Origin of the sequence: Novosphingobium meiothermophilum (assembly GCF_003171715.1) — a bacterium.
Taxonomy (GTDB): domain Bacteria; phylum Pseudomonadota; class Alphaproteobacteria; order Sphingomonadales; family Sphingomonadaceae; genus Novosphingobium; species Novosphingobium meiothermophilum.
The window spans coordinates 1-112,130 of the sequence record NZ_QGHL01000007.1; the positions used below are offsets into that span (position 1 = coordinate 1).

Here is a 112,130-nt window from a genome sequence, read left to right on the forward strand (position 1 = left end):
CCTGACCCATCGACCACTCCTAAGCGCGCTCAAAAGAGCACGCTAAAGAGCGCTCGCTACCTACCCGCGCAAGGCGGCCCCCGCCGGATGGATACCCTTTGGCGGCCGATGCAGAGGTTTCTCCGCCGACCGAGGCGCCACGCGCAGGCACGATTGCCATCGAGCTTGGCAACGGCGCGCGCCTGACTGTCGACAGCTTCGTCAACGAGAAGGCGCTCGCCCGGGTTCTGCGCGCGTTGAAGGCCGTGCCATGCTGAGCCTGCCGCCGGGCACCAAGGTCTATCTGGCCAGCAAGCCGGTCGATATGCGCAAGGGCTTTGCGGGCCTGAGCGTGCTTGCCAGCGAAGTCTTCCGGCTCGACCCTTACAGCGGGCATGTTTTCCTGTTCCGCAGCAAGCGCGGCAACTATCTCAAGGCGCTGGTGTGGGACGGCACGGGCCTGTGCCTTTTCGCCAAGCGGCTCGAGCGCCATCGCTTCGTGTGGCCGCCGCTTGTCGATGGCGGTGTGGTGCTGACACCGGCGCAGTTTTCCCTGCTTTTGGAGGCGATGGACTGGCGGCGAACGGTCGCGCCAAAGCCGCCCAAACGGCCTGTGCATATCTGACGAATCGGGCGCGGTTTTCCTACCTTCGGCTTGGTCAAGATCGCCCGCCATGTTATCCGCTGTTCGTGTCTCCCACCGACCTCGATCTGCCCTCCGATCCGGACGAACTTCGGGCCTTTGCAGCGGCAATGAAGGAGCGGCTTGCCGCTTCGGAACAGGCCTTGGCGCAGGAGCGCAAGGCACATAACGCAACACGCGACGAACTCGACGCCGCCCGCAACGCGATCAAGCTGACGACGCTTCAGATCGAGAAGCTCAAAGCACAGCTTGCCAAGCTGCGGCGGATGAAGTTCGGCCAGTCGTCCGAGCGCATGACGCAGCTTGCCGACCAGCTCGAGCTGACGCTCGAGGATCTCGAAGCCCAGCAGGCCCACGCCGAGTGCGTCGTGCGCGGGCAGGTCGACCAGGACGAGACTGAAGAGCCCAAGTGCAGGCGCAAACCCAAGCGCGCGCCGCTGCCCGATCATCTGCCACGCGATGTGATCATGCACCCGGCACCGGGCGAGGATCGCTGCGCCGCGTGCGCTGGCAAGGTCAGCGTTCTGGGTGAAGACGTCACCGAAGTGCTGGAATATGTCCCCGCAAGTTTTCGGGTGGTGCGCCACGTCCGTCCGAAGGTCGCCTGCAAGTGCTGCGATACCATCGTCCAGGCATCTGCGCCCGCTCTGCCGATCCCGCGCGGCCGTGCCGCTCCCGGGCTGCTTGCGCACATCATCGTTGCCAAGTTCGCCGATCACCTGCCGCTGTATCGCCAGTCGCAGATCTATGCGCGTGAGGGCGTAGAACTTCCCCGCTCGACGATGGCCGACTGGCTAGGTCAGATCAGCTGGCTGCTTGATCCACTGGTCGAGCGGCTTTGCTCACACGTCATGGCGAGCCCGAAGCTCCACGCCGACGACACGCCAGTCCCGGTGCTGGCCCCCGGAACGGGCAAGACATCGACCGGGCGATTATGGGTCTATCTGCGCGATAACCGCCGATGGAGCCCCAGCGACAAGCCCGCAGCCCTGTTCCGCTACAGTCCTGATCGCAAGGGCGAGCGACCGCGCGAGCACCTTGCGGCGTTCTCGGGCCTTCTGCAGGCCGATGCCTATGCGGGGTTTAACGCGCTCTATGACCCAGGCCGCGAGCCCGGCCCCATCACCCCAGTCGCCTGCTGGGCGCATGCGAGGCGCAAGCTGCACGATGTTCTCGTTGCCGACCGCGGTTCTGCCGCTCGCAAGGGGCTCGACATGATCGCGCAGCTCTACGAGATCGAACGGTCGATCGAGGGCGAGCCTCCGATGGAGCGTCTGCGCCGGCGAGCGGCCTCGAGGCTCATTGCGCTCGACTTCTTCGTGTGGGCGGACAGCGTCCTCGACCAGGCATCGGCACGCTCGCCTCTGGCCGAGGCGCTGCGCTATGCCGTCAAGCTGAAGCCTTCGCTGCTCGCCTACACCCAGGACGGGCGGCTCGAGATCGACAACAACCTTGCCGAGAACGCGCTGCGCGGCATCGCGGTCGGGCGCAAGAACTGGCTGTTCGCCGGCGCAGACTGCGGCGGTGAGCGGGCAGCGGCGATGTATTCGCTGCTCGAGACCGCCAAGCTCAACGGCGTGAACCCGCAGGTCTGGCTGACCGACGTCCTCGACCGCATCGGCAAAGGCCATCCCATCAACCGCCTCGACGAGCTCCTGCCATGGGCGTGGAAGGCGGCTCGATCCGGCGAGCACGGCAACGGCTGAGGGCCATTGCGCCAATGGCAGCTATCTGCGATTTTCCGCCAAAAGCCGCCTTTCAGCAACCGACCCCATTGTTGCCAAAGCAGGCGACTGCTATCTGATTGGAAACACGGAGGCAGCGAGATGACTTTCGGGCTTGGACTGGGGCTTGCGTTCATCGCTTCCTGTCAGATCATTCTTGTCATGGGCCTGGCTTATCTGGCTATCGGGCGGTGGGTTCAGGGCAAGCCTCGCGGGAATGTGTCGGCAGCTATCGCCGCGGCCTACTTCGTCGGCCGGTTTCAGCACGAGTTTGCTGAAACCGGGTGGGAGGTCATCGCCGATCCGAAGGTATTGATTGTCTTGTTGACTTATATCGCCGCGATCCTGCTTTTCGCACTGCGAACGAACAGAGCCGAGCAGATAGCGAGCGCCTAGCTGCGGCTCTTTGAAAGGCCGCTATCCACCCACGAACGGTCATTCCGATGCCTCGGCCTGCATCCTAAAACCGGCCATCGCCGGCAACGGTCTCGACCGGACGCTTACGCCTTATCGTCATTGGCGCAGTTTTCGCGTTTCTGGCTGGAGCGTCCTTCGGCCTGTGGTGAACGTTGCAGGTCACCACTCCTTAACATCATCCGCTGCTTCTGCACTGGCACCTTGGGCTCCCTTGGTCATTGCGTCCAGACGCCCCCTAGAGCCGGTAATCTTCTGGCGACCGGCCGCCTGAGCCCTTTGCACCTCTTCATAAAGATCGCCCGCACCTACGCTGGGCACTGAACCGGACGCCCCACCGCCCGTCTGTGCCCAACCGCGCACCGATCCTGCGTCAGAGACTGCCGATCGGGATACGGGCTGTCCAGGGACGAGTACGAGGCGATCGTCGATCCCGTCGCGAAGCTGCTCGGCATAGCTTTCGATGAACTTTGCCTGCAATGCTTGGCCCTCCGGGCTGAGTTGGAAATTGACGTCGTCGAACCGCGCAGTGCCATAGAAATCGCGGTTGCTCTCGATCTCGGCTAGGCCCCATTCGCGGTAGGCTTGGGACAGATTGAGACTGCCTGCAGCGCTGTTTCCTTCGAAGAAAGATGCCTGGCTCTCGAGACGATTGGCAAGCTCCTCGGCCCGACGAGCTTCGATTGTGAAGCTTTGGGCTTCTGTCAGAGATGCGTTCATGCCGCTCGCGGTGCTCGAGATCGACGAGCTTGATGAGGTACTAACTGAGCGTACGAACCCATCGCGGGTGCTAGACCAATTGCGGCTGTCAGACATCTGGGACAGGCTTCCAAAGATCCGGGAACGGTCTTCGGATGCGATGCCGATGTCGCTGTCGGTCCATGTGCGTGTCCCACCGCCCTTCGCTCCTACGCTTCCCGAGAGCACGCCATTAGAAATCCCAGCTTTGGCGCCCGCCTCGCCACCCAGGAACCAAGCGGTAGAGATGTCATCGGCCGCTCTGCGCGACAGTCCGAATTGCCGCTGCAGATTGGTCGATGCCTGATCGACCTCGCTGAACGCGGTCTGGATACTGTCGGAATTCGAGGTACCGGTTGCGCTCTCGAAGGATGCGCCTCGGCTGAACTGGTCTCTCAGCTCGCGGAACTTCGTGACCGCGCTGGTCGTCGATTCCGTTGCGACATTCGCATAGGTCTCGCTGTTGGCGCGGGCCTGCGATGCCATCGTCGAAAGGCGCGCCGTGAATTCCTGGCCCAGCGTCGGCGTGAAAGGATAGCTGGATGTCGGGATCTGATCGTAGCTGCCGTCAGGAAAGCTCGTGGTCATTGCCCCGGTGTCGCTGAAGGTCCGCGTCTGCGGCGCGCCATAGGTGAAGCTCGGCGCGATCGTGCCTTGTGCGAACTGGCGGGTGAGGACGCTCGAGTTTTCGAAGCTTGTGTTGCCGAGCGAGACGTTGCCGGTACTCGCCTCCCGGGCTGCTTCCTCGGCCGCGTTCTGGCTCGGGTTGAGGTAGCTCGTGGCGTGGTGGGAAATCGCCATGGCGCCCTTGGCCACACCGCCTGCCAGGAACGGCACCGATGCAATAAGATAGCCTGCCAGCAGACCGATATCGCTGTTGACGTCGGCCATCCCGGTAAAGCTTGCAAGGCTGAGGCCGTTGCTGCCCGTGACCGCGATCATGTCGGCCGCGCCCTTGTACATCAGCATCATGTGGAGGATCACGAACAGCGGCCCCCAGGCCGCGAGATAGAAGAAGCCCGTCACGTAGCCCTTGAGTGCGACAGGCCCGGTCTTGGGAAGCAGGAACAGGGGAAACAGGACCGGGAAGAGGGCGTAGAACAGCACGGTCAGCACGACATTCAGGAGCGGGACCCACTTCATCGCGTTGCTCGCAATCGAGCCATAGGTCCGCTCGGTCTGAATGTCAGCGCGGGTCTGGGCGTAGACATCGACATTGCCCGCGCCGCTGGTGCCGGACATCGAATGCATGGCCTGGCTCATCGCGTTGATGGTCAGCGTCTGCTTGAAGATCTCGGTCGCGTTGGCCGAGACGCCGGTGAGGTACTGATAGGCCACCGGCAGGTCGGCAAAGAGCTTTGCCTTGGCGAGCGCGGCCGTCTGGTTGGGGTAAAGCTGGCGGCCAAACACCGATCCCATCGCATCGACGAGGCCAGCCCACTGCGCATTGAGCGTGTCATAGGCCTCGCGGCAGGTCACGATTTTCGAGCTCACCTGGCCTGAAGTGGCATCCCGGGTCAGGAACCGCTGCGCGCGCGCCTGGCTGCCCGGCGCGATCGTCGCCCAGATGTCGCCGGTTTCCGCGAGCTCCTTCATCGAGTAGCGGCCGAGCAGAACGTCGTAGAACACGCATTGCCGGAAGTGCTCGTCGAGATTGGCAGCAAACTCCGGATCGGAAATCCGCAAGGACCGGGTCGCATCGTAGAGCCGCGCGCCGTAGATCATCCCGTTTTTCGAATAGTTGAGATCCCCAGGCAGGCCGAACACCACTTCTGCCGAGCCCGTCAGATAGTCGCCGACCTGGCTGGTAAAGCTCGCCATCAAGGCCAAGCCCATCGGCACGTTGCTGACATTGGCCGGGGCAAGGCTCGGATTGAGCCGGTCGGTCACATGGACATCGAGCCGCGGCACCATGAGGCAGGAGTAGATGAGCGTTGCGCCTAGGAACCAGTTGATCCAGGCGCGCCAGTCCTGATTGAACGCGAGGGTGATGGCAGACAGGCCAAGCCCCATTACCATCACCACCTGGAGCAGGCTCTTGTAGCCCCCGTTGCCGGTCCAGGCGGCGACCGCCTGGAAGACGTTGACCAGATAGTCCCCGCCGCCGACCGTGAAAATCTCGACCATGTCTGTTGTCCCGCCTGGATGTGGTTGGTCCGGTCAGTGGGTGAGGGCGCGGTTCTGGACGCCGCGCGACCAGTCCAGCGATGCGGCCATTCCGGGCGACATCGAGGCGGCCAGCACGTTCTCGATGAACGCCGTCTTCTCGATGATCTGCAGCACCGCATTGACCTTGAGGTGCGTGTTGGCCTGCCGGTCAGCGAGAGCCTGACGCACGACATTGACCTGATTCTGCCACATCGCGATCTTGGCTTCGTCGGCTCCGATGAAGCTCGACATCGAGCGGCCCGCCTCGCTCACGATCCGGTCGAGCACGGCAAACAGCAGGTCGACACTGGCGATCTCGGCCAGGGTCTCCCGGTCGTCGGTCGGCATGCCCCGGCCGTAGGCCGCCTGGACAGTCAGGATCTTGTAGAGCGGGATAGACGCGACTTGCAGCAGTTCCTTCTGCTCTGCGCTGATCGCGGTGTCGTCGCGGATGGCCTGAACCATGCCGCCGACAAGCGCCGCCACGCGCGGCCGCAGCGCTTTCGATGTCGGCAGGCTCAGCGACTTGAAGCCCGGGTTGAGGCACTTTTCCGGCTCGTCGCAGTCGAAAATGAGGACATTGCCATTCGCCGTGCCATCCAGCAGCGAAGTCACGAGGGTGGACGAGGCTTCGCCGACGATTGGCACGAACTTGCCCGGCTCATCGTCCTTTGGGGGCACGTATATTATCGTGCCGAGCAGCGTCATCGCATATTCGGCGAGCTCTTCGTCGAACCGGCCGCCTGGCGAGAAGAACGCCGACTTCTTGAGGATCGTCCAGGTGTAGTTTCGCGGCACCCCGGGATTGACGTCATCATATTTGCCCGAGCCTTGCGCGGTCGTGCTCGATCGCTGCCCCTTGGTGCCGCACCCATGCTTGGCCGCGGCATAGTCGGTGAAAATCCCTTCGGAGTTGCCGATCGCTTCGCAGATCGCCTTGTCGGCAAGGTCGCCCTTCGGCCAGATCCCGCCCACCAGACCCTGGGCCATTTCGCAGGAGTTTATGTTGAGGTTGTTCATGAGCTGAGCCTTCTGGCTGAACTCCTGCATGATCTTCGAGCATTCAGGGCAGACCGTGTCGATCGCCAGGCTGAAGGCGAAGCCGACCGCATTGTTCGCGACTGCCTTCAGCATCGCGACGATCTCGCTCGCGTTGATGAAGCTGAAGGACCCGGCAAAGATGTCGATGCCGCCGCAACCGGCGCGGGCGCGCGGCAGCTGTAGATTGGCGATGTTGCTGGTCTTCTGCGGGAACCGCGTCCAGACATTGCCGAGGCTGTAATAGCCGGCAGATTGCCCCTGGAACGCGGTCGGCCCGTTGACGTTGGCAGCGCCCCCGACGTCGTTCAGAAACGAGTCCATCGAACTGCCGACATCGGCCGATGCGCCAGACAGCGGGAGGGTGAGGTGGATGGCGGCTGCAAGGAGCGCAGCGACGGCTCTTTTCATCCTAGTAGTCACGTCCAGCTTCCTTCGATGTGAGGAGGTAAATCCGGTCCTGCAGCTCGTCGGCGCTCATGACGCCGTAGCCGATCGGGATGGGGCGGCCGGTCTGCGCGTCCCAGAGCACGACCGCTGGCGTGATCTTGGGCTCGAGCCCCATGCGGCTGCGCTGGTTGGTCTCGACCGTGTAGTTCGGGAAATGCCGCGACGGGCCGCCGTCGGTCGAAATCGCGCGCACAGCGATATGCCAGGTCGAGGCAACGCTCTGCACGATCGGCGACATGACTTCGCAGGCGCCGCAGCTCTGCGCGAAGAAGTAGAACAGCCCGTAGCGCTCGGAAAGCTGGGCCATCGCAGCGTTCCGTTCAGCGCTTCGCGAATCCTGCCACTGGCGTTTGCCAAGCGTCGAGACCGGGCGCTGCAGCGTGTAGTCGAGCTCGGGATCCTGCCAGATCGCCCGCTGCCAGACGTCGCTGAAGAGCGATGCCCGGTCGAGCTGGGCGCGCTGGAACCGAATATAGGCCGTCACATTTGCTGGCGTCGGCTCGAGGATCGCCTTGGCCTTCAGTTCGCGCAAGGTCGCCGTGATCGCGTCAAGTTGGCTGGTCGCGCTGGACGTAGGTGCTGGCGAGGGCGAATTCTGGTCCGGCGTCTTGGGCCGCTCGCAGTAAAACCAGTATCCGAGCCGCCGTTCCTCGCAATAGAAGCTATCTTGGCGCTCGGCCGATTGTGCGCTGGGCGGCGCATCGGTCCGGCTTGCGACCGACTGGGCGGTCGCCGGAGACAACTGGCAAACGGAATTGGCAATCGCGCAGGCGGCAAGCAGCCACCACGCGGCCTTACTGGCGGGCGCGCGCATAGTAGTCCTCGATCTTCTGTTGGATGTCCTGGGTGGCCTGCAGCTCGTCAGGCAGGCGAGCAGCGTCGGTGAACTCGGCGTAGACCTCGCTGAAGTCCATTTTCGAGAGGTCGAGCCGGGCAAACTCGTCGATGGTGAAGCCCTGGCATTGCTCGGTCTTCGGCTTGCCCCAGGGCTTGTTCAGCTGCTGGCGGCCCTGCTCCTGAAGGATCCGCGAAAGCTTGGATTCAAAGCAGCAGTAGACCTTGCGCTTGGTCAGGCACACGCCAAGGAACGAGGACGAGCAATAGGTGCCGACGTAGGCGCACAGACCCTGCGCATCCTTCTGATGCAGCAGCATCTCCTCGCGGCTGCAGCCCAGCGCCACGAGCAGCTGGATGCCCGGGATAAGCGGGAAGCCCTTGCCCTTGCAGCAGTTGAGCACGCCGAAGACCTTGGACGAGCAGCTTTCTCGGGTCCCCTTGAACAGAGTGAGATTGTTCGGATCGAATTCGCGGCGCGCCTGGTTCATCGCGTTCAAGGCGACGGCCGCGTCCTTGAACTCGTCGTTGGCCTCGCGCTGGATGGTCTCGCATGAGCCATCGATGCAGTAGACATCGCCGTCGCAGATGAACTGGCCGGTGTTCCCAGGCCGGTCTGGAACCGGGCAATCATAGACCCGCTCCCAGGTGCGGCAGGGCTCCCCTGCGAGGCAGTCTTCGCGCACCAGCTTGCAGCCCGGAGTGGCTTCAAGTGTCTGGCAGTCCTGTGCCTCGGTGAACTGCGCACAGCTGTAACTGCGGCTCCACGCCCAGCACGGCTGCGTCACGGCGATGCCATCGACGATGCGGGTCACCGGATCGCTGTCCGTGCACGTCTCGGTGTCCTGCTGGCACGAGGTATCAGCCGCAAGACCAGCACACTGGCTTTCATCGCGCGCCGTTGTGACGACGTTCTCGCCTGTCACCGTGTAGGGCGTGGCGCCATCGACCGGCGCCGTGCAACTGACGAGATCGACCCTCAGATCGCCCGAGTTACAGCCCCAGTAGATCCCGAAGTAAGGATCGCACAGGTTGATCGGATAGGACTGCGTGACCGTGCACTGCGGCGCGGGGTAGCGGTTGCAATTGTAGGCCGAAGCCGGATCGACCCCGCTGCCGCCTACGCAATAGTAGCCGTAGACCTGCCGCTGCTCGACACGCGCGGTTAATGTCACGGGGCAGGTCCGCGTTTCCTGTGTCGCCGTATAACCGACATTGCAGGTCGCCATGTAGCGCGCCGCGGTGCCGCTGGCGGGCGGCAAGGGCACGCACCGCCCTTGTGCGCCGCCGATCGCCATTCCGCTCGTATAGGCGAGCGGGTCATCGCTGATCACATTGCTGCGCGCGATCGTTGCGTCGAGATCCTGCGGCGCAAACCGGGCGCGCCGGTCCATCGAATCCCGCATGGCCTTGTAGCCGGTGTTGGTCGTCGCCTGGCTCGCCGCTTCGCGGCTCATCCGGTCAGGATCGTCGAAGTAACCCGACTGGCTCGGCGTGCCGCGGAAATTGGGAATGCGGCTCGCATCGGGGTTCGTCGTTGCCGCGCTTTGCGCCGAGGCTGCCTTGTCCCGCCCGAAAGCCTTGCCGTCGGCCTTGGCAGCATCAGTTGTGGTTTGGGCGTGGAGCGGGCCGACGAGGGCGAGAAGAAGCGCGCCCACGCCAGCGAGAGAGAGGACCGATCGTTTCATGGAACCTGCCTTTCAAGTCGGGCGAGGTGCTGGGCGGCGAGCAAAGCGCCGGGGCCGCCGCCGCGCGCGAAGGTCTCGAGCGCGTAAGCTGCGCTGACATTGCCGCTCATCCGGTCGTGCGGCGGAACCTGCGTTCGGCAGTCGAAGCCGTCGCACAGATCGAAGTCGCTGCTGGTGACGACGTAGGTGGGAACCGCCTCGATTCCGAAGGCGCGGAACAGCCGCGGGTCGATACCGACGCCGTCCAGCTGCTCGCCGGGCTTGGCAACTTTGGCCAATGCCGCCGTGAGAACCTTGGCGCTGTTGCCGGGCAGCCCGCGCAAGGCAACAACACCGCCAGCCTTGGTCACGTCGTCGATCATCGCACGCAGCGCTGCAGGCGGCATCGATAGCGAAGCAAAGGCGATGAACCTCGGCGCCTCGCCCATGCCTTCGCTGGTCATGGCGCCGGCATCGGCCACCATCCGGTCAAAATCGAACGTGCTGGCCTCACCAGGCTTCGCGTTCGCTGTAGCCTCGCGGGTGTAGCGGCGGGCGTGCGCCTCGGCCTCGTCGGAGCTGGTCTTCGCCTCCCGCGCCAGGGCTTCGGCTCTGGAGCGGGCATTGGCGGACAGCGCGTCGGCATCGCTGGCGCCCGCACTGGCCCGAGCCCGGATAGCGGCGAGATCGAGGTCCGGTTCGGCCGTCTGCGCCGAGGCGCCAGCCAAAGCAGCAAGGCTGGAAAGCGACGCGACTACAAGAAGATGAGGGAGTCTATTCATAGCGCACAGCAATTCCGCTTGCGCCAGACCAGGTAGCCCATGTCCTCGCCAATGGCGGGATAGACCTGGCCTGCCGACATGAAGGTGGTGGAGGCGCCAATGGGCGCGCAGGCGTAGCGGCCCTTGGTCTGCGGATTGGGATTGGTGGCCTGGAAGCGGTATTGTTGCTTGCGCATCACCGGCATCAGGTACTTGCCGCAAAGCCCTTTGCTGCCCATCGTCCCCCAGGCAACGAGCTCGCGGTGGAGCTTGTAGGAGAAGCGGGCGAGCGCGAGCCGCGATGCCTGCACATGGCCGATCGTTGCCGAGACATTGCCGTTGAGCGGATACATCGTGCCCTGGCAGCCCGCGCACCAGAACAGCTCATCGGTCGGCAGCTTGGCCGTTGCCGCCACGCAGTCCGCTGCACAGGCGGCAAGCGCCAAGGGATTGGCGAAGAGGACCGCCTCGGGATTGATGATCGCGGTGAGCTCGCTGTCCTGCCAGAGAGGATCGATCTCGGTGATATAGAGGATGTCGATCGAGCCGGACTCGAGGCACAGGAAGTCGGCGACGATTTCCATCCAATAGATCAGCGGATAGGCATACCAGTGGACATGCCACTGCGAGTTGTACTGGGTGTTACCGCCGACCGCCGATGGCCCCGCCATCGACTTGAAGCCGATGTCGAACCCCGGATCGAGCTTCATCCCGCCGAGATTGACGAAGCACCATGGCTTCATGCTGACGTCGGCAAGCCGGACCGGCTCCCAGAACCCCATGGCGATGCCGGGCCGCAAACCGCAGAGGCAAACGGGGAGAGCCGGGTTGCTGGGATCGGGACGGCTCGACGGCCAGATCTTCAGGCCGCCGATCGAGATCGGAAACAGGCATGACCAGCAAATGTCCGTGATCGGATTGACGAACTTGCCAGTGCAGCGCCCGGGGCCGGCCGCAGCCTTGGCAGGAGCACTGGACACGACGCTCAGGCTGGTGAGCAGAAGTGCTCCGCAAAGCCATGACAGAAGGCGTTTTTTCTTGCTCATGACGGCGAACGCTCCTTGGGAGGCACGGGCTGTTCGGTGATGACGAGCGCGCGGCCCTGCTGCTCGACGGTTGCGGGCACCGCGCGAATGCCGAAGTGTTTCACCAGCGTGCCGCCCTGATCGAAGTAGAAGCGCCGCTGACGGGCCTTCATGAGTTCGAGCGGCGCACCGGCTACGAGGATGAGCTTCGCCTTGGTGCTGGCAAAGCGGCGGGTGGCCCAGGCGAGCTGCGCCGGGTCGTCCCCGTCGAGAAAGACGAGGGGTGCGCGCAGCGGCACGGTATCGAGCGGATTGACCCGCGTGCCTGCGGCAATGATGACCCGGCCCTTGTCGTCGGCAATGTCGCGCGGGGCGGTGATCGTCGGATCGAAGCGCCAGCTGCGCAGCGCCGAGGCGAGGGTAACGCCCGCGACCGGCTCTGGCCGGTTGACCCGGGCGATTGTCCGCCGCTTCAGCTCTTCGTTGAGACGGGCCGTTTCGCCGGTCTTCTCAAGCTGGGTGAGCCTGGCATGGATCTGCTGAAGCAGGTCCGGTTCGATGACCGGCCATACCGCGCCGTGCTGGCCGTAATCGCGAGCCATTGCCTGTGGTGCGATGGCCAGCGCCAGCGCAGTGGTGCAAACCGGCAGAGTGAGGAGCCTCACAGGATTGGCCTCCCGACCCCGAGTATGCGCGGTCCACAGATCCAACCGATCGCGGCATAGCGACTGTCGAAGCCATCCTTGTGTTCGCTGGTGACGAAGTAGCAGCCTTTCGGCACGCGCCCCGTAGGTCCAAGCGCCAGCGGTTCGCCGAGGCGGCTCTCAAGCTTGGCCTTGGCCACGGCCTCACCGTTGACGAAGTAGATGCGGTTTTGCTCGGTGATGATGTCGCCCGGAACACCGCTCACACGCTTGCCGAACGGCTTGGGCTTCGCCCCGAAATGCTTCACCAGCAACGAGGAAGCAGGCGGATCGAAAAGGATGATATCCCCGCGGTGCACGGCCTCCCCGCGCGTCACCCAGAGGGCCCAGTAGGGCAGGCTGGGGCTCACGTTGATCATGAGCGCGTGGCCCTGAGCGAAGGCGGCGAGCGAGGAGAGCGCCAGCGCCCCGGCGCCAAGCCCGCCCCAGAGCGCGAGCCGGCGTGCGGACGCAGAGCGGAACAGGCGATCAGCGGGCTGCATCGGGAAGGGCTCCCATCCGGCGCACAACATCGGCGCGCACAGATTGCGTCAGGTCCGGCGTGCTGCCGGCGACCACGGCTTCGGCAACGAGGACCGTGCGGCCTTCGCGCCCGAGCCGCTGCACCGAGGCTTCCACAGCCTTGAGGTAGGCCTGGACGCGCATCCTGGTTTCTTCCGGAGTTCGGCCGGCACGCGCTTCGGCCTCGATGAAATCGCCCATGATCCGGCTCAGCTGGACCGTCACGACCTCGCGCTTTTCAAGGGTGAGCAGCTTGTCGGTCGCCCAGACGCCCCACAGGACCTGGCCGATCATGCCGACGCCGAGCACGACAGCGGTGAGATTGATCGATGCCAGCCGCCTGCGAAGGTTTGATGTTGCCAGAATGTTCTTCACAGCTTTTCTCCCGAGAGTTCGCGGTCGAGATCACGGATGAAGCGCGGCATGCGCCACACGACGACTAAGGTGGCGAGACCGATCAGCACCAACTTGCACTGGTCGAGGAAGGTCACGCGCCGTGCGAGATCGGACGCCAGGAAGCGGTCACCGAGATTGGCGACATGGGCGAAGAAGGCATCGGGATTTCCGCCCGACAACAGCAGGAAGAAGAGCAGCGGCAGGCCCAGCGCCATCAGGTAGGACGAGCCCAGAAACAGACTACCGCGCAGCACGATGTAGCAGCCATCGGCCATGCGCGAGCGCCAGGTCGGCACCGGCGAGAAGAGGGGCTGTTCGTCTCCGGGCGCATCGGGCCGGTCGAAAGGGGTGACGAGATGGAGAGGCATGGAAATGGGGATCCTTTGATCTGGGGATGTCAGCGATTGGGATGAGCGATGCGCTCGATGGCATCGGCGAGCTGGTGGCCGCGGGCGATCTCGGCATCGATGGCGGCGAAGGTCTGGGGCGAACTCGAGAAGAGCGTTGCCGAATAGTCATCGAGCACGAGCCGCCCGATCGCCTCGGTCTCCGGGCCCTTGATGAACACCTCGGAATAGTCGCTCCCGGAGCGCTTGAGGCTGCGGATCAGCGTCTCGGTGCGATCGTCCATATCGAGGCGTTTGCTCGCCTTGAAATCGGCGATCGTCTCCGGCTTCTGCTGGAGGATCAGCATCCAGTCGCTGTTCTCGAGCGCCGCCGTTGCCCCGTCGGACTTGTAGTAGTCGTTGAGCGACTGGGTAGCGGTCGCCAGCGCGCCGCCATACTTGCGGCAGGTGCGGGCGTAGGTTTCGACGAATTCACCCATCGAACCGCCCTTGAGCATCGACCAGGCTTCATCGATCAGCAGAAGCTTGCGCAGTGACCTTGGGCTTCGCGTCATGGCTTGGCTGGTCATGAACATGATGGCTGAGAGGACGACGCTGCGCAGATCCTCCCGGCTCGCAAGGTCGGACATCTCGAAGACCGTGAAGTCCGCATCGAGGTCGAGGCTTGCCTGGCCTTCGAAGAAGGCGCCGTAAGTTCCGCCCGCCATGTAGGGGGCAAGCGCGGTTGCGATATCAGCGGCAGTGTCATGGCCGAGACTGGCCAGCATCTCGCCGACGGTCGTAACTGTGGCAGCCGCGCCGTGCTGCGCCCAGACGAGGTTGACCGCCCGGTCGATCAATCCGCGCTCAGTATCCGTCAGCTTCGCGCTGTGGCGAGCCATTTGCCCGACGATGGCCTTGATCATCCCGAAGCAGTCGAGACGGTAGTCCTCGTCTTCGGCGGCGCGGGTGGCATCGATCATCGAGAACGGGTTGAGGCAAAAGCCCGCTGCAATCGTGAACTCGACAAAGCGGCCGCCCTGCAGCTTGACCGAGTGCTCGAAGCTGCGGCCATCGTCGATCACGACAACCTGTGCGCCGGCACCGCGCAGCGCGGCGCACATCTCCTGGAGCAGCACCGACTTGCCCGATCCCGACTTGCCGCAGATCGCAACATTGTGGTTGCCGGCCTCGTTCTCGAACGGCGACCAGAAGAAGGGCTGGCCGCGCCGCCCGACGAACAGCAGGTGGGGGTGGGTGCTGCCGAGATACTCGCCCTGCATGGGCGCGATATTGGCTGCCGTGATCGACAGAACGGTCTTGAACCGCTTCAGCCGCTCCATGTCGGCACCGAGCCCGTCGGCTAGCGTCAGCGGCATCGCCGCGAGAAGCCCCTGGATCTGCAGATAGCGCTCGTCGGTGAGGTCCCAGCCTGCCGCCTTGTAGATCGACTTGATCGCGCGCTCGTGGCGGTCGCCGGACCCAAGTGGCGAATAGGTCGTCACGCCGTAGAACACGCGCACCAGACGGCGGCCTTCCTGCAGCTCAGCCTGAACATGTTGCCACTCGGCGGCCTGTTCGCCGATCCGCGGCAGGAACCGGGCGCTGCGGGTTCCGGCGAGGCTGGTTGTCCGCATGAACTTGAAGCCGGCCTTGGCCGACGCCGCCTCCTGGTCAGGGTAGACAAGGCAGAGCATGGTGGCGGCCGGGCAGGGGAAGCGCAGCTTGTCGGTGAACAGGTCGCCGATGAGCCGCGCGCATTCCCACGGGGCCCAGCGCGATGGCATGTTGCGGACGGCAAAATGCCGGACATCGAAGGCATCGGGATAGACGGTCCCGATCTCGGGCACGCCGTCATTGACCTTGCCAGTGGGCCGGAACCGCTCAGTCACCAGCCGCATGCGATCTTCGGCCACGACCAGTTCGATGTCGTGGCGGATCGCCTGCGAGGCGATCGGATCGTTCGGGTTGTAGGGCACCGCATCATCCTGCGGCGCCGTGGTGGGCGAGGTCAGATCATCGATGACAGCGATGAGCGCTTCGGGCCCTACTTCGACCACGCCGAGGTTCAGCGACTTGAGCATCGCCACCAACCCCTCGCGGGTCTGTTTGAGATCCTCGTTGCTGACCGCCTTCGATGTTGGCACGCCGACCGAGACGATGACCTGGTGATGCCGCGCATGAAAGGGTGCGTCCGCAGAACCGGACTCCCAGACGAGCGAATAGAGCCGCCGCGCGCGGTGACGGGCAATCGCCTCGTACACGCCGCCCTGCATGTACCGTGGCGCAAACCACGGGGCGATGATTCTGCTGATGCGCGGGCTCGCAAGGTGGAGCACCTGCAGGCAGGCGCCCGCTGGTAAGCCTTCCGAGAAGAATTGCCCGAGGATTTCCCCTGTGCGCTCGTCCGCGCCGATCAGCGGCGTGACCGAGAGGACAAAGCCCTTCGAGCGTGCGTTGAAGTACAGGCGCGTTGCCGGGTCATAGACACGGTAGGGCAGCCAGTCCGAGAGCATGTCGACCATGAGCTGGGGACGGGCCTTTTCGGCGTGCTCGGCATCGCCCAGCAGTCCGCTGAGCAGCCGGTCGACCACGGTCTTGAGTTGCTCGGCCATCACTTGGGTTCCTTGGGCTGCGGGGTGCTGACGTTGGGCTGGCCGCCGGATCGGATTGCCGGGCGGATTGCAGCTTTTGCGGCTTCAATTGCTGCCGCGCTCGGGAACACCGGAGTGCTTTGCCCCGCCGCAGGCCGAGGGGTCCGATCACGCGGGGGAGGCGGCGTGTCGAACCCCTCGACCGCCGGTGCTTTTGCACCGGCAACGGCCTCGCGCGCCGTGGAGGGGAGGACCAGCGGCGAGGCATCTGAAACTGCATTTTCGGAACTGGGGGCATCAGTGCCCGGGGTCTCCAGGGTGCTGGTCCCGTTCGTGGGCGCGGATGAAAAGGGCGACGCAAGATCGACGGAAATATCCGAGTGTCCGTCTGCGGCTTCGTGTGCCGACGCAGCTTGAGCGGCCTTCAACTGCCGGCGGACCTGGCGCATGACGGCCCCGCTCTTGTCCTCACCCGCCTTGCGGCGCAGTTCGGTTGCCCAGCGCGGGTTGTCGACGACTGTCCAGGCGACCGCTTCATCATGGAGCGTTCCTGCCTCATCGACATGAGCTGGGAAGACGACCCGCAGGGTCCGCTCCGCCGTACGCGTGGTGTCAGCATCCACCACGCCCGACCGGGGGCGTGTCTCGGCATGAGGCGGCGTGCCCGCCGACAGAGTGTTCGTCGCCTTGGCATCGATGACGTGGGCCGGTGCGCAGTCGCCCTTGGGCGCCCGGCAGGTGAAGTCGCCTTCGACATTGGTGCCGAACGTGGCGCAGCCACTGGAGAAGCCGGCCAGGCAGGCGCAGACAAGCAGACGTGATGGAAACCGCATGGGGTTATCCTTTCGGAGCTGGGGTGGGGGCCCGGGTGGAGGTTGGGCGCAGGAATTCCCGGAGCACTGCAGCAGGCCGGTAGCCTTCGAGAACGGCGCCATCGGCAGGGCGCACGATCACCGGTGTGCCGCCAAAGCCGTGTGCCCGGGCGAAGGTCTCGTTGGCATCGAGACCGCTCGTGTCGCAGGGTTTGGGATTGGCGAGCGCCAGACCCGAATAGGCCATGTGCAGCGCAAGCTCGGGCCGAGGTGCGCACAGCACCCGTTCCGCATCGCGGCGGCTCTCCGCCCCGAAAATCGAGATCGGCCGTTCCTCGACCCGCGCCCCAATCGCCTTCAGTTCCGCCTCAAGCTTCTTGCAGTAGCCGCAGTGGAAGTCCGAGAAGACAACGACACGTGGACCATTGGCAGGGCCCCAGGTGATCGCGCCATTTGATGGAAGCTTGCCAAGCTGCACATGCCGCGGTTCAGCGTTCCGGGCTGAAGCTGCTGATGGGTTTGGGCTCCCATCCGCTTGCGCTTCGGGATTGCTGCGCCGTGCGGCCCCTGCCGCCAGCAGGTCCGGATTGAGAGCGAGCAGCCGTGCAGCCGTCAGATCCTGACGGGCTTCCATGTCATAGACCCGGCCGATCACCAGATACTTCGCAGCCCGGTCGACATAGAAGAGCGTCGATTTGGACGCGACTTCGCACAAGCCCCCAAGGCCCTTGCAGTTGATCGCGTCGATCGGCGTCTTGGGCAGGCGCAGCTTCAGTGCCTCACGCACCTTCGCCATGTCCGGAGCGGCAGTGGGGGCTGCAAGGCTTGCTACACCCCATCCGGTCGCGGCCGACAAGACGATGATTGCTGCCAGCCCTGCGCTGGCACGCAACCAGCGGCGCCGACGGTTATCCCGCTCTAGAGACAAGTTTTCGATCATTGGGAGTTCCTCACGTAGACGCCGTCGAGGAACACGATCTCGACATCGATGCCGGTCGGCATCTCGACGACGGGTTGGTACTGTTCGGCGCGCTCGATCAGGTATTTGCTGACCGTGTCGGCGGCATCGGCGGCGCCTTGGCCAAGCCCGCCACCAAGGATGTCACCAGCCGAGAGCTTAGAGCGACTGCCATCGGGGTTGGTCGTGACGCCGGAGAACACGCTGTTGGCGTTTGCGGAGAAGCCGCGCCCGAAACCGCCGACGATCCCGGCGAGCAGGGCCTGGCTGACGAGGCTGCCTTCGCGGCTTACGACGCGGCCGCGGACCCCGGACTTGCCAGCGAAGCTGATGAAGCCCTTGACCTCGCTCACCGCGACCCGGCCACCAGGCTGATCGCAGGTCATGCGTGCGAGCTTCACATAGACCTTCTCGCTGCTGAGATCCCCGCGCGCTGCACCGTTCACAACGCAGCCCTGGATCCGGGTGGTCAGAACTTTCCCGTTCTGCATGACGGATCGGGCAGGCCCCGTGATCCTCAGCACCACGGGCAGCGGATCGGTCTGGCTGGCGACGCCCGCCGAGGCGTCGACGCCGACGATCACCCGGGCGGGCGCATAGGAATTGGGCGGCAGGTAATCAGGCGAGTCCTCGACGACGACCGGCGGGGCATCGGGGCGACCCACTCTGAGACCACTGCTTGCCGCCTTGTCGGAGCTGAAGCTCATCAGCTTCACCTCGCCAGGCGACGGGATCATGCCGCCCTGCGGATCACCGCCTGCGGCCACAGCACTGGGCTGAGGCGAACGTCCCCGCGCGTCATAACCGCCTGCCTGCGGCCCATAGGCCGGTGGCGGTACAGCGGGTGCCGTCGTCGCTGGCTGAGCGGCAAGCCGTGTCTTCAGCTCAGCATTCTCTGCGGAGATGGCATCGATCGCGGCCTGCCCATCGACCCGCATGGCCTGGTTTTCGGCTTTGAGAGCCGCGAGCTGTGCCTCGATCTCCGTCCGCGGGATGCTCCCATCCTTCAGCGCCTTTTGTTCGCGCGTGACAGCATCGAGCCGGTTGCCATAGGTCGCGACGAACTCGCGCTGGGACAGATCGCGGTTGACGAGGCCCGCCGTGTCGATCGTCTGCTCCGCATTGGGATCGCCAGTCTTGGCCTTGTCGTCACCGCCAAGGATGAACCAGCTCCCGCCGAGCAGGGCGAGCGCTCCCAATGAGCCCAGCAGCAGCTTCTGACGGCGCGCAGTGCGGGCGTTGAGCCCGGAAAGTTCGGATGGCGCCGCACACTCGGCCTGCAGAGGGGCAGGGCTTGGCGTATTGGCTGCATCAGTCATGGCCGGTCTCCGCCTTTGCGCCGACAACAAAGGCCGTGGTGCTGGTCCCGGGCCCGAGCTTCGGCTCGGCGATCGAGACAGCGAGAGTGTCGCGGGGCGCGAGATCGCGCTCGGCCAGCGTCACCGGCTTCGAACCGCGATTGTGGATGCGGACCACCTTTCCGGTGAGACTGGCGCCGCGATAATCAGCGATGAGCTGGACTTCGAGATCGCCGACCCGGGCAGGCATAGCGGTCGACTGGCGGACCTCGAAGCCATCGACAGTCCGGTCGTTGGCCATGGCCTGGATGAGCCTGACGGCGCTGGTCTCGATCGGGGTCTGGCTTTCCCAATCCGCCGCTTGGGTTTTCGCGATGGCGGGGTTGGTGATGAAGACCTGGGTCGCCGGAATTTGCTCAACCCGGCACGAGACCTTGTAGACGAAGCCCTTTTTCGTGGTGGCGAAGAAGCTGATTGCCCGGGCGGCGTAGGTTTCCGGAACCGACACGTAAATGTCGCCGCGCACCGGCTCGTTGGTCACCGCAAAGTCATTGTAGGGCGTGCCGGTCGAGATCTTCGAGACGCTGGCGAACTGGTCGTCGACTAGCGCAAAGCGGGTCAGTTCCCGCGCCGAGACGCTGCACTCAATTCCGGCACCATCGACCGCTTGCTTGAACTGGTCGGCGGCATGAGCGGGGGATGCTACTGCTGTGAGCAGTGCTGCCGCACTCAGAAGTCGGACCCGAGCGTGGGCATCTTTTCGGTAAGCCATCACTGGGCCTCCTTTGATTTGTCCTGTGGGGGGAGCTGGGCGAACCCTGCCAGCGCCAGGCGCAGGCCGCGGTAAGTCCAGCTGAAGCGGAAGCGGCGCTCGTCACTCGCAATCACCTGCGCGCCGACGAAGGTCTTGAGGGTTCCGGTCACATCCGAGGTCAGCCCCTTCGGATCGACGCTCATCGACCGGATCACGAATGCCTGGGTGACGTCTGAGCCCCGCTGCTCCTCGACAATCCGCACGAGCTCAGCTTTGAGCCGCCCATAGCTTGCGGGATCCGCTAGCTTCAGGATCTCGTTCATCCAGTAATCGAGGCCTTCGGGGCTGCGATTGAGGAGAACAAGTGCCGCATCGCGGGTGACGAGCTCGAGATAGTCGGCCTCGACCCCGGCGCTGCTCACCGTGAGTTGCTTGGGAACAGTTGGCACCAGCACGACCTCACGGTCGCGGGTGGCGGCAAGGCTCCCTGCGATGACCAGTGCGAGGCCGAGACCGGCACTGGTGATCGCGAACAGGTTCCGCTGGCGGAGCAGCGATTGCTGACGTTCGTGGGATATATCGGAAAACATGGGCTCCCCCTCAACCGGCAAGCAGTCGGCAGTGAGAAGGCGGCGTTGCCTTGAGGCCCAGAAATCCTGCAGGCAGATACCAGTATGCGGCATGGGCTACCCAGGAGCTGGCGCGTCCTGCTTTTGCCTTTCGCAATGCGAACCAGGCGCCGAAGGCGACTATGATGCCGATAATGATATGCTGTGTGAGGATCCCCCAGGTGAAGGGGGCCAGCATTCCCGCGAACTCGTCGATGGTCCAAAAGCCGATAAGCTCCGGGTCATCGAGGCGCCGGGGAATGATGTAAGGGTCTGCCATGGCGCCGCCGCCTTCTCGTCCGACCGTTCAGATGACCGCGGTCACGACCGAGGTGACGATCGGAACACCCGTGCCGACGCCGATGCCGACACCGACGGGAACCGCGACCTGGCCGAGCGAAAACCGCCCGGACGCCAGACCGATCAGGCCACCGGCGAGGCTGAGAACCGTGATGATCTTGCCGCCCGAACCTTCCAGGAAATCCGTGAATTTGGTGAGGGCAGGGGTGAAGGTCGTATCCGCGCCAGCATAGGCGGCGCTCGCCGCAAGCGCCGCGACTGCGACCGGGATGGCAATGTTGAGGGTCTTGCCGAGACCCTTGACGCTGGCGCGCCGGGGGAGGGTGAGAGACTGCATGTGAAGCTCCGGTTGGAGGGGTGGTCACAGCGTTCTTGCGTTCGCTGTGTGTTCCACATGCATCTAGGAAATGGTCGTAGGAAAGAGTTCTGCTCCGATCTCCGCTGAAGGTGGAAAGATGTGGACGCATTTTTTGCTGCCCAACGCTTCATGCCGACGATAATGCCGATAAATCAGTCTTTTTGGGTCGGTGACTTCCGTCACGTCCGCCGTGATTCGGCGACGACTGGGATAGAGGAACTGATTCGCCTCGAAACGAGATGTTCCATGTATGTTCTTTTCGTTTTCCTACATGCGACAATTCGCGATATGCCTGCGACTCGCACCATTGCAGAAACAAGGAGACTACAATGTACCATCCAACAACCGCCGCCAGACCGGCCAATGAAAGCCTGGCTCGCGTGCTAGCCCATGCGATCGATGCTGCAGGCAAGCCCCGCCACAGGATTGCCAATGAATGCGGGATGCATCGCGAGACCTTGCTTCGCGTTGCGCGTGGTGAGCGGCCCATCGGGCTCGACGAAGCAGCTCGTGTGCTTGCCGCCTGCGGAGCTCACCCCCGCGCATCCATGATTCTCGCGCTCGCCGGGCAGGAAGATCTTGCTTGCGAATGGATGCATGGCGAGATGGGCGAATTTCTCGAAGAGTTCTTCACCAGCCTGCCTGTCCATCTGCAGCGGACCCTGGGGCGTCGGATTGAGGATTTGCGGCCTCGGTGGGCCAATGGCACCTCACAGCTTGTTGCGCGAATGCTTGCCAAGCACATCGATGATTTTGTGGGCCGAGACATCGCGATGTCGCTGCCCCGGTAAATTCCAGAGTTCGGAGGGGACCGAACCCAAGCGAATGAGATTAGAAATGCAACATTCACCTCAAGATGGCACGCAACCCCCGCGTCTGGCCGCCACTGCACCTGCTCGCTTTCTTCGCCTCCCGGAAGTCATCGCGCGTGTCGGACTGCGCCGCTCCGCTATCTATCAACGGATGAGCGAGGGGCGGTTCCCACGGTCGCGGTCGCTGGGGCCCAAATGTGTTGTGTGGGTCGAAGCAGAAATCAACGATTGGATGCGCGAGATCGTATCAAGCTGACTTTGAATTCAGCCCTATCGCTTCCGGAAAGGGCGGCTTCCGACCCAGACCCCGTCGTTCAAGATCGCCGGATTGAGCGCCTGCTTCCGCCAATTGCAGCCACGCTGCATTAGGTATTACTTATCACGCCCCCCATGACTGGTGAGTGCTCGAGGAGCGAATGCCAGCATCTGGCCAGCCTGTTGGGTAAGATCAAAGCTCGATGTGCACACCAAAGCCCGGGCGCGGGGCAATCGTTGCCTTGCCAGAATGCGCCGCAACGATTGCCGCAACCATGGCCAGCCCCAGACCATGACCGGGCGTTGAACGGCTGCGGTCGACCCGCGCGAAGCGGTTGAAGAGTTCGGGAGCCTCATTCTCGCTTACGCCCGGACCATTATCAGTGACGGCGAGGCTGATGCCGTGATGAGCGTTTGCCAGGACGATGTGAACGGTCGTTCCCTGCGGCGTGTGCTGCGCGGCGTTGTCGAGCAGGTTCGTGAGCATCTGTTGCAGCAGTCTGCGATCGCCGTGCATGGTGAGGCCGGGCGCAATGCTAGTGAGAAGCTGGTGGCCGCTGCTCTCCATTGAGGGTCGGAAAGCATCCGCCACATCGGCCACCACCGCGCTGAGGTCGATGGTCTGGAAGTGTGCGCGGGCGGCCATGCCTTCGACCTCGGCAATCCGTAGCAGGGCGGAAAACACCTCGAGCAGCTCACCTGCTTCCCTGGCGGCAGCCTCGATCGCCTCGCGTTGCAGCTCGGGGTTGCGTTCGCGCAGGGCCTCGTCGAGCCGATTTTGGAGCCGCGTGAGCGGCGTGCGCAGATCGTGGGCGACATCGCTTGAGACCTGGCGCAGGTTCTCCATCAGCCCGGCGATGCGGTCGAGCATCCGGTTGAGCGTTGTGGCCACGCCGTCGAACTCGTCGCCGCTTCCGGTCAGGGGCACGCGCCGCGACAGATCGCCGGCAATGATCGCAGCCGCTGTGTGATCGATGCGGGCGAGCCGCCGCCGGGTTACGATGCCCACCAGCCAGGCCGCACCGATGCCGAGCAGCAGTATCGCGCCGAATGCGCCGAGGAACAAGAGTATGAGGCGGTTGTCCATTTCGTCGATGGCGGCGCGATCGGCTCCGACAAGCAGCCGGTAGCCACCCGGCAGGATAGTCGTCAGCGACTGCGCGATCCGCTCCTCGCCGTTCGCTTTGTAAGGCAGCAGTTCGACATAACCGGGCTTGGGCGGGACGATCGTATCGAGCGATCCCGCCACGGGCCTGTTTTGGGCATCAACGAGCCGATAGCCGAGGCTTGCCGTACTGCTTGCCGCCTCGCGCCGACGGATGGCGGCAGCCACGCCCTCATGCCCGTCCTGCCCTTCGTCGATCAGCGCCTGCGTCTCGATGGCGATGCGGTGATCGAGTTGCAGTTCGAGCGCTTCGTGGGTGGTTTCGAAGGCCACAGCGCCGATTACCAGCGTTGCGAGCGCAAAGCCCACAGCGACTGCTGCCACCAAGCCGAACGTGCCGCGCCACCAGCGCTTCATCCGCCGTCCCTGACGAGATAGCCCGCGCCGCGCACGGTCTCGATCGGGTCGCTGTCGAACCCGGCGTTAAGCTTGGAGCGCAAACGGCTGAGATGGGTCTCGACGATATTGGTCTTGGGGTCGAAGTCGAAATCCCACACCCGTTCGAGCAGCATGGTCCGGGTCATGATGCGGCCAGGGTTGCGCATCAGTTCGGCTAAAAGGGTGAACTCGCGGGGCTGGAGCGCGATCTTGCGGCCTGCGCGCGTGACGGTGCGGCGGTGCAGATCGAGCACGATATCGCCCGCTGTCAGCCGCGCAGGTTCCGCCGCGGCTGAAGGCCGACGCCCCAGCGCATGGAGGCGGGCCGCCAGCTCGGTAAAGGCAAAGGGCTTCACCAGATAATCATCCGCCCCGCCTTCGAGCCCTTCGACCCGGTCGGCAATCCCGCTGACGGCGGTGAGCATCAGCACCGGGGTCATGTTTCCGGCAGCGCGCAGGGCCTTGACCAGCGCGAGGCCGTCCAGCCCGGGCAGCATCCGGTCGACCACCATGGCATCGAAGCCGCCATCGGTGGCGTGGAACAGCCCGTCGCGCCCGTCGCCGCTGGTCACCACCTGATGGCCCAGTTCGGCCAGGCCGCGGGCGATGAACTGGTTCGTGTCGGCATCGTCCTCGACGATCAGGATTCTCATGGGTTCATTCTAGCGGCTTGGGACCGCTGCGCCAGCCACCGCCAAGCGCCCGGAACAACGCAACCTGCGCCTGCGCAACGGCGAGTTCGGACTGCGCCAGCGACAACTCGGCCTGGGCCAGCGTGCGATCGGCGTCGATCCGCAGGAGCGGTGCCGCATCGCCAAGCCGGACGCGAGCCTCGGCGCGGCGGGCGTAGAGACGTCCTTCGGCGCGGGCCACGGTCAGCGCCCGGTTGCGGCGCACTTCGCCATCATAGGCCGCAAGCGCTGTCTCGACATCACGTAGCGCGCGGAGAACTGCGACATCCCATCCGGCCAGCGCTGCCCGCTCGGTCGCCTCGGCCTGTTCGATGCGCGCGCGGGCCGGGGCCTGGTTGGGGAAGGCCCAGCTCACCAGCGGTGACCCGGTTGCAGCCAGCCCCCCGCTCAACAGGCCCAGCGCGCCGCCGAGGTTGATGCGGGGGTAAAGATCGGCACGCGCCACGCCGATCCGCGCAGTGGCGGCAGCAAGGCGGCGTTCGGCCTCGCGGATGTCAGGGCGGCGCAGTAGCAAAGACGTGCCATCGCCGACGGGAGCCGCAGCGCGCAGTTTCGGCGGCGCTTCACAAACGACGGGATTGGTGCGGGCTTCGCCCGCCGGGCGTCCTGCGAGCGTGGTGAGGCGATAGCGCGCATTGGCCTGCGCGGCTTCCAGCGGTGCGATGGTCGCCCTGGTCGCCGCGACAAGGTTGGCGGCCTGCGAGACTTCCAGCGGGGAGACTTCGCCTGCCGCGAGCTGGCTGCGGGTGATGGTCAGCGCACGCTCCTGAAGTGCGACCTGTTCTCCCACGACGGCAAGGCTGCGGGTTGCGCCGCACAGATCGACATAAGCCAGAACCGTATCGGCGACGACCGCGACCTTTACCCCATCAAGCGCAGCGGCCTGCGCCTCGGCATCCGCGCGGGAGGCCAGAGCACCCGAACGGAGCCGTCCGAACAGGTCTGCATCCCAGCTTGCCGTCACCGCCAGATCGTAGTCGGTGGTCGGCACATTGCCCGATGCGCTTGGCTGATTGGCGGGATTGTCGATGCCGAGACTGCTCTCGATGGTGGTCTGGGGCAGCCGTGCCGCTTGCGCCTGACGCAGCGCCGCGCGCGCGCCATCGAGATTGGCATAGGCCACCCTGAGGTCGGCATTGGCTGCGAGGCTGGCCTCCACGAGGCGATCAAGCACAGGATCATCATAGAGCCGCCACCAATCATCGGGCACCGGCTCGATCGAAGCGACCGGGAGGCTCGCGAACGGCCCGGCAGCCATCGCGGGATCGATCTTGGTTGCCGCAGGTGGGGGCGTGGTTGCGCAGGCGGTCACCATCAGCGCCGCGAGGGGGGCAAAGCGCTTCATGCCACCGCCTCCGCCAGTTCGGGCTCGGGTGTCGGGCGTTCCTTGCCGAAGCGGGCATAGAGCGCGGGCATCAGGAACAGGTTGAGCGCGGTAGACGAGATCAGGCCGCCGAGGATGACGATCGCCATCGGATGCTCGATCTCGTGACCCGGCTTGTCGCCCGCGATCACCAGCGGCACCAGCGCAAGCCCTGCGCACAGCGCAGTCATCAGGATCGGCACAAGACGCTCCTGCGCACCGCGAAGGATCAGGGCCGGGCCGAACGCCTCGCCCTCGAAACGCCGCAGGTGATCGTAATGCGAGAGCAGCATGATCCCGTTGCGCGCCGAAATCCCGATCACGGTGACAAAGCCGACCAGCGATCCCAGCGACAGAACCCCGCCAGTGAGCGCGACCCCGATAACCCCGCCGACCAGCGCAAAGGGCAGGCTGAGGCCCACCAGCGCAGTGATCCGAGCAGAGCGGAATTCCAGCCAGACGAGCAGCAGGATGCCGAACAGGCAGGCAAGGCCCACGGTCCACAGCCGCGAACGCGACTCCTTGAGCGCTGCGTATTCGCCGAGGATCTCGGGGTGATAGCCCGTGGCAAAGGGCACCTCGCCCACCGCCGCCTCGACCCCGCGCGCCACAGCGCCGAGATCGGCATCGCTGGCGATGTTGAGCGTGACATCAAGACGGCGCTGGCCGTCCTCGCGCTTGATCTCGTTGGGCGCGGGCACGATCACCACATCCGCGACATCGCGCAGGCGCACCGGCGCGCCGACTGGAGTCTGGATCATTAGGTCGGCGAGCGCGTGCTGATCGCCGCGAATGGCTGGCTCGCCCCACAAGGCAACATCGAAAGCCTTTTGGTCGCGGTAGATTTCGCCCAGCTTCTCGCCCGCCACGAGAGTTTGCGCCTGCCGCCGCACCTCGCCCGGCGTGAGGCCCAGCGTGACCAGATCGGCCGCACGCGGGCGAATCTGGATCTGCGGCACGAGCACCTGCTGTTCGACCTTGAGATCGGTGACGCCGGGGATGCTGGCGACCTTGCCGCGCACCCGCTCGGCGGCGGCGCGCAGCTCGTCTTGGTCGGGGCCGTAAATCCGCACCACCACGGTCGCGCCTGCGCCCGAGAGCACTTCCTTGATGCGTTCGCGCAGATAGGTGAGCACGTCGCGGTAAAGGCCGGGATAGCCTTCAACCACTTCCTTGATGCGGGCGACGCTGGCGTCGTAGTCGGCCTCATCATCAAGGCTGATCCACAGCTCGGTGAAGTTCGGACCCACCACCTCGTCGGCAGCCTCGGCACGCCCGATATGCGCCCCGAAGTTGCGCACGCCGGGGATTGCTCGCAGCTCCTTCGAGGCGCGAATGGTGATGCGGTCCATCGCATCGATGCCGACGCCCGGCTTCTCGACGAAATGCATCAGGAAGTCGGTCTCGCGGAAGTCGGGCAGGAACTGGTCCTTGAATCCCAGGTAGCCCACGCCGGAAAGCAGCAGGCCGCCCGCGACGATGCCCATGGAAAGGCGAGGCCGGTCGATCAGCCGGGGTAGAACGCCAAGATAGCGCTGCTTGAGCGAGGCGACAAAGCGCGTGTCGCGATGCTCCTTCATGGGTGCATTCGGCAGCAGCATCAGACACATCGCAGGCGTCACCACCAGCGCGACCAGCAGCGAGGCGGCAATCGCCAGCACATAGGCAATGGCGAGTGGCCGGAAGAACGTCCCCGCCACCCCGCCGAGGAAGAAGATCGGCAGGAACACCAGCATCACGATCAGCGAGGCGAAGACCACCGCCGTGCGCACTTCGAGCGAGGCCGAGAGCACCACGGCAAAAGCCGAGCGCGGATTGCCCGCCTCACGGTTCAGGCGGAGACGGCGGGCGATGTTCTCGACATCGATGATCGCATCATCGACCACCTCGCCAAGGGCAATCACCAGACCGGCGATCACCATCGTGTTGATCGTCGCCCCGCTCCACAGCAGCATGAGACCTGCCGCCAGCAGTGACAGCGGGATCGCTACAAGGCTGATCGTGGCCTGCCGCCAGTCGCGTGTGAACGCGAACAGCACGATCGCCACCAGCAGGCAGCCGATCATCAGCGCGCGGGTCAGGTTGTCGATCGACTTCTCGATGAAGGTTGCCGGACGGAAGATCGTGGTGTCGATCTTGACGTCCTTGAGGCCGGGCCGCAGCTCTTCGACCGCCGCCTCGACATCGCGGGTCAGCTGGAGCGTATTGCCGGTCGGCTGCTTCTCGACGATCAGCATGATGCCCGGACCATCGTCGATGATCGCATTGCCGATGGGGGCGGCAAAGCCATCGGTCACCCGCGCGACATCCCCCACCCGCACCGGCGCATCGCCTGCGATCTTGATGACAGTGCGGGATAGGTCCTCGGCGGTCTGGATCGCACCTGCCTGCTGAACGGGTAGCCGCTGGTTGGGCGTATCGACAAAGCCGCCGCCGCCGACCAGCACCGCATCGCCTGTCGCTGCGCGCAGTTCGGCCAGCGTGACGCCCGAGGCTTGCAGCCGGTCGGGATCGGCCAGAACCTGCAACTGCCGGTCGCGGTAGCCCCACACGGCGACATTGGCGACGCCCGGCACCGACATCAGCTTGGGCCGGATCGTCCAGCGCACCAGCTCGGACAGCTGCATCTGATCAAGCTTCTTGGAGGATATGCCGATCTTCATCGCCCGGCTCGTGGACGACAGCGGCGGCAGCATCACCGGCGGGCGGGCAGCGGCGGGCAGTCGTGCCTGCACCTGCGCCACGCGCTCCTGCACCAGCTGGCGGGCGCGGATCACATCGGTGCCGCGCTCGAACAGGATCGTCACCGAGGAGAGGCCCAGCACCGACTTCGAACGCAAGGTTGCCAGATCGGGCACGCCGTTGACCGCGGTTTCGATCGGCACCGTGATCAGGCTTTCAACCTCCTCGGTCGACAGGCCCGGCGCTTCGGTCTGGATCTCGACGATAGGCGGAGCGAACTCGGGGAAGACATCCAGCGGCACATCGGCAGACGCTCGCAGGCCAAGCACCACCAAGAGCGCCGCCATCGCAAGCACCAGCACGCGCTGCTTGAGCGCGGAGCGAACCAGCCAGGCGAGCATCAGTGCGCGACCCCAAACTCGGTGCCGAACAGCTCAGCCGCACCTGCCGTGACCACCAGCGTGCCGGGACGCAAACCCCGCGAGAGGATCGCACGACCATCTTCGGTTGCGGCAACCTCGACCCGCTGGCGCACGTAGGTGTCGGCCTCGGTCTTGGCATAGACCCATTCGCCGCCATAGATGTCGCGCAGGATTGCGGAGGTCGGCACGGACAGCCCTTCGCTTCGCCCACCAGCGAGCGGGAGCGCGACGCTGACCCGCTGGCCGACACGATAGGCCCGATCACGATTGTCGAGCGCGAAATAGAGATCGACGGTGCCAGCGACTGCGTTCGCCGATGGCGGCGCATCGACGGGCCGCGCCGATCGTTTCGCGCCGTCCTGTCCAAGCGGCGAGATCAGCGCCGACTGGCCTTGTTGCAGCCCGGCAAGATCGCTCCCGAACACCGGCACCCGAACCCAGACGTAGCGCTGGTTGCCAAGGCTCGCCACCGCTGGCCCGAGCAGGCGGCGCTGGGCCGCAGCCGCGTCCGCAGCAGCCTTTGCCGCACCGAGCGCCGCCGTCGCTTCATCACGCGCGCGAATGCTGCCCGCTTCCTCATCGACCAGAGCCGAGGCACGATCATAGGCGACGCGCGCCAAGGCCAGCTGCGCCCGTGCCCGCGCAAGTTCGCCATCGGCAGCGACCTGCTGAGCCGAGAGCTGTTGCAGATTGCTGGCAGAATTGATGGGCGCGCCGCCGACACCCGCTGGGATGACGATCTCGCCGCTCGTCATTCGCATCACGGAAGCGGTGCCCGTCCCGATCCGCTCGGTCACAATCCCAAGCCGCTTCTGCGCTTCCGGTGTGAGCTTCAGGCGGACAAGCTCGGTTTCGTGGGCGACCGCCTCGCTGTGAACTGGCGGCTTGGGCGGCGAGGCAGGCTCGCTTCCGCAGGCGGTCAGCAGGACGGCAGGGACGATAGGAACAAAAATCAGACGAATATGCATACCCTTCGCATAAAGCGTCAGCATTGGGGCAACGTTGGCGCTGCTATACGATTTCCCAATGTGCAGCTGCGCGGCAGGTGTGACCCGATGCAAAAGTGAAATCGAGGCTGTTGGTAGCAGGCAGCTGACATCGGTTGGCGCTCCACACGCTCCCAGACACGGTCGCGTCCGCCCCTGACCAATGCGGTCAATCGGTATCCCATTCAGGAATGAGTGTTATGTCCCACTTCGCCCGCTACATGGAAACTGGCTGTGGTCGACCAAGTTAAGTCCCACATAGCCTTCGGTCATGTCCCCCGGTGTGGTATTTGCGCATCCCACTTGTCAGGGCTTGAACCAGCGGCTGTCGCTTCGGTTATGCATAGGTTTGGATGTGGATCCTGTACCTGTTCAGGTCGGATAAAACGCCCAAAGCGAACAACTGTACGTCGCAGCGAGTCCATTATGTGGGAGGAAATGTGGGAGAATTTAGCTGGTAATACATTATTTATCCATAAATTTCAGCACTTAAGGGGATAGTTCGGTACAAGCCCTGTCCACCACCCAGCCCATTGCATTCACCACCCGGCCGATTGCAATTATGCCGCCATCTTAACTGTGCGGTTAAGAATCGTTGCGTGGCGAGATGGCATGGGCCAGCTTTGCCGGATGAGGACGATCCGCATTCCTGTTGATGGCGGTCTTGCCATTGTTGCCGACGAGATGGGGCCGCGCTCCGGTGCCACTGCCATTCTGGGGCATGGAGGCGGGCAGACGCGGCATAGCTGGGACCGTGCCGGCGATGAACTGGCCAGCGCGGGTTATCACGTCATCAATTACGATCTGCTCGGCCATGGCGAAAGCGACTGGGAGCCGGACGGCGACTATTCCTACGTGCGCCGCGCAGCCGACCTTGCCCGGTTGCGGCAGCTTGCCGGACCGCGCTGCGCCTTTGTCGGGGCCTCGCTCGGCGGATTGTCGGGCATGGCGGCCGCATCGCTGGGGGTAGTGCCAGATGCGCTGGTGCTGGTCGATGTGGTCGCACGCCTTTCTGCCGCGGGTGTCGAGAGGATCGTCGGGTTCATGACGGCGCATCCCGATGGTTTCGCATCGCTGGAGCAGGCAGCCGATGCCATTTCGGCCTATTACCCAGACCGTCCGCGTCCGGCCCGGCTCGATGGCTTGCGCAGGAACCTGCGCGAGGGGCCCGACGGGCGGTTCTACTGGCACTGGGATCCGAAGTTCCTTGTTGGCGGACGTGGCCACGGCTCGCTTGAGGAGCTGCTTGGCAAGGCCGACTGGATGCACCGTGTGCCCACCCTCCTGGTGCGGGGTCTCAAATCGGACATCGTCACCGACGAGGGCGTTGCCGATCTTGCCGCGCGCATACCCGGTCTGGAGGTGGCGGACATCGGCGGTGCCGGACACATGGTGGCGGGCGATCGCAATGACCAGTTCAATGCTGCTGTCATTGCCTTTCTGACGCGCGTCATGCCGCCTTGTCCCCGCGACAGCCAGCGCGTAGATGGGGCGCATGTCAGGCGAGATATTCGATAACCGCGGTCGCGGCACCGCCGGATGGTCATGGCCGTCCATCCACCCCGAAGGACGCAAGTTCGGCCTCATCACCGCAGCGCTCAGCGCCGGGGCGGCGTTCATGGCATGGGAAACCATTGCCTGGCCGCTGGCCTTTCTGACGCTGGGGGTGCTTGCCTTCTTCCGCGATCCGGTGCGCGTGACCCCGCGGGATGACAGGTATGTCGTTGCGCCCGCGGATGGTCTGATCACGCTGATCCAGAAGGTTCCTCCCCCGCGTGAATTGTGCGTCGATGATGGCAGCGGTGTTCGCGGAATGGGAGATGAACCGGTCACGCGGGTGTCGATCTTCATGTCGGTGTTTGACGTGCACATCAACCGGACCCCGATTGCCGGGACCGTTCGCCGGGTGGTCTATATCCCCGGAAAGTTCCTCAATGCCGATCTCGACAAGGCCAGCGAGGAGAACGAACGCCAGCATTTTCTGGTCGAGCGCAGCGACGGGGTGCAGATCGGCTTCACCCAGATTGCCGGACTGGTGGCGCGGCGCATCGTGCCGTTCGTGAAGGGCGGCGACATTGTCGCGGTTGGCCAGCGCGTCGGCCTGATCCGCTTCGGCAGCCGCGTCGATGTCTATCTGCCAGCCGGCACCGAGCCAAAGGTTCTGGTGGGCCAGAAGACGATCGCCGGCGAAACGATCCTCGCCGAAATCGGTGCCGCGCCGCTGATCGAGGGTATCGGCCAGTGACAGCGGCTGCGCGGGGCATTGCCCGGTGAACGGCGAGGACGGTCAGGAGACGAGGTCGCGCGGGCGGCTTCCCGGCGGGCTGACGCTGCGCGCCATGACGCCCAATGCCATTACCACCGCCGCGCTCTGTTCGGGGCTTACCGGCATCCGCTTTGCCGTGACTGCCGCATCGGGGACCGATCCGGTTCAGGTTGCCGAAGACTGGCGCAAGGCTGTGGCCGCCGTGATCATTGCCGGGATGCTCGACGGGATCGACGGGCGGATCGCGCGGCTGCTCAAGGCCCAGTCGCGTTTCGGCGCCGAACTCGACAGTCTGGCCGACAATGTATCGTTCGGAGTGGCGCCCGCCCTTATCCTGTTCCTGTGGTCGTTGCAGGACGCCCCGCGCATGGGCTGGTTCGCCGCGCTTGCAGTGGCCATCGCCTGCGCCCTTCGCCTTGCGCGCTTCAACGCCCGCATCGATGTCGAGGAACAGCCTCACAAGTCGGCCGGGTTCCTTACTGGCGTGCCCGCACCGGTCGGGGCGGGGCTGGCCTTCCTGCCGCTCTATCTGTGGATCGCCACTGGCCATCCCACGTTCCGCGAGCCGCTTCTGGTTGGCCCTTGGCTGGTGCTGATCGCGTTCCTGATGATTTCGAATCTTGCCACGCTGAGCTGGTCTTCGCTGCGACCGCGGCGCAACGTGCGCCTTGAACTCATGGCGCTGGCCGGTCTGGTCATTGCGGCGCTGCTGACCGAGCCATGGCTCACGCTGTCGGCGATCTGCGTGGTCTATCTTCTGCTGATCCCGGTCGGGGTGATGCGCTATGCGCGGGTCAGGCGGCAGCGCGCAGGTGTCGCGAAGGCCGAGCCGCTTCCCCCGGCCTGAAGGCGCGCTGGCCATGCCGCCGCGCCGCAGGCATGGCGGCAATTATGGCTTGGGTGCGTGCAGGGGCCGGGCCGTGGCTTGTGATCTGCACCAGAAACTCCCGGTCGGCGCGCAGAGACCGATATTCGGCCCACAAGGCGGCGATCTGCGCCCCGCGCCCGTGCATTGTGGCAAGGATGGCCGCAACCGCTATCAAGGCGGCAAGAGCAAACGCGAGAGTGCAGAGCAGGGCAAGCATTGCAGGTTTCCTTGTCTTTCCGTGCGGACCCGGTTTTTGCACCTTTCCACAAAACCCTGTGGATAACCTGTGGTTTACGATATGGTTCCGAACAGAATGTTTCGTGATTCGATCATGAGATAAATGTTCCCTCTTTGTTCCAAGGCGTCAAGCGGAAAAATCCGTAATCCCCGTCCTTGCGCATCGCATATCCATGCCGCTTGGCGGGATTTGACGAGAATCGGGCTGGATTTCGCCCGGTCACTGCTCTAATGGCGCAGAGCCGGAACGAACGGGGCGAATCCCTCGCCCTTTTCCGAACGGCAATCCACACGGGAAGCGCACATACCGGTGCCGCCAGCGGGGTCTCCGCAGCGGTTCCAGCGTCCCGGAGGCACAACCGGAAAGGAATTATCCATGGCGGCACCTGTCGTCACGATGCATCAGCTTATCGAAGCCGGGGCCCACTTCGGCCACCAGACCCACCGCTGGAACCCGCGGATGAAGCCGTATATCTTCGGCGCGCGCAACGGCATCCACATTCTCGACCTGTCGCAGACGGTTCCGCTGTTTGCCCGCGCGCTGGAGTTCATCTCGGCGACCGTGCAGGCGGGCGGCAAGGTGCTGTTTGTCGGCACCAAGCGTCAGGCGCAGGAACCCATCGCCGAAGCCGCACGCGCTTCGGGCCAGCACTACGTGAACCACCGCTGGCTGGGCGGGATGCTGACCAACTGGAAGACCATTTCCGGCTCGATCAAGCGCTTCAAGGCTCTGGAAGAGCAGCTTGCCGGCGACACCACCGGCCTCACCAAGAAGGAAGTCCTCCAGCTCACGCGCGAGCGTGACAAGTTGCAGCTTTCGCTCGGCGGCATCCGCGACATGGGCGGCATTCCCGACGTCATGTTCGTGATTGATGCCAACAAGGAAGAGCTGGCGATCAAGGAAGCGAACGTCCTTGGCATTCCGGTTGTCGCCATTCTCGATTCGAACGTCTCGCCCGATGGCATCGCGTTCCCGGTTCCGGCCAACGACGACGCCAGCCGTGCCATCCGTCTCTACTGCGAAGCGGTTGCCGCTGCTGCCACCAAGGGTGGCCGCGATGCCGCGATCGCTTCGGGTGCCGATCTTGGCGCCATGGACGAGCCGCTGGCCGAAGAAGCTGCTGAAGCCTGATCCGGTTCTTGCGTGACGGCCCTTCCGGCAGGCGGGGCCGTCACCGAATTGTCCCGGATTGGACTTACGGGCCGCGGCAGTGCTGCGGCCTTCCTACGTTTTCAAGAATAAAGGATCAACGCGATGGCTTATACCGCCGCTGACGTGAAGAACCTGCGCGAGCGCACCGGCGCCGGCATGATGGATTGCAAGAAGGCTCTCGACGAGGCCAATGGCGACTTTGAAGCCGCTGTCGACGCACTGCGGGCCAAGGGCCTTGCTGCCGCCGCCAAGAAGTCGAGCCGCACCGCTGCCGAAGGTCTGGTCGGCGTTGCCGTTGCCGGAACCAAGGGTGTTGCCGTAGAAGTCAACTCTGAAACGGACTTCGTGGCGAAGAACGACCAGTTCCAGGACTTCGTGCGCAAGGCGACCGAAGTTGCGCTCAGCACCGGCGCTGCCGATGTCGAAGCGCTCAAGGCCGCTGCCTATCCCGATGGCGGCACCGTGGCCGACAAGCTGACGAACAACGTGGCCACCATTGGCGAGAACCAGCAGCTTCGCCGCATCAAGCACGTCGAAGTTTCGCAGGGCGTGATCGTGCCTTACATGCATAATGCCGCTGCGCCGAACCTCGGCAAGATCGGCGTGCTTGTCGCGCTGGAATCCGAAGCTGCTGCCGAAGCGCTTGAAGCGCTGGGCAAGCAGATCGCCATGCACATCGCCGCTGCCTTCCCGCTGGCGCTGACGGCAGATGATCTCGACCCGGAACTGATTGCGCGCGAACGCAAGATCGCGGCGGAAAAGGCTGCTGAGAGCGGCAAGCCTGCCGAAGTTCAGGCCAAGATGGTCGACGGCGCAGTGGCCAAGTATGCCAAGGAAAACGCGCTGCTCTCGCAGATCTTCGTGATGGACAACAAGTCCACCATTCAGCAGGTCGTCGATGCCGCCGGCAAGGAAGCCGGTGCGAAGATCGTTCTGAAGGACTATGTCCGCTTCCAGCTCGGCGAAGGTATCGAGAAGGAAGAGACCGACTTTGCCGCCGAAGTGGCTGCTGCCGCCGGCATCAAGTAAGTCTGCATTGCATGATCCCCGCATGGGCGGGCTGGCGCTTGGCTGGCCCGTCAGTGCGGGGATTGTCGTGCCTGTTTCCTTCGCGTTTCATTCGCGCGCCCTTGGCAGGTCCCTTCATGGGGCTATAAGGGCGGCCCAGACCATGTCATCCCCACGTTTCCGGACCGGTTTTCCGGTCCCGGTCATCCGGCAAAGAGTGTAGCACTTTCATGAGCCTTCCTTCCTACAAGCGCATCCTCCTGAAACTTTCGGGTGAGGTGCTGATGGGGGAGCAGCAATTCGGGATCGATACCGATTATGTTGCCCGGCTGGCGCAGGAAGTGAAGGACGCGCGCGACACGGGATTGCAGATTTGCCTCGTGATCGGTGGCGGAAACATCTTTCGCGGCATGGCCGGCGCCGCCAAGGGCATGGACCGCGCGCAGGCCGATTACATGGGGATGCTGGCCACGGTGATGAACGCGCTGGCCATGCAGAATGCGCTTGAACGTCTGGGTGTGCCAACGCGCGTCCAGTCGGCGGTGCAGATGGATCAGGTCTGCGAGCCGGTGATCCGTCGCCGGGCCGAGCGCCATCTGGAGAAGGGGCGCATCGTGATCTTCGCCGCAGGCGTTGGCGCACCCTATTTCACCACCGATTCCGGCGCGGCGCTGCGCGCGGCGGAAATGAAGTGCGATGCCCTGCTCAAGGGCACGAGCGTAGATGGGGTCTATGATGCCGATCCCAAGCGTGATCCGGCTGCAAAGCGTTATGAAACGGTCGATTACGACACGGTGCTGGCAGACAATCTGAAGGTCATGGATGCCAGCGCCGTGGCCTTGTGCCGCGACAACAACATTCCGATCGTCGTCTTCTCGATCCGCGAACAGGGCAATCTGGCCCGCGTGCTTTCGGGCAAGGGGACGCAGACCATAGTGAAGAAGGACGCCTGACATGGCCAAGTACGACAAGGCTGATCTTGAGCGCCGGATGAAAGGCGCGATCGAATCGCTCAAGGGCGATCTTTCGGGGTTGCGCACCGGCCGCGCGAACACCGCGCTGCTCGATCCGATCATGGTCGAGGTCTATGGCAGCCACATGCCGCTTGCCCAGGTTGCCACGGTTTCGGTTCCCGAACCGCGCCTGATTTCGGTGCAGGTCTGGGACAAGGCCAATGTTACCCCGGTGGAAAAGGCGATCCGTTCGGCAGGGCTTGGTCTGAACCCTATCAACGACGGCAATACCCTGCGCCTGCCCATCCCCGATCTGACCGAGGAGCGCCGCAAGGAACTGGCCAAGCTTGCCAGCAAGTATGCCGAAAGCGCACGAGTGGCCATCCGCAACGTTCGCCGTGACGGAATGGATGCCCTGAAGGCGGACGAGAACAAGAAGGAAATCTCGGAAGACGAACGCAAGCGGGCCGAGACCGAATTGCAGAAGTTGACCGACGACTACATCAAGCAGGCCGATGAAGCGGCCAGCGCCAAGGAAAAGGAAATCCTCGGCAAGTGAGCGCGGTTGCCGCCTCGACCGGTGATGGCGCGGCCTGCGGAGCGCGGCATGTCGCCATCATCATGGACGGCAATGGCCGCTGGGCCAAGAAGCGGATGATGCCGCGCGCCTTCGGGCACAAGCGCGGCGTCGATACCGTGCGCGAGATTGCCCGCGCCGCCCGCGACATGGGGCTTGAGGCGCTTACGCTCTATGCTTTCTCGTCCGAGAACTGGAAACGCCCGGCCGATGAGATTGCCGATCTCATGGGGCTGCTGCGCAGCTTCATCCGCAATGATCTGGACGAACTCGTTGCCAACAATACCCGGCTGAAGATCATCGGCGATTATCGGGCGCTTGCCCCCGATATTGTCGAATTGATCGAGGATGCGATGGCGCGCACCGCGCAGAACACCGGCACGACGCTGGCGATCGCGCTCAACTATGGATCGCAGCAGGAAATTGCGCGTGCCGCCGCCAAGGCGGCGGCCAAGGGCGCAATCACGCCTGAGGCGATCGAGGCCGAACTCGATACCGCATGTCTGCCCCCGCTTGATCTGCTGATCCGCACGTCGGGAGAGATCCGCCTTTCGAACTTCCTGCTCTGGCAGGCAGCCTATGCGGAAATGTGGTTCACCGATGTGCTCTGGCCGGATTTCACCCCAGCGCATCTGCGCGAGGCGCTGGAGCAGTTCGCTGCGCGCGAAAGGCGCTTTGGTGGAAGGTGATCCGGGCATGATGGCGCAAGGGGCGGGATCCGGCGCGGGAGGCGGCAAGTCGGACCTGCTCGTTCGGGTCGTATCGGCCATCGTAATGCTGGCGATTGCCGCCGCAGCCTTCCGCGCGGGCGGGCGCGTCCTTGATGTCTTTGTCGGGCTCGTCGCTTTCGGCGTCTTCGTGGAATATGTCCGGCTGGTCAGCAGGATTGCCGACAATCCGGCGCGGCTCGGCTCGATGGTGATTGCGGGCGCGGTCTATATCGGCTGGGCAGGGCTGGCGCTGGTGGTCATGCCTGAACCGATGATGCTGGCCGTGCTCGGCCTTGTCATCTGCACCGATACGGGCGCCTATTTTACCGGGCGCGCCATCGGCGGCCCGAAGATCGCGCCAGCCATCAGCCCATCCAAGACATGGGCCGGGCTGCTGGGCGGCATGGCGGCAGCCGGGCTATGGACGGGCGGCGTGGTGCTGTTTGCAGGGTATATCCTGTCCTCGTTCGGACCGACGGGGCCGAGCCTTGCGGCAGCCCTTGAGGCAACCAACGTCGGCATGGCGACCATTGCGGGCGCGGTGCTGGCGGTCTTCGCGCAAATGGGCGATTTCTACGAATCCTGGCTAAAGCGCCGGGCCGGGGTAAAGGATTCCTCGCGCCTGATCCCCGGCCATGGCGGTCTGTTCGATCGGGTTGACGGCTTGCTTCCCGTCTCCATCATCGTGGGCACGGCATGGGCTGCCGGGCAGGTCGGATGATGAAGCCATGACGCGCACCATTTCCATCCTTGGCGCCACCGGTTCCATCGGCACGTCGACGCTCGATCTCCTGCGACGCAACCGCGACCAATGGCGCGTGGTTGCGCTGACCGCCAATGGCGATGCAGCCGGACTTGCAAGGCTTGCGCGCGAGTTTTCCGCTGAAGTTGCCGTTGTCGCCGATGAAGCCGCGCTGCCCGCGCTGCGCGAGGCGCTTGCCGGCACCAGCATCCACGCCGCCGGCGGATCGGCCGCGCTGGTGGAGGCTGCCGCGCGCGGTGCGGATCTGACGGTTGCGGCGATTGTCGGCTGTGCGGGCCTTGCTCCCACCATGGCCGCGATCGAGCAGGGTGGGACCATTGCCCTGGCCAACAAGGAAGCCCTTGTTTCTGCTGGAGAAGTGATGACGGCGGCCGTTGCGCGGCACGGCGCCACGCTGCTGCCGGTCGATTCCGAGCACAACGCCATTTTCCAGTGCCTTGCCGGAAACGACATTGCGCATGTCCACGCCATCACCCTTACGGCCAGCGGCGGTCCCTTCCGCGACTGGACGATGGAGCAGTTGCACAGGGCAACTCCGGCCGAGGCGGTGAAGCATCCCAACTGGTCGATGGGCGCGAAGATCAGCGTCGATTCCGCCACCATGATGAACAAGGGGCTGGAGTTCATCGAAGCGTTCCACCTGTTTCCGGTGGGCGTTGAACGTCTGCGCGTGATCGTCCATCCGCAATCGGTCGTGCATTCGATGGTCGAATACCGCGATGGCTCGACCCTTGCCCAGCTTGGTCCTTCGGACATGCGCGTGCCCATCGCCTCGGCGCTTGCCTGGCCTGAGCGGATGCATACGCCGTGTGCGCCGCTTGATCTGGCAGCCATTGGCCAGTTGACCTTCCGCGCGCCCGACGAACAGCGCTTTCCCGCCACGCGCCTCGCGCGCGAAGCGGCCATTGCGGGCGGCGCGGCACCGGCAACCATGAACGCGGCAAACGAAATCGCGGTGGCGGCGTTTCTTGCCGGTCAGATTGCGTTCACCCGGATCGTGCAATCGGTAGAGGACGTTCTTTCGCGCGGCGTCCCGGTCGCGCCCGCGTCGCTGGACGATGTCATTGCCATCGATGGCGAAGCGCGGATGAGGGCGCATGAAATGCTGGAGTCTGCAACGTGATGAAGGCCATGTGATGCCCACGATGGAAAGTCCCGGTATCCTCACCACGCTGCTGGCCTTCGTCCTCGTGCTGGGGCCGCTCGTTTTCATCCATGAACTTGGCCACTACCTTGTCGGGCGCTGGTTCGGGGTGAAGGCGGATGTGTTCTCGATCGGGTTCGGCAAGGAGCTTGCGGGCTGGACCGACCGGCGCGGCACACGCTGGAAGCTCTCGGCGCTGCCGCTGGGGGGCTATGTCCAGTTTGCCGGCGACATGAACCCAGCCAGCCAGCCCAGCCCGGAATGGCTGGCCCTGCCGCCCGAAGAGCGAAACCGCACCTTTCAGGCCAAGGCCCTGTGGCAGCGCGCCCTGATCGTTCTGGCGGGGCCGGTGACGAACCTGCTGTTTGCCGTGTTGATCCTTGCAGGCTTTGCGCTTGCCTATGGCAAGGCGGTGATCCCACCGGTCGTGGGCGAAGTGCAGGCAGGCTCCGCTGCCGCGCAGGCGGGCGTCCGGTTGGATGACCGGATCGTGTCCATCCGGGGCAAGGCTGTCGATTCCTTCCTCGATGTGCGGCTCGAAGTGGGGCAGAACCCCGGCGAGCCGCTCGATCTGGTTGTCCTGCGCGATGGGCGCGAGGTGCACCTCGATGCGCGCGCGGCCGTGCGGGTTGAAAGCGACCGTTTCGGCAATACCCAGAAGATTGGCTTTCTCGGCATCGGCCCGAAATCCTACGAGATCGTGCGTGTCGGCCCGGTCGAGGCCATTGGCGAAGGGATCAGTCAGACCTGCAACATCATTGGCATGATGGTCCACGGTATTGGCCAGATCATCACCGGCAAGCGCGAGGTGCAGGAACTGGGAGGGCCGATCAAGATCGCCAAATATTCCGGCGAGCAGCTTGTCAGCGGGTGGCAATCCTATGTCAGCTTCGTGGCGCTGATCTCGATTAACTTGGGGTTCATTAATCTCCTGCCAATTCCGGTTCTCGACGGAGGACACCTCGCGTTCTACGCGGCCGAGGCGATCCGTCGCAAGCCGGTTGGCGCGCGCGGGCAGGAATGGGCCTTCCGCACCGGGCTTGCCTTTGTCATGGCGCTCATGCTGTTCGTGACGATCAACGATGTGGCATCGCTCAAGCTGTTCGGAGGCTAGGCACAAATAACCGGGGCATAATAACCGGGTGGGTTTTATCCCGCTGAGGGAAACCGGAAAGCCTTATCGGCACTTCGGAGAATGATCCACGGATTGTCTTTTGCACAGAAACACTGGGCAATGTTTGCTTGATTGGCCTTGTTGCATCGGGCACAGGGCGGCATTGCTTGTTGCGACCGGAAGCCCGCTGCGGGCGTCCTGTCGCCACTTGATACGGGATGGCGCTAGGTGATGATGGTAGGTAACGCGGGTCGGCCGGAAAGCCGGAGTGCCAGGTCGGCGCCGCTGTGCGCGGCGCTGCTTGTGACAAGCGCGATCGTGGCGGTTCCGCAGGTGGCCTTTGCGCAAGGCGCGGCCGCTCAGCCAGCCAGCCCGGCGCCTGCCGGCGATGTGATCCGCTCGGTCGTGGTCGAAGGTTCGCAGCGCCTCGAACCCGATACGATCCTTTCCTACATCCGCCTGCGCCCCGGACAGACCTATACCCAGGCGCTGGGCGATCAGGCGTTGAAGGATCTCTACGCCACCGAACTTTTCGCCGATGTCTCTATTCGCAACAACGGCGGCGATGTTGTGGTGCAGGTCAAGGAGAACCCGGTCATCAACCGCATCATCCTTGAAGGCAACAAGCGCCTCAAGGAAGACAAGATCCTTCCTGAGATCAAGCTTGCGGCGCGCCAGATCTTCACCCGTTCCAAGGTGCGGGCCGACGTTGCCCGCATCATCGAACTCTACAAGCGTCAGGGCCGCTTTGCCGCTTCGGTCGAGCCGAAGATGGTCATGCTCGATCAGAACCGCGTCGATATCGTCTTCGAGATCAGCGAAGGGCCGAAGTCCAAGGTTCGCCGGATCAACATCATCGGCAACGAGAAGTTCAAGGACGGGCGCCTGCGCGGCCAGATGGTAACGAAGCAGGCCAGCTTTACCCGCATCTTCTCGTCCGGCACCAGCTACGACCCTGACCGTCTTGCCTTCGACCAGCAGAAGCTGCGCCAGTTCTACCTGACCGAGGGCTACGCCGATTTCCGCGTGGTTTCGGCGGTGGCGGAACTCACGCCTGACAAGCGCGATTTCATCATCACCTATGTGGTCGAGGAAGGCGAGCGCTACAAGTTCGGCGACGTCAAGGTCGACAGCCAGCTGCGCGATTTCGACAGCGAGAAGCTGGCCGCCAACCTGCCGATCAAGGCTGGCCAGTGGTATAACGCGAAGGCGGTCGAAGATCAGGTTGACCGCCTGACCGAAACCGCCGGCGCGTTCGGCTATGCCTTTGCCGATGTGCGGCCGGACTTTTCGCGCAACAAGGATGACCTGACGATGTCGGTCACCTTCCGCATCGCCGAAGCCCCGCGCACTTATGTTGAACGGGTGGACGTGAACGGCAACACGCTGACGCAGGACAAGGTCGTGCGCCGCGAGTTCCGCATTGCTGAAGGCGATGCCTTCAACACCTTCCAGATCAAGCGCTCGACCAACCGCATCAAGTCGCTCGGCTATTTCCAGGAAAAGTTCGAGATCGAGCAGAAGCCCGGCTCCGCGCCGGACCGGATCGTTCTCGAAGCCAACGTCGAGGAACGGCCCACCGGCGAACTCCAGCTTTCGGCAGGCTTTTCGAGCCTTGAAAGCTTCATCTTCCAGGGCTCGATCCGCCAGAACAACTTCCGAGGCCGCGGCCAGACGATCGGCCTTTCGGTCGATTATTCGCGCTTCACCCGATCGGTGCAGGTCAGCTTCACCGAACCCTACCTGTTCGACAAGAATGTGTCGTTCGGGATGGATGTCTATCGGCGCGACATCAACAGCTTCAACTTCACCAACCAGAACCGCAACACGACCTACCGGCAGTCGACAACCGGTTTTTCGGCGCGCGTGGGTGTGCCGCTCACCGAATACATGTCGCTGATCGGTCGCTACACCTTCAACATCGACGACGTCACGCTCGACCGGAATACCTTCTTCGTCAACGGGCAGTGCAGCAACCTTCTGGCCGGGCGCTTCCTGTGCGATGCGATCGGCAAGCGCACCAGTTCGATCATCGGCGCCTCGCTGGTCTATGATACGCTTGACAACCGCCTGCGGCCGAGCCGCGGGATGCAGGTTGTCTTGGGCGGAGATGTCGCGGGGCTTGGCGGCACGGTCAAGTATGCGCGCGTGACGGCCAATGCCGCGCGGTTCTGGCCGGTTGGCGGCGGTTTCATCTTCTCGGTGCGAGGCGAGGGCGGAGCGATCCGCCCGCTCGCCAGCCGTTCGAACGATCCGACCATCGACGACGTTTACCTGACCGACCGCTTCTTCCTTGGCGAGCCGCAGATTCGCGGCTTCGACATTCGCGGCGTCGGCCCGCGCGTGCTGCGCAAGACGATCATCAACGGCGTGGAATCGCAGGACCGCAACCAGTGGGTCGATGACGCCATCGGTGGCCGCTATTATTACCTGACCCGCGCCGAGCTGGAGATTCCGCTTGGTTCCGGTGCGCGCGAAATGGGCCTGCGCCCCTCGATCTATGTTGATGCAGGCGCCTTGTGGGGCATTGCCAATCCGCTCCAGCCCAACCTCGTCAATCCGCAGAGGATCTATACCGATCGTCTGACCGGCCAGCCGACCAGCAGCCCGACTGCCTCGGATGGCTCCTCGAACGGCGACCCGATCCAGACCTTCAACGAAGTCTTCGTCGGCAACTCGCCTTCGCCGCGCGTTTCGGTCGGCATCGGCGTCAACTGGAACTCGCCGTTCGGGCCGTTCCGCCTCGATTTCGCCAAAGTCCTGAAAAAGGTCGATGGCGACGACCCCAAGACCTTCACTTTCAACGTGGGAACACAGTTCTGATGACCATCCGTTACGCTTCCGCACTTCTCGCGGGCCTCGCCGCTGTCGCCGTTGCCCCCAATGCCGCGCTTGCGCAGGCGACGACCGGCACGGTCGTGCAGGGCATCGCCATTGCCAACCCTTCGGCCGTGGTTGCCGCATCCAGCGCCTTCCAGACGGCGCAGCAGCAGCGCCCTGTCACCTACAAGCCGCAGATCGATCAGGCAAACACCCGCAAGACCCAGATCGAGGCGCAGCTCAAGCCGCTGATCGACAAGCTGACGGCCGATTCGAAGGCCGCCAACCCCAACCGCGCAGCATTGCAGCAGCAGTATGAGCAGATTCAGCAGCTTGAGCAGGCCGGTCAGGCCGAAATCCAGCAGATCCTCGAACCGCTGAACCTTTCGCAGCAGTATGTGCTCGAACAGATCGGTGACAAGCTTGATGCCGCCACGCAGGCCGCGATGGACAAGAAGAAGATCTCGCTCGTGATCGATTCGCAGAGCGTCATCAAGGCCGGTCAGGTTTACAACCTCAACCAGGACATCCTCACCGAACTGAACAAGCTCATCCCTTCGGCCCAGCTCGTTCCGCCCGCAGGCTGGATGCCGCGCGCCCAGCGTGAAGCGCAGGCCCAGGCGCAGGCTGCTCAGCAGCAGGCCGGTGCAGCGCAGCCTGCCAACAAGAAGGTGCCCGAAGGCCGTTAAGGCCTTCGCGCGCGAGAGACTGGCAGGAAAGACCGGGAAGATGAGCGAAGAGCAGGCGGCGCCTTCGGGCGTCATCACCGATTACGACGTGCGCAAGGTCATGGCGGCGCTGCCGCATCGCTATCCCTTGCTGCTGGTCGATCGCGTGGCCTCGATAACCCTCAACGAACGCATCCACGCGGTGAAGGCCGTGTCGATGAACGAACAGTTCTTTCAGGGCCATTTTCCCGGCCGTCCGATCATGCCCGGCGTTCTCCAGATCGAGGCGCTGGCGCAGGCCGCCGGGGTTCTGGCGGTGGAATCGCTGGGGCTGGCCGGTTCCGGCAAGCTCGTCTATTTCATGGCGATCGAGGAGGCGAAGTTCCGCAATCCGGTGGAACCGGGTGTCCTGCTCGATCTCCATGTCGAGTTCACGCAGAAGCGCGCACGGGTGTGCAAGTTCGCCGGAAAGGCCATGATTGGCGACAAGATCACCTGCGAGGTGGGCTTTACCGCGATGATCGCCGATAGCTGAAGGCGCGCCATGCTGGACATGGGCGCGGCTTTGGGCTAGGCGCGCGGCCTTGAAGATTCTTGCGGCCGGTCGGAACCGGCTGCGCACCGGAGTTACCGAAATGAAGACTGGCGTTCACCCCGACTACCACATGATCAAGGTGCAGATGACCGACGGCACCGTTTTCGAGACCCGTTCCACCTGGGGCAAGGAAGGCGATACCCTCGCGCTCGAAATCGACCCGACCTCGCACCCGGCGTGGACCGGCGGAACTCGCCAGCTCGACCAGGGCGGCCGCGTTGCCCAGTTCAACAAGCGCTTCGGCGGTCTCTCGCTCAAGCGCTGAGCGCGGCGAGATCTCCGGATCAGGCAAAGGGCGGCCATGGCCGCCCTTTTCTTTGGTGGCCAAGGCGCTGGCCCTGCCGCTTGGCCTGACCTTTCCGGCCAGAGGCCGCTTTCGGCCATTGCTATCGCCGATAGCTTTCCTAAAGATCATGTCATGACGCTGACCAATTCCCTTGAAAGCCGTCTGGGCTATCAGCTTCGCCGGGCGTCGGCGGTCATGATGGCTGATTTGGCGCGTGAACTGTCCGATCTCGACATGCGCCCCGCCGAAGTGACCACGTTGCTGGTCATCGCTGAAAATCCCGATTGCTCACAGACAGAGGTGGGGCAGGCACTGGCTATCAAGCGTGCCAACATGGTGCCGATCATCTCGCGCCTGATGGAGCGCGGACTGGTCGATCGTCGCCGCCTTGATGGGCGCAGCCACGCGCTGACCCTGACCTCGGCAGGTCAGGCAATCGCCAAGGAAGCGCTGGCACGGATAGACCGCCACGAGGCCCGTTTCACCGAACTGCTGGGCGAGGCCGATGCCGATGTCATGTTCAGGTGCCTTCCCGTGATCCGCGCCGCGCGCGACATCGATACCGAGGGCTGAGCGCGCTGCGGTTCAGCCCCAGGGGCGTTCGCGATACCACTTGGTAATCACGTATTTCAGACCCTTGCGCACTTTCATCGCGTGATGGAGCGTTGCCGGGTTGCAGCTGCCATCGGTCCGGCGGTTGTTCCAGCAGACCAGCTTGCCGGTTTCGGGCTGGATGGTCTTGTCGATCACCTTGAAGCGCGTTGCCCCGCCCGCTTCCACCGTGTTGAGATAGACCATGAAGGTCCATGTCCGCTGACCGGCCTCGTTGCAGAAGCGCGCAAAGTCGGCGCCGCTCGGTTCGAAATAGTCGGTGTGGGCCTTGAACTCCTGTCCGGGTTCATAGCGCTGGCCCTGTATCGGCTCGCCAAACCGGCGGTCTATGCCTGAGAGCGCGGACAGGCGCTCATCCAGCGCAATCACATCCGGCTCCAGCATCGGCAGGTCGCAGGTTTCGCTGGTGCGGAACCGGTTGTCGCCATTCGGATCGGCAAGGGTGGAGGGTCGCCGGTCCTGTTCGATCCGCGCGATCAGAGCAGCGCATTGCGCCTCATCCAGAAAATCGCGCAGGATGAACATTTCCAGCCGCGGCGTGGGCACACGCATCATGCCGGGAACGGCCGCCAGCCTCCGGCTGCAAAGCTGCGCTGCCTGATCGAAAAGGGGCAAGTTCATGGGCAGGCTCTATCCTGTCGGGATACCGTGCCGCAACTTGAACCGTGCGCCCCGTTGGTCGTAAAACCGTCACGTTTCTGCCGCATGGGAAGGGCCGTGGCCGCACCAGCATTTCATCCTCCCGCGCGCAATGGCTTCTCGCTGGTAGAGGTTCTGGTCGTGCTCATGGTCATGGGCCTTCTGGCGAGCGTAGTGGTCCTTTCGCTGCCCGGAGACGAGCGCGCCTTGCGCGACGAGGCGGAGCGCTTTGCCGCGCGCACGCTTGCCGCACGCGACATGGCGATTACCGGATCGCAGCCGGTGGCGCTGGTGGTGAGCGATAGCGGCTATTACTTCGAACGGCGCAGCGATCAGCAGTGGCAACCGCTACCGGGGCGGGGCTTCGATCTGACCGCATGGGCATCGGGCACGCGCGCCACGGCAGGGCGCCAGCGCGTGATCTTCGATTCGCTGGGGCTGGCCAGCAGCGAGGCGAACGTGCGGCTCGACCGTTCCGGCCATGCGCTTGTCGTGCGCCTGCGCCGCGATGGCAAGGTGACGCTCGATGCCGGTTGACCGCGGGCCATCGCCGCCGAACGGCTTCACGCTTCTGGAATTGCTTGTAGCGCTGGCGGTCTTTGCGATTGCCGCGCTCGCCTTGTTGCAGATGGAGGGGGCCAGCATTTCCCGCACGGCCGATCTCGACCAGCGCCTGCTGCGCGAGATTGTGGCGCAGAACATGGCGGCCGAAATCCTGACCGATCCGCGCCCGCCCTCGGTCGGTTCGGCAAGCGGCACGATCACCAATGCCGGTCGCCGGTTCCAATGGGCGCGCACGGTTGCGTTTCGGCCAGATTACGGGGTGTTGGCCATCACCCTTTCCGTGCGCGAGACAACGCCCGGCGCGCAAGGGGCGGCCTTCACCCTCGATTTCACCCGGCTGCCCGGCGCATGATGGTGCCCCCTGTGCACAAGAGCGTCAGGCCCAACGGGTTCACCCTTGTCGAGATGCTGGTGGCCCTTGCGCTCTTTGCGGTGATTGCCGTGGGCGCGCTGGGCCTGCTGCGCTTTTCGGTGGATGCCGAACTGGCCAGTCGCACCCGAACCGACAGCATTGCCGCACAGCGTCGCTTCCTGTCGGTCTGGACCGCCGACCTTGCGCAGGCCGTGCCGCGCCCTTCGCGCGACAGGAGCGGCACGACGCGCCTTGCCTTCGAGGCCAATGCCGATGGCGTCCTGATCCGGTTTACCCGAAGCGGTTGGGACAATCTCGACGGGGCGGCGCGTCCATCCTTGCAGAAGGTGGAATACCGCGTGACGCCGACCGCGCTGGTGCGGGCAGGCTATCCCTATCCCGATGGCGCCGCGCCTGATCCGGGCGCGGAAGTGCTGCCGCTTTCCGGCCCGCCCTCGGTCCGCTTCAGGGCAAAGGATGGCAACTGGCGCGATGTCTGGGATCCGCAAGTGGCGGCAGAGCTACCCGTTGCGGTTGAACTGCTTCTGCCTCAAAAAGGCGTGCCGCCGCTGCGGATCGTTTCGCTGGTCGGGGTCAATTACCAGTGAGACGGCGACTGCTCTTATCGATGCAAGGCCCGCATAACCCGCACGAGCGTGGTGCCGCGCTGCTGTCGGTCCTGCTCCTCGTGGCGGTCATGGCGGTGATTGCCGCGGTCATGCTCGACCGGCTCAATCTGGCCACACGCCTTGCGGGCAATGGTCAGGCCATGACGCAGGCGCGCCTCTATGCCACCAGCGCCGAGACGCTTGCCATGGCGCGGATCAAGGCGCTGGTCGATCAGTCGCAGGAACGCACGGTTGATCGGACCGGCCTGCTTGGACGCGATTTTCCGCTGCCCATGCCGCGCGGCACGGTTCTGGCGCGGGTGGATGATGCGGGCAACTGTTTCAATCTCAATTCGCTGGTGGAAAGCGATGCGCAAGGCACGCTGCGTCTGCGTGTTGCCGGGTTGAACCAGTTGCGCGCCCTGATGCAGAGCCTTGCCATAGATCCGGGTGAGGCCACCGTCATCAGCGATGCCATGGCCGACTGGATCGATACCGACAATGTGCCCGCGCCGAACGGTGCCGAGGACGAAAGCTATCAGGGCCGCGATGTTCCCTATCGCACCGCTGGCAGGCTGGTCGGAGATGTCAGCGAAGTTCGGGCCGTGCGCGGCATGACGCCGCAGATATACCAGCGTCTGCGCCCATGGCTCTGCGCGCTGCCCGTGGCGCAGCTTTCGCCGATCAACATCAATACCCTGCGGCCCGATCAGGCGCCGCTGCTGGCGATGGTGGCGCCTGCCGCCGTGCCGGTGGACCGCGCGCGCGCCCTGATTGCCAGCCGCCCTGCGCTCGGCTGGGCCAGCGCCGAAGATGCCTTGCGGGCCTTTGGCGGCGCGGGTGCGGGCGCGGGCGAGGGCGGCGGCGGCGTTCCGGCCTCGCAGTTGCAGGTGCGCAGTCGCTGGTTCCTCGTCGGGCTTGCGGTCACGGTCGATTCGGCGCGGCTTGAGGAGGAAGCGCTGATCGATGTCGGAGTGAATCCGCCGCGCGTGGCGTTCCGCGCGTGGGGAGGCCGGGACAGTCGTTGATGGCGGGCACGCGCTGATTTTGTTGCATGCATGGGCCGGGGCGCAATTTTTTCGCTTCCCTTTCGCGCGCCTTTCTGCGAAGGGGCCAGCCCGCGCAGCACTGCCTGCGCCGCAATGTGGCGACCGTAGCTCAGTTGGTTAGAGCGCCGGTTTGTGGTACCGGAGGTCGTGGGTTCGAACCCCATCGGTCGCCCCATTCGTTTCTTCTTCACCGGAAAATACGCTGGCGCTGGGCTTGTGTCATAGGCTTTTGGTGTGCCCTGCCGCCATTGCGCTTGCCCCGCTACGCGCCAAGTGGCAGAGCATGGCGCAGACCGGCGGCTGATGCCTGCCGGGAGAAGGACAGTTTGCTCCGCGCCCATGCACGGTTTTGCCAATCCCGCCCGTTTCCTGCGCCTTGCCCGCTGGATGATGCCGCTCTTTCTGGTTTCCGGCCTGCTGCTCTCGCTGGGGGCGGTGCTTTACGGGCTGCTTGTGGTTCCCCCTGATCGGCTGATGGGCGATACGGTGCGGATCCTGTTCATTCACGTGCCCGCGGCGTGGCTTGGCATGGCAGGATGGTCCACCATCGCCGTTGCCAGTCTGGTCGAACTCGTGTGGCGCCATCCGCTTGCGGCCATTGCCGGGCGGGCGGCGGCAGTTCCCGGTGCGGCGTTCACCGCCATCTGTCTTGCCACCGGATCGATCTGGGCGCGGCCCACCTGGGGCACATGGTGGGTATGGGATGGCCGTCTGACCAGCTTTCTCGTGCTGCTGTTCCTCTATTTCGGCTATATCGCGCTTTCCAGCGCGGCCCAGCGCGACATGGCTGGCGGAGGGGGTGGCAGTCGCATCACCGCCATCTTCGGGCTGGTCGGCGCGGTCAACATTCCGATCATCAACCGTTCGGTGGTGTGGTGGAACAGCCTGCACCAGCCGCCTTCGATCACGGCAGGAAAATCTGCCATCGACGCCACCTTCCTGTGGCCGCTGCTGATTGCGGCGCTGGGTTTCAGTCTGGTGTTCGGCGGCGTCGTTCTGGCGCGGATGCGCACCCTCCTGGCCGACATTCAGGCCGAGGCGCGCCTGCGCCGCAAAGCGATGGCGTGACAAACAGATGCGTGAAGGACTTCAGCAGTGGGATTATGTCGTGGCGGCCGTGGCGATCGGTGTGATCGGCACGCTGCTGCTTGTCGGCTGGACGCTGGCGGCGATGGTCCGGGCCGAGCGTCGCCGCGATAAGGTTCGCAACAGATGAACAGCACCACATCCACGGGCGGCATCAAGCCGAAGCACCAGCGTCTTGTTCTTCTGGTCATCGCGCTCGTCGCGCTGATCGGGGCGGGCCTGCTGGCCGCCTATGCCCTGTCCAATCAGGCGAGCTATTTCTACGTTCCCGCCGATCTGGTGAAAGTCCCGCCTGAGCAGGGGCGCGCCATCCGGCTTGGCGGCATGGTCGAGAAAGGTTCGCTCAAGACCCGCCCGGACGGCATCACCATCGATTTCGTGGTGGGTGATGGCAAGGCGCGGGTGCCCGTGCGCTATACCGGCATCACGCCCGATCTTTTCGTAGAAGGGTCCGGTGTGGTTGCCGAAGGACGCATGGAAGGCAATGTCTTCGTGGCCGACAATCTCCTTGCCAAGCACGACGAGAACTACGTGCCGCGCCAGATGGGCGACATGAGCGCCGAACAGATCAAGCAAGTGGTGGCTGAAACCAAATGATTGCCGAAATCGGCCTTGCCGTCCTGTGGATGGCGGCAGCCCTTGCCGTGTTGCAGCTTTTCGCCGGATTTTCGGCGCTTCGCCCCGGCGGCAAGGCGCTGGCTGGAGTAGTGCGGCCGCTGGCCGTGATGCAGGGACTGCTCGTTGCCCTGTCCTTCATGGCGCTGATCGATCTCTTTCTGGAAACCGATCTTTCGGTAAAGCTGGTGGCGGCCAACAGCCATTCGATGAAGCCGTTCATCTTCAAGCTTGCCGGCACATGGGGCAACCACGAAGGCTCGATGCTGCTGTGGGTCACGATCATGGCGGTATCGGGAGGCGTGGTCGCGCTGGTCGAAAAGCGGTTGCGCGAGGATACGCTCATCGCGACGCTTGCCGGACAGGCGTTCGTCAGTCTTGGTTTCTATGCCTTCCTGCTCTTGTCCTCAAACCCGTTCGAGCGCCTGCCCGAACCCGCACCCGAAGGCATGGGGCTGAACCCGCTGCTTCAGGATGTTGGCCTCGCCTTTCATCCGCCCACGCTCTATGTCGGCTATGTCGGCCTGTCGGTGGCGTTCAGCTTTGCGATCGGCGCGTTGATCACGCGTGATGTCGGCCCGGCCTTTGCGCGCGCCATGCGTCCGTGGGTGCTGGGGGCGTGGATCTTCCTGACCATCGGTATCACGGCAGGTTCCTACTGGGCCTATTATACGCTTGGCTGGGGCGGTTGGTGGTTCTGGGATCCGGTCGAGAACGCCTCGCTCATGCCATGGCTTGCCGCAACGGCCCTGCTGCATTCCGCATCCGTGCTGGCCAGCCGCAATGCCCTGCGCGCATGGACGGTGATGCTTGGCGTCATCGCCTTTTCGATGTCGATGGTCGGCACGTTCCTGGTGCGATCGGGCATTCTGACTTCGGTTCATGCCTTCGCGGTTGATCCCGAACGCGGCTCGTTCATTCTCGCACTTCTCGCCATCTACATCGGCGGAGCGCTGGTCCTGTTCGGCGTGCGCGCCAATACCGTGACCGAGGGTGAGCGTTTCAGCCTTGTCAGCCGCGAGGCGAGCCTCGTGTTCAACAACGTGATGCTGTGCGGCATTCTCGCCATCGTCCTGCTGGGCACGCTCTACCCGCTGATGACCGAAGCGTTCGGGGCAAAGGTTTCGGTCGGCCCGCCCTATTTCAATCCGGTGGGGGCGATCTTTGCGCTGCCCATGATGGTGATGATGGCGGTAGGCCCGCTGCTGCGCTGGCGAAGGGACAACCCGTCGCGCATTTCCGCCACGGTGGCCGTGCCCGCGCTGGCAAGCGCCCTTGCCTTGCTGGCGGTGGTTCTGCTTGCCCCCGGCATCAATCTCCTGCCGATGCTCGGCCTTGCGGTGGGGGCGGGGCTTGCACTGGCAAGCTGGTTGCCCCTGCGCGGCCGCAACCTGCGCCGCACGCCCCTTTCGGTATGGGGCATGGTCGTTGGGCACTTCGGTCTGGCCGTGGCCTTGATCGGGGCCGCCAGCGAAAGCGCTTTTTCAACCGAGCGCCTTGCCGCAATGAACGTGGGCGATAGGCAGAGCGTTGGTCCGATCACCCTGCGGCTGGAAAGCATCGAACCCGTGGCAGGGCCGAACTGGACCGCGCTTGAAGCCACGATCAGCGCCTCCTACAAGGGCGGTGCGCCAGTCACGCTTCACCCGCAGGCGCGCACGTTCTCATCGCCGCCTGGTGAACGCACCGAATCCGCGCTGCACACGCGCTGGAACGGGCAACTCTATGCCGTTCTCGGCAACGAGGGTGATGATGGCCGCTGGCAGATGCGGTTCTGGTGGAAGCCGTTCGTGCCGCTGCTCTGGCTTGGCGGCCTGCTGGTGGCTTTTGGCGGTCTGCTGGCACTGATCGGCAGGGTGGCGCAGGATGTGAAGCGGCTGCGCGTGAACGACAAGATCGCCTTCCGCAAGGCGCGTCAGGAAGCACTGAAATGACCGCGGAGACTCCCCGGCGCGCCGGCCTTGCCATGTGGCTGCCGCTTGCGCTGTTCGGCGCCTTTCTGGCGCTGGTGATCTGGGGCCTTTATCGGCCTGCCAATACCGAGGTCGCCAGCGCATTCATCGGCAAGCCGCTGCCGCAGTTTGATCTGCCCGCCGCCACCGATGACCGCCCCGGCTTGTCGAGCGCGCAGATGCAAACGGGCAAGCCGCGCCTGCTCAATGTCTTTGCAAGCTGGTGTGTGCCCTGCGCGGTCGAGGCACCGCAGCTTGAGGCGCTGCGGCGACATGGGGTCGAGATTGACGGCGTTGCCATCCGCGACCGCAAGGCCGATCTGGACCGTTTTCTTGCCACTTACGGAAATCCCTTTGCCCGCATCGGCCGCGATGACCTGTCCGAAGTGCAGGTCGGCATTGGATCATCGGGCGTGCCCGAAACCTTCGTGATCGACGGCAAGGGCGTGATCCGCTATCAGCACATCGGCGAGATCCGGGCTGAGGACGTGCCAATGATCCTTGCCAAGCTGAAGGAGGCGCAGTCGTGAAGCGCCTGATCCTTGCCATATGGGCGACCCTTTCCGTTCTGCTCGTGGTTCCTGCGCTGGCGCAGGATCAACTGCCGCCCGCACCGCTCGCCTATCGCCAGCTTGACGATCCCGTGCTTGAAGCCAAGGCCCAGCGCCTGATGGAAACGCTGCGCTGTCTCAAGTGCCAGAGCCAGTCGATTGCCGACAGCGATGCCCCGATGGCGGGCGACATGCGACACCAGGTGCGCAGCCGCATTGCCGCAGGCGAGGATCCCGAGGCAATCCGCGCATGGCTGATCGAACGCTACGGCGATTACGTCAGCTACGCGCCGCAGAACAAGCCGATCATGTGGCCGCTCTTCGCTGCGCCGCTGGTGATCCTGCTTCTCGCGGCGATCCTGCTGCGCGGCCGGTTTCGCCGCGGTCCTGCCAAGGCGGAGCGCGCCGAATGACCTGGGTTGTTGTCCTCTTTGCTGCTGCCGGTGCGTTTCTCGTCATGGCATTCGTGCTCAGGATGCCGCGCGCCGGATGGGAACTGACGGGGGCCGCTCTGCTGCTCGGCATTGCCGGTTATGCCTTGCAGGGGCGCCCCGCCATGCCCGGCGCGCCCAAGGCACCGGTCGAGAACAGGCGTGCGGCCGACGAAGCGCTCATCAAGCAGCGTCAGCAGATGGGCGACGGTTTCGCCAAGGGGCAAAGCTGGCTGATCCTCGCCGACGGTCTTGCCCGTCAGGGGCAGTATGGTGCGGCAGCCGAAGTCCTGCGCAAGGGCACGCAGCAGTTCCCCAACGATGCGGACCTGTGGGTTTCGCTGGGCAATGCGCTGGTCGGCCATAGCGACGGGATGATTTCGCCCGCAGCGCAGTTTGCCTTCCAGAAGGCGGCGAGCCTTGATCCCGCCCACCCCGGACCGCCGTTCTTCATGGGGCTGGCGCTGGCGCAGTCTGGCCGTCTGCCCGATGCGCGGGCGATCTGGGCCGAACTGCTGGCGCGTTCCCCCGCCAATGCGCCTTATCGTGCCGATCTGGTGGAGCGCATCCAGCGTCTTGATTCGATGATTGCCATGGCAGGTGGTGCCGAAACCACCGGGGCGCCTGTTCCGGCACCTTCGACGACATCGGGCGAAGATTCGCAACAGACTGATAAATAGAGTTTATTCTATATCTGACACGGCATGTCTCGCGTCAGATTGACACGCTTGCTTCGGCCCCGCGCCAGCCATTGCGGGGGGCTTCGGGCGGTGCTAAAGCGCCGCGCCATTCCGCCGTTTCGGGGGAACTGGTTCAGGGCTGAAGGGCCGGGGGCACCGTTGCCATGAGTAATGCCGAAAATGCCGCTGAATGCACTGGTCCGACCGTGCAGGCGGCGGGACACGCGGCGGGACACTCGCATACGCAAGGTTCAGTGATGAAGCTTGCGGTCGGGGCCATTGGTGTCGTCTTTGGCGACATCGGCACCAGCCCGCTCTATGCGCTGCGCGATACGTTTGACGGCCACCACCCGCTGCCGCTCGACCTTCTGCATATCTACGGCATCATCAGCCTCATGTTCTGGTCGATGATGATCATCGTCACGTTCAAGTATGTGACGATCATCATGCGCGCTGACAACAAGGGCGAAGGCGGCAGCCTTGCCCTGCTTGCGCTCATCAACCAGCACACCGATGGCAAGCGCTGGGGCAGGGGCATCATTCTGCTGGGCGTTTTCGCCACGGCGCTGTTCTATGGCGATTCGATGATTACCCCGGCCGTGTCGGTCATGGGCGCGATCGAGGGGCTTTCGGTTTACGAGCCGCGGATGCAGGGGATGATCGTTCCCCTTGTCGTCGGCATTCTCATCGGCCTGTTCCTCATCCAGAGCCGCGGGACCGAGCGTGTTTCGGCCCTGTTCGGCCCGGTCATGCTGCTCTATTTCGCCACCATTGCCACGCTTGGCGCCTTCAGCATTGCCCAGCATCCGCAGGTCATCGGCGCGCTCAGCCCGCATCATGCTGCCAGCATGTTCATTGCCGATCCGTTTCGCGGATTCCTTGCCATGGGGGCGGCCGTGCTGGCCGTTACCGGGGCGGAGGCGCTTTATGCCGACATGGGCCATTTCGGGCGCAATCCGATCCGCGTGTCGTGGCTGGTGTTTGTCCTGCCTGCGCTGGTGCTCAACTATCTGGGCCAGGCATCCCTCCTGATCCGCGATCCCTCGGCGTTGGCCAGCCCGTTCTATTTCCTTGCGCCCGAATGGTTCCAGTGGCCCCTGCTGTTCATTGCCTCGGCCGCGGCAATCATCGCTTCGCAGGCCGTGATCTCAGGCGCATTCTCGGTGACGCAGCAGGCGATCCAGCTTGGCTTCATCCCGCGCATGACGATCAAGCACACCTCGACCGCGGCGGGCCAGATCTACATTCCCGTCATCAACTGGGCGCTGATGATTGCGGTCATCCTGCTGGTGCTGGTGTTCCAGCGTTCGTCGAATCTCACGGCGGCCTATGGCATCGCCGTGACCGGCGCGATGCTGATCGACAATTTCCTGCTGGCGGTGGTGCTGTTCAAGCTTTGGCAGTGGAAAGCCCCTGCCGCCATTGCCATGCTGGCCCTGTTCTTCGCGATCGATGGGGCATACCTTGGCGCGAACCTTACCAAGATCCCTGATGGCGGCTGGGTGCCGCTGCTCATGGGCGTGGCGATCTTCACCCTGCTTACCACTTGGTCGCGCGGGCGCGCGCTGATGCGGGCCAACATGGCCGAAGGCACGATCCCGCTCGAAGTCTTTACCAAGTCGGCCCATTCCAGCGCCGCGCGCGTGTCCGGCACGGCCATTTTCATGGCGTCCACATCGTCGGGTGTGCCCTCGGCGCTGCTGCACAACATCAAGCACAACAAGGTGCTGCACGAGCGCGTGGTCATCCTCACCGTCTCGATCGAGGACGTGCCCTATGTGGAGGAGAGCGAGCGCTACTCGGTCAAGGACTTCGGCAACGGGTTCTACCGGCTGACGCTGCGGTTCGGCTTCCTTGAGGAAACCGATGTGCCAGCCGCGCTCAAGCGAGTCGACATGTGCGGCGAACCGTTCAACATGATGAAGACCAGCTTCTTCCTCTCGCGCCAGACGCTGCTTCCGTCAGACAAGCCGGGCATGGCGCTGTGGCGGGAAAAGCTGTTTGCATGGATGCTGCGCAATGCGGCGAGCGCGATGGAGTTCTTCCGCCTGCCCACCAACCGCGTGGTTGAGCTGGGCAGCCAGCTCAAGATCTGAGCATGGCATCGGAGCCTGCCATTTATGGCGCGCTTGCGGGCAAGCGCATTCTGGTGATCGAGGACGAGTTCATCGTGGCGGCCATGGTGGCCGAAGCACTGGACCATGCAGGCGCGATTGCGCTGGGGCCGGTCGGTCGGGTGGATGATGCCTTGCAGGCCATCGGCGGCGTCAGACTTGGCGCACCGCATATCGATGCCGCTGTGCTCGACTGGAACCTGTGTGGCGACCCCGGTCTTCCCGTGGCCATCGCTCTTGCGGGGCAGGCCATCCCCTTCGTCATTGCTACTGGCTATGGCTCGGTCGAGTCGGCGTTTGCGGATCGCCCGCTGATTGCCAAGCCCTATGCGGAAGATGATCTGCTGGCAAAGCTGGCCAGCCTGCTTGCCACCTGAAAGCGCCCACGAATAAGGGCGCGGCGTTTGCGCGCCGCGCCCCCTTCCTTGTCGCGTGTCAGCAACGGGTGTGTCGGCTTCAGCCGAGGTTCGCGCTGACCATGGCGTAGAGCATGGGGATCGACAGCAGCGTGTTGGTGCGGCTGGCATAGAGCGCGCGCGGTGCGGCGGCGGCCTTTTCTTCGGCCGATGCTTCGACGATGCCGAGAATCTTCTTCTGGGCGGGCCAGATGATGAACCACACGTTGAACGCCATGATGAGCGCCAGCCACATGCCGATGCCGATCAGGCGGACATTGCCTTCGCCCGTGAGCGTCATGGCCTGATGGGCGTAGCCCGAAACCACGGCAATGCCGAGGCCGGTGATGACCGTGAGCAGCGCGCCATAGCGGAAGAAGAAGAATACCTTGGGCGCGATGAAGCCGGTGATGGCGCCCTTCTGCTCTGCCGGGATCTTGGGCATGGTGGGCACCTGCACGAAGTTCAGGTAATAAAGCAGGCCGATCCACACGATCCCGAAGAAGATGTGCAGCCAGCGCAGCACCGAGTTCGCATCGACCGGTGCGGAATCGGTAAAGCCCATCATCAGCACGATTGCGGCGACAAGGCCGGTAACAAGCACAAGATGAAGGTTGCCAAAGAACTTGGCCATGAGATTTCCCCCTTTATACAACCGTCTGTCATTCCGGCGCACGACCTGAAGCGCCTACGGTTCCCCGCATATTAGGCACGGTGCGGCGAATGTCACACAAAAATGTGTTGCAAAAGTCACACGAAAACCACGCGCAGGCATCCTGTCCGAAGGGCACGGGCCGGCGCGGCCAGTCCAGTTTGTTCCCGCAGCCGCATCAGTCGTGCGGCGGGTTCTGCTCCACCTCGGTTTCCGCCTCAACGGCCAGTCCGTGCCTCATCAGCATCGGGATTTGCGCGAAGGTGAACAGGAACGAAAGCGCCGTCACGCCCCACAGCTTTGCCTGAAGCCAGATTTCGAAATTGCCGTTGGCCGTGTTGAAGAAGTGGCGCAGCACTTCGTTCAGTCCGGCCAGGAACAGGAAGAAGAAGGCCCAGTTGCGCGAAAGCTTGATCCAGCCTTCTTCGCTCAGGCCGTCGAAGGCTGCCTCCAGCAGATAGCGCAGCATGGCCTTGCCGCGTGCAAGCCCGGCAAACAGCACGCCCGCAAACAGCAGGTAGATCGCGGTCGGCTTTACCTGAATCCAGAACGGATCGCCCAGCAGCACCGTAAGCGTGCCGAAGCCGAGGATCAGCACCGTGGAAAGCCACAGCATCGGCGATACCTTGCCCAGTCGCCATTTCGATACGATGAGGGCGATTACGGTGGCCGCCATGAATGCGGCGGTTCCCTTGGTCACGGCCACCACCTCGCCAAGCCCGGCTTCCGCGCCTTCCGGCTTGAAGTGGCGATAGGCGAGGAAGAACACCAGCAGCGGTCCGTAATCGACCGCCAGATTGATCCAGGATGACCGGGGCTTCCTGTCCGTCGTGCTCACCGGAATACTCCTGCAATGACCTTGGCCACAAGATCGGGGTCGAAGGGCCGCAGATCGTCGATCTTCTCGCCAACGCCGATGGCATGAATAGGCAGACCATATTGTTCTGCCGCTGCCACCAGCACTCCGCCGCGCGCGGTGCCATCCAGCTTGGTCATGATGAGGCCGGTCACGCCCGCCACTTCCTTGAAGATCTCGATTTGCTGAAGCGCATTCTGCCCGTTGGTGGCGTCGAGCACCAGCACCACGTCATGGGGTGCTTGCGGATTCAGGCGGCCAAGCACGCGGCGCACCTTGGCCAGTTCGTCCATCAGTTCGCGCTTGTTCTGAAGACGGCCCGCTGTGTCCACGATCAGCGTGTCAATGCCGGTCTCGGTCGCGGCCTTGACCGCATCGAACACGATCGAGGCAGGATCGCCGCCTTCCGGTCCGGTCACGATAGGCACCCCCAGCCGGTCTGCCCAGACCTTCAACTGGCCGATGGCGGCGGCGCGGAAGGTATCGCCCGCTGCCAGCATCACACCATAATCCTGTTCCTGGAACAGGTGCGCCAGCTTGGCGATGGTGGTGGTCTTGCCCGATCCGTTCACCCCGATCACGAGGATCACCTGCGGGCGCGGGAAGGCCACGATCTCAAGCGGCTTGGCCACCGGACGAAGGATGGCCGCGATTTCTTCGGCCACGGCCTCCCTCAGGCCCTGCTCGGTAATCCCGGCGGCAAAGCGCGCATCCTTCAGTTTCGCGCGGATGCGGGCCGCCGCGCGCGGTCCGAGGTCCGAGAGGATCAGCGCATCCTCGATGTCGTCAAGTTGCGCCTCGGTCAGGCGCGTTGTGCCCACGATCCCGCCAAGATTTTCGGCAAGGCGTTCCGAGGTCTTGCGAAACCCGCCCAGCAAGCGGTCGGTCCAGCTTTCGCCACTCATTCCAGCATTCCTTCGACAATCCTTGTCGGCGTTACCGTGACGATGTTTCCCGCAGGAGTGCCGACCGGCACGCGGTAACAGGCAAAATTGGGCGCATGGCCGGTTCCGTCGCGTTCGGCAAGAACCTGTGCGGGGCTTGCGACCAGCGTTTCCAGCCAGCGCGTGCGTTCACGCCCGGCCAGCGCGCGCAGTTCGGCGGCTCGTTCGCGCACCAGCACCGGATCGACCTGCGGCATCCGCGCTGCCGGAGTGCCGGGGCGCGGCGAATAGGGAAAGATGTGTGCATGCACGACCGCGCATTCCGACACGATGGAAAGGTTCTCGGCGTGCATCCGGGCGGTTTCGGTGGGGAAGCCGGCAATCAGATCGGCGCCGATGGCAATGTCCGGGCGCCGGGCCTTCATGCGCTCGACCAGAGCGATGGCATCGCGGCGCGAATGGCGGCGTTTCATTCGCTTGAGCACCATGTCGCTGCCGGATTGCAGCGAAAGGTGGATGTGCGGCATCACGCGCGGTTCCTGCGTGATGAGATCGAACAGCAGCGGATCGATCTCAACGCCGTCGAGCGATGACAGGCGCAGGCGGGGAAGAGTGGGAAAGGCATCGAGGATCGCCTGCACCAGGTGGCCGAGTTTCGGTGCGCCGGGAAGGTCCGCGCCCCACGAGGTGACATCGACGCCCGTGAGGACCACTTCATGCACCGGCCGCTCTCCGGCAAGCACGGTCTGGCCGATTGCCTCCAGCACGCTGGGGACTGGCACAGATACGCTTGCCCCGCGCCCCTGCGGTATGATGCAGAACGTGCAGGCATGATCGCAGCCGTTCTGCACGGGGACAAAAGCGCGGGTATGCGAACCGGCCGCGCGCGGCGGCCGAGCGGGGTTTGCAGCCCAGCTTTCGGGCCGGAGCTTGAGGCTGTTGGATACGACCGCGTCCACTTCGGCCATCGCGGCAAAGGCATCTGCATCGATCGTTGCGGCACAGCCCGTGACAACGAGCCGAGCGCCGGGATGCGCGCGGCGCAGGCGTCGCACTGCCCGGCGTGACTGGCGCACCGCTTCGGCGGTCACGGCGCAAGAGTTGACCACCACCGTGGGCGGAGCATCGGCAAGAAACCCGCGGATTGCCTCGCTTTCGGCAATGTTCAGACGGCAGCCGAGCGAGATGACTTCGCCGGAAGGGGTGAGCTGGCTCATGCCGGGAAATCGGTGTCCGCGAACGTGCCTTCAAAGCTCGTGGCGGCGGGGCCGGTCATGTCGATGGTGCCGCCTTCGGGCCATGTGATGACAAGCGGCCCTCCCGGCAGGTCGACCCGCACCCGGCGCCCGGTCAGCTTGCGCCGGATCGCCGCCACGGCCGTGGCGCAGGCACCGGTGCCGCATGCCTGCGTAAGACCTGCTCCGCGCTCCCAGACGCGCAGCCTGAGATGATCGGTGCCGATCAGGCTGGCGACATTGACATTGATCTTCTGCGGAAACAGCGGGTCGCATTCGATCAAAGGGCCAAGCCGCGCCAGGTCGATCGCGTCGGTATCGGGCACGAAGAATACCACGTGCGGATTGCCGACATTGACGCCCACCGGGTTTTCGAGGTCTTCCCAGCCGACCGGCATTTCCAGCGTATCCATGGCATAGGCCACGGGGATTTCATCCCAGCGCAGGCGGGGCGCGCCCATGTCGACCGATACACCGTCTTCGCGCGCGGATGAGCGGATAACGCCCCCCAGCGTTTCGATGCTCTGATCGCCACCCAGCAGCAGGCCGACCGCGCGGCTTGCGTTTCCGCAGGCTTCCACTTCGCTGCCATCGTGATTGAAGATCCGCATCCGCACATCCGCCACGGCCGATGGTTCAAGCACGATTAGCTGATCGCAGCCGATCCCGGTGCGCCTGTCGGCCAATGCGGCGGCGCGCCGCGCGGTCATTATCACCGGCGCTGCGCGTGCGTCGATCACCACGAAGTCGTTGCCGAGACCATGCATCTTGCGAAAGGGAATGCGCATGGCCCGCGACTTAAGGATTGGCGCGGCGCAAGGCAATCAGTTGCGCTGCCGCGAACCGTGATTTCCGTCTGCGGTCTTTTCAGCCAAGGGCCGTGCGGGGGGTATCGGTCTGCGCCTGCGTATCGGCGGCCGGGTCATCGCTGCCCTGCAAAAGGGCGCGTTCTGCCAGCATGGCGCGCACCTCCTGTGCATCCACGGGCTGTCCGTAAAGGAAGCCCTGACCCTTGAACGAACCGAACTTGCGCAGTTCGTCCAGCACTTCGGGCGATTCGATTCCTTCTGCCGTCATCGGCATGTTCAGCCCCTTGCCCAGCGAGGAGATCGCCTCGATGATCGTCGCGCTGTCCTTGTTCGTGCCCAGCGTTGAAACGAAGAAGCGGTCGATCTTGATCTGGTCGAAGGGCAGGGTGCGAAGCTGCGCAAGGCTGGAATAGCCTGTGCCGAAATCATCCAGGCTGATGCGGATGCCCTGGTTCTTGAGACTGGTGATGAGCGTGCGGACCACGCCGATGCTTTCGTGCAGGCAGGTCTCGGTAATTTCGATGTCCAGCCGGTTGGGTGGGAAATTGGCCTCGACCAGCAGTTTGAGCAGCTTCTGCGCAAACCACGGATCGCGCAGTTGCAGCGGCGAGATATTGACCGACAGCGTCAGGCGCGGATCCCATTCGCGGGCATCGCGCAGAGCCTGTCGGATCAGGCTTTCGGACAGCTCGGAGATCAGACCGATTTCTTCGGCAATGGGAATGAAAATGTCCGGCGAGACGATCCCGTGACGCGGGCTTTTCCAGCGTGCCAGCATCTCGAAGCCGGTCAGCTCGCCCGTGTCGAGATCGACCTGCTTTTCGTAGTAGGGCACGAACTCGCCGCGCGGAATGCCTTCGCGGATGCCGCGCTCCAGTTCGCTGCGAAAGCGCAGTTCGCTTTCCATCACGTCCTCGAACCAGCTGTAGCGGTTCCGCCCGCTCTTCTTGGCCTGATACATCGCTAGATCGGCGCGGTGCAGCAATGCTGCGGAAAGTTCTGCCGGGTCTGCATCGGCCTTGTCGGCCGAGGTGGCAAGGCCGATCGATGCGGTGACATCAAGGGAAAGGCCGTCGATCATCACAGGGCGGCTGATCGCTGCGGTGATCCGGGCCATGAGGCGCTCGATCGCCTCGGCATGGTCGGGATCGTAGATCGCGGCAAAGGCGAACTCGTCGCCGCCAAGCCGGGCCATGAGCGAACGTTCGGGCAGGAGCGCGGCCACGCGCTCCACCGTCTGCGTGAGGACCGCATCGCCTGCCTGATGCCCGTGGGTGTCGTTGGCGCGCTTGAAATTGTCGATGTCCATCATCATCACCACCAATTCGTGGCCGGTGATGCGCGCGGCGCGGATGATGTCTTCCAGCGCCTTGCCGACGCTTCGCCGGTTGAGGCAGCCGGTCAGCGGATCGGTATGGGCAAGCCGGTGCGCGGTCTCCTCGGCCTTGCGGCGCTGCCCCACTTCGCGGGTGAGATCGACATAGCGGCGCCAGCCGAACAGCAGCAGCGCAATGTTGAGGATAAGTGCGATGCCCAGCATCGGTTCGTGTGGTGCATCGCCCGAAAGGATCGCGCGCAGAAAGTCTCCGACGACGACCGAGCCGTTGGCAACGAACATGAGGACCGCCGCAACGATGATGCCAAGGCCGATCACGTCATTGTCCGGCCTGCGGGTCATGGCCGTGGTGGCAGCAGCGCTGCCAGTTGCAATCACCTCGGCATCTGCAACCGATTTTTCTCGATCTGGCGCTATCGCCATACCCCTGCTTTCGTTTGGCCCGGCCATGTGGCCGGTGGCGTCCTTTCAAGAGCTTCGGAGCCTAAGGGTTCGTCCTGAAGTTTTGGTTAAGATTGTCTGTGCACCCCTGGTGCGGGGGGTTGTTGCGAACGTTGCCACCATCATCGTGCTTGATTTGGCGCGTCCCGGCGCGTAAGGGCGCGCCTTGCGGCGGTGCTGTGCCCGTTGCAGATTCGACAACGGCCCCTGTTCAGGATGCCACACGCTGGTCGGCGAGGTTTCGCCCACCGGCGTTTTTCGCGTTATGCGAAATTGGCGTTCGATCGCGGGCATGACGATGGGAATTGCGCGTGTTCGATAGTCTGTCAGACCGGCTTGGAGGCGTCTTCGATCGCCTGCGCGGCCGCGGCGCGCTGCGCGAGGAAGATGTCCTTGCCGCCATGCGCGAAGTGCGCATTGCGCTGCTTGAGGCCGATGTCGCCTTGCCCGTCGTTCGCCGCTTCATCGATCAGGTGTCCGAGCAGGCCGTGGGCCAGTCGGTCCTGAAGTCGGTTACGCCGGGTCAGCAGGTCGTCAAGATCGTCAACGATGCCCTGGTCGAGATGCTGGGTGGCGGCACTGCCGAACTTGATCTTGCCGCAACGCCGCCCGTAGTCATCATGATGGTCGGCCTGCAAGGGTCGGGCAAGACCACCAGCACTGCCAAGATCGGCAAGCTGCTCAAGGAAAAGCAGGGCAAGAAAGTCCTCATGGCCTCGCTGGACGTCAACCGTCCGGCGGCGCAGGAGCAGCTCAAGGTGCTGGGCGAGCAGGCGGGCGTTGCCACGCTGCCGATCATTCCCGGCCAGCAGCCGGTGGATATCGCCACGCGCGCCATGAATGCGGCGAGGCTTCAGGCCGTGGACGTGCTGCTGCTCGATACGGCGGGCCGTCTCCACGTCGATCAGGCCCTGATGGACGAGATGAAGGCGGTTGCCGCTGTCTCGGCGCCCAAGGAAACGCTGCTCGTCGTCGATTCGCTGACCGGTCAGGATGCGGTCAACGTTGCCCGGTCGTTTTCGGGCGAGGTCGATCTGACGGGTGTTATCCTCACCCGCATGGACGGCGATGCGCGCGGTGGTGCGGCGCTTTCCATGCGCGCCGTTACCGGCAAGCCGATCAAGTTTGCAGGCACCGGCGAAAAGCTGGACGCGATCGAGCCTTTCCATCCCGAACGGGTTGCGGGCCGTATTCTTGGCATGGGCGATATCGTCTCGATCGTCGAGAAGGCGGCCGCAACGATCCAGGCCGAAGACGCCGAACGGCTTGCCCAGCGCATGTCCAAGGGTCAGTTCGACATGAACGATCTGCGCACCCAGTTGCGGCAGATGCAGAACATGGGCGGGCTTGGCATGCTGGCGGGCATGATGCCGGGCATGAAGAAAGCCAAGGCCGCGATGGCCCAATCGGGCATGGACGACAAGGTGCTGCTGCGCATGGATGCGATCATCGGTTCGATGACGCCCAAGGAGCGCGAGCGGCCCGAACTGCTCAACGCCAAGCGCAAGATCCGCATTGCCAAGGGTTCCGGCACGCAGGTGCAGGATGTGAACAAGCTTCTGAAGATGCATCAGGAAATGGCCAAGGCCATGAAGCAGATCAAGAAGATGGGCGGCCTCAAGGGGCTGGCCGCACTCTTCGGCAAGGGTGGTCTTGGCGCTGCCATGCCGGGGCTGGACCAGCAGATGGGGCCGGGCGGCCTTGGCGGTCTGGGCGGTGCTGCGGGGGGGGGCGGCCTGCCCGGTCTGGGTTCGGGCGGCCTGCCCGCCAATCTGGGCGACCTGCTCAGAAAGAAGTGATTTTGCGTTGTTCCGTTTTTTCCGGTTTGTCTGAAAGGTAGTTCAAATGTCTGTTTCCCTTCGTCTTTCGCGTGGCGGTTCGAAGAAGCGCCCCTATTACAAGATCGTCGTTGCCAACAGCCGCGCCCCGCGCGACGGCAAGTATCTGGAGCAGGTCGGCACCTACAATCCGCTGCTGGCCAAGGACGATGAAAACCGCGTGCGTCTGGTCGAAGACCGCGTGCGCTACTGGCTCGGTGTGGGCGCTCAGCCGACTGACCGCGTCGCCCGCATGCTCGACAAGGCCGGCATAAAGGAACGCGCTCCGACCGTGAACCCGAAGAAGGGTGAACCGGGCGCCAAGGCCAAGGAGCGCGCCGAGGAAAAGGCCGAGAAGGCCCGTGAAGCCGCCGAAGCTGCCGCTGCCGCGGCTGCGGCGCCCGCCGAGGAAGCACCTGCTGCCGAAGAGCAGGCCGAGGCCTGATCTTGGCAGACCGGCCCGTCACGCTTGCCGCCATCATCGGCGCGCACGGGGTGGCGGGCGAGGTCCGCTTGAAGCTGTTCGGTGAAGGCGTGGCAGCGCTGAAGCGCTACCGCGCCTTCAACGATTCTGCGCTTACCGTGGTGAAGCTGAGGGACGACGGCAAGGGTGGTGCGATTGCCCGCTTCGCCGAAGTGCCCGATCGCACGGCTGCCGAAAGGCTGCGTGGCACGGCGCTGACTGTGCGCCGTTCGGAAATGCCGCCTCTGGCGGAAGGTGAGTATTACCACGCCGATCTCATCGGCTTGCCCGCTGTTTCAACCGAGGGCGAAGCCTTGGGCGAATGTGTGGCGGTCGAGAACTTCGGCGCGGGCGACCTGATCGAGATCCGCAAGGCCAACGGCAAGACGTTCATGGTGCCGATCAAGCCGGAGGCGGTGCCCGAATGGAACGACGAGCGGATTGTGATTGAGGCCGGTTGGGTCGCGTAGTATATACATGGCGTATATACGGAGGCCGTGATGGGCAAGGAATACACCGCCAAGAGCTTCAAGTCGGGGAACTCCGTGGCAATTCGGGTGCCTGCGGCATTGGGAATCGAGCCGGATCGGGAATGGTCCGTTGAATGGGTGGACGGCAATCTGGTGCTTCGCGCCAAGCCAGAAGCCAAGCGAAAGATCGATATCAGCGGGTTCGCCGGCAAGGCGCCCGGCATCCGGTTGGCGCCGCGCGAAGATTTCGAGGAAAGGCCCAGCGTGATTGCTGCTCGCAAGGCGGCTGGTTCGTTGTGATCAGATACCTGATTGATGCGAACTGCGCCGTCTATGCGATGGATCAGGGGCACGAACTCCTGAAGGCACGCATTTCCGATTGCGATGCAGGCTCGATGGCGATTTCTGCGGTCAGCTATGCAGAAGTTGCTTACGGCACATACACTGGCAAGCCACCAGCGCCGGAGGTTCTGGAAGCTTTCCTTGAGGCGATTCCTCTGCTGGCCTTCGATGAAGCTGCCGCGCGGGAGTATGCCAAGCTGCCATTCAGGCGCGCGAGATTTGATCGGCTGCTTGCGGCCCATGCTTTGAGCATTGGTGCAATCGTGGTCACGAACAACGAGGCGGATTTTGCCGATGTGCCGGGGTTGTTGGTCGAGAACTGGACGGTGTGATTTGCCATGACCTTCGCCGCCACAGTCCTCACCCTCTATCCTGAGATGTTTCCCGGTCCGCTCGGCGTCAGCCTCGCGGGGCGCGCGTTGCGCGAGGGGACGTGGGCGATGGATGCGGTGCAGATCCGCGATTTCGCCATCGACCGGCACAAGACCGTTGACGACACGCCGGCAGGCGGCGGGGCGGGGATGGTCTTGCGGGTGGACGTGCTTGCCAAGGCCATCGATCATGCACGCGCACGCCATCCCGGCTGCCCGGTGATCGCCATGACGCCGCGCGGCAAGCCGCTGACGCAGGCGCGTGTGCGCGAGCTTGCGGCGGGGCCGGGGGTGATCGTTCTGTGCGGCCGGTTCGAAGGGTTCGACGAGCGGATTTTCGCCGGGCGTGAGGTCGAGGAAGTCTCGGTCGGAGACATCGTGCTGTCGGGCGGGGAATGTGCTGCGCTCATGCTGCTCGACGCTTGCATTCGGCTGCTTCCCGGCGTAATGGGCGCGGCTTCTAGCGGGCAAGAGGAGTCGTTCGAGAACGGCCTCCTTGAATACCCGCACTATACCCGACCTGCGGAGTGGGAAGGGCGAGTGATCCCTGAAGTGCTGCGATCGGGGGATCATGGAAAGATCGCGGCGTGGCGCAAGTCACAGTCCGAGATCGATACACGGTTACGCAGGCCGGACCTTTGGGAGCGCCACATCGGCGTTCGGGTCCAGTCTGCCTCTGGCGCGCAGCGTGAAGTGCAGGATGATTGAAAATGAACCTGATTCAGCAGATCGAGGCTGAAGCCATCGCCGAATACAAGGCGAAGAAGGAGATTCCGGACTTCCGCGCAGGCGATACCGTGCGCGTTGGCGTGCGCGTGGTCGAAGGTGATCGCACCCGCGTTCAGGCCTACGAAGGCGTCTGCATCGCGCGTTCGAACCGTGGCCTTGGCTCGAACTTCACCGTTCGCAAGATTTCGTTCGGCGAAGGCGTGGAGCGCGTGTTCCCGCTCTATTCGCCCAACATCGATTCGATTACCGTGGTGCGCCGTGGTGTCGTGCGTCGTGCGAAGCTCTACTATCTTCGTGGCCGCACCGGCAAATCGGCACGCATTGCAGAGCGCAAGGTCACCAAGGCCTGAGCCCAGGGGGCTGATCGCCGCAACACGGCTGACGTGTTGGAAAGGCGCCCCGGCTCAACAGCCGGGGCGCCTTTTTTGCTTTCAAGAGCAACTATTTCGGGCCACCTAAGCGCATCGCAAACATGCTCCCGGCGATGTTCCGGGCCTGAGGATACCCTTACCCAATGCATCATTTCCGCCTGCTCGCCGCCTGCGCGTTGTCCGCTTTTGCCGCTTCGCCAGCGCTTGCCCAACAGGGACAATCCATGACCACTGCCGCGCCCGCCGAAGCCCCCGGCCTGACTTTCGAGCGTGTGTTTGCCAGCCCCAGCCTCAATGGCCCGGCCCCGCGCGCGGTGAAGCTTTCGCCCGATGGCCGCTATCTCACCTTGCTGCGCAACCGCGCCGATGATCGCGAGCGCTATGATCTGTGGGGCTTTGACCGGCAGACTTCGCAATGGAAGATGCTGGTGGATTCGCTCAGTCTGTCATCGGGCCGCACGCTTTCCGAAGCTGAAAAGATGCAGCGCGAGCGCCAGCGCATTGGCGATCTCAAGGGCATCGTCTCGTATGAGTGGGCCGCCGATGGAAAGTCGGTGCTGGTGCCGGTTGATGGCGATTTGTTCCTTGCCGGCCTCGATGGATCGGTGCGCAAGGTGGAAGGCACCGTAGGCGGCGAACTGACGCCGAAGCTGGGGCCGAAGGGAAGCAACATCGCCTATGTGCGCGATCGGCGATTGTGGGCAGGGCCGGTGACGGGAAGCGCCCGGCCTATCACGCCGGAAGAGCCGAATGCGGATGTCCACTGGGGCGAGGCCGAGTTCGTCGCGCAGGAGGAAATGAGCCGCTTCAGCGGATTCTGGTGGTCGCCCGATGAAACCCGTATCGCGGTGGAACGGTTTGACGAAAGCATGGTGGGTGTTGTCACGCGCACCGCCATCGGTGCCGACGACACGCGCACCTACCAGCAGCGCTATCCGGCGGCGGGCACACCCAACGCCGAAGTCTCGCTGTGGATCATGGGGCCTGATGGTTCGAACCGGGTCGAGGTTGATCTGGGCGCCAACAAGGACATCTACCTTGCCCGTGTGGACTGGGCGCCTGATGGCAAGGCGCTTTACGTCCAGCGCATGAACCGCGAGCAGACCGTGCTCGACATGCTCAAGGTCGATCCCGCAACCGTCAAGTCCAGCGTCCTGTTCACGGAGAAGGCAGCGCCGCGACACTGGATCGACCTTTCCGACAGCTATCGCTTCCTTGCGGATGGCAGTCTTGTCTGGTGGTCGCAGCGCGATGGCTTCGGGCATCTCTACCGCCTCAGAAAGGGCCGGTGGACCCAGCTCACCAAGGGAGACTGGGTGGTCACTGGGCTTGTCGGAGTGGATGAGAAGGCGGGCCGGGTGTTCTTCACCGGCACGAAGGATGATGTGCTTGCCCCGCAGGTCTATGCGCTCGATCTTGCCATGCCGGGCAGGATCACGCGCCTGACCGAACCGGGCTGGGTCAACGCTGCCAGCATGGACAGGAGCGGAAAGACGCTCATGGTCACGCGCTCGTCCGATGCGCAGCCCCCGCAGTCCTACATCGCAGACAGCAACGGCAAACGCTTGGCATGGATAGAGGAAAACCGGGTGGAGGGGGCGCACCCCTATGCCCCCTATCTGGCCAGCCACCGCCCTGCGCAGTTCGGCACGATACCGGCCGCCGATGGCACGCCGCTGCACTACATGATGATAACCCCGCCGCTGGAGCCGGGACGCCGTTATCCCGTCTTCACCTACCACTATGGCGGGCCGACCGCGCAGGTTGTGACGAAGGGGTTTCAGGGCGCCTTGGCACAGGCCATCGTTGACAAGGGCTACATCTACTTCGCGATCGACAACCGCGGTTCGGAAAACCGGGGCGTGAAGTTCGCCTCGGCGATCCATCATGCGATGGGTTCGGTCGAGGTCGAGGATCAGCGCGCCGGGGCGCTCTGGCTCAAGCAGCAGCCCTTTGTCGATCCGGAACGGATCAGCACGTTCGGCTGGTCCTATGGCGGGTATATGACGATCAAGATGCTTCAGGCCGATCCGGGCGTCTATGCGGCGGGCATCGCGGTTGCTCCGGTAACGAAGTGGCAGCTCTACGACACCACTTATACCGAACGCTATCTTGGTGATCCCGGCAAGCTGCCAGAGGTTTACGAAAAGGCCAATGCGCTCGCCGATACGCGCCGCATCAGCGATCCTTTGCTCATCATTCATGGCATGGCCGACGACAACGTGGTGTTCGAGAACGCCAGCGCGATCATCGCCAAGATGCAGGGCGAGGCGGTGCCTTTCGAGATGATGCTCTATCCCGGCTACACGCACCGCATCAGCGGGCCGAAGGTCAGCCAGCACTTGTATGAGACGATTTTCCGCTTCCTCGATCGTAATGGCGCGGGGAGTGGGAAATAGGGGGCGTGGTGGCTTCAGGTGGCGTCATCCCGAAGCGCGTTCCGGTTGATGCCATCGCGTGGGATTGATGCAGGGTTTCAAGGCAAGCGGGGGTGTGCGCACCCCAAGCGTTTTTCACTTGGCTGGTCGGAACCAGCCGCTAGAGCACGGTCCGTCCGCGGATGAGGGGCGGGCCGCAGGAAGGGAATGGAAATGGGTTATCGGGTTGTAGTGGTCGGCGCGACGGGCAATGTGGGCCGCGAGATGCTCAACATCCTGGCAGAGCGCGAGTTTCCCTGCGACGAAATCGCAGCCGTCGCCTCGCCGCGCTCGCAGGGGACCGAGATCGATTTCGGCGAGACGGGCCGGAAACTGAAGGTCCGGAACATCGAGCACTTCGATTTTGCCGGCTGGGATATCGCTCTCTTCGCGGCGGGATCGGGCCCGACCCAGATCTATGCGCCCAAGGCGGCGGCGGCAGGCTGCGTGGTGATCGACAATTCCTCGCTCTACCGGATGGACCCGGACGTGCCGCTGATCGTGCCCGAAGTGAACCCCGATGCGATCGACGGCTATGTGAAGAAGAACATCATCGCCAACCCCAACTGCTCGACCGCGCAGATGGTGGTGGCGCTGAAGCCCCTGCACGATGCGGCCACGATCAAGCGCGTGGTCGTCGCCACCTACCAGTCGGTGTCCGGCGCGGGCAAGGAAGGCATGGACGAACTGTTCGAACAGAGCCGCGCGATCTTTGTCGGCGATCCGGTCGAACCGAAGAAGTTCACCAAGCAGATCGCCTTCAACGTGATCCCGCACATCGATGTCTTCCTTGATGACGGTTCCACCAAGGAAGAGTGGAAGATGGTGGCCGAAACCAAGAAGATCCTCGATCCCAAGGTCAAGGTCGTGGCCACTTGCGTGCGCGTGCCGGTGTTCATCGGCCATTCCGAGGCCCTGAACATCGAGTTCGAGAAGGAAATCTCGGCGGAAGAAGCGCAGAACATCCTGCGCGAGGCACCGGGCGTCATGCTCGTCGACAAGCGCGAGAATGGCGGATACGTGACCCCGGTCGAATGCGTGGGCGATTTCGCCACATTCGTGTCGCGCGTGCGCGAGGATTCGACCGTGGACAACGGCCTTGCCCTGTGGTGCGTCTCGGACAACCTTCGCAAGGGTGCGGCGCTCAACGCGGTGCAGATCGCCGAACTGCTGGGCCGTCGTCACCTCAAGAAGGGCTGATCCCGCCATGGCAGAAGCATCGCTGGAATACTTCCCCGGTTTCGGCGGCGCGCGCCTTGCGCTGCACCGCATGGGGGCTGGCAAGCCGGTGGTGCTTCTGCACGGGCTGTTCTCTTCGGCCCATGTCAACTGGATCAAGTTCGGAACCGCCGCAAAGCTGGCAGCGGCAGGTTTCGAATGCCTGATGCCGGACCTGCGCGTCCACGGCCAGAGCGAGGCGCCGCACGATCCGGCGGCCTATCCGCGCGACGTGCTCGCGCGCGATCTCGAAGCGCTCGTTGCCTATCTTGGGCTGGGCGCGGAAGGCGCGACAGACTTCGATCTGGTCGGTTTCTCGCTCGGTTCGCGCACTGCGGCGCGCGCGGTCATTGCAGGGCTGCGGCCGCGGCGGCTGGTGCTGGCGGGAATGGGCCTTGAAGGGCTGGCGGGCTGGGCGCGCAGGCAAGACTTCTTCCGCGATGTGATCGACCGCTTTGGCACCATCGAACGCGGCGATCCGGCCTATTTCGCGCAGCAGTTTCTCAAGTCCACAGGAACCGACCGCGTCGCCGCGCGGCTGCTGCTGGGCAGCATGGCCGATACCGATCCGGCTGACCTTGCGGCTATTACCATGCCCTGTCTGGTGCTTTGCGGCGATCAGGACAACGACAACGGCTCTGCCCCGCGCCTTGCCGAGGCTCTGCCCGATGCGCGGCTCGAAATGATTCCCGGCACCCACATGAGCAGTGTGACCATGCCGCAACTTGGCGATGCGCTGGTGACGTTCCTGACCGCGCGGGCTTGACCCTTGCGGTTTCATCTGTAACCGGAACAGGGATTGCGACACCATCCCGCAAGCCGGGTAGGGTGCATCCTTAAGGGAGACAGATGTTCATGAAATCGCTCGTTTCCGTCGCGGCTGTGGCGGTCGCGCTCGTGTCGGCGCCTGCTCTGGCGCAATCGGCCTCCGTCGATGCAGCCGGCGTGGCCGACTGGGTGAAGCGCGCCGAAGCCGATATCCTGACCGAGTCGGTTGCCACTTCGCGCGCCAACTGGATCTACGCGACCTATATCAACGACGACAGTGCCGCGCTCGTCGCGGCGGCCAACGGCAAGTTCACCGCGCTTCAGGTCGGGCAGGCCAAGCGGGCGGCTGAGTATTCTGCCGTGCCGGGCCTTGCGCCCGATGTGGCGCGCAAGCTGGTGATGATGCGCACCCAGATCACAGGGCCGGCACCGTCCGCACCCGGCGCCACGCAGGAGTTCGCCGCGCTTCAGGCCGGGCTGGAAGGCATCTACGGCAAGGGCACGGGCACACTGCGCGGACAGCCGATCAACGGCAGCGACATCGAGGAGGCGATGGGCACCAATCGCAATCCCGATGAGCTGAAGGAAATGTGGCTTTCTTGGCATGACAATGTCGGCAAGCCGATGAAGGCCGATTATGCGCGCATGATCGCCATCGGCAATGCCGGCGCGCAAGAGCTTGGCTTTTCCGACATGGGGGCGCTGTGGCGGTCGAACTATGATATGGAGCCGGAGGCCTTTGCCGCGCTGACCGAGAAGATCTGGAACGAGGTCAAGCCGCTCTACAACCAGCTTCACTGCTACACCCGCATGAAGCTGAACGAAAAGTATGGCGACGGCGTGCAGCCCAGGACAGGCCCGATCCGCGCCGATCTGCTGGGCAACATGTGGGCGCAGGAATGGGGCAACATCTACGATGTCGTCGCGCCCGCCGGTGCAGGCGATATCGGCTATGATCTGGGCGAGCTGCTTGTCGCCAAGGGCTATGATCCGATCAGGATGGTCAAGGCGGGCGAAGGGTTCTATTCCTCGCTCGGCCTTTCGCCGCTGCCCCAGACATTCTGGCAGCGTTCGCAGTTCGTGAAGCCGCGCGACCGGGATGTCGTCTGCCATGCCTCGGCGTGGAATGTCGACAATGTCGATGATCTGCGCATCAAGATGTGCATCAAGGTGAACGGCGATGATTTCGTGACGATCCATCACGAACTTGGCCACAACTACTACCAGCGTGCCTACAACAGGCAGGATGCGCTCTATCAGGGCGGCGCGAACGACGGGTTCCACGAGGCCATCGGCGATTTCGTGGCACTTTCGATCACGCCGGAATATCTTGTGCAGATCGGCCTGCTTGACCGGGACAAGGTGCCCCCTGCCGCCAAGGATACGGGGCTGCTGCTGCGTCAGGCGATGGACAAGATCGCCTTCCTGCCCTTTGGCCTGCTGATCGACCGGTATCGCTGGGATGTGTTCAACGGCAAGATCGCGCCTGCCGATTACCAGAAGGGCTGGGACGCGATGCGCCTGAAGTATCAGGGCATCGTGCCACCCGCCGAACGCCCCGCCGATGCCTTCGATGCGGGGGCGAAGTATCACGTGCCTGCGAACGTGCCCTACACGCGCTATTTCCTCGCGCGAGTGCTCCAGTTCCAGTTCTACGAGGCGGCATGCAGGCAGGCGGGCTGGAAAGGGCCACTCCACCGGTGCAGCTTCTATGGCAACAAGGACGTGGGCGCCAGGCTCAACGCCATGCTGGAAATGGGTGCGTCCAAGCCCTGGCCCGATGCGCTGGAAGCCTTTACCGGCACGCGCGAGATGAGCGGCAAGGCCATGATCCGCTATTTCGCGCCGCTGACCAAGTGGCTGGCCACCCAGACCAAGGGGCAAGCCTGCGGCTGGTAATACCAACGTCCGATGAGCGTGGCTCATCGGCCATTGGTTAAGCCTGCGCGGCGTTTGAGCATTTCCAGCGCGTGATGCGTCGGCATCTCAGCGCGCTGGTACAAGCGATTGAGGGGCCGCCAATCGGCAGGCCGAAAAAGCGCGACGGGGCGGGGCGTGATGCGATGCACTCCCGCCCTTTTCGCGTTCACCGTCCAGTGCCTCTTGCCGGATTGCTCCATTGGTGGCAGCTTGCCCCAATCAACGAACAGGCCGCAAAGAGCCTTGTCGGTATCGAGGATGCAATGATGGTGAAGAGCCTGCTTGCAGCGCTGGCTGCAGGTGTTCTTGTCCCTTCAGCGGCCAATGCGGCCACGGTCTCGGCAATCCGCCCGGAAGGCGTTGCCGAAGCGCTGAAGAATCTGGGTTACACGGCAGAACTGGCCCGCGATGCGAGCGGCGATCCGCTGATCAATGCCGATATTGGCGGCTGGCAGGCCGCGCTGCTGTTCTACGAATGCAACCCAAAGACGCATGACGGCTGCCAGTCGTTGCAGTTCGTTGCCAATTTCACGCCCGAAAAGAAGTTTACCGCCGAAGATGCCCTGCGTTTCAACCGCAACACGCGCTTTGCCTCGGTCTCGATCGGCAAGGACCAGAGCGTGATGATGACATGGGATCTCGTGACAGGGAAGGGTATCGATCTGGAGGTCTTCTCGAACTCGGTCGATATGTTCCGCAGCGCGATGGACACGCTGGGCACCGAAGTTTTCAAGTAACGGCCCCGGTTCCGGCCACCCCGGACAAAGGGAACGCAACCTCGGCAATCCGCAGGCAGGGCTAGCTGCCTCGGATTGCCTTTTCTTTTGGATGATCGCCGGCTGCGGCGCTGCCGCTGTCAGCGGAACGGCGGTTCGTTGAAGGCGCGCAGCTTGCGGCTGTGAAGGCGCGGACCTTCCTGGCGCAGCAGTTCGCAGGCGGTCGTGCCGATGGCAAGGTGCGCGGCGATGGCCTCTTCGTAGAAGCGGTTGGCTTGTCCCGGCAGCTTGATTTCCCCGTGCAGCGGCTTGTCCGAAACGCACAGCAAGGTCCCGTAGGGCACGCGGAAGCGATAACCCTGCGCGGCAATCGTTGCACTTTCCATGTCGATGCCGACTGCGCGTGAAAGCGAAAGGCGCCGCGCGGAATGGCTGTAGCGCAATTCCCAGTTGCGATCGTCGGTCGTCACGATCGTGCCCGTGCGCATCCGCTTCTTGAGATCGGTTCCGCCTTCGCCCGAAACAAGCGCGGCCGCACTTTGCAGGGCAACCTGCACTTCGGCGATGGCCGGAATGGGGATTTCGGGCGGCAGCACGGGATCCAGCACGTGATCGTCGCGCAGATAGGCATGGGCCAGCACGTAATCGCCGATCTTCTGCGTGGGGCGCAGGCCGCCGCAGTGTCCGATCATCAGCCACGCCTCCGGCCGCAGCACGGCCAGATGGTCGCAGATCGTCTTTGCATTCGACGGACCGACGCCGATGTTGACCAGCGTGATGCCCGAACGGTCCGGCGCGACGAGATGGTAGGCGGGCATCTGGTGGCGCCGCCACGCCGTGTCGGAAAGCCGTTCGCGCGCGTTGTCGATGCGCGCATCAAGGGCGAGGCCACCCGCACCCGTAAGCGCGACATAGCGCTCGCCGTCGATCTGTTGCGCTGCCCAGTCCACGAACTCGTCGACATAGCGGTGATAGTTGGTGAACAGGATATAGCGCTGGAAGTCCTCAATCTGCGTGCCCGTGTAGTGGGCCAGGCGGGCGAGGCTGAAGTCGGTGCGCAGGCCATCGAAGAGCGAAAGCGGCATCGGGCCGTCGCCGATATTGTATTCGCCATCGGCAATCTCGTCGCCAATGTGGGCAAGGTCGGTCGCCGGGAAATGCTTGGCCAGATCCTGCGGGCTGACGCGGCCGATCTGCGCGCCGTAGGCCCCGTCGAGCACGTAGGGGAAGGGGATTTCCTGCGTTGACCGGCAGACCTCGATCTCGACGTTGTAGGCGGTGCGGATCAGGTCGATCTGCTCTGTCAGATAGTCCGCGAACAGGCCGGGGCGGGTGATGGTGCAGGCATAATCGCCACGCTGGGTGAGCCTGCCGAAAGCCCGGCCTAGCGATTCGGTCTGGGGATCATCGTTCAGCCTGATGCGCAGTTCGGGGTAGCAATAGCTGCCGTCGGCCCTTCGCTCCGGGGGCGGCAATGTTCCGTGATTGGCGTATTCGGCGATATCGGCCCGCAGCAGGGCGACGGCGGCATCGAAATGGCGGACGAGTTCGGCGAGGATCTCATCAGTTGCCAGCGAATTGTCAGTTACTTGCATCTGCAACGATTTAGCGCGGCAATCCTTCAGTGCAATGGCACTGCGCCGTGAAATCGTATCCCGGACGGGGCATTTGTGCGCGATGCGTCAAAGTAAAGGGGCGCCCCGCAGGAGCGCCCCCGATACCGTGTTTTCGGCATTCCGGGCGCACCCGGAGGGCCGAAAAGCGTCAGGCTTGTGCTTCTTCGCCGCCTTCCAGCAGCTCAGCCGGGATTTCGCCCGGTTCGGCATTCGGATCATAGGCTTCGGTGAAGCCGCCGGTGTCGTTGTCGAACATTGCGTCGATCACGTTGACGCCCTGCGACTGGAGTTCGGCTTCGTCGGGCGATCGGGCAACGTTGACCTTGACCGTGACCGAAACTTCCGGATGCAGCGAAACCTTGACGTCATAGACGCCAATGGTCTTGATCGGGCGTTCCAGCACGATCATCGCCTTCGTCACCTTGGCGCCCTGTTCAACCAGAGCGTCGGCGATGTCACGAACCGAAACCGAACCGTAAAGCTGGCCCGCGTTCGACGAAGCGCGGATCAGCACGACTTCCTTGCCTTCGACGTTGCCCGCTTCGGCCTTGGCTTCATCGCGGCGAGCAGCGTTTTCGGCTTCGATGCGCGCACGGTTGGCTTCGAAGACCTTGCGGTTGGCTTCATTGGCGCGCAGCGCCTTCTTGTTGGGCAGCAGGAAATTGCGCGCGTAACCGTCCTTGACGGTCACTTCGTCGCCGATGCCGCCCAGCTTCTCGATGCGCTCGAGCAGGATGATCTGCATGTCAGGCGCTCCTTACTTGACGATGTAGGGCAGGAGGCCGATGTGCCGGGCGCGCTTGATCGCCTGGCTCAGCTCACGCTGCTTCTTGGCCGAAACGGCCGTGATGCGGCTGGGAACGATCTTGCCGCGTTCGGACATGAAGCCCTGCAGCAGACGCACGTCCTTGTAGTCGATCTTCGGCGCGTTCTTGCCCGAAAACGGGCAGCTCTTGCGGCGGCGGAAAAACGGACGAGCCATGTCTTATTCCCCTTCGCGTTCACGACGGCGGGTGCGCTCGCGGTCGTTCTTGCGCATCATCACCGAGGGACCGGCTTCGTGCTCGTCGACACGCACGGTCATGTAGCGGATGATGTCTTCGTTGATCTGGGTCTGACGCTCAAGTTCGGCGATCGTCGCGCCGGGAGCTTCGATGTTCAGGAGCACGAAGTGCGCCTTGCGGTTCTTCTGGATCTTGTAGGCCAGCGAACGGAGGCCCCAGGTTTCGGTCTTCGTGACCTTGCCGTTGTTGCTCTCGACGATTTCGGTGGCGGCGGCGGCGAGCGCATCGACCTGAGCCTGGCTCAGATCCTGGCGCGCCAGAAAGACATGCTCATAAAGCGGCATGCTTCGTGCTTCCTTGTCTAACTAACCGATCGCTGGCTTGTCCGCGGGATTGCGGGGCCCCTCCGGCTTTCTTCGTGTTTCACCCGGTTGCGGCAGCAGCCAGCCCTGCGGTGAAGCTGCGGCCCTTAGCGATTCCGCGGCGGAAAGCAAGCAGATTTGCCGCGCTGGACCGGCAGGGCACGTCTTGCATGGGGCCGTTGCCGCAGTTTAAGCCGGGTTTTAATCGTTCGGTGAAACCAAAGGGATCATGATGCTTGTAGAGATCGAACGGCATGGCCCGGTGGCCGTGGTCAGGCTCAATCGCCCTGAGGCGATGAACGCCCTTTCGGCGGCCCTGCGCGCGCAGCTGGCCGAAGCCATGCTGGCCGTGGATGCCGATGACGGGGTTCGTGCCGTGGTGCTGACCGGGGCGGGAGACAGGGCCTTCACTGCCGGGCTGGACCTCAAGGAACTGGGGGCTGATACGTCGCATCTGGGCGCTGCCAATGCGCAGGATGCGGCCCGCAACCCGGTTCGGGCGGTCGAACAGTGCTGCAAGCCGGTGATCGGGGCGATCAACGGTGTGGCGATCACGGGTGGTTTCGAACTGGCTCTTGCCTGCGATGTGCTGATCGCCTCGCACAACGCACGCTTTGCCGACACCCATGCGCGCGTCGGCATTATGCCGGGCTGGGGCCTTTCGCAGAAGCTGTCGCGGATGATCGGTATTGCGCGCGCCAAGGAGCTTTCGCTGACCGGAAACTTTATCGGCGCCGATCAGGCGCTGGCATGGGGGCTGGTCAATCGGGTGGTTCCCGCTGATGCACTGCTGCCGACTGCAATTGCGCTCGCCAATGACATGGCTGGTATCGATCCGCGCATGGCGACCGCCTACAAGCGGCTGATCGATGATGGCTATGGCCTTGCCTTGTCCGAAGCGCTGGCGCTTGAGGCAAGGGTTTCCAGCCAGATGAACGGCGCGGTCGATGCCGCCGAGGTCGAGGCGCGTCGGCGCGCGGTGATGGAGCGGGGCCGCACGCAGTCCTGAAATGCTGGCCTGGTTGAGTTTGGAGCCTAGACCTGCGGCAGAGGGGTCTGGGCAGGTTCGATCCCGGCCGTTTTGGCCTGCGTCCCGCAGAAAAGCAGCGCCGTCAGGCCGTTGGTCCGCGCGACGAGGTAGCTTGCCGTGGCAAGAACCAGCACGGACGAAGACACCAGCAGCCATTGCAGTTCAGCGGCAATCGGCATTGCGCGCACGCGGGGCAGCAGTGCCATCACCCAGACAAGATGGAACAGGTAGATCGCCAGCGCGCCATCGACGAAGAACGAGACTATGCGGCTGGGACCGCGCACCAGCCGCGCCAGCACCCTGAACAGCACCAGTGTCATCAGATAGGCAAGCGGCAACTGGATGGTGCGCAGCACCAGCGCCCCGGCAAGGCCGGGATAGAAGTCCAGCCCAAGGGCCAGGCGGAACATCGGATCGAGCGGCATGTAGATTGCCAGCAGAACTACGATTGCCGCCACGGTCCAGCGCACCGGCAGGTTGAAGAGTTGCGTGCCGATCCCGGAATGCCAGGCAAGCACGCCCAGCGAAAAGGCCGCGCCGTGAAACAGGAAATGCAGCCACAGCAGCGTTTCGGAAGGCGCATCGGGTATGGGCGGCACCCATTCTGCGGCATGGCGCAGCAGCCCCCACAGCGCCAGTGCGCCGAACAACCACAGGCTTTGCGGTCCGCCCAGCAGCATGGCGCGGCGCATCCGCTCTCCCGGTCTGATCCATCGGGCCGGGATCAGCGCGTAAAGCCCGCAATAGCCGAGCAGCACCAGCAGGAACCAGAAATGGTCAAGCGCCAGCGGCAGCCCGAAAAACCGCTCTGATGGCTTGTGCAGCAGGCTTTCCTGCAAGCGGAACTGCAACGCGCCCAGCGTCAGCAGCGCGGCCAGAAAGGGCAGGCCAAGGCGGCGCAGGCGCTCACCCAGCCAGATCCGCGTTCCCTTGCGCTCGCGGATCATCCCGGCAAAGTAGCCCGCCAGCATGAAGAACGCGAACATGCGGAAAGCATGGGTCAACGAGTTCCAGCCGCCGATCAGCAGCGATTGCTGGAAATCGAGCGCGGGCGGTCCGGTTTCGAAGATGGCCTTGGTGGCAACATGAAATGGCAGCCCCAGCAGCAAAAGCACGGCACGCGCCAGATCAAGGTGGTGCAGGCGGGCAGGGGCGGCGCTCATCGCTGCGCCCTAGAGCATTTTTGCCGCCAGTAGAAGCAGAGCTTGCGCGAGGCGGGTTTGTGCCTGCGGTGCGGTGAGGAAGGGGGCTTGTGCCAGACCGCGGCTTCACGCACATCCGCGCGTGAGAGGTGAGTGTCCGTCACCGCCGAGGAAGGAACCGCTGCGCCATGCCATCCGGCCTTATTGCCCTGCTCGACGACGTTTCCGTGATTGCCCGCGCGGCTGCGGCCTCGCTCGATGATGTTGGCGCCGCCGCTGCCAAGGCCGGGACCAAGGCCGCAGGCGTGGTGATCGACGATGCCGCCGTCACGCCCTCCTATGTCACCGATTTCACGCCTGACCGTGAATTGCCGGTCATTGCCCGCATCGCCCGTGGCAGCCTCATCAACAAGCTGGTGATTCTTCTGCCGGTGGCCCTGCTGCTGAGCGCGTTCCTGCCCTGGGCGATTACCCCGCTGCTGATGGCGGGCGGTTTGTTCCTGTGCTTCGAGGGCGCGGAAAAGGTCATGGAAAAGCTGGGCGGCGCCAAGCATGGCGAAACGCTGGAAGACGGTCCGGAGGATGTTGCCAGCTTCGAACAGCAGCGTGTATCGGGCGCCGTGCGCACCGACTTCATCCTCTCGGCCGAGATCATGGCGATTGCGCTGTCCGAAGTTGCGGAGCGGACGATCTTCCAGCAGGCGATGGCGTTGGCGCTGGTGGGCATCGTGATAACCGTGCTGGTCTATGGCGCGGTCGGCCTGATCGTGAAGATGGATGACATCGGCCTCCACCTTGTCCGCAAGGAGGGGGCGGCACGGCAGGCGCTGGGCAGGCTGCTGCTGCGCGCCATGCCGGTTCTGATGACTCTGCTGGCATCGGTCGGCACCGTGGCCATGCTCTGGGTGGGGGGGCAGATCATTCTTCACGGCAGCGAAGTGCTGGGCTTTGCCCCGCCTTCCGCATTTGCACATGGCGTGCAGCACATGGTCGAACATGCCGCCAGCCCGCTTGGCGGCCCTCTTGTCGGTGTGCTCGGCTGGATCACCTATGCGGCGATTTCTGCCGTGGTGGGCCTGATCCTTGGCGGGATTGTTGCCGTGATCGTCCACCTTGTCGCGGCAGCACGCGGCGGCCATTGACGATCCCGGTTTCACCGCAGTCGGGCAATGACCGGGGCAGGCGCTGCCTTACGCGGCGTGGCGCACCGGAAGCCGGGCTGTGCTCGCCTCGCGGTAGTGCCTGATCGCAAACTCGCTCACCAGTCTTTCGAACACATCGTCGTGCAGGCGGCGTTCGAACTCAAGCCCGCTCACCCTCTCGCGGCTCCAGACCACGAAGGCCAGCTTGGGTTGCAGGCCCGGCAGCAGGAGATAAAGCGGCTCGTCGATCCGCAGCTTCTCCAGCCCTTCGATGCGCGCGCCATAGGGGTTGAGATCCTTGAGGATCACCGTCGAACGCTCGGCCCCACGCTTGCAGCGCACCGGCAGTTCGATGCCGACGCGCGGCGCGCGGCGTTTCGCGTCGAAATCGGGGTTCTCGGCATCCAGCCACATGGTCATTCCTCCACTTGCGTTAACCAACGTGTGCAAGGACGGTCGGGATTTCATGCGTTTCAGAGCGGGAATGTGCGGAGCCTCAGGTAAACTTCGCGTTTCCTGCAAGCGCATGCGCCATGATTGCAAGTGCTGGCGTGCCCCGGCTTGCGCTGGATCAAGGCCCGACCGTCAGCACGGTCTAGAAGCCGGGACATCGGGCCATTCGGCCCGCAAGGAGACCCCAGAATGTCCGATACCGCCGCCACGCTGGCTGAACTTGCTCCCGTCCGCCAGCTTGTCACGCGCGATGGCGCCGTGCTTGATGTGCGCTCGGCCTATGCCGAAGACGAGCCTGTGCTTGAAGCCTTCTTCGACCGGGTGAGCGACGAGGATCGCCGTTTCCGCTTTCTTGCCGCCAGCAGGCATGTCGGGCACGATCAGCTTGCGGCGATGACCCATGTGGATCATTGGCGCACCGAGAGCTTCCTTGCCTTTGCGCACGCTGACGGATCGCTTGTCGCATCGGCCATGCTGGCCTGCGATGCGGCGATGGACACGGGCGAGATTGCCGTCTCGATCCGGCGGGACTGGCGCGGTCGCGGCGTGGGCTGGGCCATGCTTGATCTTCTGGCCGAAGAAGCACGCAGGCGCGGCCTTGCGCGCGTGATCTCGATCGAGGACCGCGAAAACCATGCCGCCATCGAACTCGAACGCGAAAAGGGCTTCACGCCTCATGGGATCGAAGGCGATCCGCACCTCGTGATGCTGGAAAAACGGTTCCGCTAGCCCTCGGGTCGCGCTCCGGGGGAAGGGCCGGAGCGAATCAGCACGGGGGGAGGCCGGATAGCGCGCCCGCGCGGTCCGGCCTCATGTTTCACAGCCGGGCCAGCAGATCGCTTGCAAACTGCGACAGGGTATCATCGCGCGCGCCCATCACCACCACGCGGTCTCCCGGCCGGGCGATTGCGGCGATGCGCCCGGCGCAGTCCGCGCGCAGCGGCACATGTTCGGCATTTGCCCCATGGGCGCGGATCATCGCCACGATCCGTTCCGAGCCGACCGAACGATCGACCGTGCCGCCGAAATAGACCGGATCGCACAGGATCGTCACGTCCTCCGCTTCCATCCGCGAGGCGAACACTTTGGCCAGTTCCTCGCCCATCTGGCGCAAGGGGCCATAGCCATGCGGCTGGAAAAAGGCGATCACGCGGCCGGGATGCGCCTTGAGCGTGGCAAGCGTTGCCGCCACCTTTTCGGGGTTATGGCCGAAATCATCGATCACGGTGATGCCCGAAGCCGAGGTGCCGACAATGTCGAAGCGGCGGGCAAGCCCGGTGAAGCCACCAAGCCGTAGTGTGGCCTCGTCCATCGGCAATCCGGCAGCGGTTGCCGCTGCAAGCGCGGCAAGGGCATTGGCCAGATTGTGCCGGCCCGGAACCTGCAAGGCAAGGTCATGGAGCGTGCCGTCGCGCCGGTCGATCACGCGGGCGGCAATCGCGGTTGGCGTTTCGCGGACGGAGCCTGCCACCACGCCAATCGTCGCTTCGGCTGCGAAGCCAAAGGTGATCGCCTGCCGTGCATGGCCGATCAGCGCCATGCTTTCCGGGTCATCGGCATTGACCACGCCGACCTGCGCACTGGCAAGGAAATTACCAAACAGCTTGCGCAGTTCCTCAAGGCTCTTGTGATCGAGGCTCACATTGTTGAGCACGGCAATAGCGGGCCGATAGAGCGCGATGGACCCGTCGCTTTCGTCCACCTCGGAAACGAAAGACCCGCCCCTGCCGACCCGCGCCGAGGCAAAGGGTGCATCAGGGGCGACGAAGTTCTTCATCACCGCGCCGTTCATGATCGTGGGGTCGCGTCCGGTGGCGGTCATGATCCAGCCGATCATGCCGGTGACGGTCGATTTGCCGCTGGTGCCGCCCACGGCAATGCCCTGCGGTGCCGCATTGAACAGCCGGGCAAGCAGTTCCGCCCGGCTCAAACGCTTGCAGCCCAGCGCCTTCGCGCGCACCACTTCGGGAACCGTGTCCTCCACCGCTGCCGAGGCGACGAGCACCTGATCGGCAGAGACAATGCCCGAACCGTCCTGCGCAAAGAGCCGGAATCCCATGCTTTCCAGCCAGCCAAACTTTTCCGGCGTGCGGCCCTGATCGCGGCTGCGGTCCGATCCGGCCACGCGCGCACCCATTCCGTGCAGGATCAGCGCCAGCGGCAGCATTCCCGATCCGCCGATGCCGCAGAAGAACCAGTCCTTCGCCGCAAGATCGGTCGGGGTGGCAAGTGCTTCGGCAAGTGCTTCGTCTGTCATGGCATTCAGCGGTATGCGCCCGCGCCGCTGGTGACAACCACCCGATTGCTGCTTTCACCCGATACGGGAAAGCGGCTAGGGTTGCCTGCATGAGCCGGAACATTGCCATCTGCGCCCCGTCAACGCCGTTCACGCGCGATGATGCGGCCCGCGTTGCGGGGCTCGCTGCGGCAGAGTTTCCCCGGCTCCGGCTTGCCTTTCACGATCAGTGCTTTGCCAGCGAGGGCCATTTTGCCGGGAGCGATGCAGTGCGCCTGGCCGCCTTCGTGGAGTGCGCCAATGATCCCGCTTTTGATGCGGTGTGGTTCGTGCGCGGCGGCTATGGGGCCAACCGGATTGCACAGGATGCGCTGGCGCTGCTCTCTCCGGCGGCTTACGACAAGGTCTATCTCGGCTATTCCGATGGCGGCACGCTGCTGGCCGCGCTCTACCGCGCGCGCATCGGCAGGCAGGTTCATGCCCCAATGCCCACCGACATCCGCCGCGCCGGAGGTGATGCGGCGGTGCGCCGCACACTCGGCTGGCTCTCTGGCATGACCGATGGGCTGGAGCCGTCGCTCAGGGGCGATGGCAGGCCAGCGGTTGCCTTCAATCTCATGACCCTTGCCATGCTCTGCGGCACGCCCTTCATGCCCGATCTTTCGGGCCATGTGGTGATGGTCGAGGAAGTGGCCGAATATGATTACGCGGTCGACCGGCTGCTGTTTCATGTCACCCACGCACTTGCGCCGATGAGCATTGCGGGCCTGCGTCTTGGCCGGGTGAGCGACGTGCCCGAAAACGACCACCCTTTCGGCTGCACGGTCGAGGCCATGGCCCGGCACTGGTGCGCGCGCACGGGCATTGCCTTTCTGGGACCGGCCGATATCGGCCATGATGCTGCCAACAGGATCGTGCCCTTCGGCCTTGCCTCGGCGGCGGGGGCGCAATAGGGGGGCGCGCCATTCATGGTGGTGGGCCGCACAAGAGGAGAGTGAGATGCGCGCATTCGTGTTTCCGGGGCAGGGCAGCCAGAAGGTCGGCATGGGGCTTGAACTGGCCGAGGCGAGCGCTGCGGCCCGCGAGGTCTTCGAGGAAGTCGATGATGCGCTGGGACAGAAGCTCTTCCAGATCATGAAGGAAGGCCCTGAAGACGTTCTGACCCTTACCGAAAATGCCCAGCCTGCCATCATGGCCAATGCCATTGCGGTGCTGCGCGTGATGGAACGCGAAGGCGGCATAACGCTGGCCGAGAAGGCCGATTTCGTTGCCGGGCACAGCCTTGGCGAATACACCGCGCTGTGCGCTGCGGGCGCGTTCAGCCTTGCCGATACTGCGCGTCTGCTCAAGCTGCGCGGGCGGTCGATGCAGGCGGCCGTGCCGGTGGGCGAAGGCGCCATGTGCGCGTTGCTGGGCGCCGATATCGAAAAGGCGAGCGCACTGGCCGAGGCGGCGGCCGAAGGCGAAGTCTGCACCGTGGCCAATGACAACGATCCCACGCAGGTCGTGCTTTCGGGGCACCGCGGCGCGATTGAACGGGCAGTTGCCATGGTCAAGGATCACGGCATCAAGCGCGGTGTGCTTCTGCCGGTCTCCGCGCCGTTTCACTGCCCGCTGATGCAGCCTGCCGCCGAAGCCATGGCCGAGGCGTTCGAGAAAACACCGCCGTCGGCCCTGCGTATCGCGCTCTTCGCGAATGTCACTGCATCGGTTGTGACCGATCCGGCCGAGGTGAAGCGCCTGCTGGTCGAACAGGTTACGGGCCGCGTGCGCTGGCGTGAAAGCGCCATCGCCATGCAGGAAGCAGGTGTCGAACAGTTCATCGAACTGGGCGGCAAGGTGCTTGGCCCGATGGTCAACCGGACGCTGGCCGATGTTTCCGTCACCAGCGTGGTGGGCATGGCCGATATCGAAGCAATCCTGAAGGACATTTGAGTCAGGACCATCTGACAGGCATGGCGCGCCTTGCCGCGCACCGATCTAGTGGAGCGAGATATGGAACAGCGTCTTTTCGATCTGACCGGCATGACCGCCCTTGTCACCGGTGCTGCAGGCGGCATCGGCTCGGCAATCTGCCATGCCCTCGCGCGGCAGGGCGCGCGCATTGCGCTGTCGGGCACCAACCCGGCCAAGCTGCGCGCCTTCCGTGATGAACTGAACGACACTTATGGTCACGATCATGTCGAGATCACCTGCGATCTTTCGAACACCGAACAGGTCGAACACCTCGTTCCGGCGGCGCTCGATACTTTCGGCAAGCTCGACATTCTGGTGAACAACGCCGGGATCACGCGCGACAATCTGGCCATGCGCATGAAGGACGAGGAATGGGATGCGGTCATCCGCGTCAACCTCGAAGCCGCGTTCCGCCTGATGCGGGCGGCCACCAAGCCGATGATGAAGGCGCGCTTCGGCCGCATTGTCTCTGTCACCAGCGTGGTCGGCGCGACCGGCAATCCGGGGCAGGTCAACTATGCCGCTGCCAAGGCGGGGCTGGTCGGCATGTCGAAGTCGCTCGGCCAGGAACTGGCAAGCCGGGGCGTGACGGTGAACTGCGTGGCGCCCGGCTTCATCCGCACCGCCATGACCGATGTTCTGCCCGATGCCCAGAAGGACGCGCTCAACGCCCGCATTCCGATGGGCCGCATGGGCGAGGGCGCAGATATCGGCGCGGCGGTCGCCTATCTCGCTTCCAGAGAGGCCGGATACGTGACCGGGCAGACGCTGCACGTCAACGGCGGCATGGCGATGCTCTCCTGAGGCGGATTTCGGGGGTTTTATCCCCAGTTTAGGGCACAAGGGCGGGACCGGTGCTTGCCGAGTCCCGCCTCTGCGTTAAGACAGGCAGTCCGAACCAGATGCCGGGGTCGTGATTCCCCGGCTCAACCATATTCACGGGGCAGGGCTTCGGCCCGGTCCTCCGGGGGATCGAGACGAGAATGAAGGCGACGATTGAACGCGCGACGCTCCTGCGCTGCCTGTCCCACGTCCAGTCGGTGGTGGAACGCCGCAATACCATTCCGATCCTGTCGAACGTGCTGATCGAGGCTTCGCCCGACAGCACCGTTCGCCTGATGGCGACCGACCTTGATCTCCAGATTGTCGAGACCATGCCCGCCAAGCGTGTGGAAACGCCCGGCGCCATCACGGTTTCGGCGCATCTCCTGTTCGACATCGCGCGCAAGCTGCCCGATGGCAGCGAAGTGAGCCTTGAGACGACCGACAACCGGATGATCGTAAAGGCCAACCGCAGCCGCTTCCAGTTGCCCACGCTGCCGCGCGACGATTTTCCCGTGATCGTGGAAGGCGATCTGCCCACCAGCTTCGAGATCCCCGCGCGCACGCTTGCCGAACTGATCGACCGCACACGCTTTGCCATTTCCACGGAAGAGACGCGCTATTATCTGAACGGCATCTTCCTGCACGTCTCGGATGAGGCCCAGCCCGTTCTCAAGGCGGCCGCAACGGATGGCCACCGGCTGGCGCGCTTCACCATTCCCCGCCCCGATGGCGCGGAAGGAATGCCCGATGTGATCGTGCCGCGCAAATGCGTGGGCGAACTGCGAAAACTGCTTGAAGACGTGCTGGATTCGGCGGTGCTGGTCGATCTTTCCGCAAGCAAGGTGCGCTTCACCCTGGGCGGCGAAAATGGCGTTGTGCTGACCAGCAAACTGATCGATGGCACTTTCCCGGATTACAGCCGCGTGATCCCCACCGCCAACGACAAGCTGCTGAAACTCGATCCGCGCGCCTTCTACGAAGGCGTGGATCGTGTGGCCACCATCGCCACCGAAAAGACCCGCGCGGTCAAGATGGCGCTCGATAATGATCGCGTCACGCTGTCTGTCACCAGCCCGGACAATGGCACCGCCGCCGAAGAACTGCCCGCCAGCTATGGCGCGGCAGGCTTCGAGATCGGCTTCAACGCAGGCTATCTCAAGGATATCCTCAGCCAGATCGATGGTGATACCGTGGAACTGCATCTTGCCGATGCGGGCGCACCCACCCTTATCCGCAAGGACGACAAGAGCCCGGCGCTTTATGTGCTGATGCCCATGCGGGTTTGATCGCCATCGCAAGACAGCATGAAGGCTGTGCAGGGCGGGCAAAGGGTTAACCGGTTCCTGCCAGCCGCACCGGTAATCCCGGCAATGTCCTGATTACCGTGTTTGAACCGAACCCGTGGGAAATGTCATGCGTCCCAGGAGTTCACGTTCATGTCGCACGCACACGATGCCGAAACCGCTGCCCGGAAGCTGAAGTTCTTCAATATCGGGTCCGAGGATCTTTCCCGGTTCGCGCATATTGCCGAGGCCATGCGGCGTCATGCCCCGCCCGCGCTTGACGCTCTTTACGACCAGATCGCCGCAACGCCGGAAACCGCGCGCTTCTTCGGTTCGCGCCAGATGATGAAGCACGCGCGTGACAAGCAGATCGATCACTGGGCCGCGATGTTCGGCGGTGGCGTTGATGCACGCTACTTCGAAAGCGCTGAGCGCGTGGGCAACATCCACGCTCGCATCGGGCTGGAGCCGGGCTGGTATATCGGCGCCTATGCCACGGTTCTGGAACGCATCGTCAATGCCATGTTCTCCGGCTTCGGCGCCTTCTTCCGCCGTCGGCAGATCGCGCGTTCGGTCGGGTCGATGATAAAGATGGCCCTGCTCGACATGGAAGTGGCGCTGTCGAGCTATTTCAAGGCCGAAGAAGCTGCCCGCATTGCCGTGATCGACGAGGTCAGCGGCGCGCTCAAGGCCATGGCCTCAGGCGATTTTGCCACAAGGGTTCCGGACCTTCCCGCTGCCTTTGCCGAATTGCAGAAGCACCTCGACGGGATGCGGCTTCAGGTTTCGGGCGTGCTGGCCGATGTCGCGGACACGTCGGGATCGGTGGATCTGGGGGCGCGGGAAATCCGGCAGGCGTCCGATGATCTGGCCCGCCGCACCGAACAGCAGGCTGCCAGCCTCGAGGAAGCCTCCGCAGCGATGACCACACTGGCCGCCACGGTCCGCTCCGCGGCCGACGATGCGCAGCACATGCACGGTTCGGTCCAGCAGGCCCATGGCGAGGCTTTGCGCGGCGGAGAAGTGGTGGGCGAGGCCGTATCGGCAATGAACGACATTCACACCTCGGCGCAGGAAATCGGCAAGATCATCTCGGTGATTGATGGCATTGCCTTCCAGACCAACCTGCTTGCCCTCAACGCGGGGGTCGAGGCAGCCCGCGCGGGCGATGCAGGGCGCGGCTTTGCCGTGGTCGCCACCGAAGTGCGCGCCCTTGCCCAGCGCACCGCCGATGCCGCGCGCGACATCAAGCAGCTCATCAGCCAAAGCTCGGTCCAGGTGGAGCGCGGCGTCAGTCTTGTCGGCCAGACGGGCGAGACATTCGCCGTCATCGTCGATCAGGTGGGCCACGTCGCCCAGCTTGCCAGCAACATCGCCCGCATGGCGCACGAACAGGCCGCAAGCATCGGGCAAGTGCGCGAAACCGTGCGCGAGATGGACACGATGACCCAGCAGAATGCCGCCATGGTCGAGCAAGCCACCGCCGCAGCGCGCAGCCTTGCTGGCGAGGCCGACCGGCTGTCCACGCTCGTGTCGCGCTTTCGGCTTGAGCAGCAGGGCGCACAGCAGCAGAGCGGGGCGGGGGCCGCGCGGCTCCTTCACGCGGCCTGAACCGGGGCGGCTTTATTCGGCCGCTTCAAGCATGTCTGCGCGCTGCGGCCCACGAATGAGGCCGCCCGGCGTTGCGCCGGTCCATTCGCCCCGGCGGAATGTCACCTTGCCGCTCTTGATCGTGTAGTCATAGCCTTCGGCCTTCTGGAGCAGCCGCTTGCCGCCCGCGGGAAGATCGAATGCGAGCCACGGCTTGAGCAGCCTGAGGTTGTCGAGGTCGATCACGTTGATGTCGGCAATGTAACCCGGTGCCAGCACGCCGCGATCGTCAAGGCCATAGAGCCGAGCCGTATCGCGGCACTGGCGCTGCACCGCGCGTTCAAGGCTGATGCGTCCGCCTTCACGGCCTGCACCGCGCGGCCGGTCGCGCACCCAGTGCTGAAGCATGAACGTGGGGCTGGCCGCATCGCAGATCGTGCCGCAGTGCGCCCCGCCATCCGAAAGCGAGTTCACCGTATCGTCGGCGGCCTGCAACTCTTCAAGAAAATCAAGGTTGCCATCGGCATAGTTGAGGATCGGCAGATAGAGGAAGCCGGTGCCATCGTTCTCCATCAGCGTGTCATAGGCAAAGGCATCCGGCGCTATGCCTGCGGCCTTGGCGCGGGCCAGAACGCTGGCTTGGGGCTGCGGTTCGTAGTCGAAGCCTTCGTCCATCACGAACTGGTTGTGCCAGCCTTGAGAGATCATCATCAGCAGGCCGATGATGTCGCTTTCGGGATAGACGTTCTCTTCCGCAAGGATGCGGGCGCGCACCGCCGGGTCTTTCAGCCGGGCAAGCTGTTCGTTCCACGGCAGATCGGCAATCGCGGCATAGCTGGGGCGGAAGCGGAAGGGGTGGATCGTTCCCTGCCACGCCATGATGACCCCGTTTCCGCGCAGCGCAATCTGCGCCACGATATTGGCGCCCTGCGCATTCTGGCGGCGCATCTCGGCAATCTGTTCGTCAAGCGGCATCTCCTTGGCGATGGATTGCAGCGCGGCGAAGGTCACGGGCAGGCCGGTTTCGCGGCTCAGTGCGCCCATCCAGCCGAACTCGTTCCATTCGCGTTTCATGTCCGATGCCATTTCGAACACGCCGTGGCCCACCCGGCCCATGGCGCGGCCGATCTCGATCAGTTCCTCGGCGGTGGCCGTGGTGCCGGGCACCACTTCGCCATCAACCGACTTGTGGATCACGGTGCGGCTGGTGGAAAAGCCCAGTGCGCCCGCCCGCACGCCTTCTTCCACGATCGCGGCCATCTGGCGGATGTCATCGGGTGTGGGCACCGCGCCGGGCCTTTCCCGCTCGCCCAGAACATAGGCGCGCACCGCACCGTGTGGCACATGGGTTCCGATATCGACCGTGCGGGGCATCTTCTCCAGCGCATCAAGATACTGCGGGAAGGTTTCCCAGTCCCATGTCATGCCCTCGGCCAGGGCGGTGCCGGGAATGTCCTCCACCCCCTCCATCAGACCGATGAGCCAGTCATGCCGGTCGGGCGCGGCCGGGGCAAAGCCGACGCCGCAGTTGCCCATGATGACCGTGGTGACGCCATGCCACGAGGAAGGCGCCATTTCCGGATCCCACGTGGCCTGTCCGTCGTAATGGGTATGCACATCCACCCAGCCCGGCGCGACAATACGGCCTGACGCGTCGATCTCCTCGGCGGCATTGCCGCGCACCGTGCCGATGGCGGCGATCAGCCCGTCCTTCACGGCCACATCGCCGGTAAAGCGCGGGGCGCCGGTGCCATCGACGATGGTTCCGTTTCTGATGATGAGGTCATAGGCAGGTGTCTGACTGGCAGGCATGGGCAGGCTCCTTCTCCTGCGCTGGCCGACTCGCTGCGGGCGGCCTTGCGCATTAATCATGCGATTAAGTCAGAGGATGGCCGCGCGGTCAATCGTGCGGGCGCTGCGCATTCGCGATCATCTGGCCCGGATCATCTCCTCCACGTCCACGAACTTCTCGCGCGGGGCATCGCTTCGGGCCCGCGCCTGTTCGGCTTCCTCGATCCTTTTCCAGTCATCGAAGCTGACAACCTCAAGGCCGCGCCTTGCAGCCAGAGCGTCGAAACCCTCGCGGCCCGCCTTGCCCCGGCTTGAAGGGAAATCCTCGGCGATCATGTCGACCACGCCGAAGCCGTCGGGGCGATTGGTCCCGATGGTGCCCGAAGGCCCGCGCCGCGCCCAGCCGACACAGTAAAGCCCTGGCAGGATGCGCCCTTCATCATTGGCAAAGCGCCCGGCCCGCTCATCAAACGGCACACCGGCAATGGGCGATGTCTGATAGCCGATGCAGGATACCACCAGATCGGCGGGGATTTCGTAGAACGTGCCCGTGCCCACCGCCCGGCCAGCCTCCACGCGGGTGCGTTCGACCGAGAGCGCACGAACCCGGCCATCACCTACAAGCCCGCGCGGCGCCGCGAAGAAATCAAACTCCACTTCCAGTGGCAATTCGCCGCGGATGCTTTCGGGAATAGCGGCGAAAGAGCGCAGATGCGCCACCGATTTGCGGATGCCGGGTTCCAGCAGTGCATCTTCGGCCGCATCGGGCAGATCGCGCGGATCGACATAGGGGGCCGCGCGCGAAAGCTGGCCCAGTTCGCCCAGTTCCTTCGGGGTCATCATGATCTGGTGCGGTCCGCGCCTGCCAAGGATCACGATGCGGCGGATCCTCGATGCCATCAGCGCATCAAGGGCGTGCGCCACGATGTCGCTCCCGGCAAACTCCTCGCGCGTCTTGGCAAGGATGCGGGCAACGTCGAGCGCCACGTTGCCCATGCCGATCACCACCGCGGTTTGTCCCGAAAGGTCGGGTGAAAGCGCGGCAAACTCTGGATGACCGTTATACCATCCAACGAAAGCCGCACTGCCGAACACGTTGCCCAGGTGATCGCCGGGAATGCCCAGTTCCCTGTCACGCGGCGCGCCTGTGGCCAGCACGACCGCATCGTAAAGCTCTTGCAATTCGCCGATTGCCACATCCTCGCCAACCTTGACGTTGCCCAGAAAGCGGACATTGCCGCAAAGCGCGGTCTGCTCATAGCGGCGGGTCACGCCCTTGATCGACTGGTGATCGGGCGCCACGCCGAAGCGGATCAGGCCATAGGGGACTGGCAGCATGTCGAAGATGTCGATGCAGACATCTTCGCCCCACAGTTTCTGTGCAGCTTCGGCGGTATAGTATCCGGCCGGTCCCGAACCGACGATGGCGATATGTCGCATGGCCTCTCCCCAGCCTGTCGATCCCGTCCATCCGCGTGGCCGAGTCTCGCCTGCGGATGCTATCGCCTTGCCGGGAAAAGAAAAGCGTCTCGCGGCGGTCGGGGCGCTCTATCCCTGCTCGTCCAGAAAGGCGCGCAGCAGGTCGATGAAGCGTTCGCGCTGCGAGAGCATGAACAGGTGTCCGCCGCCGCGAAACATCTCCAGCCGGCTGCCCGGAATGGCATTGTGCAGGAGATGCGCGTTGGCTGGCGGCACGAGCTGGTCTTCCTCGTCGGCCATGACCATGACCGGCATCCGCAACATCGGCAGGAACGGCAGGCTGGTCCAGCTGGCGAAGGCGGCAAGCTGATAGGAAAAGCCGAGCGGCGAGGGCGCCTTGGCAGCGTTGAGCGAGACCCGTGCGCTTCCCCCGCCGTTGTAGATCGCGGCAAGATTGCGCTTCAGCGTCTTTTCAACGGTATATTCGCGCGGGTCCGCCATGTGGGCCAGCATGGCGGCATTGCCGGGCACCATCGTTGCGCCTGCCGCCGTTGCCGCAAGAACGAGGCGCCCCGTGCGGGTGCGGTGCTGGAAGGCGAACTGCTGCGCCACTGCGCCGCCCCAGCTTATGCCCAGAATATCCGCCTCGGCAATGTCCAGCCGGTCAAGCAGCGCGGCCGTGGTCAGCGCCATGCACGGGATGGTATAGGGCAGCACCGGATCGGGCGAACTGCCGATCCCCGGCATGTCGAAGCAGATCACCTCCCTCTCCGGCAGGGCGCGGGCCAGAGGCGCAAGCATTTCCAGATTCATGCCTATGCCGTTCAGCATCACCAGCGGGCGATGCGCGGGGTTCGGGCCATCCCTGCGGTCAACGTGCCAGCGGGCGATGTGCAATCGGCGCCCCCCGACGCCGATGGTTGATCGAATTGCTGTGTCCGGCATCGTTCCTGTCCTGCGCAGTCTGGCGATTAGCATCTTCGCACTCGCAGCAAAAGCGTCTCGGCGAAAGGATGTTTAACCGTTTCTCAAACCAACCCGGTGCATTCCCGCGGGCATGTCACTCGACGAGCCTGTCAAGATTCCGAATCCCGAACCGGTTGCGCGCGAATATGCCCGTACGCATCGCCGCGAACGGGTGCCGGTGACAGCGGGGCGCGAGGTCGGGGCCAGCTTCCTTTTCGGCAGCGATCCCTCGAACAGGCTGATTGCGCCGGAGTGGCCGCGCATGGCCGTGCCGATGGTTCTGGTGCCCGGCGCTGTCGCGGCGCTGAACCTCGTGGTGCCCAACCTTTTCAGTATCGTGCTGCTGCTGCTGGCGGGGTTGGTGACGCACCTGTCCGGCTTCGCGGTTCGGCTTGAAGCAGATCGCCCGATGGATACGGGCCAGCGCATGGTCATGATGGGCGGCGCGGTGGCGTTCCCGATGTTCCTGTTCGGCTCTGCACTGGGCATCTGGGGCGAGTTCGGCCAGATCGACTGGTTCTACTGCCTTGTTGCCGTGGCGATCGTTTCGCTGCTGGCAACCATCGTCCAGTCCGGCCGTCTGATCGGCGTGCTGGCCGTGCAGGTCTCGGTCTGGTCCGGCATCACTTGTGTCGCCAGCACGATCGGCGGCTATTTCTCGCTCGTCGTCGGCGTGGCGATTGCGATTGCGGCCTATCTGCGCCAGCGCAGGATCGACCTGATCCTGCGCGAGAAGGCGGAGAACGACGCGCGCATCCAGACCCGTGCGCAGGAAATCCTGGCCGATTATGAAGAAACGGGGCAGGGCTGGTTCTGGGAAACGGACCGCCGCGGGCACCTGACCTATCTTTCGAAGCCCGTCGCCGGGATACTCGGACGCAAGGTCGATGATCTGCTGGGCCGTCCCTTTTCTGAGCTGTTCAACCTTGCCGAACAGGCGGGCGAGGGCGAGCGCACGCTGGCCTTCCACCTTTCCGCGCGCGCCAGCTTCAGCGAACTTGCCGTGCGTGCGGCCACGCCTGATGAAGAACGCTGGTGGTCGATCACCGGACGCCCCACATACGATACGTTCAACAACTTCACCGGTTTCCGCGGTTCCGGCACCGACCTGACCGAAAAGCGCCGTTCGCAGGAGCACGCCTCGCGGCTGGCTCATTTCGATTCGCTCACCGGGCTGTCGAACCGTTTCCGCATGTCGCAGACGCTGGAGAAGATCCTGCTTGCGCCGCAGCTTCATCACCGCGCCTGCTCGGTGTTCCTGCTCGACCTTGATCGGTTCAAGCAGGTCAACGATACGCTGGGCCATCCGGCGGGGGATGCGCTGCTCAAGCAGGTGGCACAGCGGCTTGAGCGCGTGGTCGGCAAGATGGGCCGTGTCGGGCGCCTGGGCGGCGACGAGTTCCAGGTCATCATGCCGGGCAAGATCGACCGCGATCAGCTTGCGCACCTGGCCTTGCGCATCATCGAAAGCCTGTCGCAGCCCTATTCGATCGAAGGCAGCCGGGTGATGATCGGCGCATCGGTGGGCATCGCGCTCGCGCCTGATGATGGCGTGACCAGCGAAGCCCTTATCCGCAATGCCGACCTTGCGCTCTACGCCGCCAAGGATGGCGGGCGCGGCCGCTATCACTTCTATGCGCCCGATTTGCACAGCGATGCCGAAGAGCGGCGCAAGATGGAAGAGGACCTGCGCGATGCAGTCGCGAATGGCGGGCTGGAACTCTATTACCAGCCGGTCGTCCAGACCACGACCGAGAAGATTACCGGCTTCGAGGCCCTGCTGCGCTGGAACCACCCCGAACAGGGCTGGATCAGTCCGGCCCGCTTCATTCCCATCGCCGAGGATACCGGTCTGATTGCCCCGATCGGTGAATGGGCCTTGCGCACGGCCTGCCGCGATCTGGCGAAGTGGCCGGAAAACGTGCGCGTTGCGGTGAACGTCTCGCCGCTGCAATTTGCCAATCCTTCGCTGCCCGTCATCGTCACCAATGCCCTGGCCAATGCCCAGGTTGCGGCCGAACGGCTTGAACTGGAAATCACCGAAAGCGTGTTCCTCAACGATGACGAGGGCACCGACCAGATGTTCAAGTCGCTGAAATCCATCGGTGTGCGCCTTGCGCTCGATGATTTCGGCACGGGCTATTCCTCGCTCGGCTATCTGCGTTCGGCCCCGTTCGACAAGATCAAGATCGACCAGTCGTTCGTGCGCGGTGCCACCCAGCCGGGCAGCCGCAACGGTGCGATCATCGCATCCATCGTCAGCCTTGCCGAATCGCTCGGCATGGAAACCACTGCCGAAGGCGTGGAAACGCTCGACGAACTGGATCTGGTGCGCATGCTCGGATGCAGTCACGTGCAGGGATACATCTACGAACGCCCGCTTTCCGCCACCAGCGCTGGCGCACGCCTGTCAACCGGCCTTATCGCCATTGCGCAGGGGCCGCGTTCGGCGCGTGCGGCCCGTCATTCGATGCTGCGCAAGGTCGTGCTCGATCACGGTGGCCACCGCTACAACGCGATGATCCGCAACATCAGCCAGATCGGCGCGATGATCGAAGGTTTGTGGAACGTGCCGCCCGGCACGATCTTCCGCGTGATTCTGGCCGAGAACCACATCGTCACGGCAACCTGCCGCTGGTGCAACGAGGACCGCATGGGCGTCGAGTTCTCGCAGCCGCTGCGGCTGGATGACAATGGCCGCATCGCCGCCGTTGTCGCGCGGATCGCGGCAGACGCGGAGCCTGACGAAATAGCTCCGCGCAAAGTGGGATAGGCAGGCAAGAACCGCTGCGCACGCGGGGCTGCTGAGGCCGGCCGAAAGCGGCCGGGCCGCGCCCTTCAGCCCAGCGCGGCCTGCTTTTCTTCCGCCAGCCGGTCAAGCTCGGCGCGGCTCTTCCTTTCCGCTGCCGTCTTGAGCTGACCGCACGCCGCATCGATGTCGCGCCCGCGCGGCGTGCGCACCGGCGCGCTGATGCCCGCCTCGAACACGATATTGGCAAAGCTGCGTATGCGCTCCGGGCTGGAGCACTCATAAGGCGCGCCCGGCCAGGGATTGAACGGGATGAGGTTTACCTTGGCGGGCAGCTTGTATTGCCGGATCAGGCGGACCAGTTCGCGCGCGTCCTCGTCGCTGTCGTTCTTGTCCTTCAGCATCACGTATTCGAAAGTGATGCGCCGTGCGTTCGAGGCGCCGGGATATTCCGCGCAGGCTTTCAGCAGTTCCTCCAGCCCGTATTTGCGGTTGAGCGGGACGATCTCGTCGCGCACTTCCTTGGTCACGGCATGGAGCGAGACGGCAAGGTTGACCCCGATTTCCTCGCCGCAGCGCGCCATCATGGGCACCACGCCGCTGGTCGAAAGCGTGATTCGCCGCTTCGACAGGGCCAGCCCGTCGCCGTCCATCACCAGTTTCAGCGCATCGCGCACGTTGTCGAAATTGTAGAGCGGCTCGCCCATGCCCATCATCACGATGTTGGTCAGCAGGCGGCCGTCAGACGTATAGGCGCTCGCGGCGTCTTCGTCGTCATCGTCGAAATCGAGACCGGCCATGGTGCCGATGCGCGTGTCGTTGGCCTTGGGCCATTCGCCCAGCGCATCGCGGGCCAGCATGACCTGCCCGACGATCTCGCCCGGCGTAAGGTTGCGCACCAGCCGCATCGTGCCCGTGTGGCAGAAACGGCAATTGAGCGTGCAGCCCACCTGGCTGGACACGCACAGGGTTCCCCGGTCGGCATCGGGAATGAACACCATTTCGAAGTCGTGCTTGTCCGCCGTGCGCAGCAGCCACTTGCGCGTGCCGTCGGCAGAGACCTGCGCTTCGACGATTTCAGGGCGCCCGATCACGAAGCGTTCGGCAAGCCAAGGGCGCATCGCCTTGGCAATGTCGGTCATGTCCGCAAAATCGGTGACACCGCGATGATAGAGCCAGTGGAACACCTGCTTGGCGCGCAGCCGGGCCGCCTTCGCATCAAGACCGGCGGCCGCGAACAGTTCGGCAATCCGGCCGCGCGGCAGACCGATGAGGTCCACGCGCCCGTCTTCACGCGGGGTTACGCCATCGATCAGGCCCGGCCGGGGCACGGGCACGGGATCGAGATGCCCGGCGATGGGCATGGTGGCGGGAAGCGAGGGGCTGGTATGGTCCGGGGCGTGCATCGCGCGCATATAGGGCCAAGCCTGCCATCAAGCAAACCCGCAGCCGTCGGCGCCTCTGCGCCGGTTGCCGGCTTTGGCGAGCCGCGCGGCGCTGTGCGAAAGATTAAAATAAGAACAACTATCCTAATTGAAATGCATACGGCGCATTGATAAAAATCCAGTCACATTATCTATTTTTCATATCGGTCTGCTTGGTGCATCGGGGGAAGCGAGAACAAACCAGTGATCTGGATGGGAGATTTTCATGAGCGACAGATTCCTTCTCCGCTGTGCGGTTTCGCTTGCCGCGATCTGCACCGCGTTGCCGGCCCATGCACAAGAAGCGCAGGAAGCCTCTGAAGATGCCGGCCTTGCCGATATCGTCGTTACCGCGCAGCGCCGCGAGGAAAGCCTCCAGCGGGCCGCCGTTGCCGTCACCGCCATCACGGGCGCCGCGCTTGATTCGGCGGGCATCACGGAAGTGGTGGACTTGCAGAAGCTGGTCCCGGCGCTGGCCGTTGCGCCCACTGGCGGCACCACCAGCTTCTTCCTGCGCGGCGTCGGCACCAATTCGCAGAACTCCTTTGCTGAAAACGCGGTCGCCTTCAACTTCAACGGCGTCTATGTGGCGCGTCCTTCCGGTCCTGCGGGGGTCTTCTACGATCTGGCCCGCGTCGAAGTGGTGAAGGGGCCGCAGGGCACGCTCTATGGTCGCAACGCCACCGGCGGCGCTATCAACGTCATTCCGCGCAAGCCCGAACTGGGCAAGTTCGGTGGCGACATCCGCGCCGAATACGGCAATTACGACAGCAAGAAGGCTTCGGCCGCGCTGAACATTCCGATCGGCAATTCCGCTGCCCTGCGCATTGCCGGGCAGGTTGTCGATCGCGATGGTTTCCTTTCCGACGGCTACAGCGATGACCGCGGCGAAGGCGTGCGCGCTTCGCTTCTGGTCGAGCCTGCGGCGGGCTGGTCGGTGCTGCTGGTCGGCGACTATTTCAACCAGCATGGCAAGGGCTGGGGCAGCGTGCTGCTTCCCAACAGCCGCTTTGCGGTGCCCGACATCAACCGCCACATCGGCATTTCCAGCCCTGAGGCGCAGGCCGCGATCCGCACGCTTGCATCCACCCTGTTCGCGCCGCCGTTCTGCGGTGGTCCGGGCGGTTTCGTGACCAGCGGCTGCATCGATCTGCCTGCCGACAACGGCTTCCTCGACAACCAGTTCTACGGCCTGAGCGCAACGCTTGAGGGTGACCTCGGCTTCGCAACGCTCACCATCCAGCCTGCATGGCGCAAGTCCGACATCAACTTCGTCACCTATCTGCCGGGCTTCCGGGGTGAAGTGGTCGAGGATGCAGAGCAGTATTCTGTCGAGATGCGTCTTTCGTCGAACGGCAACGGTCCTCTTCGCTATGTGCTGGGTGCCTTCTATTTCAGCGAAGACCAGAACGCGCTGAACTTCTTCCGTCAGGGCGATCTTTCGACCACGCGCTTCACGCCGAACATCAAGACCGAAAGCTATGCGGCGTTCGGCCAGTTCACCTATAGCCTCACCGATACCTTCCGCCTCGTGGCGGGCGGGCGCTACACCAAGGAAACCAAGGACCAGCTCACCGCCACGGTTTCGGGCGGGCGTCCCGGTCCGGTCAATCCGCCGCTGGGGGCGCCGTTCCCCGGTGCTCTCTCGTTCGAACGCTTCACCTGGAAGGCCGGGGTGGAATGGGATGCGGGGCCGTCGTCGCTGGTCTATGCCGATGTTGCCACGGGCTTCAAGTCGGGCGGGTTCTTTGTTGCCGCCCCGCCGGAAAACACCTTCGCTCCCGAAACGCTCACCGCCTATACGCTTGGCACCAAGAACCGCTTCTTCAACAACAAGTTGCAGCTCAATCTTGAAGCGTTCTACTGGGATTACACCAACCAGCAGATCACCTTCGTGGGCGGTGTGCGCACGGCGGGCGGCATCTTTGCCCAAGGGTCGCGCACCGAGAACGCGGGCAAGTCGCGGATTTATGGTCTTGAAGCCGAAGTGCGCTTCCAGCCCACCCGCAATGACCGGTTCGACATGAACGTCCAGTATCTGAACGGGAAATACAACAGCCTCCAGACGGCGAACTTCTCGGCCACCGGCGCACCCGTGGCAACGGGCTGCACCATCCTTGGCAGCCGCCTTGCAAACCCCGGCGTGCCCGGAAACAACGCCCGCTTCTTCGATCTCGACTGCTCCGGCAAACCGGCGGTGCAGGCGCCCGAATGGACGCTCGGCCTTGGCTATGAGCGCGGCTTCGACGTGAGCGACAAGATGCGCCTGCTGCTGGGTGCGCGCACCAGCATTGAATCGAGCCGCTTCCTCAACGCCAACTACCGCGAGGATGAAAAGCAGGGCAGCTTCATGATGTCGGATGCCTACGTAACGCTCGAAGGCGATGGTGGCCGCTGGACCATCACCGGCTTCATCAGCAACATCGAAGACAAGGAAGTTCTGGTCCGCGCCGGAACGCGCCCGATCCTCGATTTCTCGGTCGGCACATTCGCGCCGCCGCGCACCTACGGCATCCGCATGGGCTATTCATTCTGATTCGGCGCGATTCCCGCCTGGGGTCTGCCACGCGCTGGCTGGGAACCGCTCTTGGCGCGCTCGCTCTTGTGGGGGGCACGCCTTCGGCCATCGCGCGCGACGCGGTGGCCGAAGGCGGCGCATTCATCACGCTGGGCACGATGGGTGGGCCGGTTGCCGATGGCAAGCGATCGCAACCGGCCAACCTGCTCGTTGCGGGCAGCGATCTCTACATCGTCGATGCAGGTGATGGCACGGTGCAGCAACTGGCGAAGGCTGGTTTCCAGCTTCCGCAGGTGCGGGCCGTATTCCTCAGCCACCTCCATGTCGATCACACGGGTGGACTTTCGGCCATCCTCGGTCTACGCAACCAGACCAAGGTTGCCGTGCCGCTGGTCGTCTATGGACCGCCCGGCACGCGGGAACTGGTAGCGGGCATTGTCGCCTCGATGCGGCCTGCGGCCCTCGCCGGCTATGGCATTCCCGGCCAGCCCTGGGACGATCCTGCCGCCATGGTCGAGGTGGTGGAGATGGGGGATGGCTTCACCCGGACGATCGGCACCATGAACGTGCGCGCCGTTCAGAACACCCACTATGATTTCGTCCCCGGCAGCGCCGAGGACCGGGCCTTTAAGTCGTTGTCCCTGCGGTTCGATCTGCCAGATCGCTCGATCCTCTACACCGGCGATACCGGGCCTTCGCCTGCGGTGGAAAAGCTGGCCCGCGGGGTTGATCTGCTGGTCAGCGAGATGATCGACATTGACGCCACGCTTGCAACGGTGGCGCGCAATTCGCCGAACATGCCGGAAAAGGCCAAGGCCGATCTGGTGCAGCACCTGACGACTCACCACCTTACCCCGAAGGACGTGGGTCTTCTGGCCAGGCGCGCGGGTGCAAAGGCGCTGGTCGTGACGCATTTCGCGGGCGGCACCGCTGGGCCTGAGCGGCTCAGCGCCATCGTGGATCTGGTGCGCAAAACCTATTCCGGCCCGGTCACGCTCGCCAAGGATCTCGACCGGTTCTGAGCCTCCCCGCGCGCGCGGCTATACCGGCCAGCCTGCGCGGGCGTAGGCTGAATCCCAGAACATCCATTCATAGCGCGTCGCCGTGCGGAACGCGCGCGCCATGGCACTGCGCGTCTCCTGCGTTGCGGCAGCGGCGGCCTCGTCCACCAGATCGCGCGCGCGCGCGGTCGCGCCGCCGAACTCCGGGGTGGCATAGGTATCGATCCATGCGGCGTAGGGATTGGGCGAAGCGGCCTTGGGCTTGATCGCGCATCCCACCTCCCAATAGACCCAGAAGCATGGCAGGATGCCCGCCACCAGTTCAGCGTAACTGCGCGTGGCGGCCAGATGGCCAAGGAAGCTGGAATAGCCAAGGCAGGCAGGCGTTGGCTCTGCGGCCCGCACTTGCGCCTCGTCCACCCCGAACATGGCGAAGTAGGATCGGTGCAGGCTCTCCTCCACCATCACCGCAACCTTGGCCCCGTCAGACCATTCCGCCCGCGCCGCCGCGGTTGGCGCCTTGGCCGCGGCCAGCGCCAGCACGCGGGCATATTCGCCAAGATAGAGGCTGTCCTGCACGATGTAGTGCCGAAAGGCGTCCTGCTCCAGCGTGCCCTGCGCCAGTTCGGCGAGAAACGGCAGGTCAAGGATCTGGCGGCGCACCGGCAGCATCTCTTCCCAGATCGCGTTGCAGAAGCTCATGGCAGATCCTCCTCCTTCAGAAGCGGATGGTGGCGCTGGTGCCGAACTGGCGGCCGGGATTGATGGTGAAGCTGTCGAACGGTCCGCCCGGCTGCATCAGCAGAAGCAGCGGCAACTGCTGCTGCCCGAAGGCGGAAATCGCCCAGCGCTTGTCGAACAGATTGCGCGCCCACACGTCAAGCGTAAGCCGGCCGACAGTGGCCGCCAGCCGCGTATCGACCGAGGCATATCCGGGGGTGTGCAGGATGTTGTCGATCTCGAAATCGACGCGGCTGACCCAGTTGACGCCAAGCCGCGCATCGATGGTGGCCTTGCCCGCCTCGCCGCGCCAGGCCAGCGCGCCGTTCACGGTCCAGTCGGGTGCATTGGGGGTGCGGTTGCCGGTAAGGTCAAGAATGTCCGGCTCGCCCGGTTCGAGGGTGGGGTTGGGCACCAGATAGCGGCCCACCCGGCTGCGTGTATAAGCCGCGCCCGATTGCAGCCGGAAGCCTGCTCCAAGATCGGCCTCCAGGGCAGCTTCCAGCCCGCGCACATTGACGCGCGGCACCGAGAACACGATGGAATTGCCGAAGAACACCGTGTTCTGGAAATTGCGGAAATCGGTGAGGAAGCCCGCCAGCGAAAGCCGCACCCGGCCATCGGCCAGCGCGGTCTTGATGCCGGCCTCAATCGACCGCGTGGTTTCTGCCGCGAACTGTTCGTCATAGGCCACCGGCGGGAAGGGCGCGGGGTTGAAGCCGCCCGCCTTGAAGCCGATGGCCCCGGTCACGTAGGCGGTGAAATCGCTGCTCGGCCGCCACGCGAGCGAAATCTTGGGCTGCCACTTTTCGAACACCCGCGCGCGCTGCCCGAACGGGGTGCCCGATACCGCACCCACGTTGCGTTCGGCTCGGCTGTCGCGGTCATAACGCAGCGCCATCGTCGCCTCGAAGGTGGGCGCCACATCGTAGCTGACCTGCCCGAACAACCCGATCTGGTTTGAACGGGTTTCCCAGCGCTGCGGCTCGAACCCGCCCAGCAAGGGGCCGAAATCATCGGTCCGGTCACGCTCAAGCCGCTGCGCGAAAACACCGGCCAGCCAGCGCAGGCGCTGATCGTCGGGTGAGGTCAGGCGCAGTTCGGTGGTATAGGCCCTGATCCCCACAGGCTGCGAAATCGGCGCAAGGCCATCGGGATAGTCCTGCCCGAAAACGCTGACAGGGCCATTGCGGAAATCGAGTTCCTCGACGAACTGCTTGGCGTAGTCGTCAAGCCCGGCGGTCCACGAGATGCGCAGACCGCCCGTGGTCTCGTGTTCAAGCGTTGCCTGCACACCCCACCATTCGCGCGATGCCCGGCCCTCGAAATCGCCGAAAGGCTCGGTCAGTGCCGCGCCTGCCAGCCGCCCGCCGAACTGCCCGGTGACATTGCCCGACGAGATGAACGCCGCGCCGCCATCCTCGTTCGCCCAGCCAAGCCGCAGCTTCAACACCGTTGCCTCGTCAAGCTCGGCGCGCAGCTTGGCGCGCAGGTTGCGGGTCACGAAGCCGTCCACTTTCCGGCGCAGGAAGGTGTTGGTGATGAAGCCTTCGGTATCGCGCAGCGATCCGGCAAGGCGCAGTTGCACCTTATCAGAAAGAGGCAGGTTGAAAGCGGCATCGGCGTTCACCGTCAGCCCGTTGCCAAGCCCCAGCGATGCCTCGCCGCCCGCCTGCGGGCCGGGATCGGCAGTGGTGATGTTGATGATCCCGCCCGATGCCGAACGGCCGAACAGCGCGCCCTGCGGTCCTTTGAGCACTTCGATGCGGGCTAGATCATAAGTGCGCAGCGTGAACAGTTCGGGATCGGCCAGTGCCAGCCCATCGACGATATAGGCAATCGAAGGGGCCTGGTTGCGATTGGTCGATACCCCGCGGATCGAGATGAGATTGGTGCCGGGATCCTGATCGTTGATGATGAAGACGCCGGGTGTCACCGCGATCACATCGTCGATCGTCTCAAGCCGCAGCGCGGGCACGTCGTCACGGTTGAACACGGTGATCGTGTCCGGCACTTTCAGCAGGCTTTCGGTGCGCCCTCGTGCGGTAACGACAATGTCGACGCCGGTTTGCGCGGTGGTAGCATCTGCGGCATCCGCGTCGGCGGCGCGCGCCGTTGCGGGGATGAGGCTTGCCGCCATCAGGGCAAGCGATGACGCCGCCAGCAGGCGGGCAGGCGAAACGATGGATATACGTGTGGCGTGCTTGCGCATGGCCCTATTCCTCCGCCGGTATGAACCGGATCAGGTTCGCGGGTTGGCAGGCAAGGAACCGGACTGTTCCCGACGCGCCTCTCAGCCTTGGTGGCACCAAGACACCCCGTGGGTTGATGCGCGGGCCGATAGACCCTGACGGCACGCTTCGTCAAGCAGGCCGCACCGTGGCTCAGTGCTGCGATACGCCCGGCTCGGCGCCGGCCAGATCCGGCGGAAGGGCTGCCTCGTCGTGCACCACCACCAGTTGCACCGCCTGCTCCGGCGCGAGATAGCGCCGTGCCGCGGCCTGAAGATCGGCCGGGACGAGCGCTTCGAGAACCGCTCTTGCCCTGCGCGCCCGCACAAGGCTTGCAGGATCGCCCTGTGCGCGTTCCACCAGCGACATCCAGCCCGCGTTGGTCTTGAGCGCGTTTTCCATGCGCTCGATCATCGGCGCGCGGGCGCGCTGGAGAAGGTCCGCGTCGATCGGGCTGTCCATCAGTTGCCGTGCCGTCTCGGCCAGCGCGGCGCGCACGGCCTGAACGTCGGCCAGATCGACCGACGCATTCATCATGAAGGTGCCATAGCCACGCCAGACCCGGCTTGGGCTGCTGGCGGCCGCGGGGCTATAGGCTTTGCCCAGCTTCTCGCGCAGTGTCTCGATCAGTTCGATTCCCGCCACTTCGGCCAGCAGGGCAAGCGTGACGGTTTCTTCCAGATCGCTGTCGTCGCGCGTTGGCCAGACGTGGCGCACGATGGCCTGATTGCGTTCGCCTGCGTGGCGCAGCACCACCGGGCCGCGCCGCGCGGTGAAGGGGCGTTCGCGCTCTGCCTCATAATCGCGGAAGCCCGCCTCGCGCTCAGGCAGCGCGCCGAAGGTGCGAGCCACCGCATCGATCACGGCGCTTTCGTCGATATCGCCCACCACCGCGATTTCGATGGCGCCATGGCGCAACCGCTCACCAATGTCGGCGCGCAGCTTGTCGAACGTCAGCGCAGTATAGCGATCGAGCGATTGCAGCGTGAAGCGCGGATCACCATCGGAAAGGATGGCGCCGATCTGGTTGCCAAGCGCCGCACCCGGTGAAGAGCGCAGCCGGGCAAAGCTGTTCACGATGTTCTGCCGGTAGAGCACTTCGCCTTCGCGCCGGTATCCCGGATCGGTCAGCAGCGCGGCCCAGAGCTGCAATTGCAGTGCCAGATCGCGCGGCGTGGTGGTCGTGCCCGTGGCAAAGGTATCGCCTGTGGCGCCAAGGCCCAGACTGACCGAGCGGCCCGCGAGCAGGCTTTGCAGGTCGTCCTCGCTGTGCTGGCCAAGGCCGCCGCGCGGCAGGCTGCTCACCAGTTCGGTGGCAAGCGGATTGTCGCGGCTGTCGAGCATTCGTCCGCCGTCAAGGTTGATGCGCACTTCCACGCGGTCCTGCGCCAGCGAGGAATACTTGAGGTTCAGCAGCACATTGTTGGCAAAGCGCACCTGTCGGATGCGGAAATGCGGCTCCAGCACGTCCGCCACCACACGGCCCGGCGGGCCGAAGTTCTCATAGGCGAAGGGGGCGCTGGGAGGCGGCTCTTCGGCAGACGTCCTTGCGCGCAAGGCCCGGTTCCATGCAGACCGCAGCGCCTTCGTGCCGCCCTTCGGGGATCGGCGCCCCTGAAAGCGGATCAGCGGATCGACCAGCGGCACAAGCTCGCCGCGCAATTCGGCAAGAACGGCTTGCGGCGTGATGGCGGCGGCATAGCGGTTGAAGCGCTCCAGACCCGATTGGGGTGTCGTGGGCACCTGCTCGTCGCGGACCAGCGCAAGGGCTGCGGCCACAAGCGCGGCGTGCGCGCGCGTCTGTGCGCCGCGTGCCGCATTTTCCAGCGCGGTGCGGATATTGGCCACCTGCTCGTCGATTTCGGCCTGGGTAAAGCCTTGAGCGAGAGCGCGTGCGTAAGTGGCTGCGGCAGCCGAAAGCCCGCGTTCCCATCCACCGTCCACGGTATCGACAATCAGGTTGGTGGTGCGGCCGATGCGGAAAACCTCGCTCGTGCCAAGCCCGGCGCCCCGGAATGGCGGGTCGATCAGGCGGCTCATGCGCTGGAACCGGCGGTTCATCGCGCCATAGCCGATCTGGCGCAGCAGGGCGCGGCGGCGCTCCTCGGCGCTGTCGGGCTGGCCCAGCCACGGGCCGTGCCGGGAAACGGTGACGCGTTCCGACAGGGACGGGTCCAGATAGATTGCGCTGGCCCGCTTCTGCCCCGGATCGACCCGTCCTTCATCCGGACGCGGCGCGGCCGCGCGGGCCCGCCAATCGGAAAAGCGCTGGCGAACGGCCTGCTCCACCGCGTCGGGGTCAAAGTCGCCTACCACGATCAGTGTCGCCTTTTCGGGCACGTATTCACGCTCCCAGAAGGCGCGCAGGGCAGGAGCGCTGGCTGCCTCCAGCGTCGTGATGGTGCCGATCGGCAGGCGCTGGCGATAGGTGGCATCGGGGTGGAAGAAGGCAAGCTGCGCTTCCAGATTGGCGCGCTGCCAGCCCTGGCCATCGCGCAGTTCGGCCAGCACCACCCCGCGTTCGCGCGCCACGGCATCGGGGCTGAAGGTCAGTTCGCTGGCCGTTTCGCGCATCAGCATCAGTGCGGTGTCGAGCAAGGCGGGATCGCTGCGGGGCAGGTCGAGCATGTAGGTCGTGTGCTCGAATGATGTCTGGGCGTTGGTATCCGCGCCGAAGGAAAGCCCGCTGCGCTCCAGCAGGCGGACCATCTCGCCTTCGGGCACGCTGGTCGATCCGTTGAAGGCCATGTGCTCGACGAAGTGGGCAAAGCCGCGTTCGTCCTCGCGCTCGTGCAGCGATCCGGTGGCAATGTTCAGCCGCACCAGCGCTGTGCCGGGCGGTGTCGCGTTGCGCCGCACGATGACGCGCATGCCGTTGTCCAGCCGGATGAAGCGGAAATCCGGATCGGGGGGAAGGTCGCTGCCCTCGAAGGCCCAGTCCCTTGCCGGGGAATCTGCCGGGGCAGCGGCGGCCATGGGCGGGGCGGGTTTCGCCTCAGCCGATGGAATGCGGTCCGGTGCCCCCGTGCATCCGCCAAGGCCCGGCGCGGCGAGAAGGGCAAGGGCGAGAAAGGTGGCAATCCGGCGGGGCAAGATCATCACCGCAGGTCTGCCCGCTTGGGCGGTGATGCGCAATGCCGTCGATCGGTCACTGCCTGCATTGCCGATCGGCAATTGAAGCAACCGGCCGCGCTCTCAATCGGCGGCGGGTTCCTTGTGCAGCCATGCCGCGTGGCGCGGGGCGCGCTTCGTCCGGCTCCATTCCTCCAGCATGACGGGCGCCACTTGCGCCAGTTCGGCATATTGTTCGGGCGTGCCGATGTTGCACGCCAGTTCAAGCCGGTGCCCATTGGGATCGAAGAAATAGATCGACTTGAAGATGCCGTGCCATGTCGGCCCCAGCACGTCGATGCCGTGTGCTTCGAGATGCGCCTTGGCCGCAAGCAGCGCGGCCTCGTCCTCCACCTCGAAGGCAAGATGCTGCACCCACGCCGGGGTATTGGGATCGCGGCCCATTTCCGGCTGGCCCGGCAGCTCGAAGAAGGCCAGCACATTGCCGCCCCCGCAATCAAGAAACACGTGCATGTAGGGATCATGCGCGCCGGTTGAGGGAACCGTATCCTCGGCAAAGGCATTGGTATAGCGCATGCCCATGATCCGCTCATACCATTCCACCGTTTCCTTCGCGTCGCGGCAGCGATAGGCGACATGATGGATGCGCTTGATCTGCGGGATCATTGTGCAGTCTCCGGCGCGGCGGCCTCGTCGGGTTTCAGCACGCCCCGGCGCAACTGGTCGCGCTCCATCGATTCGAACAGTGCGGTAAAGTTTCCTTCGCCAAAGCCTTCATCCTTCTTGCGCTGGATGAACTCGAAGAACACCGGCCCGATCTGGGTTTCCGAAAAGATCTGCAACAGCAGGCGCGGATCGCCCTTTCGGGTGGAACCATCCAGCAGGATGCCGCGCCGCTGCAATTCGGCGACCGGCTCGCCATGGCCGGGAAGCCGCTCGTCGAGCATTTCGTAATAGGTATCGGGCGGCGGCGACATGAACGGCGTGCCCAGCGCCTTCAGCCTGTCCCACCCGCCGATCAGATCGTCGCAGGCAAAGGCAATGTGCTGGATGCCCTCGCCGTTGTAGGCGCGCAGGAACTCCTCGATCTGTCCACTCCCGGCCCCGTTCGATCCTGTGCGGGCTTCCTCGTTCAGGGGAATGCGGATCTTGCCGTCGGGCGCGGTCATGGCGCGGCTGGTGAGGCCGGTATATTCGCCCTTGATGTCGAAATAGCGGATTTCGCGGAAACCGAACACGCGCTCGTAGAACGCGGCCCAGTGCGCCATCCGCCCGCCATAGACGTTGTGGGTGAGGTGATCGATGGTGTGAAAGCCCGCGCCCACGGGATGCCGGTCCACGCCGGGCAGATATTCGAAGTCGATGTCGTAGATCGAAAGATCGCCCTGCGGCGCGCCTTCATAGCGGTCGATCAGATAGATGATCGCGCCGCCGATGCCCCGAATGGCGGGCAGGCGCAATTCCATGGGGCCGGTGCGCACTTCCACCGGCTCGGCCCCGCGTTCCAGCGCCAGCGCATAGGCCCGCGCCGCATTGCGCACGCGCCAGCCCATGCCGCAGGCCGATGGCCCGTGTTCGGCCGCGAAATAGGCGGCCGGGCTGCGCGGCTCGTAATTGGCGATGAGGTTGATCCCACCCTGCCGCCACAATTGCACCGCCTTGGAACGGTGGTTGGCAATGTGGGTGAAGCCCATGCGCCGGAATGCCGGTTCCAGCAGGCCCGGTTCAGGTGCGGAAAACTCGATGAACTCGAAGCCGTCCAGGCCCAAGGGGTTCTCGAACAGGTCGGTTGCGGCCTGAGTCTTGGTCAAAGGTGCTCTCCCGGCGGGTGGTGTGGGGCGGAGCCATGCTGATCGGCCCGCCTAAACTGGTTTCAGTTTATACCAGATTCGGTGCGTGTTGTCTGCCCCCAATGCCTCACGCAGGAGAAAGATTTCATCTCAGCCGCCGCGCAGTTCGGGGCCAAGCAGCCGTTCGATGTGGGCTTCGATCAGCGATTGCCTGTCAACAAAGGGAAACTCCGGCCGCGTGTGCAGGATCGTGACCAGCCCGTGAATCCCCGCCCAGACCGATTGGGCCGCCATTTCGGCGCGGGCCGGATCGGTGTGGACTGCGCCAAACGCCCGGCGCACCACCGCAAAGGCGGCCAGCCCTGCATCCAGCCCCCGATGCACGCCGCTTTCGTTGTCAACCGCCATGTCGGCAACAAAGGCGACGCGGTAGGCCGCAGGCTGCTCCAGCCCGAAAGCGATATAGGCCCGGCACAACTGGCGCAGCCGTTCCGCCCCTGCCACGCTGTCGTCAACCGCCACCAGGCGCTCTTCCAGGAGGCGGAAGGCGCGCACGCACAGTTCCACCGCAATCGCATCCCGGTTGGGGAAGTGGGCGTAGAGCGATGGCTGACTGATCCCTACGGCCTTGGCGATCTGGCGGGTGGTCACGCCATCCAGCCCGTGCTCCAGAAACAGGCGCTGCGCTTCGTCAAGGATCTGCTCGCGCCGGTCTGCCACGCGCCCTGCTCGATGGGCAGCGCCATTGGCCGGTTCCAAGCCGGATGCCGTCCTGGTTCGTCTGCGCTGCGCCCTTTCTGCCATGGCCCTGTTTCCTCTCTTGACGAACCCGCGTCAACCTATCATCGATAGGCTATCACTGATAGGTTGCGGAGTCGAACCTGATGCGCGCGAAGCAGCACCGTGTCACCCCCCGCGTAAGTGGCCCCGCAGCTGTTGCGGCCTTGCTCTTTCTCCTGACTGCCGGATGCGGTGGTGCTCCCCAGTCGGCCGAACCTGCACCGCTCGCGGTCGAGGCCGTCGTCCCGCAGGTGCCGGGCGGGGGCGGGGGTGCGGGCGGCGCGGCGGGCGATGCCGCAAAGTTCCCCGTGCGCCTTGTCTATGACCGCGAGGCCACGATTGCGCTGCGCCTTGGCGGCACGCTTTCGGCGGTGCCCGTCCGCGCCGGAGACCGCGTGGCGCAAGGGGCGGTAATCGCAGCCATCACGCCCACTCTCTTCGCCGCGGCCGAGGCGCGCGCGGCCGCGGATGTGGCCCGGCTTGAACGCGCCGCACGCCGCAATGTCACACTCCTGCCCGAAGGCGCCATTTCCGAAGCCCAGCGCGATGATACCGACAGCGCGCTTGCCGCGGCGCGCGCCAGCCTTGCGGCGGCGCGCTATGATCGCGCCTCGACCACTGCCCGCGCGCCCTTTGCCGGGGTCGTGCTCGAACGCCTGCACGAGATCGGCGAGACCGTTTCTCCCGGCGAACCCGTTGCGCGTCTGGCCGATACGGGTTCTCCCCTGCTGGCGCGCGCGGCGGTGGCACCCTCGGTTGCCGCAGGACTGGCCATCGGCGCCGCGGTTCCGGTGACGCTGGCGCAGGGGCAGAAGCTGGTCGGCACAGTGATGCGCAAGGGCAGCGCGGCCGATCCCGCCTCCGGGACAATCCTGATCGACATTCGCCTGCCAGCGGGCACGCGCCTTGCCAGCGGGCTTACCGGCAGCGCGGCTCTTCCGGCCAATCCCCTGCCGTCCGCAGCTGCGGGCAATCCTGTCCTCATTCCCGCCGAGGCGCTGGTCGATGCCGACGGCGCGCGTGGCCATGTCTTCGTCGTCGATCCGGCAAGTTCCGTCGCCCGCCGCACGGGCGTGGCGCTGCACGGCTTTGCCGGTGAAGCGCTGCGCGTGTCGGGCCTGCCTGCCAATGCCCGTGTCATCACTGCGGGCGCGGGTTTCGTGCGCGATGGCCAGAAAGTGCGGGTGGACGGGCAATGAGCTTCAACCCTGCCGCCTTCGCTCTGGCGCGATGGCAGTTCACGCTGCTGGGCGCGGTGCTGCTTGCTGCGCTGGGCCTGGCCGCCTTCTTCGCCATCCCGCGCACCGAGGATCCGCAGCTTGATCCGCCGATCTTCGTCGTCAATGCGGTTCTGCCGGGGGCATCCCCGTCAGAGATCGAAGAACTCGTGACGCGCCCGGTCGAGGATGCGGTCTATCGCCTCGATGGTATCCGCGAAGTGCGCTCGCGCAGCAGCGATGGCCTTTCGGTCACGCGGGTGGAACTGAACTGGGGCACCGATCCTGAAAGCGGCTATGACCGGCTCACGCGCGAAGTCACCGCGCTGCGTTCAAGCCTGCCGGCGGGCTTGCAGCGGCTCGATGTCGTGCGCGGACGGCCGATCAATGTCTCGATCGTCGAAGTGGCGCTCGTCAGCGAGCGTCTGCCCATGCGGCGGCTGGAGAAGCTGGCAGACCGCCTGCGCGAACGTCTGGGCACGATCCCCGGCATCAACGAGGCGAAGTATTGGGGCGCAGGCCGCACCGAGATGCGCGTCTCGCTCGATATGGCGCGTCTTGCCGCGCTCAGGCTTTCGCCTGCCGCCGTGGCCGATGCGGTGCGCAGCGCGGGTCGCGAAACCCCGGTGGGGGCCGTCCATGCCGGCGACCGGCGCTTTACCGTGAAATACGGCGGCGCCTTCCGCAGCCCGGATGACCTTGCGGCCGTCCCGGTCGTCGCGGGCGAGGGGCGCGTGCTGCGCGTGGGGGATGTCGCCAGCGTTGGCTGGGCGCAGGATGATCCCGATCACATCACCCGCTTCAACGGCAAGCGCGCCCTGCTTGTCACTGCCACGCAAGGCAAGGATCAGGACGTCACGCGCCTCTCGCGCGCCATCGCGGCCGAACTCGATGCCTTTGAGCGCACGCTGCCCGGCGGGGTCAGGCTTGAGCGCGGCTTCGACCAGTCCGACAATGTGCGCCACCGGCTAGGCGGGCTGACGCGCGATTTCACCATCGCGCTGCTGCTCGTCAGCATCACCCTGCTGCCGCTGGGCCTGCGCGCTGCAGGCGTGGTGATGATCGCCATACCGCTCTCGCTGCTGATCGGCGTGGCCATCCTCGCCGCGCTCGGCTTCACGCTGAACCAGCTTGCCATATCGGGCTTCGTGCTGGCGCTGGGCATATTGGTCGATGATGCCATCGTGGTGGTGGAAAACATCGCCCGCTGGTTGCGCGAAGGGGCCGATCGCGCAACCGCCGTGGTGCAGGGAACCGGGCAGATTGCGCTGGCGGTGGTGGGCTGCACGGCCTGCCTCATCTTCGCGTTCGTGCCGCTGCTGGCCCTGCCCGAAGCATCGGGCGAGTTCATCCGCTCGCTGCCCGTCGCCGTCATTGCCACGGTCATCGGCTCGCTCATCGTG

At 64.3% G+C, this 112,130-nt stretch carries 107 protein-coding genes and 1 tRNA gene (1 of these 108 running past the window's edge); 61 read left to right on the top strand and 47 right to left on the bottom strand.

All coding sequences use genetic code 11. The annotated features are described in order from the left end of the window. The first annotated feature begins 98 nt into the window (after positions 1–98). The 4 genes from DKM43_RS04210 to DKM43_RS04225 all read left to right on the top strand — a co-directional run bounded on the left by DKM43_RS04210 (position 99) and on the right by DKM43_RS04225 (position 2,742). Positions 99–257, top strand: a complete 159-nt coding sequence (locus DKM43_RS04210) for a hypothetical protein (RefSeq protein ID WP_201739777.1) — start codon at positions 99–101, stop codon at positions 255–257. Continuing rightward, complete coding sequence (gene tnpB, locus DKM43_RS04215; protein ID WP_020820683.1) at positions 251–604, top strand: IS66 family insertion sequence element accessory protein TnpB; 354 nt, start codon at positions 251–253, stop codon at positions 602–604. Before DKM43_RS04210 ends, tnpB begins: the two co-directional genes overlap by 7 nt. Positions 605–669: 65 nt before the next feature. Then, positions 670–2,328 (top strand): IS66 family transposase, encoded by a 1,659-nt coding sequence (tnpC, locus tag DKM43_RS04220; RefSeq protein WP_456238507.1) that lies wholly within the window; start codon positions 670–672, stop codon positions 2,326–2,328. A gap of 120 nt (positions 2,329–2,448) precedes the next feature. Continuing rightward, positions 2,449–2,742 carry a hypothetical protein gene (locus DKM43_RS04225; RefSeq protein WP_109797258.1) on the top strand — a complete coding sequence of 98 codons (294 nt, stop codon included), beginning with the start codon at positions 2,449–2,451 and terminating at the stop codon, positions 2,740–2,742. A 180-nt stretch (positions 2,743–2,922) separates the two neighbouring features. On the opposite strand, the gene DKM43_RS04230 is transcribed toward DKM43_RS04225, so the two are convergent. From DKM43_RS04230 to DKM43_RS04315, 18 genes are read right to left on the bottom strand one after another with little or no spacing between them, the layout of a single operon-like run. Continuing rightward, positions 2,923–5,625 (bottom strand): conjugal transfer protein TraG N-terminal domain-containing protein, encoded by a 2,703-nt coding sequence (locus DKM43_RS04230; protein ID WP_109797259.1) that lies wholly within the window; start codon positions 5,623–5,625, stop codon positions 2,923–2,925. A gap of 33 nt (positions 5,626–5,658) precedes the next feature. Next, positions 5,659–7,095: a conjugal transfer protein TraH gene (locus DKM43_RS04235; RefSeq protein WP_109797260.1), complete on the bottom strand. Its 1,437-nt coding sequence runs from the start codon at positions 7,093–7,095 to the stop codon at positions 5,659–5,661. Between the two features lies 1 nt (position 7,096). Further along, complete coding sequence (locus DKM43_RS04240; protein ID WP_109797261.1) at positions 7,097–7,948, bottom strand: conjugal transfer protein TraF; 852 nt, start codon at positions 7,946–7,948, stop codon at positions 7,097–7,099. Continuing rightward, a complete protein-coding gene (locus DKM43_RS04245) occupies positions 7,929–9,656 on the bottom strand; it encodes a conjugal transfer protein TraN (protein ID WP_109797262.1) in 1,728 nt (575 codons plus the stop codon). The genes DKM43_RS04240 and DKM43_RS04245 overlap by 20 nt, the downstream gene beginning before the upstream one ends. After that, entirely contained in the window at positions 9,653–10,417 is a 765-nt protein-coding gene (gene trbC / locus DKM43_RS04250) for a type-F conjugative transfer system pilin assembly protein TrbC (RefSeq protein WP_109797263.1), read from the bottom strand. Before trbC ends, DKM43_RS04245 begins: the two co-directional genes overlap by 4 nt. Beyond that, positions 10,414–11,442: a conjugal transfer pilus assembly protein TraU gene (gene traU / locus DKM43_RS04255; protein ID WP_109797264.1), complete on the bottom strand. Its 1,029-nt coding sequence runs from the start codon at positions 11,440–11,442 to the stop codon at positions 10,414–10,416. The genes trbC and traU overlap by 4 nt, the downstream gene beginning before the upstream one ends. Beyond that, a complete protein-coding gene (traW, locus tag DKM43_RS04260) occupies positions 11,439–12,086 on the bottom strand; it encodes a type-F conjugative transfer system protein TraW (RefSeq protein WP_109797265.1) in 648 nt (215 codons plus the stop codon). The genes traU and traW overlap by 4 nt, the downstream gene beginning before the upstream one ends. Continuing rightward, positions 12,083–12,607: a S26 family signal peptidase gene (locus tag DKM43_RS04265; RefSeq protein WP_109797266.1), complete on the bottom strand. Its 525-nt coding sequence runs from the start codon at positions 12,605–12,607 to the stop codon at positions 12,083–12,085. Before DKM43_RS04265 ends, traW begins: the two co-directional genes overlap by 4 nt. Continuing rightward, positions 12,594–13,001, bottom strand: a complete 408-nt coding sequence (locus tag DKM43_RS04270) for a type-F conjugative transfer system protein TrbI (RefSeq protein ID WP_109797267.1) — start codon at positions 12,999–13,001, stop codon at positions 12,594–12,596. Before DKM43_RS04270 ends, DKM43_RS04265 begins: the two co-directional genes overlap by 14 nt. Next, a complete protein-coding gene (locus tag DKM43_RS04275; protein WP_109797268.1) occupies positions 12,998–13,390 on the bottom strand; it encodes a hypothetical protein in 393 nt (130 codons plus the stop codon). Before DKM43_RS04275 ends, DKM43_RS04270 begins: the two co-directional genes overlap by 4 nt. Positions 13,391–13,419: 29 nt before the next feature. Next, positions 13,420–15,963 (bottom strand): type IV secretion system protein TraC, encoded by a 2,544-nt coding sequence (gene traC, locus DKM43_RS04280; RefSeq protein WP_109797269.1) that lies wholly within the window; start codon positions 15,961–15,963, stop codon positions 13,420–13,422. Further along, a complete protein-coding gene (locus DKM43_RS04285; RefSeq protein WP_109797270.1) occupies positions 15,963–16,775 on the bottom strand; it encodes a TraV family lipoprotein in 813 nt (270 codons plus the stop codon). Before DKM43_RS04285 ends, traC begins: the two co-directional genes overlap by 1 nt. Positions 16,776–16,779: 4 nt before the next feature. Beyond that, positions 16,780–17,694 (bottom strand): DsbC family protein, encoded by a 915-nt coding sequence (locus DKM43_RS04290; RefSeq protein ID WP_109797271.1) that lies wholly within the window; start codon positions 17,692–17,694, stop codon positions 16,780–16,782. After that, complete coding sequence (locus DKM43_RS04295; RefSeq protein WP_109797272.1) at positions 17,691–19,031, bottom strand: TraB/VirB10 family protein; 1,341 nt, start codon at positions 19,029–19,031, stop codon at positions 17,691–17,693. Before DKM43_RS04295 ends, DKM43_RS04290 begins: the two co-directional genes overlap by 4 nt. Beyond that, a complete protein-coding gene (locus tag DKM43_RS04300) occupies positions 19,024–19,782 on the bottom strand; it encodes a type-F conjugative transfer system secretin TraK (RefSeq protein ID WP_109797273.1) in 759 nt (252 codons plus the stop codon). Before DKM43_RS04300 ends, DKM43_RS04295 begins: the two co-directional genes overlap by 8 nt. After that, the gene (locus DKM43_RS04305) at positions 19,782–20,354 is read right to left on the bottom strand and encodes a type IV conjugative transfer system protein TraE (RefSeq protein WP_109797274.1); all 573 of its coding nucleotides are present in this window, start codon (positions 20,352–20,354) and stop codon (positions 19,782–19,784) included. Before DKM43_RS04305 ends, DKM43_RS04300 begins: the two co-directional genes overlap by 1 nt. Before the next feature lie 10 nt (positions 20,355–20,364). Beyond that, complete coding sequence (gene traL, locus DKM43_RS04310; RefSeq protein ID WP_109797275.1) at positions 20,365–20,652, bottom strand: type IV conjugative transfer system protein TraL; 288 nt, start codon at positions 20,650–20,652, stop codon at positions 20,365–20,367. A gap of 27 nt (positions 20,653–20,679) precedes the next feature. After that, entirely contained in the window at positions 20,680–21,009 is a 330-nt protein-coding gene (locus DKM43_RS04315; RefSeq protein WP_054725555.1) for a hypothetical protein, read from the bottom strand. A 350-nt stretch (positions 21,010–21,359) separates the two neighbouring features. Between DKM43_RS04315 and DKM43_RS04320 the strand changes: the two genes are divergently transcribed. Both DKM43_RS04320 and DKM43_RS04325 read left to right on the top strand, forming a co-directional pair. Then, positions 21,360–21,821, top strand: a complete 462-nt coding sequence (locus DKM43_RS04320) for a transcriptional regulator (protein ID WP_109797276.1) — start codon at positions 21,360–21,362, stop codon at positions 21,819–21,821. A 46-nt stretch (positions 21,822–21,867) separates the two neighbouring features. Next, entirely contained in the window at positions 21,868–22,098 is a 231-nt protein-coding gene (locus DKM43_RS04325) for an AlpA family transcriptional regulator (RefSeq protein ID WP_082733519.1), read from the top strand. Positions 22,099–22,290: 192 nt separating this feature from the next. On the opposite strand, the gene DKM43_RS04330 is transcribed toward DKM43_RS04325, so the two are convergent. Genes DKM43_RS04330 through DKM43_RS04350 form a run of 5 tightly spaced genes read right to left on the bottom strand, consistent with a single transcriptional unit; the run spans position 22,291 to position 29,791 of the window. Beyond that, positions 22,291–23,619 carry a sensor histidine kinase gene (locus DKM43_RS04330; RefSeq protein ID WP_109797277.1) on the bottom strand — a complete coding sequence of 443 codons (1,329 nt, stop codon included), beginning with the start codon at positions 23,617–23,619 and terminating at the stop codon, positions 22,291–22,293. Continuing rightward, positions 23,616–24,293: a response regulator transcription factor gene (locus DKM43_RS04335; RefSeq protein ID WP_109797278.1), complete on the bottom strand. Its 678-nt coding sequence runs from the start codon at positions 24,291–24,293 to the stop codon at positions 23,616–23,618. The genes DKM43_RS04330 and DKM43_RS04335 overlap by 4 nt, the downstream gene beginning before the upstream one ends. Before the next feature lie 4 nt (positions 24,294–24,297). Further along, positions 24,298–25,677, bottom strand: coding sequence for an efflux transporter outer membrane subunit (locus DKM43_RS04340; RefSeq protein WP_109797279.1), 1,380 nt, complete (start codon positions 25,675–25,677; stop codon positions 24,298–24,300). Next, a complete protein-coding gene (locus DKM43_RS04345; RefSeq protein ID WP_109797280.1) occupies positions 25,674–28,778 on the bottom strand; it encodes an efflux RND transporter permease subunit in 3,105 nt (1,034 codons plus the stop codon). The genes DKM43_RS04340 and DKM43_RS04345 overlap by 4 nt, the downstream gene beginning before the upstream one ends. Further along, complete coding sequence (locus DKM43_RS04350) at positions 28,778–29,791, bottom strand: efflux RND transporter periplasmic adaptor subunit (protein ID WP_231736671.1); 1,014 nt, start codon at positions 29,789–29,791, stop codon at positions 28,778–28,780. Before DKM43_RS04350 ends, DKM43_RS04345 begins: the two co-directional genes overlap by 1 nt. Before the next feature lie 624 nt (positions 29,792–30,415). Here DKM43_RS04350 and DKM43_RS04355 point away from each other — a divergent pair. The 16 genes from DKM43_RS04355 (at position 30,416) to DKM43_RS04430 (ending at position 45,520) form a co-directional block, all read left to right on the top strand. Beyond that, entirely contained in the window at positions 30,416–31,303 is an 888-nt protein-coding gene (locus tag DKM43_RS04355; protein ID WP_201739779.1) for an alpha/beta fold hydrolase, read from the top strand. Then, complete coding sequence (locus DKM43_RS04360; RefSeq protein ID WP_109797973.1) at positions 31,281–32,030, top strand: phosphatidylserine decarboxylase; 750 nt, start codon at positions 31,281–31,283, stop codon at positions 32,028–32,030. Before DKM43_RS04355 ends, DKM43_RS04360 begins: the two co-directional genes overlap by 23 nt. A 25-nt stretch (positions 32,031–32,055) precedes the next feature. Next, a complete protein-coding gene (locus DKM43_RS04365) occupies positions 32,056–32,898 on the top strand; it encodes a CDP-alcohol phosphatidyltransferase family protein (protein WP_236632379.1) in 843 nt (280 codons plus the stop codon). Between the two features lie 634 nt (positions 32,899–33,532). Continuing rightward, positions 33,533–34,288, top strand: coding sequence for a 30S ribosomal protein S2 (rpsB, locus tag DKM43_RS04370; protein ID WP_109797282.1), 756 nt, complete (start codon positions 33,533–33,535; stop codon positions 34,286–34,288). A 123-nt stretch (positions 34,289–34,411) separates the two neighbouring features. After that, positions 34,412–35,338, top strand: a complete 927-nt coding sequence (tsf, locus tag DKM43_RS04375) for a translation elongation factor Ts (RefSeq protein WP_109797283.1) — start codon at positions 34,412–34,414, stop codon at positions 35,336–35,338. A gap of 209 nt (positions 35,339–35,547) precedes the next feature. Next, a complete protein-coding gene (gene pyrH / locus DKM43_RS04380; RefSeq protein ID WP_109797284.1) occupies positions 35,548–36,270 on the top strand; it encodes a UMP kinase in 723 nt (240 codons plus the stop codon). 1 nt (position 36,271) lies between these two features. Continuing rightward, positions 36,272–36,829 (top strand): ribosome recycling factor, encoded by a 558-nt coding sequence (gene frr, locus DKM43_RS04385; RefSeq protein WP_109797285.1) that lies wholly within the window; start codon positions 36,272–36,274, stop codon positions 36,827–36,829. Next, the gene (gene uppS, locus DKM43_RS04390; protein ID WP_109797286.1) at positions 36,826–37,536 is read left to right on the top strand and encodes a polyprenyl diphosphate synthase; all 711 of its coding nucleotides are present in this window, start codon (positions 36,826–36,828) and stop codon (positions 37,534–37,536) included. Before frr ends, uppS begins: the two co-directional genes overlap by 4 nt. Further along, entirely contained in the window at positions 37,526–38,278 is a 753-nt protein-coding gene (locus DKM43_RS04395; RefSeq protein WP_236632380.1) for a phosphatidate cytidylyltransferase, read from the top strand. The genes uppS and DKM43_RS04395 overlap by 11 nt, the downstream gene beginning before the upstream one ends. Before the next feature lie 7 nt (positions 38,279–38,285). Continuing rightward, positions 38,286–39,443 carry a 1-deoxy-D-xylulose-5-phosphate reductoisomerase gene (locus DKM43_RS04400; protein ID WP_109797287.1) on the top strand — a complete coding sequence of 386 codons (1,158 nt, stop codon included), beginning with the start codon at positions 38,286–38,288 and terminating at the stop codon, positions 39,441–39,443. Positions 39,444–39,456: 13 nt separating this feature from the next. Further along, positions 39,457–40,578 carry an RIP metalloprotease RseP gene (rseP, locus tag DKM43_RS04405; RefSeq protein WP_201739804.1) on the top strand — a complete coding sequence of 374 codons (1,122 nt, stop codon included), beginning with the start codon at positions 39,457–39,459 and terminating at the stop codon, positions 40,576–40,578. A 234-nt stretch (positions 40,579–40,812) separates the two neighbouring features. Then, on the top strand, positions 40,813–43,401 hold the full coding sequence (bamA, locus tag DKM43_RS04410) for an outer membrane protein assembly factor BamA (RefSeq protein WP_109797977.1): 2,589 nt from the start codon (positions 40,813–40,815) through the stop codon (positions 43,399–43,401). Further along, positions 43,401–44,087, top strand: a complete 687-nt coding sequence (locus DKM43_RS04415; protein WP_109797288.1) for an OmpH family outer membrane protein — start codon at positions 43,401–43,403, stop codon at positions 44,085–44,087. The genes bamA and DKM43_RS04415 overlap by 1 nt, the downstream gene beginning before the upstream one ends. Positions 44,088–44,127: 40 nt before the next feature. Next, positions 44,128–44,601 carry a 3-hydroxyacyl-ACP dehydratase FabZ gene (gene fabZ, locus DKM43_RS04420; RefSeq protein ID WP_109797289.1) on the top strand — a complete coding sequence of 158 codons (474 nt, stop codon included), beginning with the start codon at positions 44,128–44,130 and terminating at the stop codon, positions 44,599–44,601. 100 nt (positions 44,602–44,701) lie between these two features. Beyond that, on the top strand, positions 44,702–44,926 hold the full coding sequence (rpmE, locus tag DKM43_RS04425) for a 50S ribosomal protein L31 (RefSeq protein ID WP_084278040.1): 225 nt from the start codon (positions 44,702–44,704) through the stop codon (positions 44,924–44,926). Positions 44,927–45,079: 153 nt separating this feature from the next. Further along, positions 45,080–45,520 carry a MarR family winged helix-turn-helix transcriptional regulator gene (locus tag DKM43_RS04430; protein WP_161554032.1) on the top strand — a complete coding sequence of 147 codons (441 nt, stop codon included), beginning with the start codon at positions 45,080–45,082 and terminating at the stop codon, positions 45,518–45,520. A gap of 12 nt (positions 45,521–45,532) precedes the next feature. Here the strand turns inward: DKM43_RS04430 and DKM43_RS04435 are convergent, their stop codons facing one another. Next, on the bottom strand, positions 45,533–46,180 hold the full coding sequence (locus DKM43_RS04435; protein WP_109797291.1) for a prolyl hydroxylase family protein: 648 nt from the start codon (positions 46,178–46,180) through the stop codon (positions 45,533–45,535). A 96-nt stretch (positions 46,181–46,276) separates the two neighbouring features. On the opposite strand from DKM43_RS04435, the gene DKM43_RS04440 reads away from it, so the two are divergent. From DKM43_RS04440 to DKM43_RS04500, 14 genes are all read left to right on the top strand, one after another. Beyond that, positions 46,277–46,735: a GspH/FimT family pseudopilin gene (locus DKM43_RS04440; RefSeq protein ID WP_161554033.1), complete on the top strand. Its 459-nt coding sequence runs from the start codon at positions 46,277–46,279 to the stop codon at positions 46,733–46,735. Beyond that, positions 46,725–47,114, top strand: coding sequence for a type II secretion system minor pseudopilin GspI (gene gspI / locus DKM43_RS04445; protein WP_109797293.1), 390 nt, complete (start codon positions 46,725–46,727; stop codon positions 47,112–47,114). The genes DKM43_RS04440 and gspI overlap by 11 nt, the downstream gene beginning before the upstream one ends. Then, a complete protein-coding gene (gene gspJ / locus DKM43_RS04450) occupies positions 47,111–47,722 on the top strand; it encodes a type II secretion system minor pseudopilin GspJ (RefSeq protein WP_161554034.1) in 612 nt (203 codons plus the stop codon). Before gspI ends, gspJ begins: the two co-directional genes overlap by 4 nt. Before the next feature lie 20 nt (positions 47,723–47,742). Further along, positions 47,743–48,750 (top strand): type II secretion system minor pseudopilin GspK, encoded by a 1,008-nt coding sequence (gene gspK, locus DKM43_RS04455; RefSeq protein ID WP_109797295.1) that lies wholly within the window; start codon positions 47,743–47,745, stop codon positions 48,748–48,750. Between the two features lie 119 nt (positions 48,751–48,869). Beyond that, a tRNA-His gene (locus tag DKM43_RS04460) sits at positions 48,870–48,946 on the top strand. Between the two features lie 164 nt (positions 48,947–49,110). Beyond that, positions 49,111–49,839 carry a heme ABC transporter permease CcmC gene (ccmC, locus tag DKM43_RS04465; protein WP_109797296.1) on the top strand — a complete coding sequence of 243 codons (729 nt, stop codon included), beginning with the start codon at positions 49,111–49,113 and terminating at the stop codon, positions 49,837–49,839. Between the two features lie 7 nt (positions 49,840–49,846). Beyond that, positions 49,847–49,987 carry a hypothetical protein gene (locus DKM43_RS16560; RefSeq protein ID WP_201739780.1) on the top strand — a complete coding sequence of 47 codons (141 nt, stop codon included), beginning with the start codon at positions 49,847–49,849 and terminating at the stop codon, positions 49,985–49,987. After that, positions 49,984–50,454: a cytochrome c maturation protein CcmE gene (gene ccmE, locus DKM43_RS04470; RefSeq protein ID WP_109797297.1), complete on the top strand. Its 471-nt coding sequence runs from the start codon at positions 49,984–49,986 to the stop codon at positions 50,452–50,454. Before DKM43_RS16560 ends, ccmE begins: the two co-directional genes overlap by 4 nt. Further along, positions 50,451–52,406: a heme lyase CcmF/NrfE family subunit gene (locus DKM43_RS04475; protein ID WP_109797298.1), complete on the top strand. Its 1,956-nt coding sequence runs from the start codon at positions 50,451–50,453 to the stop codon at positions 52,404–52,406. The genes ccmE and DKM43_RS04475 overlap by 4 nt, the downstream gene beginning before the upstream one ends. After that, positions 52,403–52,954 (top strand): DsbE family thiol:disulfide interchange protein, encoded by a 552-nt coding sequence (locus DKM43_RS04480; RefSeq protein WP_109797299.1) that lies wholly within the window; start codon positions 52,403–52,405, stop codon positions 52,952–52,954. The genes DKM43_RS04475 and DKM43_RS04480 overlap by 4 nt, the downstream gene beginning before the upstream one ends. Further along, entirely contained in the window at positions 52,951–53,388 is a 438-nt protein-coding gene (locus DKM43_RS04485; protein ID WP_109797300.1) for a cytochrome c-type biogenesis protein, read from the top strand. Before DKM43_RS04480 ends, DKM43_RS04485 begins: the two co-directional genes overlap by 4 nt. Next, on the top strand, positions 53,385–54,086 hold the full coding sequence (locus tag DKM43_RS04490; RefSeq protein WP_109797301.1) for a tetratricopeptide repeat protein: 702 nt from the start codon (positions 53,385–53,387) through the stop codon (positions 54,084–54,086). The genes DKM43_RS04485 and DKM43_RS04490 overlap by 4 nt, the downstream gene beginning before the upstream one ends. Positions 54,087–54,250: 164 nt before the next feature. Further along, on the top strand, positions 54,251–56,182 hold the full coding sequence (locus DKM43_RS04495) for a potassium transporter Kup (RefSeq protein ID WP_109797302.1): 1,932 nt from the start codon (positions 54,251–54,253) through the stop codon (positions 56,180–56,182). A 2-nt stretch (positions 56,183–56,184) separates the two neighbouring features. Continuing rightward, on the top strand, positions 56,185–56,577 hold the full coding sequence (locus DKM43_RS04500) for a response regulator (protein WP_109797303.1): 393 nt from the start codon (positions 56,185–56,187) through the stop codon (positions 56,575–56,577). Between the two features lie 79 nt (positions 56,578–56,656). Here DKM43_RS04500 and DKM43_RS04505 read toward each other — a convergent pair whose 3' ends face one another. From DKM43_RS04505 to DKM43_RS04530, 6 genes are all read right to left on the bottom strand, one after another. Beyond that, the gene (locus tag DKM43_RS04505; RefSeq protein ID WP_109797304.1) at positions 56,657–57,229 is read right to left on the bottom strand and encodes a urate hydroxylase PuuD; all 573 of its coding nucleotides are present in this window, start codon (positions 57,227–57,229) and stop codon (positions 56,657–56,659) included. Between the two features lie 196 nt (positions 57,230–57,425). Next, positions 57,426–58,085: an inner membrane-spanning protein YciB gene (locus tag DKM43_RS04510; RefSeq protein WP_109797305.1), complete on the bottom strand. Its 660-nt coding sequence runs from the start codon at positions 58,083–58,085 to the stop codon at positions 57,426–57,428. Continuing rightward, on the bottom strand, positions 58,082–59,008 hold the full coding sequence (ftsY, locus tag DKM43_RS04515; protein WP_109797306.1) for a signal recognition particle-docking protein FtsY: 927 nt from the start codon (positions 59,006–59,008) through the stop codon (positions 58,082–58,084). The genes DKM43_RS04510 and ftsY overlap by 4 nt, the downstream gene beginning before the upstream one ends. Beyond that, positions 59,005–60,204, bottom strand: coding sequence for a MiaB/RimO family radical SAM methylthiotransferase (locus DKM43_RS04520; RefSeq protein WP_109797307.1), 1,200 nt, complete (start codon positions 60,202–60,204; stop codon positions 59,005–59,007). The genes ftsY and DKM43_RS04520 overlap by 4 nt, the downstream gene beginning before the upstream one ends. Continuing rightward, the gene (gene dapF, locus DKM43_RS04525; RefSeq protein WP_109797308.1) at positions 60,201–61,010 is read right to left on the bottom strand and encodes a diaminopimelate epimerase; all 810 of its coding nucleotides are present in this window, start codon (positions 61,008–61,010) and stop codon (positions 60,201–60,203) included. The genes DKM43_RS04520 and dapF overlap by 4 nt, the downstream gene beginning before the upstream one ends. 79 nt (positions 61,011–61,089) lie before the next feature. Then, positions 61,090–62,709, bottom strand: a complete 1,620-nt coding sequence (locus tag DKM43_RS04530; protein WP_236632382.1) for a putative bifunctional diguanylate cyclase/phosphodiesterase — start codon at positions 62,707–62,709, stop codon at positions 61,090–61,092. A 410-nt stretch (positions 62,710–63,119) separates the two neighbouring features. On the opposite strand from DKM43_RS04530, the gene ffh reads away from it, so the two are divergent. From ffh to DKM43_RS04590, 12 genes are all read left to right on the top strand, one after another. Next, complete coding sequence (gene ffh / locus DKM43_RS04535; protein WP_109797310.1) at positions 63,120–64,607, top strand: signal recognition particle protein; 1,488 nt, start codon at positions 63,120–63,122, stop codon at positions 64,605–64,607. A 46-nt stretch (positions 64,608–64,653) separates the two neighbouring features. Continuing rightward, positions 64,654–65,070, top strand: coding sequence for a 30S ribosomal protein S16 (rpsP, locus tag DKM43_RS04540; protein WP_109797311.1), 417 nt, complete (start codon positions 64,654–64,656; stop codon positions 65,068–65,070). Between the two features lie 2 nt (positions 65,071–65,072). Next, entirely contained in the window at positions 65,073–65,558 is a 486-nt protein-coding gene (rimM, locus tag DKM43_RS04545; RefSeq protein ID WP_201739781.1) for a ribosome maturation factor RimM, read from the top strand. Between the two features lie 30 nt (positions 65,559–65,588). Next, positions 65,589–65,858, top strand: a complete 270-nt coding sequence (locus tag DKM43_RS04550) for an AbrB/MazE/SpoVT family DNA-binding domain-containing protein (protein WP_109797313.1) — start codon at positions 65,589–65,591, stop codon at positions 65,856–65,858. Beyond that, on the top strand, positions 65,855–66,232 hold the full coding sequence (locus tag DKM43_RS04555) for a type II toxin-antitoxin system VapC family toxin (protein WP_109797314.1): 378 nt from the start codon (positions 65,855–65,857) through the stop codon (positions 66,230–66,232). Before DKM43_RS04550 ends, DKM43_RS04555 begins: the two co-directional genes overlap by 4 nt. Before the next feature lie 6 nt (positions 66,233–66,238). Next, the gene (gene trmD / locus DKM43_RS04560; RefSeq protein WP_109797315.1) at positions 66,239–66,979 is read left to right on the top strand and encodes a tRNA (guanosine(37)-N1)-methyltransferase TrmD; all 741 of its coding nucleotides are present in this window, start codon (positions 66,239–66,241) and stop codon (positions 66,977–66,979) included. Between the two features lie 2 nt (positions 66,980–66,981). Beyond that, complete coding sequence (gene rplS, locus DKM43_RS04565) at positions 66,982–67,350, top strand: 50S ribosomal protein L19 (RefSeq protein WP_109797316.1); 369 nt, start codon at positions 66,982–66,984, stop codon at positions 67,348–67,350. Between the two features lie 164 nt (positions 67,351–67,514). Beyond that, the gene (locus DKM43_RS04570; RefSeq protein WP_109797317.1) at positions 67,515–69,770 is read left to right on the top strand and encodes a S9 family peptidase; all 2,256 of its coding nucleotides are present in this window, start codon (positions 67,515–67,517) and stop codon (positions 69,768–69,770) included. A 192-nt stretch (positions 69,771–69,962) separates the two neighbouring features. After that, positions 69,963–70,988, top strand: a complete 1,026-nt coding sequence (locus DKM43_RS04575) for an aspartate-semialdehyde dehydrogenase (RefSeq protein WP_109797978.1) — start codon at positions 69,963–69,965, stop codon at positions 70,986–70,988. 7 nt (positions 70,989–70,995) lie between these two features. Continuing rightward, a complete protein-coding gene (locus tag DKM43_RS04580; protein WP_109797318.1) occupies positions 70,996–71,772 on the top strand; it encodes an alpha/beta fold hydrolase in 777 nt (258 codons plus the stop codon). Positions 71,773–71,861: 89 nt separating this feature from the next. Continuing rightward, positions 71,862–73,673: a M2 family metallopeptidase gene (locus tag DKM43_RS04585; protein WP_109797979.1), complete on the top strand. Its 1,812-nt coding sequence runs from the start codon at positions 71,862–71,864 to the stop codon at positions 73,671–73,673. Between the two features lie 197 nt (positions 73,674–73,870). After that, a complete protein-coding gene (locus tag DKM43_RS04590; RefSeq protein WP_236632383.1) occupies positions 73,871–74,431 on the top strand; it encodes a YbjN domain-containing protein in 561 nt (186 codons plus the stop codon). A 119-nt stretch (positions 74,432–74,550) separates the two neighbouring features. Here DKM43_RS04590 and DKM43_RS04595 read toward each other — a convergent pair whose 3' ends face one another. The 4 genes from DKM43_RS04595 to rpsF form a co-directional block, all read right to left on the bottom strand. After that, positions 74,551–76,005 (bottom strand): AMP nucleosidase, encoded by a 1,455-nt coding sequence (locus DKM43_RS04595; protein WP_109797319.1) that lies wholly within the window; start codon positions 76,003–76,005, stop codon positions 74,551–74,553. Between the two features lie 169 nt (positions 76,006–76,174). After that, positions 76,175–76,771, bottom strand: coding sequence for a 50S ribosomal protein L9 (gene rplI, locus DKM43_RS04600; RefSeq protein ID WP_109797320.1), 597 nt, complete (start codon positions 76,769–76,771; stop codon positions 76,175–76,177). Between the two features lie 12 nt (positions 76,772–76,783). After that, positions 76,784–77,008: a 30S ribosomal protein S18 gene (rpsR, locus tag DKM43_RS04605; RefSeq protein WP_011445073.1), complete on the bottom strand. Its 225-nt coding sequence runs from the start codon at positions 77,006–77,008 to the stop codon at positions 76,784–76,786. A 3-nt stretch (positions 77,009–77,011) separates the two neighbouring features. Continuing rightward, the gene (gene rpsF / locus DKM43_RS04610; protein WP_109797321.1) at positions 77,012–77,374 is read right to left on the bottom strand and encodes a 30S ribosomal protein S6; all 363 of its coding nucleotides are present in this window, start codon (positions 77,372–77,374) and stop codon (positions 77,012–77,014) included. A gap of 247 nt (positions 77,375–77,621) precedes the next feature. On the opposite strand from rpsF, the gene DKM43_RS04615 reads away from it, so the two are divergent. Beyond that, entirely contained in the window at positions 77,622–78,401 is a 780-nt protein-coding gene (locus tag DKM43_RS04615) for an enoyl-CoA hydratase (protein WP_236632384.1), read from the top strand. A 26-nt stretch (positions 78,402–78,427) separates the two neighbouring features. Here the strand turns inward: DKM43_RS04615 and DKM43_RS04620 are convergent, their stop codons facing one another. Continuing rightward, complete coding sequence (locus DKM43_RS04620) at positions 78,428–79,585, bottom strand: acyltransferase family protein (protein WP_109797322.1); 1,158 nt, start codon at positions 79,583–79,585, stop codon at positions 78,428–78,430. Between the two features lie 167 nt (positions 79,586–79,752). Here DKM43_RS04620 and DKM43_RS04625 point away from each other — a divergent pair, with 167 nt between their 5' ends. Then, on the top strand, positions 79,753–80,706 hold the full coding sequence (locus DKM43_RS04625) for a DUF808 domain-containing protein (RefSeq protein ID WP_109797323.1): 954 nt from the start codon (positions 79,753–79,755) through the stop codon (positions 80,704–80,706). A 48-nt stretch (positions 80,707–80,754) separates the two neighbouring features. Here DKM43_RS04625 and DKM43_RS04630 read toward each other — a convergent pair whose 3' ends face one another. Next, on the bottom strand, positions 80,755–81,126 hold the full coding sequence (locus DKM43_RS04630; RefSeq protein WP_109797324.1) for a PilZ domain-containing protein: 372 nt from the start codon (positions 81,124–81,126) through the stop codon (positions 80,755–80,757). A 222-nt stretch (positions 81,127–81,348) separates the two neighbouring features. Here DKM43_RS04630 and DKM43_RS04635 point away from each other — a divergent pair, with 222 nt between their 5' ends. Beyond that, a complete protein-coding gene (locus DKM43_RS04635) occupies positions 81,349–81,888 on the top strand; it encodes a GNAT family N-acetyltransferase (protein WP_109797325.1) in 540 nt (179 codons plus the stop codon). Between the two features lie 88 nt (positions 81,889–81,976). Here DKM43_RS04635 and DKM43_RS04640 read toward each other — a convergent pair whose 3' ends face one another. Further along, positions 81,977–83,416, bottom strand: a complete 1,440-nt coding sequence (locus DKM43_RS04640; RefSeq protein WP_109797326.1) for a glutamate ligase domain-containing protein — start codon at positions 83,414–83,416, stop codon at positions 81,977–81,979. 89 nt (positions 83,417–83,505) lie between these two features. On the opposite strand from DKM43_RS04640, the gene DKM43_RS04645 reads away from it, so the two are divergent. From DKM43_RS04645 to DKM43_RS04665, 5 genes are all read left to right on the top strand, one after another. Then, a complete protein-coding gene (locus DKM43_RS04645; protein WP_109797327.1) occupies positions 83,506–84,348 on the top strand; it encodes an LD-carboxypeptidase in 843 nt (280 codons plus the stop codon). Positions 84,349–84,394: 46 nt separating this feature from the next. Then, positions 84,395–85,330 (top strand): ACP S-malonyltransferase, encoded by a 936-nt coding sequence (gene fabD / locus DKM43_RS04650; protein WP_109797328.1) that lies wholly within the window; start codon positions 84,395–84,397, stop codon positions 85,328–85,330. 60 nt (positions 85,331–85,390) lie between these two features. Continuing rightward, entirely contained in the window at positions 85,391–86,155 is a 765-nt protein-coding gene (gene fabG, locus DKM43_RS04655) for a 3-oxoacyl-[acyl-carrier-protein] reductase (RefSeq protein WP_109797329.1), read from the top strand. Between the two features lie 179 nt (positions 86,156–86,334). Further along, positions 86,335–87,462 carry a DNA polymerase III subunit beta gene (gene dnaN / locus DKM43_RS04660; RefSeq protein WP_109797330.1) on the top strand — a complete coding sequence of 376 codons (1,128 nt, stop codon included), beginning with the start codon at positions 86,335–86,337 and terminating at the stop codon, positions 87,460–87,462. A 150-nt stretch (positions 87,463–87,612) separates the two neighbouring features. Then, positions 87,613–89,070: a globin-coupled sensor protein gene (locus tag DKM43_RS04665; protein ID WP_109797331.1), complete on the top strand. Its 1,458-nt coding sequence runs from the start codon at positions 87,613–87,615 to the stop codon at positions 89,068–89,070. A 12-nt stretch (positions 89,071–89,082) separates the two neighbouring features. Here the strand turns inward: DKM43_RS04665 and DKM43_RS04670 are convergent, their stop codons facing one another. From DKM43_RS04670 to DKM43_RS04680, 3 genes are all read right to left on the bottom strand, one after another. After that, positions 89,083–90,861 carry an N-acyl-D-amino-acid deacylase family protein gene (locus DKM43_RS04670; protein WP_109797332.1) on the bottom strand — a complete coding sequence of 593 codons (1,779 nt, stop codon included), beginning with the start codon at positions 90,859–90,861 and terminating at the stop codon, positions 89,083–89,085. A 117-nt stretch (positions 90,862–90,978) separates the two neighbouring features. After that, positions 90,979–92,280, bottom strand: coding sequence for an FAD-dependent oxidoreductase (locus DKM43_RS04675; RefSeq protein WP_109797333.1), 1,302 nt, complete (start codon positions 92,278–92,280; stop codon positions 90,979–90,981). Between the two features lie 108 nt (positions 92,281–92,388). Then, complete coding sequence (locus DKM43_RS04680; protein ID WP_236632385.1) at positions 92,389–93,156, bottom strand: alpha/beta fold hydrolase; 768 nt, start codon at positions 93,154–93,156, stop codon at positions 92,389–92,391. A 160-nt stretch (positions 93,157–93,316) separates the two neighbouring features. On the opposite strand from DKM43_RS04680, the gene DKM43_RS04685 reads away from it, so the two are divergent. Next, positions 93,317–95,998 (top strand): EAL domain-containing protein, encoded by a 2,682-nt coding sequence (locus DKM43_RS04685; protein ID WP_109797335.1) that lies wholly within the window; start codon positions 93,317–93,319, stop codon positions 95,996–95,998. 65 nt (positions 95,999–96,063) lie between these two features. Here DKM43_RS04685 and rlmN read toward each other — a convergent pair whose 3' ends face one another. Beyond that, positions 96,064–97,380: a 23S rRNA (adenine(2503)-C(2))-methyltransferase RlmN gene (gene rlmN, locus DKM43_RS04690; RefSeq protein ID WP_201739782.1), complete on the bottom strand. Its 1,317-nt coding sequence runs from the start codon at positions 97,378–97,380 to the stop codon at positions 96,064–96,066. Between the two features lie 244 nt (positions 97,381–97,624). Between rlmN and DKM43_RS04695 the strand changes: the two genes are divergently transcribed. Further along, positions 97,625–99,934, top strand: coding sequence for a TonB-dependent receptor (locus DKM43_RS04695; protein ID WP_109797336.1), 2,310 nt, complete (start codon positions 97,625–97,627; stop codon positions 99,932–99,934). Positions 99,935–100,002: 68 nt separating this feature from the next. Next, a complete protein-coding gene (locus DKM43_RS04700) occupies positions 100,003–100,938 on the top strand; it encodes an MBL fold metallo-hydrolase (RefSeq protein WP_236632386.1) in 936 nt (311 codons plus the stop codon). A gap of 18 nt (positions 100,939–100,956) precedes the next feature. Here the strand turns inward: DKM43_RS04700 and tenA are convergent, their stop codons facing one another. The 6 genes from tenA to DKM43_RS04730 form a co-directional block, all read right to left on the bottom strand. Next, positions 100,957–101,619: a thiaminase II gene (gene tenA / locus DKM43_RS04705; RefSeq protein WP_109797337.1), complete on the bottom strand. Its 663-nt coding sequence runs from the start codon at positions 101,617–101,619 to the stop codon at positions 100,957–100,959. Between the two features lie 16 nt (positions 101,620–101,635). Continuing rightward, entirely contained in the window at positions 101,636–103,849 is a 2,214-nt protein-coding gene (locus DKM43_RS04710; protein ID WP_236632387.1) for a TonB-dependent receptor, read from the bottom strand. Positions 103,850–104,021: 172 nt separating this feature from the next. After that, positions 104,022–106,967: a M16 family metallopeptidase gene (locus tag DKM43_RS04715; RefSeq protein ID WP_236632388.1), complete on the bottom strand. Its 2,946-nt coding sequence runs from the start codon at positions 106,965–106,967 to the stop codon at positions 104,022–104,024. Positions 106,968–107,063: 96 nt separating this feature from the next. Continuing rightward, entirely contained in the window at positions 107,064–107,606 is a 543-nt protein-coding gene (locus DKM43_RS04720; RefSeq protein ID WP_109797338.1) for a VOC family protein, read from the bottom strand. Then, positions 107,603–108,751 carry a 4-hydroxyphenylpyruvate dioxygenase gene (hppD, locus tag DKM43_RS04725; protein ID WP_109797339.1) on the bottom strand — a complete coding sequence of 383 codons (1,149 nt, stop codon included), beginning with the start codon at positions 108,749–108,751 and terminating at the stop codon, positions 107,603–107,605. The genes DKM43_RS04720 and hppD overlap by 4 nt, the downstream gene beginning before the upstream one ends. Before the next feature lie 129 nt (positions 108,752–108,880). Then, positions 108,881–109,489, bottom strand: coding sequence for a TetR/AcrR family transcriptional regulator (locus tag DKM43_RS04730; protein ID WP_201739783.1), 609 nt, complete (start codon positions 109,487–109,489; stop codon positions 108,881–108,883). Positions 109,490–109,614: 125 nt separating this feature from the next. Here DKM43_RS04730 and DKM43_RS04735 point away from each other — a divergent pair, with 125 nt between their 5' ends. Both DKM43_RS04735 and DKM43_RS04740 read left to right on the top strand, forming a co-directional pair. Further along, positions 109,615–110,709: an efflux RND transporter periplasmic adaptor subunit gene (locus DKM43_RS04735; protein ID WP_145960471.1), complete on the top strand. Its 1,095-nt coding sequence runs from the start codon at positions 109,615–109,617 to the stop codon at positions 110,707–110,709. Next, on the top strand, positions 110,706–112,130 hold the 5' end (the start) of the coding sequence (locus tag DKM43_RS04740; RefSeq protein ID WP_109797342.1) for an efflux RND transporter permease subunit. It continues 1,659 nt past the right edge of the window; the window shows 1,425 of its 3,084 coding nt (coding positions 1–1,425); the start codon lies at positions 110,706–110,708; its stop codon lies off the right edge, out of view. The genes DKM43_RS04735 and DKM43_RS04740 overlap by 4 nt, the downstream gene beginning before the upstream one ends.

What these genes read in the sequence shown, in the direction of transcription:
- tnpB (WP_020820683.1), top strand. Translation starts at nt 251, where the DNA reads ATGCTGAGCCTGCCGCCGGGCACCAAGGTCTATCTGGCCAGCAAGCCG.
- DKM43_RS04225 (WP_109797258.1), top strand. Translation starts at nt 2,449, where the DNA reads ATGACTTTCGGGCTTGGACTGGGGCTTGCGTTCATCGCTTCCTGTCAG.
- DKM43_RS04230 (WP_109797259.1), bottom strand. Translation starts at nt 5,625, where the DNA reads ATGGTCGAGATTTTCACGGTCGGCGGCGGGGACTATCTGGTCAACGTC.
- DKM43_RS04235 (WP_109797260.1), bottom strand. Translation starts at nt 7,095, where the DNA reads ATGAAAAGAGCCGTCGCTGCGCTCCTTGCAGCCGCCATCCACCTCACC.
- DKM43_RS04240 (WP_109797261.1), bottom strand. Translation starts at nt 7,948, where the DNA reads ATGCGCGCGCCCGCCAGTAAGGCCGCGTGGTGGCTGCTTGCCGCCTGC.
- DKM43_RS04245 (WP_109797262.1), bottom strand. Translation starts at nt 9,656, where the DNA reads ATGAAACGATCGGTCCTCTCTCTCGCTGGCGTGGGCGCGCTTCTTCTC.
- trbC (WP_109797263.1), bottom strand. Translation starts at nt 10,417, where the DNA reads ATGAATAGACTCCCTCATCTTCTTGTAGTCGCGTCGCTTTCCAGCCTT.
- traU (WP_109797264.1), bottom strand. Translation starts at nt 11,442, where the DNA reads ATGAGCAAGAAAAAACGCCTTCTGTCATGGCTTTGCGGAGCACTTCTG.
- DKM43_RS04265 (WP_109797266.1), bottom strand. Translation starts at nt 12,607, where the DNA reads ATGCAGCCCGCTGATCGCCTGTTCCGCTCTGCGTCCGCACGCCGGCTC.
- DKM43_RS04275 (WP_109797268.1), bottom strand. Translation starts at nt 13,390, where the DNA reads ATGCCTCTCCATCTCGTCACCCCTTTCGACCGGCCCGATGCGCCCGGA.
- traC (WP_109797269.1), bottom strand. Translation starts at nt 15,963, where the DNA reads ATGGCCGAGCAACTCAAGACCGTGGTCGACCGGCTGCTCAGCGGACTG.
- DKM43_RS04285 (WP_109797270.1), bottom strand. Translation starts at nt 16,775, where the DNA reads ATGCGGTTTCCATCACGTCTGCTTGTCTGCGCCTGCCTGGCCGGCTTC.
- DKM43_RS04290 (WP_109797271.1), bottom strand. Translation starts at nt 17,694, where the DNA reads ATGATCGAAAACTTGTCTCTAGAGCGGGATAACCGTCGGCGCCGCTGG.
- DKM43_RS04295 (WP_109797272.1), bottom strand. Translation starts at nt 19,031, where the DNA reads ATGACTGATGCAGCCAATACGCCAAGCCCTGCCCCTCTGCAGGCCGAG.
- DKM43_RS04300 (WP_109797273.1), bottom strand. Translation starts at nt 19,782, where the DNA reads ATGGCTTACCGAAAAGATGCCCACGCTCGGGTCCGACTTCTGAGTGCG.
- DKM43_RS04305 (WP_109797274.1), bottom strand. Translation starts at nt 20,354, where the DNA reads ATGTTTTCCGATATATCCCACGAACGTCAGCAATCGCTGCTCCGCCAG.
- traL (WP_109797275.1), bottom strand. Translation starts at nt 20,652, where the DNA reads ATGGCAGACCCTTACATCATTCCCCGGCGCCTCGATGACCCGGAGCTT.
- DKM43_RS04315 (WP_054725555.1), bottom strand. Translation starts at nt 21,009, where the DNA reads ATGCAGTCTCTCACCCTCCCCCGGCGCGCCAGCGTCAAGGGTCTCGGC.
- DKM43_RS04320 (WP_109797276.1), top strand. Translation starts at nt 21,360, where the DNA reads ATGTACCATCCAACAACCGCCGCCAGACCGGCCAATGAAAGCCTGGCT.
- DKM43_RS04325 (WP_082733519.1), top strand. Translation starts at nt 21,868, where the DNA reads ATGCAACATTCACCTCAAGATGGCACGCAACCCCCGCGTCTGGCCGCC.
- DKM43_RS04330 (WP_109797277.1), bottom strand. Translation starts at nt 23,619, where the DNA reads ATGAAGCGCTGGTGGCGCGGCACGTTCGGCTTGGTGGCAGCAGTCGCT.
- DKM43_RS04335 (WP_109797278.1), bottom strand. Translation starts at nt 24,293, where the DNA reads ATGAGAATCCTGATCGTCGAGGACGATGCCGACACGAACCAGTTCATC.
- DKM43_RS04340 (WP_109797279.1), bottom strand. Translation starts at nt 25,677, where the DNA reads ATGAAGCGCTTTGCCCCCCTCGCGGCGCTGATGGTGACCGCCTGCGCA.
- DKM43_RS04345 (WP_109797280.1), bottom strand. Translation starts at nt 28,778, where the DNA reads ATGCTCGCCTGGCTGGTTCGCTCCGCGCTCAAGCAGCGCGTGCTGGTG.
- DKM43_RS04350 (WP_231736671.1), bottom strand. Translation starts at nt 29,791, where the DNA reads ATGCTGACGCTTTATGCGAAGGGTATGCATATTCGTCTGATTTTTGTT.
- DKM43_RS04355 (WP_201739779.1), top strand. Translation starts at nt 30,416, where the DNA reads ATGAGGACGATCCGCATTCCTGTTGATGGCGGTCTTGCCATTGTTGCC.
- DKM43_RS04360 (WP_109797973.1), top strand. Translation starts at nt 31,281, where the DNA reads ATGTCAGGCGAGATATTCGATAACCGCGGTCGCGGCACCGCCGGATGG.
- rpsB (WP_109797282.1), top strand. Translation starts at nt 33,533, where the DNA reads ATGGCGGCACCTGTCGTCACGATGCATCAGCTTATCGAAGCCGGGGCC.
- tsf (WP_109797283.1), top strand. Translation starts at nt 34,412, where the DNA reads ATGGCTTATACCGCCGCTGACGTGAAGAACCTGCGCGAGCGCACCGGC.
- pyrH (WP_109797284.1), top strand. Translation starts at nt 35,548, where the DNA reads ATGAGCCTTCCTTCCTACAAGCGCATCCTCCTGAAACTTTCGGGTGAG.
- frr (WP_109797285.1), top strand. Translation starts at nt 36,272, where the DNA reads ATGGCCAAGTACGACAAGGCTGATCTTGAGCGCCGGATGAAAGGCGCG.
- DKM43_RS04400 (WP_109797287.1), top strand. Translation starts at nt 38,286, where the DNA reads ATGACGCGCACCATTTCCATCCTTGGCGCCACCGGTTCCATCGGCACG.
- rseP (WP_201739804.1), top strand. Translation starts at nt 39,457, where the DNA reads ATGCCCACGATGGAAAGTCCCGGTATCCTCACCACGCTGCTGGCCTTC.
- bamA (WP_109797977.1), top strand. Translation starts at nt 40,813, where the DNA reads ATGGTAGGTAACGCGGGTCGGCCGGAAAGCCGGAGTGCCAGGTCGGCG.
- DKM43_RS04415 (WP_109797288.1), top strand. Translation starts at nt 43,401, where the DNA reads ATGACCATCCGTTACGCTTCCGCACTTCTCGCGGGCCTCGCCGCTGTC.
- fabZ (WP_109797289.1), top strand. Translation starts at nt 44,128, where the DNA reads ATGAGCGAAGAGCAGGCGGCGCCTTCGGGCGTCATCACCGATTACGAC.
- rpmE (WP_084278040.1), top strand. Translation starts at nt 44,702, where the DNA reads ATGAAGACTGGCGTTCACCCCGACTACCACATGATCAAGGTGCAGATG.
- DKM43_RS04430 (WP_161554032.1), top strand. Translation starts at nt 45,080, where the DNA reads ATGACGCTGACCAATTCCCTTGAAAGCCGTCTGGGCTATCAGCTTCGC.
- DKM43_RS04435 (WP_109797291.1), bottom strand. Translation starts at nt 46,180, where the DNA reads ATGAACTTGCCCCTTTTCGATCAGGCAGCGCAGCTTTGCAGCCGGAGG.
- gspI (WP_109797293.1), top strand. Translation starts at nt 46,725, where the DNA reads ATGCCGGTTGACCGCGGGCCATCGCCGCCGAACGGCTTCACGCTTCTG.
- gspJ (WP_161554034.1), top strand. Translation starts at nt 47,111, where the DNA reads ATGATGGTGCCCCCTGTGCACAAGAGCGTCAGGCCCAACGGGTTCACC.
- gspK (WP_109797295.1), top strand. Translation starts at nt 47,743, where the DNA reads ATGCAAGGCCCGCATAACCCGCACGAGCGTGGTGCCGCGCTGCTGTCG.
- ccmC (WP_109797296.1), top strand. Translation starts at nt 49,111, where the DNA reads ATGCACGGTTTTGCCAATCCCGCCCGTTTCCTGCGCCTTGCCCGCTGG.
- DKM43_RS16560 (WP_201739780.1), top strand. Translation starts at nt 49,847, where the DNA reads ATGCGTGAAGGACTTCAGCAGTGGGATTATGTCGTGGCGGCCGTGGCG.
- ccmE (WP_109797297.1), top strand. Translation starts at nt 49,984, where the DNA reads ATGAACAGCACCACATCCACGGGCGGCATCAAGCCGAAGCACCAGCGT.
- DKM43_RS04475 (WP_109797298.1), top strand. Translation starts at nt 50,451, where the DNA reads ATGATTGCCGAAATCGGCCTTGCCGTCCTGTGGATGGCGGCAGCCCTT.
- DKM43_RS04480 (WP_109797299.1), top strand. Translation starts at nt 52,403, where the DNA reads ATGACCGCGGAGACTCCCCGGCGCGCCGGCCTTGCCATGTGGCTGCCG.
- DKM43_RS04490 (WP_109797301.1), top strand. Translation starts at nt 53,385, where the DNA reads ATGACCTGGGTTGTTGTCCTCTTTGCTGCTGCCGGTGCGTTTCTCGTC.
- DKM43_RS04495 (WP_109797302.1), top strand. Translation starts at nt 54,251, where the DNA reads ATGAGTAATGCCGAAAATGCCGCTGAATGCACTGGTCCGACCGTGCAG.
- DKM43_RS04500 (WP_109797303.1), top strand. Translation starts at nt 56,185, where the DNA reads ATGGCATCGGAGCCTGCCATTTATGGCGCGCTTGCGGGCAAGCGCATT.
- DKM43_RS04505 (WP_109797304.1), bottom strand. Translation starts at nt 57,229, where the DNA reads ATGGCCAAGTTCTTTGGCAACCTTCATCTTGTGCTTGTTACCGGCCTT.
- ftsY (WP_109797306.1), bottom strand. Translation starts at nt 59,008, where the DNA reads ATGAGTGGCGAAAGCTGGACCGACCGCTTGCTGGGCGGGTTTCGCAAG.
- DKM43_RS04520 (WP_109797307.1), bottom strand. Translation starts at nt 60,204, where the DNA reads ATGAGCCAGCTCACCCCTTCCGGCGAAGTCATCTCGCTCGGCTGCCGT.
- dapF (WP_109797308.1), bottom strand. Translation starts at nt 61,010, where the DNA reads ATGCGCATTCCCTTTCGCAAGATGCATGGTCTCGGCAACGACTTCGTG.
- DKM43_RS04530 (WP_236632382.1), bottom strand. Translation starts at nt 62,709, where the DNA reads ATGACCCGCAGGCCGGACAATGACGTGATCGGCCTTGGCATCATCGTT.
- rpsP (WP_109797311.1), top strand. Translation starts at nt 64,654, where the DNA reads ATGTCTGTTTCCCTTCGTCTTTCGCGTGGCGGTTCGAAGAAGCGCCCC.
- DKM43_RS04550 (WP_109797313.1), top strand. Translation starts at nt 65,589, where the DNA reads ATGGGCAAGGAATACACCGCCAAGAGCTTCAAGTCGGGGAACTCCGTG.
- trmD (WP_109797315.1), top strand. Translation starts at nt 66,239, where the DNA reads ATGACCTTCGCCGCCACAGTCCTCACCCTCTATCCTGAGATGTTTCCC.
- rplS (WP_109797316.1), top strand. Translation starts at nt 66,982, where the DNA reads ATGAACCTGATTCAGCAGATCGAGGCTGAAGCCATCGCCGAATACAAG.
- DKM43_RS04570 (WP_109797317.1), top strand. Translation starts at nt 67,515, where the DNA reads ATGCATCATTTCCGCCTGCTCGCCGCCTGCGCGTTGTCCGCTTTTGCC.
- DKM43_RS04575 (WP_109797978.1), top strand. Translation starts at nt 69,963, where the DNA reads ATGGGTTATCGGGTTGTAGTGGTCGGCGCGACGGGCAATGTGGGCCGC.
- DKM43_RS04580 (WP_109797318.1), top strand. Translation starts at nt 70,996, where the DNA reads ATGGCAGAAGCATCGCTGGAATACTTCCCCGGTTTCGGCGGCGCGCGC.
- DKM43_RS04585 (WP_109797979.1), top strand. Translation starts at nt 71,862, where the DNA reads ATGAAATCGCTCGTTTCCGTCGCGGCTGTGGCGGTCGCGCTCGTGTCG.
- DKM43_RS04595 (WP_109797319.1), bottom strand. Translation starts at nt 76,005, where the DNA reads ATGCAAGTAACTGACAATTCGCTGGCAACTGATGAGATCCTCGCCGAA.
- rplI (WP_109797320.1), bottom strand. Translation starts at nt 76,771, where the DNA reads ATGCAGATCATCCTGCTCGAGCGCATCGAGAAGCTGGGCGGCATCGGC.
- rpsR (WP_011445073.1), bottom strand. Translation starts at nt 77,008, where the DNA reads ATGGCTCGTCCGTTTTTCCGCCGCCGCAAGAGCTGCCCGTTTTCGGGC.
- rpsF (WP_109797321.1), bottom strand. Translation starts at nt 77,374, where the DNA reads ATGCCGCTTTATGAGCATGTCTTTCTGGCGCGCCAGGATCTGAGCCAG.
- DKM43_RS04615 (WP_236632384.1), top strand. Translation starts at nt 77,622, where the DNA reads ATGATGCTTGTAGAGATCGAACGGCATGGCCCGGTGGCCGTGGTCAGG.
- DKM43_RS04620 (WP_109797322.1), bottom strand. Translation starts at nt 79,585, where the DNA reads ATGAGCGCCGCCCCTGCCCGCCTGCACCACCTTGATCTGGCGCGTGCC.
- DKM43_RS04625 (WP_109797323.1), top strand. Translation starts at nt 79,753, where the DNA reads ATGCCATCCGGCCTTATTGCCCTGCTCGACGACGTTTCCGTGATTGCC.
- DKM43_RS04630 (WP_109797324.1), bottom strand. Translation starts at nt 81,126, where the DNA reads ATGACCATGTGGCTGGATGCCGAGAACCCCGATTTCGACGCGAAACGC.
- DKM43_RS04635 (WP_109797325.1), top strand. Translation starts at nt 81,349, where the DNA reads ATGTCCGATACCGCCGCCACGCTGGCTGAACTTGCTCCCGTCCGCCAG.
- DKM43_RS04640 (WP_109797326.1), bottom strand. Translation starts at nt 83,416, where the DNA reads ATGACAGACGAAGCACTTGCCGAAGCACTTGCCACCCCGACCGATCTT.
- DKM43_RS04645 (WP_109797327.1), top strand. Translation starts at nt 83,506, where the DNA reads ATGAGCCGGAACATTGCCATCTGCGCCCCGTCAACGCCGTTCACGCGC.
- fabD (WP_109797328.1), top strand. Translation starts at nt 84,395, where the DNA reads ATGCGCGCATTCGTGTTTCCGGGGCAGGGCAGCCAGAAGGTCGGCATG.
- fabG (WP_109797329.1), top strand. Translation starts at nt 85,391, where the DNA reads ATGGAACAGCGTCTTTTCGATCTGACCGGCATGACCGCCCTTGTCACC.
- dnaN (WP_109797330.1), top strand. Translation starts at nt 86,335, where the DNA reads ATGAAGGCGACGATTGAACGCGCGACGCTCCTGCGCTGCCTGTCCCAC.
- DKM43_RS04665 (WP_109797331.1), top strand. Translation starts at nt 87,613, where the DNA reads ATGTCGCACGCACACGATGCCGAAACCGCTGCCCGGAAGCTGAAGTTC.
- DKM43_RS04670 (WP_109797332.1), bottom strand. Translation starts at nt 90,861, where the DNA reads ATGCCTGCCAGTCAGACACCTGCCTATGACCTCATCATCAGAAACGGA.
- DKM43_RS04675 (WP_109797333.1), bottom strand. Translation starts at nt 92,280, where the DNA reads ATGCGACATATCGCCATCGTCGGTTCGGGACCGGCCGGATACTATACC.
- DKM43_RS04685 (WP_109797335.1), top strand. Translation starts at nt 93,317, where the DNA reads ATGTCACTCGACGAGCCTGTCAAGATTCCGAATCCCGAACCGGTTGCG.
- rlmN (WP_201739782.1), bottom strand. Translation starts at nt 97,380, where the DNA reads ATGCACGCCCCGGACCATACCAGCCCCTCGCTTCCCGCCACCATGCCC.
- DKM43_RS04695 (WP_109797336.1), top strand. Translation starts at nt 97,625, where the DNA reads ATGAGCGACAGATTCCTTCTCCGCTGTGCGGTTTCGCTTGCCGCGATC.
- tenA (WP_109797337.1), bottom strand. Translation starts at nt 101,619, where the DNA reads ATGAGCTTCTGCAACGCGATCTGGGAAGAGATGCTGCCGGTGCGCCGC.
- DKM43_RS04710 (WP_236632387.1), bottom strand. Translation starts at nt 103,849, where the DNA reads ATGCGCAAGCACGCCACACGTATATCCATCGTTTCGCCTGCCCGCCTG.
- DKM43_RS04715 (WP_236632388.1), bottom strand. Translation starts at nt 106,967, where the DNA reads ATGATCTTGCCCCGCCGGATTGCCACCTTTCTCGCCCTTGCCCTTCTC.
- DKM43_RS04720 (WP_109797338.1), bottom strand. Translation starts at nt 107,606, where the DNA reads ATGATCCCGCAGATCAAGCGCATCCATCATGTCGCCTATCGCTGCCGC.
- DKM43_RS04735 (WP_145960471.1), top strand. Translation starts at nt 109,615, where the DNA reads ATGCGCGCGAAGCAGCACCGTGTCACCCCCCGCGTAAGTGGCCCCGCA.